The organism is Amycolatopsis sp. cmx-11-32, from assembly GCF_047608695.1.
Classification (GTDB): domain Bacteria; phylum Actinomycetota; class Actinomycetes; order Mycobacteriales; family Pseudonocardiaceae; genus Amycolatopsis.
This window is the reverse complement of the sequence record NZ_JADNQN010000019.1, coordinates 1-112,996: the sequence shown is the minus strand read 5'-3', so window position 1 is coordinate 112,996 and position 112,996 is coordinate 1. Positions and strand designations below refer to the sequence as shown.

At 67.8% G+C, this 112,996-nt stretch carries 106 protein-coding genes and 2 pseudogenes (1 of these 108 cut by a window edge); 46 read left to right on the top strand and 62 right to left on the bottom strand.

Features of this window, described 5'->3' with window-relative positions; all coding sequences use genetic code 11:
• Together ACM6LR_RS36845 and ACM6LR_RS36840 are read left to right on the top strand one after the other, a co-directional pair.
• Positions 1-965 carry the 3' portion of an ABC transporter permease gene (locus ACM6LR_RS36845; RefSeq protein ID WP_414942407.1) on the top strand. 28 nt of this gene lie to the left of the window's left edge, so the window shows 965 of its 993 coding nt (coding positions 29-993); its start codon lies off the left edge, out of view; its stop codon occupies positions 963-965.
• Positions 966-1,272: 307 nt separating this feature from the next.
• A complete protein-coding gene (locus ACM6LR_RS36840) occupies positions 1,273-2,016 on the top strand; it encodes a LysR family substrate-binding domain-containing protein (RefSeq protein ID WP_414945447.1) in 744 nt (247 codons plus the stop codon).
• Here the strand turns inward: ACM6LR_RS36840 and ACM6LR_RS36835 are convergent.
• The 3 genes from ACM6LR_RS36835 to ACM6LR_RS36825 form a co-directional block, all read right to left on the bottom strand.
• On the bottom strand, positions 2,013-2,363 hold the full coding sequence (locus ACM6LR_RS36835; protein WP_414942429.1) for a DUF5997 family protein: 351 nt from the start codon (positions 2,361-2,363) through the stop codon (positions 2,013-2,015). The genes ACM6LR_RS36840 and ACM6LR_RS36835 overlap by 4 nt on opposite strands.
• 145 nt (positions 2,364-2,508) lie before the next feature.
• A complete protein-coding gene (locus tag ACM6LR_RS36830; protein ID WP_414942405.1) occupies positions 2,509-3,534 on the bottom strand; it encodes a DUF1648 domain-containing protein in 1,026 nt (341 codons plus the stop codon).
• Positions 3,531-3,926: a GntR family transcriptional regulator gene (locus tag ACM6LR_RS36825; protein WP_414942404.1), complete on the bottom strand. Its 396-nt coding sequence runs from the start codon at positions 3,924-3,926 to the stop codon at positions 3,531-3,533. Before ACM6LR_RS36825 ends, ACM6LR_RS36830 begins: the two co-directional genes overlap by 4 nt.
• A gap of 71 nt (positions 3,927-3,997) precedes the next feature.
• Between ACM6LR_RS36825 and ACM6LR_RS36820 the strand changes: the two genes are divergently transcribed.
• Positions 3,998-4,357 carry a hypothetical protein gene (locus tag ACM6LR_RS36820; RefSeq protein WP_414942403.1) on the top strand — a complete coding sequence of 120 codons (360 nt, stop codon included), beginning with the start codon at positions 3,998-4,000 and terminating at the stop codon, positions 4,355-4,357.
• On the opposite strand, the gene ACM6LR_RS36815 is transcribed toward ACM6LR_RS36820, so the two are convergent.
• Complete coding sequence (locus ACM6LR_RS36815) at positions 4,354-4,848, bottom strand: hypothetical protein (RefSeq protein ID WP_414942402.1); 495 nt, start codon at positions 4,846-4,848, stop codon at positions 4,354-4,356. The two genes, ACM6LR_RS36820 and ACM6LR_RS36815, sit on opposite strands and share 4 nt — an antisense overlap.
• A gap of 222 nt (positions 4,849-5,070) precedes the next feature.
• Here ACM6LR_RS36815 and ACM6LR_RS36810 point away from each other — a divergent pair, with 222 nt between their 5' ends.
• Both ACM6LR_RS36810 and ACM6LR_RS36805 read left to right on the top strand, forming a co-directional pair.
• Entirely contained in the window at positions 5,071-6,207 is a 1,137-nt protein-coding gene (locus tag ACM6LR_RS36810) for a serine hydrolase domain-containing protein (protein WP_414942401.1), read from the top strand.
• 162 nt (positions 6,208-6,369) lie between these two features.
• The gene (locus ACM6LR_RS36805; protein ID WP_414945446.1) at positions 6,370-7,080 is read left to right on the top strand and encodes a GTP-binding protein; all 711 of its coding nucleotides are present in this window, start codon (positions 6,370-6,372) and stop codon (positions 7,078-7,080) included.
• Here the strand turns inward: ACM6LR_RS36805 and ACM6LR_RS36800 are convergent.
• The 7 genes from ACM6LR_RS36800 to pdhA all read right to left on the bottom strand — a co-directional run bounded on the left by ACM6LR_RS36800 (position 7,073) and on the right by pdhA (position 13,082).
• Positions 7,073-7,264 (bottom strand): hypothetical protein, encoded by a 192-nt coding sequence (locus tag ACM6LR_RS36800; RefSeq protein WP_414942399.1) that lies wholly within the window; start codon positions 7,262-7,264, stop codon positions 7,073-7,075. The genes ACM6LR_RS36805 and ACM6LR_RS36800 overlap by 8 nt on opposite strands.
• Before the next feature lie 4 nt (positions 7,265-7,268).
• Positions 7,269-8,045, bottom strand: a complete 777-nt coding sequence (locus tag ACM6LR_RS36795) for a PE-PPE domain-containing protein (protein ID WP_414942398.1) — start codon at positions 8,043-8,045, stop codon at positions 7,269-7,271.
• A 107-nt stretch (positions 8,046-8,152) separates the two neighbouring features.
• Positions 8,153-8,503, bottom strand: coding sequence for a VOC family protein (locus ACM6LR_RS36790; protein WP_414945445.1), 351 nt, complete (start codon positions 8,501-8,503; stop codon positions 8,153-8,155).
• Entirely contained in the window at positions 8,457-9,725 is a 1,269-nt protein-coding gene (locus ACM6LR_RS36785) for an MFS transporter (RefSeq protein ID WP_414942396.1), read from the bottom strand. The genes ACM6LR_RS36790 and ACM6LR_RS36785 overlap by 47 nt, the downstream gene beginning before the upstream one ends.
• Positions 9,726-9,806: 81 nt before the next feature.
• Positions 9,807-10,994 carry a dihydrolipoamide acetyltransferase family protein gene (locus tag ACM6LR_RS36780; protein WP_414945444.1) on the bottom strand — a complete coding sequence of 396 codons (1,188 nt, stop codon included), beginning with the start codon at positions 10,992-10,994 and terminating at the stop codon, positions 9,807-9,809.
• Positions 10,987-11,985 (bottom strand): alpha-ketoacid dehydrogenase subunit beta, encoded by a 999-nt coding sequence (locus ACM6LR_RS36775; protein ID WP_414942394.1) that lies wholly within the window; start codon positions 11,983-11,985, stop codon positions 10,987-10,989. The genes ACM6LR_RS36780 and ACM6LR_RS36775 overlap by 8 nt, the downstream gene beginning before the upstream one ends.
• On the bottom strand, positions 11,985-13,082 hold the full coding sequence (pdhA, locus tag ACM6LR_RS36770; RefSeq protein ID WP_414942393.1) for a pyruvate dehydrogenase (acetyl-transferring) E1 component subunit alpha: 1,098 nt from the start codon (positions 13,080-13,082) through the stop codon (positions 11,985-11,987). The genes ACM6LR_RS36775 and pdhA overlap by 1 nt, the downstream gene beginning before the upstream one ends.
• 135 nt (positions 13,083-13,217) lie before the next feature.
• Between pdhA and ACM6LR_RS36765 the strand changes: the two genes are divergently transcribed.
• Both ACM6LR_RS36765 and ACM6LR_RS36760 read left to right on the top strand, forming a co-directional pair.
• A complete protein-coding gene (locus ACM6LR_RS36765) occupies positions 13,218-13,697 on the top strand; it encodes an Lrp/AsnC family transcriptional regulator (protein ID WP_414942392.1) in 480 nt (159 codons plus the stop codon).
• Between the two features lie 281 nt (positions 13,698-13,978).
• A complete protein-coding gene (locus ACM6LR_RS36760) occupies positions 13,979-14,440 on the top strand; it encodes a hypothetical protein (RefSeq protein WP_414942391.1) in 462 nt (153 codons plus the stop codon).
• On the opposite strand, the gene ACM6LR_RS36755 is transcribed toward ACM6LR_RS36760, so the two are convergent.
• Entirely contained in the window at positions 14,397-15,572 is a 1,176-nt protein-coding gene (locus tag ACM6LR_RS36755) for an ROK family transcriptional regulator (RefSeq protein ID WP_414942390.1), read from the bottom strand. The genes ACM6LR_RS36760 and ACM6LR_RS36755 overlap by 44 nt on opposite strands.
• Before the next feature lie 96 nt (positions 15,573-15,668).
• Between ACM6LR_RS36755 and xylA the strand changes: the two genes are divergently transcribed.
• On the top strand, positions 15,669-16,838 hold the full coding sequence (xylA, locus tag ACM6LR_RS36750) for a xylose isomerase (RefSeq protein ID WP_414945443.1): 1,170 nt from the start codon (positions 15,669-15,671) through the stop codon (positions 16,836-16,838).
• Positions 16,839-17,056: 218 nt separating this feature from the next.
• On the opposite strand, the gene ACM6LR_RS36745 is transcribed toward xylA, so the two are convergent.
• Both ACM6LR_RS36745 and ACM6LR_RS36740 read right to left on the bottom strand, forming a co-directional pair.
• Positions 17,057-17,812, bottom strand: coding sequence for a thioesterase II family protein (locus ACM6LR_RS36745; RefSeq protein ID WP_414945442.1), 756 nt, complete (start codon positions 17,810-17,812; stop codon positions 17,057-17,059).
• Between the two features lie 63 nt (positions 17,813-17,875).
• Positions 17,876-19,105, bottom strand: a complete 1,230-nt coding sequence (locus tag ACM6LR_RS36740; protein WP_414945441.1) for an alpha/beta fold hydrolase — start codon at positions 19,103-19,105, stop codon at positions 17,876-17,878.
• 71 nt (positions 19,106-19,176) lie between these two features.
• Here ACM6LR_RS36740 and ACM6LR_RS36735 point away from each other — a divergent pair, with 71 nt between their 5' ends.
• Together ACM6LR_RS36735 and ACM6LR_RS36730 are read left to right on the top strand one after the other, a co-directional pair.
• Complete coding sequence (locus tag ACM6LR_RS36735) at positions 19,177-19,317, top strand: hypothetical protein (RefSeq protein WP_414945440.1); 141 nt, start codon at positions 19,177-19,179, stop codon at positions 19,315-19,317.
• Positions 19,318-19,379: 62 nt separating this feature from the next.
• Positions 19,380-20,234, top strand: a complete 855-nt coding sequence (locus ACM6LR_RS36730; RefSeq protein ID WP_414945439.1) for a fructosamine kinase family protein — start codon at positions 19,380-19,382, stop codon at positions 20,232-20,234.
• Here ACM6LR_RS36730 and ACM6LR_RS36725 read toward each other — a convergent pair.
• A complete protein-coding gene (locus ACM6LR_RS36725) occupies positions 20,231-20,905 on the bottom strand; it encodes a TetR/AcrR family transcriptional regulator (protein ID WP_414942384.1) in 675 nt (224 codons plus the stop codon). The genes ACM6LR_RS36730 and ACM6LR_RS36725 overlap by 4 nt on opposite strands.
• 92 nt (positions 20,906-20,997) lie before the next feature.
• Between ACM6LR_RS36725 and ACM6LR_RS36720 the strand changes: the two genes are divergently transcribed.
• The gene (locus ACM6LR_RS36720) at positions 20,998-21,723 is read left to right on the top strand and encodes an SDR family oxidoreductase (RefSeq protein WP_414942383.1); all 726 of its coding nucleotides are present in this window, start codon (positions 20,998-21,000) and stop codon (positions 21,721-21,723) included.
• 128 nt (positions 21,724-21,851) lie between these two features.
• Here the strand turns inward: ACM6LR_RS36720 and ACM6LR_RS36715 are convergent, their stop codons facing one another.
• Together ACM6LR_RS36715 and ACM6LR_RS36710 are read right to left on the bottom strand one after the other, a co-directional pair.
• Complete coding sequence (locus ACM6LR_RS36715) at positions 21,852-22,115, bottom strand: amphi-Trp domain-containing protein (RefSeq protein WP_414942382.1); 264 nt, start codon at positions 22,113-22,115, stop codon at positions 21,852-21,854.
• Positions 22,116-22,196: 81 nt separating this feature from the next.
• On the bottom strand, positions 22,197-22,793 hold the full coding sequence (locus ACM6LR_RS36710; RefSeq protein ID WP_414942428.1) for a formylglycine-generating enzyme family protein: 597 nt from the start codon (positions 22,791-22,793) through the stop codon (positions 22,197-22,199).
• A 52-nt stretch (positions 22,794-22,845) separates the two neighbouring features.
• On the opposite strand from ACM6LR_RS36710, the gene ACM6LR_RS36705 reads away from it, so the two are divergent.
• Positions 22,846-23,439 (top strand): GNAT family N-acetyltransferase, encoded by a 594-nt coding sequence (locus ACM6LR_RS36705; protein ID WP_414942381.1) that lies wholly within the window; start codon positions 22,846-22,848, stop codon positions 23,437-23,439.
• On the opposite strand, the gene ACM6LR_RS36700 is transcribed toward ACM6LR_RS36705, so the two are convergent.
• On the bottom strand, positions 23,414-24,544 hold the full coding sequence (locus ACM6LR_RS36700) for a Cmx/CmrA family chloramphenicol efflux MFS transporter (RefSeq protein ID WP_414942380.1): 1,131 nt from the start codon (positions 24,542-24,544) through the stop codon (positions 23,414-23,416). The genes ACM6LR_RS36705 and ACM6LR_RS36700 overlap by 26 nt on opposite strands.
• Before the next feature lie 408 nt (positions 24,545-24,952).
• Between ACM6LR_RS36700 and ACM6LR_RS36695 the strand changes: the two genes are divergently transcribed.
• Both ACM6LR_RS36695 and ACM6LR_RS36690 read left to right on the top strand, forming a co-directional pair.
• Positions 24,953-26,032, top strand: a complete 1,080-nt coding sequence (locus ACM6LR_RS36695; protein WP_414945438.1) for a dihydrodipicolinate reductase — start codon at positions 24,953-24,955, stop codon at positions 26,030-26,032.
• Positions 26,029-26,508: a carboxymuconolactone decarboxylase family protein gene (locus tag ACM6LR_RS36690; protein ID WP_414942378.1), complete on the top strand. Its 480-nt coding sequence runs from the start codon at positions 26,029-26,031 to the stop codon at positions 26,506-26,508. The genes ACM6LR_RS36695 and ACM6LR_RS36690 overlap by 4 nt, the downstream gene beginning before the upstream one ends.
• Before the next feature lie 57 nt (positions 26,509-26,565).
• Here ACM6LR_RS36690 and ACM6LR_RS36685 read toward each other — a convergent pair whose 3' ends face one another.
• On the bottom strand, positions 26,566-28,131 hold the full coding sequence (locus ACM6LR_RS36685) for a GMC oxidoreductase (RefSeq protein ID WP_414942377.1): 1,566 nt from the start codon (positions 28,129-28,131) through the stop codon (positions 26,566-26,568).
• 220 nt (positions 28,132-28,351) lie between these two features.
• Here ACM6LR_RS36685 and ACM6LR_RS36680 point away from each other — a divergent pair, with 220 nt between their 5' ends.
• The 3 genes from ACM6LR_RS36680 to ACM6LR_RS36670 all read left to right on the top strand — a co-directional run bounded on the left by ACM6LR_RS36680 (position 28,352) and on the right by ACM6LR_RS36670 (position 31,796).
• The gene (locus tag ACM6LR_RS36680; RefSeq protein WP_414942376.1) at positions 28,352-28,717 is read left to right on the top strand and encodes an RNA-binding S4 domain-containing protein; all 366 of its coding nucleotides are present in this window, start codon (positions 28,352-28,354) and stop codon (positions 28,715-28,717) included.
• A gap of 497 nt (positions 28,718-29,214) precedes the next feature.
• On the top strand, positions 29,215-31,536 hold the full coding sequence (locus ACM6LR_RS36675; RefSeq protein WP_414945437.1) for a cellulose binding domain-containing protein: 2,322 nt from the start codon (positions 29,215-29,217) through the stop codon (positions 31,534-31,536).
• On the top strand, positions 31,533-31,796 hold the full coding sequence (locus ACM6LR_RS36670; protein WP_414945436.1) for a cellulose binding domain-containing protein: 264 nt from the start codon (positions 31,533-31,535) through the stop codon (positions 31,794-31,796). The genes ACM6LR_RS36675 and ACM6LR_RS36670 overlap by 4 nt, the downstream gene beginning before the upstream one ends.
• A 40-nt stretch (positions 31,797-31,836) precedes the next feature.
• On the opposite strand, the gene ACM6LR_RS36665 is transcribed toward ACM6LR_RS36670, so the two are convergent.
• Entirely contained in the window at positions 31,837-32,640 is an 804-nt protein-coding gene (locus ACM6LR_RS36665) for a class I SAM-dependent methyltransferase (protein WP_414945435.1), read from the bottom strand.
• Between the two features lie 50 nt (positions 32,641-32,690).
• Here ACM6LR_RS36665 and ACM6LR_RS36660 point away from each other — a divergent pair, with 50 nt between their 5' ends.
• Positions 32,691-33,284 (top strand): TetR/AcrR family transcriptional regulator, encoded by a 594-nt coding sequence (locus tag ACM6LR_RS36660; protein ID WP_414945434.1) that lies wholly within the window; start codon positions 32,691-32,693, stop codon positions 33,282-33,284.
• Here the strand turns inward: ACM6LR_RS36660 and ACM6LR_RS36655 are convergent.
• The 3 genes from ACM6LR_RS36655 to ACM6LR_RS36645 form a co-directional block, all read right to left on the bottom strand.
• Positions 33,265-34,098, bottom strand: a complete 834-nt coding sequence (locus ACM6LR_RS36655; protein ID WP_414942371.1) for a bifunctional 5,10-methylenetetrahydrofolate dehydrogenase/5,10-methenyltetrahydrofolate cyclohydrolase — start codon at positions 34,096-34,098, stop codon at positions 33,265-33,267. The genes ACM6LR_RS36660 and ACM6LR_RS36655 overlap by 20 nt on opposite strands.
• Positions 34,095-34,718 carry a cyclodeaminase/cyclohydrolase family protein gene (locus ACM6LR_RS36650; RefSeq protein WP_414942370.1) on the bottom strand — a complete coding sequence of 208 codons (624 nt, stop codon included), beginning with the start codon at positions 34,716-34,718 and terminating at the stop codon, positions 34,095-34,097. Before ACM6LR_RS36650 ends, ACM6LR_RS36655 begins: the two co-directional genes overlap by 4 nt.
• Before the next feature lie 123 nt (positions 34,719-34,841).
• Positions 34,842-35,672, bottom strand: coding sequence for a peptidoglycan-binding protein (locus ACM6LR_RS36645; RefSeq protein WP_414942369.1), 831 nt, complete (start codon positions 35,670-35,672; stop codon positions 34,842-34,844).
• Positions 35,673-35,848: 176 nt separating this feature from the next.
• Between ACM6LR_RS36645 and ACM6LR_RS36640 the strand changes: the two genes are divergently transcribed.
• From ACM6LR_RS36640 to ACM6LR_RS36630, 3 genes are all read left to right on the top strand, one after another.
• Positions 35,849-36,304, top strand: coding sequence for a hypothetical protein (locus ACM6LR_RS36640; protein WP_414942368.1), 456 nt, complete (start codon positions 35,849-35,851; stop codon positions 36,302-36,304).
• Positions 36,305-36,491: 187 nt separating this feature from the next.
• Positions 36,492-38,828, top strand: coding sequence for a chitobiase/beta-hexosaminidase C-terminal domain-containing protein (locus ACM6LR_RS36635; protein WP_414942367.1), 2,337 nt, complete (start codon positions 36,492-36,494; stop codon positions 38,826-38,828).
• 183 nt (positions 38,829-39,011) lie between these two features.
• Positions 39,012-40,316, top strand: a complete 1,305-nt coding sequence (locus ACM6LR_RS36630; RefSeq protein ID WP_414945433.1) for an aldehyde dehydrogenase family protein — start codon at positions 39,012-39,014, stop codon at positions 40,314-40,316.
• Positions 40,317-40,321: 5 nt separating this feature from the next.
• Here the strand turns inward: ACM6LR_RS36630 and ACM6LR_RS36625 are convergent, their stop codons facing one another.
• The 5 genes from ACM6LR_RS36625 to ACM6LR_RS36605 form a co-directional block, all read right to left on the bottom strand.
• Positions 40,322-40,531, bottom strand: coding sequence for a ferrous iron transport protein A (locus tag ACM6LR_RS36625; protein ID WP_414942365.1), 210 nt, complete (start codon positions 40,529-40,531; stop codon positions 40,322-40,324).
• Positions 40,528-40,767, bottom strand: a complete 240-nt coding sequence (locus tag ACM6LR_RS36620; protein WP_414942364.1) for a glutaredoxin family protein — start codon at positions 40,765-40,767, stop codon at positions 40,528-40,530. The genes ACM6LR_RS36625 and ACM6LR_RS36620 overlap by 4 nt, the downstream gene beginning before the upstream one ends.
• 3 nt (positions 40,768-40,770) lie before the next feature.
• Complete coding sequence (locus tag ACM6LR_RS36615; RefSeq protein ID WP_414945432.1) at positions 40,771-43,659, bottom strand: ATP-binding protein; 2,889 nt, start codon at positions 43,657-43,659, stop codon at positions 40,771-40,773.
• An 89-nt stretch (positions 43,660-43,748) separates the two neighbouring features.
• Positions 43,749-43,943 carry a hypothetical protein gene (locus ACM6LR_RS36610; RefSeq protein WP_061982621.1) on the bottom strand — a complete coding sequence of 65 codons (195 nt, stop codon included), beginning with the start codon at positions 43,941-43,943 and terminating at the stop codon, positions 43,749-43,751.
• Between the two features lie 13 nt (positions 43,944-43,956).
• Positions 43,957-46,827 (bottom strand): type 2 lanthipeptide synthetase LanM family protein, encoded by a 2,871-nt coding sequence (locus ACM6LR_RS36605; protein ID WP_414945431.1) that lies wholly within the window; start codon positions 46,825-46,827, stop codon positions 43,957-43,959.
• 759 nt (positions 46,828-47,586) lie between these two features.
• On the opposite strand from ACM6LR_RS36605, the gene ACM6LR_RS36600 reads away from it, so the two are divergent.
• A complete protein-coding gene (locus tag ACM6LR_RS36600; protein ID WP_414945430.1) occupies positions 47,587-48,378 on the top strand; it encodes a hypothetical protein in 792 nt (263 codons plus the stop codon).
• A gap of 286 nt (positions 48,379-48,664) precedes the next feature.
• Positions 48,665-50,152 (top strand): cryptochrome/photolyase family protein, encoded by a 1,488-nt coding sequence (locus ACM6LR_RS36595; RefSeq protein WP_414942359.1) that lies wholly within the window; start codon positions 48,665-48,667, stop codon positions 50,150-50,152.
• A gap of 197 nt (positions 50,153-50,349) precedes the next feature.
• Here the strand turns inward: ACM6LR_RS36595 and ACM6LR_RS36590 are convergent, their stop codons facing one another.
• From ACM6LR_RS36590 to ACM6LR_RS36560, 7 genes are read right to left on the bottom strand one after another with little or no spacing between them, the layout of a single operon-like run.
• Entirely contained in the window at positions 50,350-51,900 is a 1,551-nt protein-coding gene (locus tag ACM6LR_RS36590; protein WP_414945429.1) for an FAD-dependent oxidoreductase, read from the bottom strand.
• On the bottom strand, positions 51,897-52,619 hold the full coding sequence (locus ACM6LR_RS36585; RefSeq protein ID WP_414942427.1) for a class I SAM-dependent methyltransferase: 723 nt from the start codon (positions 52,617-52,619) through the stop codon (positions 51,897-51,899). The genes ACM6LR_RS36590 and ACM6LR_RS36585 overlap by 4 nt, the downstream gene beginning before the upstream one ends.
• A gap of 5 nt (positions 52,620-52,624) precedes the next feature.
• Positions 52,625-52,948, bottom strand: coding sequence for a lycopene cyclase domain-containing protein (locus ACM6LR_RS36580; protein WP_414942357.1), 324 nt, complete (start codon positions 52,946-52,948; stop codon positions 52,625-52,627).
• Positions 52,945-53,286, bottom strand: a complete 342-nt coding sequence (locus tag ACM6LR_RS36575; protein WP_414942356.1) for a lycopene cyclase domain-containing protein — start codon at positions 53,284-53,286, stop codon at positions 52,945-52,947. Before ACM6LR_RS36575 ends, ACM6LR_RS36580 begins: the two co-directional genes overlap by 4 nt.
• A 1-nt stretch (position 53,287) precedes the next feature.
• Positions 53,288-54,250 (bottom strand): phytoene/squalene synthase family protein, encoded by a 963-nt coding sequence (locus ACM6LR_RS36570; RefSeq protein ID WP_414942355.1) that lies wholly within the window; start codon positions 54,248-54,250, stop codon positions 53,288-53,290.
• The gene (gene crtI / locus ACM6LR_RS36565; protein ID WP_414942354.1) at positions 54,247-55,764 is read right to left on the bottom strand and encodes a phytoene desaturase family protein; all 1,518 of its coding nucleotides are present in this window, start codon (positions 55,762-55,764) and stop codon (positions 54,247-54,249) included. The genes ACM6LR_RS36570 and crtI overlap by 4 nt, the downstream gene beginning before the upstream one ends.
• Positions 55,761-56,861, bottom strand: coding sequence for a polyprenyl synthetase family protein (locus ACM6LR_RS36560; RefSeq protein WP_414945428.1), 1,101 nt, complete (start codon positions 56,859-56,861; stop codon positions 55,761-55,763). Before ACM6LR_RS36560 ends, crtI begins: the two co-directional genes overlap by 4 nt.
• A gap of 319 nt (positions 56,862-57,180) precedes the next feature.
• Here ACM6LR_RS36560 and ACM6LR_RS36555 point away from each other — a divergent pair, with 319 nt between their 5' ends.
• Genes ACM6LR_RS36555 through ACM6LR_RS36545 form a run of 3 tightly spaced genes read left to right on the top strand, consistent with a single transcriptional unit; the run spans position 57,181 to position 60,703 of the window.
• Positions 57,181-58,071: a carotenoid biosynthesis protein gene (locus ACM6LR_RS36555; protein ID WP_414942352.1), complete on the top strand. Its 891-nt coding sequence runs from the start codon at positions 57,181-57,183 to the stop codon at positions 58,069-58,071.
• Positions 58,044-59,174, top strand: a complete 1,131-nt coding sequence (locus tag ACM6LR_RS36550) for a glycosyltransferase (protein WP_414945427.1) — start codon at positions 58,044-58,046, stop codon at positions 59,172-59,174. Before ACM6LR_RS36555 ends, ACM6LR_RS36550 begins: the two co-directional genes overlap by 28 nt.
• Positions 59,171-60,703: a phytoene desaturase family protein gene (locus tag ACM6LR_RS36545; protein ID WP_414942350.1), complete on the top strand. Its 1,533-nt coding sequence runs from the start codon at positions 59,171-59,173 to the stop codon at positions 60,701-60,703. Before ACM6LR_RS36550 ends, ACM6LR_RS36545 begins: the two co-directional genes overlap by 4 nt.
• Here the strand turns inward: ACM6LR_RS36545 and ACM6LR_RS36540 are convergent.
• Positions 60,614-61,213 (bottom strand): CDP-alcohol phosphatidyltransferase family protein, encoded by a 600-nt coding sequence (locus ACM6LR_RS36540; RefSeq protein WP_414942426.1) that lies wholly within the window; start codon positions 61,211-61,213, stop codon positions 60,614-60,616. The genes ACM6LR_RS36545 and ACM6LR_RS36540 overlap by 90 nt on opposite strands.
• Positions 61,214-61,315: 102 nt before the next feature.
• Between ACM6LR_RS36540 and ACM6LR_RS36535 the strand changes: the two genes are divergently transcribed.
• The 3 genes from ACM6LR_RS36535 to ACM6LR_RS36525 all read left to right on the top strand — a co-directional run bounded on the left by ACM6LR_RS36535 (position 61,316) and on the right by ACM6LR_RS36525 (position 64,555).
• Positions 61,316-62,194 carry a YhjD/YihY/BrkB family envelope integrity protein gene (locus tag ACM6LR_RS36535; RefSeq protein WP_414942349.1) on the top strand — a complete coding sequence of 293 codons (879 nt, stop codon included), beginning with the start codon at positions 61,316-61,318 and terminating at the stop codon, positions 62,192-62,194.
• Between the two features lie 363 nt (positions 62,195-62,557).
• Positions 62,558-63,448 (top strand): MerR family transcriptional regulator, encoded by an 891-nt coding sequence (locus ACM6LR_RS36530; RefSeq protein ID WP_414942425.1) that lies wholly within the window; start codon positions 62,558-62,560, stop codon positions 63,446-63,448.
• 93 nt (positions 63,449-63,541) lie between these two features.
• Positions 63,542-64,555: a DUF5914 domain-containing protein gene (locus ACM6LR_RS36525; protein WP_414942348.1), complete on the top strand. Its 1,014-nt coding sequence runs from the start codon at positions 63,542-63,544 to the stop codon at positions 64,553-64,555.
• An 883-nt stretch (positions 64,556-65,438) separates the two neighbouring features.
• On the opposite strand, the gene ACM6LR_RS36520 is transcribed toward ACM6LR_RS36525, so the two are convergent.
• Both ACM6LR_RS36520 and ACM6LR_RS36515 read right to left on the bottom strand, forming a co-directional pair.
• On the bottom strand, positions 65,439-66,092 hold the full coding sequence (locus tag ACM6LR_RS36520; RefSeq protein ID WP_414942347.1) for a hypothetical protein: 654 nt from the start codon (positions 66,090-66,092) through the stop codon (positions 65,439-65,441).
• A 244-nt stretch (positions 66,093-66,336) separates the two neighbouring features.
• Entirely contained in the window at positions 66,337-66,792 is a 456-nt protein-coding gene (locus tag ACM6LR_RS36515) for a DUF2243 domain-containing protein (protein ID WP_414942346.1), read from the bottom strand.
• A 462-nt stretch (positions 66,793-67,254) separates the two neighbouring features.
• On the opposite strand from ACM6LR_RS36515, the pseudogene ACM6LR_RS36510 reads away from it, so the two are divergent.
• Positions 67,255-67,449: pseudogene (locus tag ACM6LR_RS36510) on the top strand (manganese catalase family protein); the annotation flags it as partial.
• Between the two features lie 1,170 nt (positions 67,450-68,619).
• Here the strand turns inward: ACM6LR_RS36510 and ACM6LR_RS36505 are convergent.
• From ACM6LR_RS36505 to ACM6LR_RS36495, 3 genes are all read right to left on the bottom strand, one after another.
• A complete protein-coding gene (locus tag ACM6LR_RS36505) occupies positions 68,620-69,708 on the bottom strand; it encodes a hypothetical protein (RefSeq protein WP_414945426.1) in 1,089 nt (362 codons plus the stop codon).
• Between the two features lie 18 nt (positions 69,709-69,726).
• Positions 69,727-70,107, bottom strand: coding sequence for a hypothetical protein (locus tag ACM6LR_RS36500; RefSeq protein ID WP_414942344.1), 381 nt, complete (start codon positions 70,105-70,107; stop codon positions 69,727-69,729).
• Between the two features lie 686 nt (positions 70,108-70,793).
• Entirely contained in the window at positions 70,794-71,066 is a 273-nt protein-coding gene (locus tag ACM6LR_RS36495) for a hypothetical protein (RefSeq protein ID WP_414942644.1), read from the bottom strand.
• Positions 71,067-71,470: 404 nt separating this feature from the next.
• Between ACM6LR_RS36495 and ACM6LR_RS36490 the strand changes: the two genes are divergently transcribed.
• The 3 genes from ACM6LR_RS36490 (at position 71,471) to ACM6LR_RS36480 (ending at position 75,372) form a co-directional block, all read left to right on the top strand.
• Positions 71,471-74,182 (top strand): helix-turn-helix transcriptional regulator, encoded by a 2,712-nt coding sequence (locus tag ACM6LR_RS36490; RefSeq protein WP_414945425.1) that lies wholly within the window; start codon positions 71,471-71,473, stop codon positions 74,180-74,182.
• 311 nt (positions 74,183-74,493) lie between these two features.
• On the top strand, positions 74,494-74,838 hold the full coding sequence (locus ACM6LR_RS36485; protein WP_414945424.1) for a hypothetical protein: 345 nt from the start codon (positions 74,494-74,496) through the stop codon (positions 74,836-74,838).
• 36 nt (positions 74,839-74,874) lie between these two features.
• Complete coding sequence (locus tag ACM6LR_RS36480; protein WP_414942641.1) at positions 74,875-75,372, top strand: hypothetical protein; 498 nt, start codon at positions 74,875-74,877, stop codon at positions 75,370-75,372.
• A gap of 285 nt (positions 75,373-75,657) precedes the next feature.
• On the opposite strand, the gene ACM6LR_RS36475 is transcribed toward ACM6LR_RS36480, so the two are convergent.
• From ACM6LR_RS36475 to ACM6LR_RS36455, 5 genes are all read right to left on the bottom strand, one after another.
• The gene (locus ACM6LR_RS36475; RefSeq protein WP_414945423.1) at positions 75,658-76,320 is read right to left on the bottom strand and encodes a hypothetical protein; all 663 of its coding nucleotides are present in this window, start codon (positions 76,318-76,320) and stop codon (positions 75,658-75,660) included.
• 214 nt (positions 76,321-76,534) lie between these two features.
• On the bottom strand, positions 76,535-76,738 hold the full coding sequence (locus ACM6LR_RS36470; RefSeq protein ID WP_276367717.1) for a cold-shock protein: 204 nt from the start codon (positions 76,736-76,738) through the stop codon (positions 76,535-76,537).
• 421 nt (positions 76,739-77,159) lie between these two features.
• Positions 77,160-77,864, bottom strand: coding sequence for a response regulator (locus tag ACM6LR_RS36465; protein ID WP_414942639.1), 705 nt, complete (start codon positions 77,862-77,864; stop codon positions 77,160-77,162).
• Positions 77,852-77,998 carry a hypothetical protein gene (locus ACM6LR_RS36460; protein ID WP_414942638.1) on the bottom strand — a complete coding sequence of 49 codons (147 nt, stop codon included), beginning with the start codon at positions 77,996-77,998 and terminating at the stop codon, positions 77,852-77,854. Before ACM6LR_RS36460 ends, ACM6LR_RS36465 begins: the two co-directional genes overlap by 13 nt.
• 101 nt (positions 77,999-78,099) lie before the next feature.
• Positions 78,100-78,996: an alpha/beta fold hydrolase gene (locus tag ACM6LR_RS36455; protein WP_414945422.1), complete on the bottom strand. Its 897-nt coding sequence runs from the start codon at positions 78,994-78,996 to the stop codon at positions 78,100-78,102.
• A 541-nt stretch (positions 78,997-79,537) separates the two neighbouring features.
• Between ACM6LR_RS36455 and ACM6LR_RS36450 the strand changes: the two are divergent.
• A pseudogene (locus ACM6LR_RS36450) lies at positions 79,538-79,786 on the top strand (DddA-like double-stranded DNA deaminase toxin); the annotation flags it as partial.
• Positions 79,774-80,118 (top strand): Imm1 family immunity protein, encoded by a 345-nt coding sequence (locus ACM6LR_RS36445; protein ID WP_414942636.1) that lies wholly within the window; start codon positions 79,774-79,776, stop codon positions 80,116-80,118. The pseudogene ACM6LR_RS36450 and the gene ACM6LR_RS36445, both read left to right, overlap by 13 nt.
• A 203-nt stretch (positions 80,119-80,321) precedes the next feature.
• On the opposite strand, the gene ACM6LR_RS36440 is transcribed toward ACM6LR_RS36445, so the two are convergent.
• Together ACM6LR_RS36440 and ACM6LR_RS36435 are read right to left on the bottom strand one after the other, a co-directional pair.
• On the bottom strand, positions 80,322-81,065 hold the full coding sequence (locus ACM6LR_RS36440; RefSeq protein WP_414942635.1) for a MerR family transcriptional regulator: 744 nt from the start codon (positions 81,063-81,065) through the stop codon (positions 80,322-80,324).
• Positions 81,066-81,106: 41 nt separating this feature from the next.
• Entirely contained in the window at positions 81,107-82,366 is a 1,260-nt protein-coding gene (locus ACM6LR_RS36435; protein ID WP_414942646.1) for an FAD-binding oxidoreductase, read from the bottom strand.
• A gap of 80 nt (positions 82,367-82,446) precedes the next feature.
• Here ACM6LR_RS36435 and ACM6LR_RS36430 point away from each other — a divergent pair, with 80 nt between their 5' ends.
• Positions 82,447-83,052 carry a TetR/AcrR family transcriptional regulator gene (locus tag ACM6LR_RS36430; protein ID WP_414942634.1) on the top strand — a complete coding sequence of 202 codons (606 nt, stop codon included), beginning with the start codon at positions 82,447-82,449 and terminating at the stop codon, positions 83,050-83,052.
• Between the two features lie 481 nt (positions 83,053-83,533).
• Here the strand turns inward: ACM6LR_RS36430 and ACM6LR_RS36425 are convergent, their stop codons facing one another.
• Together ACM6LR_RS36425 and ACM6LR_RS36420 are read right to left on the bottom strand one after the other, a co-directional pair.
• Positions 83,534-83,662 (bottom strand): hypothetical protein, encoded by a 129-nt coding sequence (locus tag ACM6LR_RS36425; RefSeq protein WP_414942633.1) that lies wholly within the window; start codon positions 83,660-83,662, stop codon positions 83,534-83,536.
• Positions 83,663-83,824: 162 nt separating this feature from the next.
• Entirely contained in the window at positions 83,825-84,424 is a 600-nt protein-coding gene (locus ACM6LR_RS36420; RefSeq protein ID WP_414942632.1) for a TetR/AcrR family transcriptional regulator, read from the bottom strand.
• Between the two features lie 182 nt (positions 84,425-84,606).
• Here ACM6LR_RS36420 and ACM6LR_RS36415 point away from each other — a divergent pair, with 182 nt between their 5' ends.
• Positions 84,607-85,617 (top strand): lysostaphin resistance A-like protein, encoded by a 1,011-nt coding sequence (locus tag ACM6LR_RS36415; RefSeq protein WP_414942631.1) that lies wholly within the window; start codon positions 84,607-84,609, stop codon positions 85,615-85,617.
• 70 nt (positions 85,618-85,687) lie between these two features.
• Positions 85,688-86,341, top strand: a complete 654-nt coding sequence (locus tag ACM6LR_RS36410) for a hypothetical protein (RefSeq protein ID WP_414942630.1) — start codon at positions 85,688-85,690, stop codon at positions 86,339-86,341.
• Between the two features lie 397 nt (positions 86,342-86,738).
• Here the strand turns inward: ACM6LR_RS36410 and ACM6LR_RS36405 are convergent, their stop codons facing one another.
• The 4 genes from ACM6LR_RS36405 to ACM6LR_RS36390 form a co-directional block, all read right to left on the bottom strand.
• Positions 86,739-87,038, bottom strand: a complete 300-nt coding sequence (locus ACM6LR_RS36405; protein WP_414942645.1) for a peptidase inhibitor family I36 protein — start codon at positions 87,036-87,038, stop codon at positions 86,739-86,741.
• Between the two features lie 190 nt (positions 87,039-87,228).
• On the bottom strand, positions 87,229-87,594 hold the full coding sequence (locus ACM6LR_RS36400) for a hypothetical protein (RefSeq protein ID WP_414942629.1): 366 nt from the start codon (positions 87,592-87,594) through the stop codon (positions 87,229-87,231).
• A 550-nt stretch (positions 87,595-88,144) separates the two neighbouring features.
• Positions 88,145-88,837, bottom strand: coding sequence for a tectonin domain-containing protein (locus ACM6LR_RS36395; RefSeq protein WP_414942628.1), 693 nt, complete (start codon positions 88,835-88,837; stop codon positions 88,145-88,147).
• Between the two features lie 920 nt (positions 88,838-89,757).
• Entirely contained in the window at positions 89,758-90,036 is a 279-nt protein-coding gene (locus ACM6LR_RS36390) for a hypothetical protein (protein ID WP_414942627.1), read from the bottom strand.
• Positions 90,037-90,257: 221 nt separating this feature from the next.
• Here ACM6LR_RS36390 and ACM6LR_RS36385 point away from each other — a divergent pair, with 221 nt between their 5' ends.
• Complete coding sequence (locus ACM6LR_RS36385) at positions 90,258-90,869, top strand: TauD/TfdA family dioxygenase (RefSeq protein ID WP_414945421.1); 612 nt, start codon at positions 90,258-90,260, stop codon at positions 90,867-90,869.
• Between the two features lie 329 nt (positions 90,870-91,198).
• On the opposite strand, the gene ACM6LR_RS36380 is transcribed toward ACM6LR_RS36385, so the two are convergent.
• Complete coding sequence (locus tag ACM6LR_RS36380) at positions 91,199-91,750, bottom strand: EF-hand domain-containing protein (RefSeq protein ID WP_414942625.1); 552 nt, start codon at positions 91,748-91,750, stop codon at positions 91,199-91,201.
• A gap of 922 nt (positions 91,751-92,672) precedes the next feature.
• Here ACM6LR_RS36380 and ACM6LR_RS36375 point away from each other — a divergent pair.
• Entirely contained in the window at positions 92,673-93,242 is a 570-nt protein-coding gene (locus ACM6LR_RS36375) for a hypothetical protein (RefSeq protein ID WP_414945420.1), read from the top strand.
• A gap of 117 nt (positions 93,243-93,359) precedes the next feature.
• On the opposite strand, the gene ACM6LR_RS36370 is transcribed toward ACM6LR_RS36375, so the two are convergent.
• Positions 93,360-93,521 (bottom strand): hypothetical protein, encoded by a 162-nt coding sequence (locus tag ACM6LR_RS36370; RefSeq protein WP_414942622.1) that lies wholly within the window; start codon positions 93,519-93,521, stop codon positions 93,360-93,362.
• 420 nt (positions 93,522-93,941) lie between these two features.
• Here ACM6LR_RS36370 and ACM6LR_RS36365 point away from each other — a divergent pair, with 420 nt between their 5' ends.
• From ACM6LR_RS36365 to hppD, 4 genes are all read left to right on the top strand, one after another.
• Positions 93,942-94,580: an LmbU family transcriptional regulator gene (locus tag ACM6LR_RS36365; protein WP_414942621.1), complete on the top strand. Its 639-nt coding sequence runs from the start codon at positions 93,942-93,944 to the stop codon at positions 94,578-94,580.
• A 515-nt stretch (positions 94,581-95,095) separates the two neighbouring features.
• Complete coding sequence (locus ACM6LR_RS36360) at positions 95,096-96,112, top strand: transcriptional regulator (RefSeq protein ID WP_414945419.1); 1,017 nt, start codon at positions 95,096-95,098, stop codon at positions 96,110-96,112.
• 302 nt (positions 96,113-96,414) lie between these two features.
• Entirely contained in the window at positions 96,415-97,386 is a 972-nt protein-coding gene (locus ACM6LR_RS36355; protein ID WP_414945418.1) for a ParB N-terminal domain-containing protein, read from the top strand.
• 79 nt (positions 97,387-97,465) lie between these two features.
• Positions 97,466-98,539 (top strand): 4-hydroxyphenylpyruvate dioxygenase, encoded by a 1,074-nt coding sequence (hppD, locus tag ACM6LR_RS36350; RefSeq protein WP_414945417.1) that lies wholly within the window; start codon positions 97,466-97,468, stop codon positions 98,537-98,539.
• A 107-nt stretch (positions 98,540-98,646) separates the two neighbouring features.
• Here the strand turns inward: hppD and ACM6LR_RS36345 are convergent, their stop codons facing one another.
• The 6 genes from ACM6LR_RS36345 to ACM6LR_RS36320 all read right to left on the bottom strand — a co-directional run bounded on the left by ACM6LR_RS36345 (position 98,647) and on the right by ACM6LR_RS36320 (position 107,450).
• Positions 98,647-100,986 (bottom strand): penicillin acylase family protein, encoded by a 2,340-nt coding sequence (locus ACM6LR_RS36345; RefSeq protein ID WP_414945416.1) that lies wholly within the window; start codon positions 100,984-100,986, stop codon positions 98,647-98,649.
• Complete coding sequence (locus tag ACM6LR_RS36340; protein ID WP_414942616.1) at positions 100,983-102,485, bottom strand: tryptophan 7-halogenase; 1,503 nt, start codon at positions 102,483-102,485, stop codon at positions 100,983-100,985. The genes ACM6LR_RS36345 and ACM6LR_RS36340 overlap by 4 nt, the downstream gene beginning before the upstream one ends.
• A 183-nt stretch (positions 102,486-102,668) precedes the next feature.
• The gene (locus tag ACM6LR_RS36335; RefSeq protein ID WP_414945415.1) at positions 102,669-103,694 is read right to left on the bottom strand and encodes an ABC transporter permease subunit; all 1,026 of its coding nucleotides are present in this window, start codon (positions 103,692-103,694) and stop codon (positions 102,669-102,671) included.
• Positions 103,691-104,623 (bottom strand): ABC transporter ATP-binding protein, encoded by a 933-nt coding sequence (locus ACM6LR_RS36330; RefSeq protein ID WP_414942614.1) that lies wholly within the window; start codon positions 104,621-104,623, stop codon positions 103,691-103,693. Before ACM6LR_RS36330 ends, ACM6LR_RS36335 begins: the two co-directional genes overlap by 4 nt.
• 35 nt (positions 104,624-104,658) lie before the next feature.
• Positions 104,659-106,611, bottom strand: a complete 1,953-nt coding sequence (locus ACM6LR_RS36325) for an ABC transporter ATP-binding protein (RefSeq protein ID WP_414942613.1) — start codon at positions 106,609-106,611, stop codon at positions 104,659-104,661.
• 11 nt (positions 106,612-106,622) lie between these two features.
• A complete protein-coding gene (locus ACM6LR_RS36320; RefSeq protein ID WP_414942612.1) occupies positions 106,623-107,450 on the bottom strand; it encodes an alpha/beta fold hydrolase in 828 nt (275 codons plus the stop codon).
• A gap of 251 nt (positions 107,451-107,701) precedes the next feature.
• Between ACM6LR_RS36320 and ACM6LR_RS36315 the strand changes: the two genes are divergently transcribed.
• Both ACM6LR_RS36315 and ACM6LR_RS36310 read left to right on the top strand, forming a co-directional pair.
• Entirely contained in the window at positions 107,702-107,974 is a 273-nt protein-coding gene (locus ACM6LR_RS36315) for an acyl carrier protein (protein WP_414942611.1), read from the top strand.
• Positions 107,971-112,996, top strand: a 5,026-nt coding sequence (locus tag ACM6LR_RS36310; RefSeq protein WP_414945414.1) for an amino acid adenylation domain-containing protein, incomplete at its 3' end; no start/stop codon positions are given. The genes ACM6LR_RS36315 and ACM6LR_RS36310, both read left to right, overlap by 4 nt.

Here is a 112,996-nt window from a genome sequence, read left to right as displayed (position 1 = left end):
AGGACTCCACCCGGCGTGAGCTGATGACCGGAGTGCTGCAGAAACAGGGCGCTGCGATCGCGCTGGTGCTCATGGTCGCGGTGGCGTGGCTGTTGTTCCCGCGCTTCGGCAGCCTGGACAACCTGCGCGACATCGCCCTGCAGAGTTCCTTCCTCGCGATCATCGCGCTCGGGATGACGTTCGTGATCATCACCGGTGGCATCGACCTGTCGGTGGGGTCGGTCTACGCGCTCGGCGGGGTCTTGGCGGCCTACGGGTCGCAATGGGGATTCCTCCTCGCGCTGCTGCTTCCGCTGGCGGTATGCGGGCTGATCGGCCTGATCAACGGGCTGCTCGTGGCGAAAACCGGGATGGCGCCGTTCATCGTCACACTGGCGACGTTGCTCTTCGCGCGCGGCTTGTTGCTCGCGATCACTTCCGAAGGCGCCACGACGTACAAGATCCCTGAGAACGAGGCGTTCGTCGAACTCGGTCGCGGCACGATGTTCGGCTTCGGCTATCCGGTGTTCATCGCCGCGGCCCTGTGCCTGATCGGCGGGCTCATGCTGCGGCGGACCCGGTTCGGGCAGTCGGTTTTCGCGACCGGTGGCTCGGAGCAGTCCGCGAAGCTGATGGGACTGCCGGTCGCGCGCACCAAGGTCACCGTCTACGTGATGAGCGGTGTCCTTTCCGGGCTCGCGGGCGCGCTCACCGCGGCCTACCTGCAATCCGGCGTCACGGTGATCGGGGTCGGCCTCGAACTGGACGCCATCTCCGTCGTCGTCATCGGGGGCACCCTGCTGACCGGCGGGATGGGCACGATTCTCGGAACGGTCATCGGAGTGGGCATCCGAACGGTCATCCAGAACGTCATCAATCAGATAGGAACTCTCGACAGCAACTACCAGTCGGTGGTCAGCGGCGCGTTCCTGCTGGTGGTCGTGGTTCTGCAGCGGTCGCTGGCCCGTACGACCACCCGGAGATAGGGAGATCGCACGCACCGAAGAACCGCACGCGCCCTGACGTCTTGGCGCGCGGCCCGGCCGCGCACGTGTCGTCCATCCCGTCACGCGTGACGTCCAACCAGTCACGCGAAACGGCCAGCCCGCTATCCGGGGCACGCTCACTCACTCACTCACTCCTGCCTGCCTACCGCAAGTAGAGGACTAATTGCGATTGGGCAGCAGCGGGAGAAAGAGTGGGACACTCCAGATCCTGCCGCAAGACCGCTGGCCGCTGCGGAAGGCGTCAGTACCGCGTGGGAGTCACACCACGCCCGGTAACCTTGCCGCCATGACCGGCCCGGACGTACCTCTCTCCTTCAAGCTCGCGTACGTCCCCGGCGTGACGCCCTCGAAGTGGGTCCGGATCTGGAACGAGCGGTCGCCCGGCGTTCCGCTCGACCTTGTCCAGACGACTCCCGCCGAAGCCGCCGCGCTGGTCCGGGAGCGCGAGGCGGACGCCGTCCTGCTGAGACTCCCTATCGACCGCGAGGGCCTGCACGCGATCCCGCTCTACACCGAGACGACCGTGGTCGTCGTCCCCAAGGACCACCTGGTCGCCGCCGCGGACGAGGTCTCTGTCGAAGACCTCGCCGACGACGTCGTGCTGCACCCGCTCGACGACACGCTGGACTGGGAGCGGCCGCCCGGGAAACCCGCGCTGGAGCGCCCGGCCACCACGGCGGACGCTATCGAACTGGTCGCCGCCGGCGTCGGGCTCCTCGTCGTCCCGCAGTCCCTCGCGCGGCTGTACCACCGGCGGGACCTGACCTACCGCCCGATCTCCGGCACCCCGGAGTCCGGCGTCGCGCTTTCCTGGCCGGAGGACGAGACCACCGACCTGATGGAGCAGTTCATCGGGATCGTCCGTGGCCGGACCGTCAACAGCACCCGGGGCCGCCAGCAGCCCCAGGAGAAACAGGAGAAGAGCAAGCGCCCCCAGACCGGCGGACGGAAGCCGCCGTCCGGGAAGGCGACGGGACAGCGCGGCGCTCCCAAAGGCGGGAAGCGTGGAAAGCCTCGGCGCAAGAGCTAGCTCTCGCTGTGAGCGGCCTTCACCCGCGCCTCCTCCTTGCGGACCTCGGCCTGGGTTTCGCGCTCCCGCTGGAGCCAGTCGGGGTTGTCGGTCTTGACCGCGTCGATCTGCTCCGTGGTGAGGGCGTGGGTGATGCCACCCCGCGCCAGGCCGCTGATGGAGATGCCCAGCTTCGCCGCGATGACCGGGCGCGGGTGCGGGCCGTTGCGGCGAAGGTCCCGCAGCCACTCGGGCGGCTCGGCCTGCAGCGCGTTCAGTTCGTCGCGGGAGACGACACCCTCCTGGAACTCCGCCGGGGTGGCCTCGAGGTACACACCCAGCTTCTTCGCCGCTGTCGCGGGCTTCATGGTTTGAGGGGTTTTCTGCGACGTCATCCCCTCAGGGTAACGAGCGCCTCGGACACCTCCGATCACGCCCGGTGATCAGCCTTCCCGGTGTCTCGAGAAGGTTGTGAGCCGTCTGGGTCGGCGCCTGCTTCCCGCCAGAACACCGTCAGACGCCCTTGTCCGGGAGGGTCACGACACCGAATCCGGCGAGCACTCCGACGACGGCGACCGCGGCGAGGACCAGCCAGGCGACCGGATGCCCGAGGTTGAGCGTCCAGTAAGTCCCGACCCGCCGGTGCACCAGCAGCGCCGGGTCGTCCCGGTTCAGGTAGACCATCCCGGCCGCGTGCCAGTAGCGCTCGTCGTCGCGCTGTTCGTACCGGGTTTCCGCTTCGTCGCCGGTGGGTGACAGCCGGTGCCCGGCGTCGCCCGCCCGGACGGAGAAGACGATCCACGCGATGAAAGCGGCAGCGAGGGGGAGGTAGGCCACGATCGTGACCGGCACCGTCGTCTCGATGACCTTCCACAGTTGCAGCGAAACGACGAGCAGCGTCGCGTTGACGCAGCCGGCGGAGATCAGCAGCAGGCTGAGCACGCCGTGCAGGTACGCCCGGTACCGCGACGCCGACGCCGCCGGTTGTGCGGCGTCGATCTCGGGGCGGGCCCTGGCGATCGCGACGGTCAGGAGCGAGACCAGCACGACGACGAAGGCCTGGGCGAAGACAGTCGAAAAGGCCGCCAGGTCGTCGAGCAGGCCGATGACCGCCGTGGCGACGGCCAACAACACCGACGGCGCCAGAAGAATCCACTGTGGACGAACCGGGTCCGAGCGCAGCGAAGTGTCGGTGGCGACCGCTTGCCGTGTTCCGGTGTACCAGCCGCCGTCCCGTTTCGCGGCGACGATCGACCGGTGCGCCAGGGTTCCGAACAGGGGGCAGCCCACGATGAGGCCGATCAGGACGACGTCGGGCCCAGGCCAGTCGAAAAGAACGGCCGCGCAGGCGAGCAGAGCGACCGCCACGGTTCCCTGGTGGTAGCGACGGCGTACGAGGGCGATAACGGGTTCGCCGGTGCGCCCGGCGGGGATCCGGACGCCGAACGGGAGCGTCGGCCGCGCCAGCGCTGGCGCGGAAAGGAAGACGGCGGCGGTGCACCCGATCAGGGCGAGGCGCAGCCAAACCGGGCCGGTCATCGCCGCGCGTTCACGGCGAAGGAGTCCAGTACGGTCTCGCAACGCCCTGTCACCTCGCGCGGGCCGAGGCCGAGCGCGACGGCCTCGGCGAGCAGGGTGCGCAGCCGCTCCTGCCACTCGTCCGCGTAGCCGTCCTTCGCCGGTCCGGACGCCGCGTCGCGCCGGACGATGGCGCCGGTCTTGCGGTTGATCCGGATGAGCCCCTGCGTCCGCAGCAGGTCGTAGGCCTTGTTGACGGTGTGGAAGTTGATCCCGAGGTCGGCACCGAGTTGCCGGGTGGAGGGCAGGGCGCTGCCCTCGGTCAGCACTCCGTCGGCGACGGCTTCGACGACCCGGTCGCGGATCTGCTGGTAGATCGGCACCTCGCTGTCGAGGTCGAGAGTCAGCAACACGCAGCAAGGATATCTGCTATACACTTACTATAACAACTACATCAGATTGATAGCGTTGGAAGGTGATCGTGATGGCGAAGGTGGATGTCACCGGCGGAGGGTTGCGCGTGAGGTTCTCGACCTGGGAGCGACTGGCGGTGTGGCGCGACGAAGTGGTCGTTCCCCTGACGGCGATCACGGCTATCGAACACGTCGAAGAACCGGTCGGCCGGGCGCGGGGCGGACGTGCCGGGGTGTTGATCAGCGGTGTGCTGAAGGTGGGTTTCTGGGGGCTGGGGACAGGAGTCCGGCAGCTGGTGTCGGTACGGAGGGGAGTTCCGGCGCTGCGAGTCGGGATCGACCGCGCCGCCGCCGGGCTGCACTTCGACGAGCTGCTGATCAGCGCGTCCGACTCGGCAGAGGTCGCCGAGGCGCTGACCGCCCGCGTCTAGAGGTAGTCGAAGAACCGGTCCCACCACGACGGCGGCCGATCGGGCGGGTAGAGGCCGTCGAATCCGCTGATCCCGGTGTACTTGGTCCACAGCGGAGGTTCGGAGACGGGCAGGTAGTCGAGTGCTTCCAGCTCGTCTTCGATCCGTTTTCGGTCATGGGCCGGGAAGAACTCCTGCTCTTCGTCCTCGTCGTAACTGCCGGGATTTCCCAGTGTCACCACGGCCAGGCCACCGAAATTGCTGATCGTGACCGTCAGATGGTCCGACGCGGAGGTCGCGCCGGCCGGGATCTCGATCCTGCCGAGATGGCTGGCGTCCTGGACGTGACGGTCGACCTCGCAGGAGCAGTCGAATCGCCGATCGAGCCGCTCGGCCAGTCGCTCGAAGCGAGCCCGTGCCGCGGGTCCGTCGAAATCGTGCGGCACCTCCCAGTGGCCGGGTTCGTCCAGCTCTCGCAGCACTGCCCAGGTCTGCTGTTCGTCGAGGGGCATCGGCGCCTCCCGGCCTCGGGTGGTCTAGTCCACTTACCGAAACTGACCTTAACCAGCCGCGTCCCGCGCGGACAATGGTGGGACGAATTCTGGTCGGAAAAAAGTTCCCTACTAACAGGGGTAGCGCCAGCGCTACCGGTGATTCGGCGGCCTGCCCTCCTGATCTTCGAATCCGGTTCGACCAGTGTTGTCGGTGTTGATCCGGTCGAAGAAGGAGTGCGAATGACGGTACGCAAAGGCGTTGTGGTCCTGACGGTGGCGGGGCTGCTTGGCGCCGCGTGGACCACTGCGGCGGACGCGGCCCCGGCCAAGGGAACGGAGCTGCAGAAGGGCCTCGACTCGTTGGTGCGTCAGGAGAAGTTCCCGGCCGCGCTGGCCTACGTGACCGGCCGCGGCCGCCCGACGTCGCTGGTCTCGGGGTCCTCGCGGATCGACCGTCAGGTCCCCGTCCCGCGTGACGGCGCGGTTCGGGCGGGCAGCAACACCAAGACGTTCACCGCGGTCGCGGTCTTGCAGCTGGTGGCCGAGGGCAAGGTGCAACTGGACGCGCCGATCGAGAAGTACCTTCCCGGGATCGTGCGCGGGGAGGGTATCGACGGCACCAAGATCACCATCCGGCAGCTGCTGCAGCACACCAGCGGGCTCCCGAACTACACCGAACACCTCGGGCTGCGGGACTTCGAACAAGTGCAGCACCGCTACTTCCCGACCCACGAGCTGCTCGCCGCGGCGTTGAGCCACCCGGCGAAGTTCGCGCCTGGCACCAAATGGGAGTACAGCAACACCGGCTACCTGCTGGCGGGCATGGTGATCGAGAAGGTGACCGGACGCCCGATTCAGGAGCAGATCACCGAACGCGTGATCAAGAAAGCGGGCCTGAAGCACACTTACTGGCCGCAGGTCGGCGACCAGACCATCAAGGGACGGCACCCGCAGGGTTACGCCGTCGGCGATGTCGCCACCGGCAAGGTGATCGACGCGACCGAGATGGATCCGTCGTGGGCGGGCGCGGCCGGTCAGCTGATCTCGACGCCCAGCGACCTCGGCAAGTTCTTCCGTGTCCTCCTCGAAGGCAAGCTGGTGCCCGCCGCGCAGCTGGCCGAGATGCGGAAGACGGTCGACGCGCCTTTGTTCCCCGGGACGAAATACGGCCTCGGCCTGATGAGCAACCCGCTCACCTGCGGCGGGGTGTACTGGGGGCACGGCGGGGACATCGACGGGTTCGAGACCCGCGGCGGCGCCACGGAGGACGGCCGCACTGTCGGGCTCGCCGTGACCGCGATGCCGGGGGCCTTCGGCGACGGCGAGAAGGGAGCGAAGGCCGTGATGGCCACGGTGGACACCGCGTTCTGCAAGTGATCGAGCGGGGCGGTGCGCGGCCGGAAAACCGGTCCTCGGACCACGCGGGGTGTGGCTACCCTCGCCACGGAACTCACCCCGACGAGAAGGACTGGACCGTGCGTCATCACCACGCCGACGTCGTCCCCTCGGTTCGGTTCGAGGTGATCCTGGTGGCTCCGGGTGCCCGGTGCCCGCCGTCCGCAACCTTGGCATCCTCGCCCACGTCGACGCGGGCAGACCACACTCACCGAACGGATCCTGTACGTCACCGGCACCACCTACAAACGAGGTGAGGTCCACGACGGCACGACCGTGACCGATTTCGATTCCCAGGAGCGAGACCGTGGCACCACCATCTTCGCCGCCGCCGTCAGTTGTTCGTGGGACGAACGATCGCTCCGTGTCCTCGACGGCGCGATCGCGGTGTTCGACGGCGTCGCCGGGGTCGAACCGCAGCGCGAATCGGTGTGGCGCCAGACCGATCGGCACGGCGTGCCGCGGATCGCGTTCGTCAACAAGCTCGACCGCGCGGGCGCCGATCTGGACGCGGCCGTGGAATCCAGCCGGACAGGCTCCATCCGCGTCCGCTGGTGGTCCAGTTGCCGACGGATGCGACCGCTGGCCTGGGCCGACGGTGCCGAGACCGCCGAGGACGGGCCGGTTCCGGAGTCCTTTGTGGATGAAGCGAACCGGTGTCGCTGCCTGCTCGAAGAGCCTGTGACGGAACTCCACCCAGTCGTGTTGGAGGAGTTCTGCGAATCGTCGGTGATTTCGACGGAAACGCTGGTTTCGGCGCTGCGGGAGCTGACCCGGACCGGCGGGGGGTGTCGTAGTGCTGTGCGGTTCGGCCTACCGCGACCGTGCCCTTGGCGGAACTGGTCGGCTACGTGACGTGACTGCGCAGCCGGACACAGGGCCGGGGCACGTTCACCGCCCGGCCGACCGGCCACGCCCCGGCACCGGAAGGGCTGCCCGCCGGGTAGAACGACGATGGCCCGCCCACGACATTGTGGGCGGGCCATCGCTCGATCCGCTGCCATCCGGCGATCGGGCGCCGGGCGGCAGCAGTCTTCACCAGGTCACGGCGCGGGGTGCGGCGGACGGCAGTTCTGTCGCGGCAACGCGTGCGAACCGTTGGTGTACACACCGTCCGCGATCGTGTCCTCCATGATCGAGCGGTGATCGGTGGGACGGGCCCACTGGTAACAAAGGTGCTGCGCGAAGTACCCGCCAGGAGCTTCGAAGGTGTCGAAGTGGCAGACACCGTCGGTCTCGATGCAGTAGCGGATGAACGGGATGCCACCGAAGTCGGTGCGGCCGGGCCCGAACGACACGTAGCCGCCGAACGGCGACGGAGCACCGGTGCCAGGAGGGAGCACCGCGCTGATCCCGCGTCCCGGCGGACCGACGGGCTGCATCGGGTCGGCGAAGATCTTCGCCCTGAACCGCGACTTGTCCACGGCGAGCCTGCCGCCGGCGATGTCGTTCAGCACCAGGTTCGCGACCAGCGCGCCCTGCGAGTAGCCGACGACGGTGAATTCCGCGCCGGGGTTCTCGTCGAAGGAGCTTTGGACGACGCGGCGGGCTTCTTCGTGCCCGCGGGCGACGCTCTGGTCCATCGGTGTCTGGTCGCAGTTCGGTGCACCGGCGGCGCCCGCCGGGTAGTGGACCACCTTCCGGATCCCGCCCCGCAACCAGGCGTCGTTGTACACGCTCGCGGCCCCGTCGCAGGTGCCGCCGATGAGGATGTAGTAACGCGCCTGGTCGGCCTGCTCGGCTTGGGCAGACGGCGCGACGGCGCCGATCAGCCCGGTGGCCAGTGCGGCCGCCGCCAGGACCCCCCTGAGTTTCTTCATATTCATCGTCCTTCCGTTCGACTACGGTGCGTGTCGAAACGTTAGGGATGCGTCATGAAATTTTGATGAAACCCGCTGTCAGGGCCAACGAACTGGGCTGAACGGCCCTAGCGGTGGGAGAGCACGTTGACCACGTGGCCGCTGGGATCGCGGACGAAGAACCGCCGGACGCCCCACTTCTCGTCGGTCAGTTCGTGCACGATCTCCGCGCCGGAGGCCTTGGCCTCCGCATACCTCGCGTCGACGTCGTCGACCTCGATCGAGGCGACCGGGACGACAGGCGCTGTCTCGTCATGGGTCATGAGGCTCAGCTGGACCTCCGGCCGATCCGGGTCGGCCACGGTCACGATCCAGCCTTGGTCCATCACGACCTCGAAGCCAAGCACGTGGACGTAGAAGGCTTTCGCCTGCTCAATCGACTGGGTTTCGAGGTCGGGGACCACTCTCTTGATCGTCATGCGCGAATACTGGCACAGGGGTCCGACACTTCCGGGGGAGCAGGAGCGGCGTCGCGAGCAGGAGAGCGCCGGCGATGCCGACCGCGGCACGCGGGCCGGTAAACGCGGCGAGCAGACCCCACAGCGCGGTCAGGGCAGCCGTGGAGAGCTTGCCCGCGATCGACCAGGCCGACAGCGTGCGCGCCGCACGGTCGGTGGGCACCTGTTCGAGCCTGCTGGTGGCGAGCACCGGGTTGAACACTCCGATGCAGGTGATCAGGGCGAATTCGACGACGATGACCAGGATCAGCCCCGAGACACCGGGATGGATGAAGACCAGTCCGACGGGCCAGCAGACGCGCAGCCAGCCGGAGACGAAGAGGACCCGGTCCCGGCCGAACCGCGGAACGACCCTCCGGGAGAGTCTCGCCCCGATCAGTCCACCCAGACAGGGCACGGCGAAGGCGATCGCGTACTCGAACGGTGTGAAGCCGAGCTGCCCGAGCATCAGGACGGCGAACAGGGGCGCGGTCGCCATGATCAGGCCGTTGACCACGATCGTGTTGACGAACAGGGGTCGCAGCGTCGGATGGGTGAGGATGAACCGCCAGCCTTCTCGCAGGTCGCGGCCGCTCAGCCGAGGGCCTTCCGGCTTCGCGGGTGGCGGTTCCGAGCCGCCGACGGCGCGGATCCCGGCCGCCGACAGCAGGTAGCTGACCGCGTCGGCGGCGATCGTGACCACCGGTCCGAACAGGCCGACGGCGAAGCCGCCGAGCGGCGGGCCGAGCACCGTCGCGGTCCAGGTGGTGGATTCGAACCGGGCGTTCGCGACGAGCAGGTCCTCCGGTGGCAGCAGCGATTTCAGGAACGACCCGCTGGCGGCCAGGAACGTGATGTCGGCCGCGGCGACGACGACCGACACGGCGAGAAGCTGGCCGAAACCGAGCAGTCCCAGCGTGTACGCCACCGGAACGGTCAGCAGCGCCCCGCAGCGGACCAGGTCCATCGCGATCATCACCGGCCGCTTGCGGCGGAACTCGACCCAGGGGCCGAGCGGCAGCGCGACCACCGCGCCCACGACGAGCCCGGCGGCCGCCAGCAGCGAGACCTCGGTCGTGCCCGCCCCCAGTGTCACGATGGCGATGAGGCTGAACGCGTCGAACGCGAACCTGGTGCCGAAAGCGCTGGCCGCGTACGCCGCCCAAAGCCAGCCGAACCGTCGCCCCAGCGATCTCCCACCCACTCGCGAGATCAAAGCAAGCCGGGGCCTCGAAGTCGAACAACGGATCGTCGGCGGGTCACAACCGTGAGTTGTACGACTCGCTCAGAGGTCCCCGAGCGCGGTGACCGGCGACTCGACGCAGTCGGCGACGAACCGCAGGAAACCGCCGGCGGTCCCGCCGTCGCAGACCCGGTGGTCGAAAGCCAGCGTCAGCTCGCAGATCTTCCGCGCCACGAGCGCGCCGTCTACGACCCAGGCGCGGTCGATGATCCGGCCGATGCCGAGGATGGCCGCCTCCGGATGGTTGATGATCGCGGCGGAGCCGTCCACTCCGAACACGCCGTAGTTGTTCACCGTGAAGGTCCCGCCCGTGAGACCCGCCGGGCCGAGCTTTCCTTCCCGGGCTTGTGTGGTCCGCTCGCCGATCGCGGCCGAAAGCTCTCTTGTGGACAGTGAGCCCGCGTCGCGGACGACCGGCACGACGAGTCCCCGGTCGGTCTGCGCCGCGAAACCGAGGTTGATGTCCCGCAACTGGACGATTTCGTCGCCTTCGACGCGCGAGTTCAACTCGGGGTACTTCCGCAGGCCCGCGACGGCGAACCGGGCGACGAGGCCGAGGAGGCTGACCGGGCGATCCGGTGCCGAGGCGTTGAGCGACTTCCGCGCCGCGACGAGTTCGGTCGCGTCGACGTCGACCCAGACCGTCGCCTCGGGGATCTGACGCCGCGAGGTCGTCAGCTTGTCGGCGACCGCCTTGCGGACCCCGGTCAGCGGTATCCGCTTCTCACCCTCCCGCGGCTCGGGAACGGTGAGCGCCGCTTCGACGTCGGCGCGCCGGATGATGCCGCCGGGGCCGCTCCCGGTCAGCCTCGCCAGGTCGATCTTGTTGTCGGCGGCCATTTTGCGGACGAACGGCGATATGACGCCTGGTGTCTTCGACGGCTTCTGGGGAGTGGTGACGGCGGTGCGCGTGCGACGGCGCCGGGTCGTGGTCCCGTAGCCGATGAGGACGTTGCCGCTGCCCTCGCTCGCGGTCGTCACGCCGGGTTCGGTGAAGCCGGGGCCGATGGTGAGCAGGGGAGCGCCGACCGGCAGCGACTGGCCGGGTTCGCCGTGGAGGCGGGTGACGACGCCGGCGAACGGTACCGGCACCTCGACCGCGGCCTTCGCGGTCTCCACTTCGACGACGGGCTGGTCGACGCCGACGGTGTCGCCTTCCGCGACGAGCCAATTCACGATCGACGCCTCGGTCAGTCCTTCGCCGAGGTCCGGGAGCAGGAAGTCAGGCACCGGCCACCGCCGGTTCGTCGTTCCACTGCAACCGGGCGACGGTGTCCAGGATCCGGTCGACGTCCGGGAGCTGATGGCGCTCCAGCTTCGGTGGCGGATAAGGAATGTCGAGTCCGGTGACTCGCAGGACGGGCGCGTGCAACTGGTGGAAGCACTGCTCGGTGACCCGCGCGACCACCTCGGCGCCGTAGCCGCCGAACCCGGCGGCCTCGTGGACGACGACCGCGCGCCCGGTGCGGCGCACCGAAGCGGTGACGGTCTCATCGTCGAACGGGTTCAGCGACCGGAGGTCGACCACTTCGACGTCCCAGCCCTCGGCGGTCGCAGCCTCCGCGGTCTCCAGCGCGGTGGCGACCATCGGGCCGTATGCGATGAGCGTGACGTCCTTGCCGTCACGGCGAACGACCGCGCGGTCCATCGGGACGCTGTCACGGGTGAAGGAGACGGGTTCCTTGGACCAATAGCGGCACTTGGGTTCGAGGAAGATCACCGGATCCGGTGAGTCGATCGAGTCGCGCAGGAGGTCGTAAGCGTCCTGGGGAGTGCCGGGCGTGACGACGCGCAGACCGGGCGTGTGGGTGTAGTAGGCCTCGCTCGAATCGCAGTGGTGCTCGACGCCGCCGATCCCGCCCGCGTAGGGGATCCGGATGACCATCGGCAGCGACAGCGCGCCACGGGTGCGGTTCCGCAGTTTCGCGACGTGCGAGGTGATCTGCTCGAAGGCGGGGTACGCGAAGGCGTCGAACTGCATTTCGACCACCGGGCGGAACCCGCCCATCGCCATCCCGACCGCGAAGCCGACGATGCCGGACTCCGCCAGCGGTGTGTCGAAACAACGGTCCTCGCCGAAGTCGGCGGTGATGCCGTCGGTCACCCGGAACACGCCGCCGAGCGGGCCGACGTCCTCTCCGAAGATCAGCACGCGGTCGTCGTCCTTGACGGCGTCGCGCAGGGCGGCGTTGAGCGCCTGGGCCATCGAGATCTCGGTCATCAGCCCTCCACGGCTTCCAGCTCGGCCGCGACCAGCGCCCGCTGAGCGGCCAGCTGACGGGTCGGAACGGCGTACACGTGCTCGAACAACGACAACGGATCCGGCTCCACGTCCGCGTTCAGCGTGTCGCGCACCCCGGCCGCGAAAGTCTCCGCCTCGGCCTTGAACCGCTCGATGTCTCTGCCGGACAACAGGTTCGCGGTGGTCAGGTAGGTCTCGAGGCGGCGGACCGGGTCGGCCGCGCGCCACTTCTCGACCTCGGCCTGGTCGCGGTAGCGAGTGGCGTCGTCGGCGTTGGTGTGCGCGTCGATCCGGTAGGTGTGCGCCTCGACCAGGACCGGTCCACGACCGGAACGTGCGTGCGCGACGGCGTCGTTTAGCACCGAAAGGACCGCGACGGCGTCGTTGCCGTCGACCTGTTCGGAGCGGACGCCGTAGCCGACGCCCTTGTAGGCCAGCGCGGGCGCGGCGCTCTGCTTCTCGAACGGCACCGAGATCGCGAACCCGTTGTTCTGCACGAAGAACACCACCGGCGCTTTGAACACGGCCGCGAAGTTGAGCGCCTCGTGGAAGTCGCCTTCGCTGGTGGCGCCGTCCCCGATGAGCGCGAACGCGACGGCCTCCTCGCCCCGGCGCTGCATCGCGTGCGCGAGTCCGGCCGCGTGGAGGGTCTGGGTGGCCAGCGGGGTGCATTGGGGAGCGACACGGGTCTCGGCCGGGTCGTAGCCACAGTGCGCGTCGCCGCGAAGCAGCGTCAGGATCTCACCCGGTTCGAGCCCGCGGGCGACCAAGGCGACCGAGTCACGGTAGGTGGGGAAGAGCCAGTCGGCCTCGGTGAGGGCGAGCGCGCTCGCGACCTGGCAGGCTTCCTGGCCGGCGCTCGACGGGTAGACCGCGAGGCGGCCCTGTTTGGTCAACGCGGTCGCCTGCACGTCGAACCGGCGGCCGAGCACCATCAGCCGGTAGGCCTCGACGAGCCGATCGGCTGGCGGCTCGAGGTAGTCGCCGTGCTCGTCGACGCGCGTGCCGTCCTCGGCGAGGAACCGCACCGGAACCGGTGACGGCAGCAACGCGGCGGCTGGGGTCTCCCGCGACATGGCGCAGCACCACCTTTCACAGACATATGATGCTGAGATCGTGGTTTCTGGAGTCCTGGTGTTCAAGAGGTAGGCGAAATGAGCGACAAACTGTCCACAGGATCGGTTCAGCCATACCAAGCGTCCACAAGTGGCGTGGCTCACGGACCCGATCCGGGACGAACGGTCCTTGCCCTCGACGACATCGACCGCGCGATCCTCGCCGAACTGTCCGCCGACGGCAGGCTCGCCGTCCGCGCGCTGGCGGAGCGGCTGCACATCTCGCGCACCAACGCCTACGCTCGCCTCGACCGGCTGATGTCCGACGGCGTCATTACCGGCTTCGGCGCCCGGATCGACCCTCGGCGGGCCGGGCTCGGAACGAGCGCGTACATCCTGATCACCGTCGAGCAGACGTCGTGGCGCACGATGTCCGCGGAGTTGCGGGAGATCCCGTACGTCGAGCACGTGTCATTGGTCGGCGGCGATTTCGACATCCTGCTGCTGGTGCGGACACCGGACAACGCGTCGCTGCGGGACGTCGTCCTGGAACGACTGCAGGCACTGGACGGCGTGCGGTCGACCCGGACCTGGCTGATCTTCGAGGAACAGGCGGGCGCCGCTCCCCGCGTTTAGTCCTCTAGTTGCGTTTATCGCAGGCGGTCCGTGACCCAGCCGCCGACGAGTCGGTCTCGCGTGTCCCTAAGGACGCATTGGGACACGACCCGAGCTTCTGTAACGTCGTTCGCCTCAGCGCCGAATACAGCCTGGTTCGATGGCGGAGGCGACGGCGCCTTGCTGACTGTCAGGCAACACCGGCAAGCCCATTCGGGTGATAACGGATCGGCATTCGATGTATCTGACCTACTCCCCATTGACACCTCCCTACGATCACGGCGACGGGGCGGAGGACAGCGGTGACGGTGGAGAGCGCGGGGCAGGATTATCTGACGCGGCAGGTAGGGGCACTGCTCGAAGCGATTCGCGAGGAGGGGCCGGTCGGCGAGGGCAGGCGGAGTTTCCGGCTCGCCGGGCATCTCGCCGCGGAGGGCGGGTTCCACCTCGGTGACATCCTCGCCGCCACGGCGCAGCTACTGGCCGTCCACGCTTGGAACAACGGCTACCTCGGCGCGGCGGAACTGCTGACGCGGCGCATGCGGGACTTCGGCGCCGAGTCGGTCGAGCTGGTGCGGTATCTCGTGCGGCTGGAGACCGGCTGCGAGCAGGGCTGGCTCCCGCACGCGGATCGCGATGAACTGATCGCCTACGCCCGGCGTGTCCAGCGTGCGGACATCGAGGAGCGCGCGCAGGCCATCGAGCCGTCGCTGCCCGGGGTCACCGACCCCGAGCGTCCTGATCGGATGGCCAGTGAGTCGTGAGATGGTGCTCGGGATCCGCGAGGATGCCGCGGATCACCGAGCAGGCCGCGCCGCGGACGGCGGCCCCCGTGCCGAGCGCCGAAGGGACGACGCGCACCGGCGACCACGCCGTGCTGGGTACGCGGCGTTCCAGTTCGGCGAGGAGTGGCTCACGAAGCCACGGTTCGAGGCGCGCGTAGGTTCCGCCCAGCACCACGGCGGGGACGTCCATAAGATTGACCACAGTGGACAGTCCGATGCCGAGATGGCCCGCGGCGGTGGTGACGGCGGCGAGCGCTGTGGCGTTTCCCGATTCCAGCGCGGAGATCAGGTCGTCCACCGTCTTCGCGTCCGCCAGTCGCAGAATCTCTTCCTGTCCGGCCATTCTTTCCAGGCAGCCGTTCGCGCCACAGGAACACGGCGGGCCGTCGGGCGCCACCGGCAGATGGCCGATCTCGCCGCCCGCGCCACGCACGCCCTCGAACAAGGCGCGGTCCAGCACGATTCCCGCGCCGATCCCGATCTCGCCGGAGACGTGGACGAAATCGGGTAACGCGGTGCCGTGCCAGAGTTCGGCGAGCGCGGCGAAGTTGGCTTCGTTGGCGACGGCGAAGGTCTCGCCGAGCCGATCCGCGAGATCGACGTCGCGCCAGCCCAGGTTGGGGGCGAGCCGCACGAGGCCGGATTCGACCAGACCCGGAACCGCGATACCGACACCGCCGACGGGCACGCCGAGTGTTTCCGCCTGCTTCCGCGCCTTGCGCAGGAACGCCGACACGCGCTGGAAGACGCGCGGAGTCCGGTTGTCCGCGTACCGGACCTCCTCGAACCGGACGGCACCGTTCAGGTCGACGAGGCAGGACGCCAGGTAGTCGACGCCGATCTCGATGCCGAGTCCGTGTGGCCCGGTGGGGGAGAGCGACACGACGGTGCCGCGCCGTCCCGGTCCGACGCGCCGCTCCGGCGCGCCTTCGGCCACGAGATCCGCCGCGATCAACCGGTCGACCACGCTCGACACGGTGGCCTTCGTGAGTCCGGTGTCCGCGGAGAGTCCCGCCCGCGAAGTTCCCGGGCCGTCCGCGATCGCGCCGAGGACGAGAGCGGCGTTGTGCTGCCGCACTGTGTGCTGTCCCGCCGGACGCGTGCCGATCATCGCGCGAGTGTATTCGTTCGATGCCTGAACGAAAGCCTTGACCCGCGCGGGTGCGCGTCGATAAGTTCAGGCATCAAACTAATTGGTGGAGGCGTGATGACTCAGGCACCGAGGCGTGAGGACAAGTTCAGCTTCGGGCTGTGGACCGTTGGCTGGCAGGGGAACGACATGTTCGGTCCGGCCAGCCGGGGCCCGCTCGACCCGGTCGAGGCCGTGCACCGCCTCTCGGATCTCGGCGCCTGGGGCGTCACCTTCCACGACGACGACCTCGTCCCGTTCGGTTCGGCCGACGCCGAACGCGCGCGGCATCTGCGGCGGTTCCAGGCCGCGCTCGCCGAAACCGGCCTCGTCGTCCCGATGGTGACCACGAACCTGTTCAGTCATCCCGTCTTCAAGGACGGTGGCCTGACCAGCAACGATCGCGACGTCCGCCGCTACGCCCTGCGAAAGGTGCTGCGAAATCTCGACCTCGCCGCCGAACTGGGCGCGGCGACCTTCGTGCTCTGGGGCGGCCGCGAAGGCAGCGAGACCGACGCCGCGAAGGACGTCCGCGCGGCGATGGATCGCTACCGTGAGGGCATCGACTTCCTCGCCCAGTACGTCATCGACCAGGGCTACGGCCTCCGGCTCGCCCTCGAACCGAAGCCGAACGAACCGCGCGGTGACATCCTGCTCCCGACCGTCGGGCACGCTCTCGCGTTCATCTCCACGCTGCGGAACCACGAGATCGTCGGCGTGAACCCCGAGGTGGGGCACGAGCAGATGGCCGGGCTCAACATCGTCCACGGCATCGGGCAGGCGCTGTGGCAGGGCAAGCTGTTCCACATCGACCTCAACGGTCAGCGCGGCCCGCGCTTCGACCAGGACCTCGTGTTCGGTCACGGCGACGCGCTGTCGTCGTTCTTCCTGGTCGACCTGCTCGAGCACGGCGGCTACGACGGGCCGCGCCACTTCGACTACAAGCCGCTGCGCACGGAGAACATGGACGGAGTCTGGGCCAGTGCCGAGGCCAATATGGCCACCTACCTGCTGTTCGCCGAACGCGCCCGTGCCTTCCGTGCCGATCCCGAGGTGCGGGCCGCCCTCGAGGCCGCCCTCGTCCCGGAACTGGCGACGCCGACGCTCAACGGAGGCGAGACGGCCGCGGACCTGCTGGCCGACCGTTCGACGTTCGAGGACTTCGACCCGGACAAAGCGGCGGAACGCGGGTACGGGTTCGTCCGCCTGTCCCAGCTGGCGCTCGAACACCTCACCGGGGCCCGCTAGAACCTGTCGACGTCGATGACGGCCTTGGCGAACTCCTGCGGCACGTTGTGACCGATTCCGTTAAGGACGCGTGCTCGTACTTGCCGGCGAACTTCGACCAGTGGGCCTTGCCGTCGGTGTTCGGGCCGTCGAAGGTTTACTTCGGCGACGCGACCTTCCGGAACAGCTTGTTGAAGTCATGTCGGCTCCTTCGCTGCCTGCGGTTTTGAGAAACACGCCTAGGCGACTTCCGGTTCGACCCCGAGGAACGCTGCCTCCAGACGGCGGATGCGGGCCCAGAACTCCGCCTCCCTGCCGGAGTCGAGAACGCCGAGATGACCGCCGGGGACGACGCGCCCCACGAACGGGCCGGACGTCCACACCCGCCAGCCACCGGTGGCGTCGTCGCCCGTGGCGAACGCGGGATCATCGGTGCCGCGCATCGCCGCGATCGGGCACGAGAGCCGGGTCCTGGCGGGCCCACGGTAGGCGTTCAGCAGCTGGAGGTCGCCGAGCAGCAGGTCCAGGGCGTACTCCCAGCTTTCGGGTGAGTCGCGGTAGCCCGCGACCGGGGTGAGCCCGGTGCGGCCGAACACCCGGCCCATGGCCGAGGCCCCGGCCTTGGCGTTTTTGTCCGGCGAGCGCCGCTGTGGGGCGCACGCGTCCACGACGATCAACGCGCCCGGGACGGCGCCCAGCCGTTGGGCCGTCTCCAAGGCGACGAAGGCTCCCATCCCGAAGCCGATTACCACGGTGCGGGAGAACCACTCCGACGTCATCTCGTCGGTCAGCCGCGCGGCCAGTTCTTCGACGGACGCCGCCGGGGTCTCCGCGAGCCGTTCCCCGTGCCCGGGATATTCGACGCCCCAAACGTCGGTGTCGCTCGCGGCGGCGAGCGGGCCGAAGGCGCGGGGTGTGCCTCCAGCAGGCGGAAGCAGCAGGTAGCCGGGCCCGCGACCGTCCGATGTGGACAGTGGAACGAGTGCGGGTGCCATGATCCGAAAGGTACGCGTCGTCAACCCGAATGGGGTAGCGCTTTGGCTTCGACCAAGATCAAATCACCCGGTAGGGGGAGACCGCGAAAGATCTTCGAAAAAGGCTGCCCGGCTGTCGTATCTGGCGTTCGCCCATCGACGTCCCGATAAAAGCCGGAAGGAGAAAGCGATGAACACCACGACACTGGCCTCGACCACGCGGCTGAACCCGGTGAGCCGCACCCTGCCGGTCCTGTCGGCGATGGAGGACGACGCGGAAGATGTCGGCCGCCTGTCCCCGGACGACCGCCTGACCTGCCACGTGCACGGACGCTGGATCCACCAGTGTGTCGCCTCCCCGCTGCACGTCAACCCGATCACCCGGCACCGCTGGTGCCGTTCGTGCACGACCGCGTTGACCGTTTCCGTCGACGAGCTGTTTGGCGCCGTCACGATGTCCTGCCCGCTGTGTGGCCACGGTGAAAGCGCCGCCTCAGCCCGGCTGATCGCGGCGTGCCGGGCCAGTCTGGTCGCCGCGCGCCGGGGCTCCGGTGCGCGGGCTGCCCAAGCGAGCCACTCGAGGAGGCGGTCGACGATCAGGTCGCGATCCTCCGGCCGGAGATAGAGGTAGTGGCCGGCGTCGGGCAGGATCTCGACGTCGGCATGGGGAAGCAGGCTCTCGAAGCGGGCAGCGGCAGCGACCGGATCGTGCACGACGCTACGCCCGCCGAACAGGGCGAGCACCAGCCGTGGCGGCGGGCTGGTCGAAGATGTCCTCCCGGCGGACCACGTGAGGAAGCCACCACAGGCGTTCGCTGTCGAGCACGGCAGCGGGCGCGCCGTACAGAACACCTTCCGGGCGAACAGCGCCGAAACGATGCGCGCGTCCAGCAACCCGATGGACGCGAGCCTGCCGGGTGCGTGGATCGCCTGGTTGACCGCGTGCCAGCCGCCGGTCGAACCGCCAACGAGGTGCACCGCGGTCAGCCCCAAGGTCTCGAAGACGTCATCGAGAGCGGCCGCACGGTCGCGGATGTCCTCGAACGGCGCCGTTTGCACGCTTCCGCCCGCCTCGCCGAGGGTGTCGATCGCGTAGACCGCGTGCCGTTCGGCCAAAGCGGGGTGCAAGGCCGAGCCGCCGCTCTTGGTCCTGGCGCTGAGGTTCGGCGCGTACACCTCGGACAGGTCGGTGCCGTCGACGTTCGACAGCTTCGCGCGGACGAAGAAGAAAATTCTGCCATGCAGTTTGGCCTTGTCCCCGTCCTTGAGCGGCAGGCCGTCGATGTCGGCGTCGGATGCTTTGACCGAGTCCACGGTGACCGTCAGCCCGACGACGCCCTCCGCGGCTGGGCTCGACCGCCTCCCCGGTGACCTCCAGTGTGGGCGTGGTGGTCAGACACGGCTTGGGTGTCGTCGTCGGCTCGCTGGCGGACGTCGTGGCGCCGGCGCTCTTGGCCTGGCCGATGTTCGACGGCTGCGTGCAGCCGACCAACGCCGCGCCGAGCATCACGGCGATGGCGGTATGACGAACTCTCGGAGCACTCCACACATTGAGCGTTCCTCCGATCGGTGGAGGTAGGTTGCGGGCATGACCCAGGTTTCGACGCCTGCCGAGGCGGCCGCGAGGATCACCGGACGAGCCGTCGTCGAACAGCGGGACCTCAAGGGCGCGGTGGCCGAAGTGATGCTGGACAGCGGCGACACCGTGATCGTCAAACGGGGTCACGCGCGGAACGCGACGACCGCGGAGGCGGCTGGACTGCGGTGGCTGGGGGAAGCCGGCGCCGTGCGGGTGCCCGAAATCCGCGGAAACGACGACGAGTGGCTGGTCACCGAATTGGTGGGTGGCGGGCGCCCGACGCATCACGCGGCGGAGCGGCTGGGGCGGGGAATGGCGGCGTTGCACGAGGCTGGAGCGCCCACGTTCGGCGCGGCGCCGCCCGGCGGACCCGGCGACGCGTGGATCGGCCTGGCCCCGATGCGGAACGTGGCGGGGGAGGACTGGCCGCGGTGGTACGCCGAACACCGGGTCCTGCCCTATTTGCGCGGCGCTGTCGACGAAGGCACTTTGGCCGGTGACGAAGCCGCGGTCATCGAGCGAGCCTGCGCGCGGCTTCCGGAAGCGGCAGGGCCGGCCGAGCCACCGGCCCGCCTGCACGGCGATCTGTGGAACGGCAACGTCCTGTGGGGTGCCGTCGAGGCCTCACTCATCGACCCGGCCGCGCATGGCGGTCATCGCGAGACCGATCTGGCGATGCTGCAGTTGTTCGGCTGCCCGCTGCTCGACCGGGTACTGGCGGCCTACCAGGAGGTCTCACCGCTCGCCGACGGCTGGACCGAGCGCATCGGGGTACACCAGCTGTTCCCGCTTCTCGTCCACACTGTCCTTTTCGGACGGTCTTATGCCGGGCAGGCGGTCGCGGCCGCGCGAGCGGTCGGCTAACGCGATACCCGGTCGAGCCATTCCGCGAGCAGTGCGTGCTCGGCCTGGGTCAGCTCGTTCCCGGGTTCCTTCGCCAGCGCGGCCTTGAGCGCGATGGCGCGGCTGGGGATGTCCGAAGCGTCGTCGGCACTGTCGGTGGTGATCGTCTGGATGACGTGTTCGCGTGCGGCGATGATCAGGTCAGCGTCACGCTGCTCGGGCGGGCTCGCGATGAGGGACAGGATCACCCCCATTCCGGTCGCGTGCACCAATTGCGCGGCTCGTTCGACCGGTACGCGCAGACGACCGGCCTCGGCGATGCGTTCGACGATCCGGCGGAGCATCGCGTCGGCCTCCTTACGTGCTTCGCGGACGCGAGGTTCGCCGTACATGAGCATGTAGAAGGCAGGCCGGGACAGGCCGAACTCGACGTGCAGATCCCAGCCGCGCCGGAGATCGCCGACCGGGTCGTCGGATTCGCCGAGGGAGTGTTTTCCCGACAAGTAGCTCTGGAAGCCGTGGGCGGCGACCGCGTCGAGGAGGCCCTCCTTGTCGCCGAAGGTCCGGTAGAGCGTCGGCGCCTGCACACCAGCGGCGGCGCTGACCGCACGCGTCGACAACGCGTCGCGTCCGCCGTCCACCAGTAACTCCGCCGCCGCGCGGACCAACCGGTCTTTCGTCGTCAACGTCATGTATCAACGGTAACACAATTGCGGTAGCGCTGACTCAGTATCGATGATACGTTGATCGTGTTATCGACGGAAACATCTGATGGGAGCCTTACATGACACGCGTAGCGATCGTCACCGGCGGGTCACGCGGCATCGGCAGGCAGAGTGCCGAGCGGCTGGCGTCCGACGGATTCGCGGTCGTCGTCGTTTACGGCGGCAACAAGGACGAGGCGCAGGCCGCGGTCGACGCGATCGCCACCGACGGCGGCCTGGCGATCGCCGTCCAGGCCGATGTCGCCGACGAGCACGCCGTCGCGGCCCTCTTCGACACCGCGGAGAAGACCTTCGGCGGGATCGACGTGGTGGTCCACGCCGCCGGGACGATGTATCTCGCGCCGGTGGCCGAACTGGACCTCGACCGGCTGGACCGGCTGCACCGCACCAACATCCGCGGCACCTTCGTGGTCGACCAGCAGGCCGCCCGCCGCGTCCGCGACGGCGGCGCGATCATCAACTTCTCCACCTCGGTGCTCGGGCTGGCTCTACCTGGCTACGCCGCGTATGCCGCCACCAAGGGGGCGGTCGAGGCGATCACCCTGGTCCTCGCCCGTGAACTGCGTGGCCGCGACATCACTGTGAACGCGGTCGCCCCCGGCCCGACCGCCACGGCGCTGTTCCTCGACGGCAAGGACGAGGAAACCATCGCGAGCATGGCCGCGCAGCCGCCCCTCGAACGCCTCGGCACCCCGGCCGACATCGCCGAGGTCGTCTCGTTCCTCGCCGGTCCGGCCCGCTGGGTCAACGGCCAGGTCCTGCGCGCCAACGGTGGCATCGTCTGAGTCATCGTCGCGGGTGTCGTGGTGTCCGGTGAAGCACGGGCGAGCATCCGTGGACGGGCTACCCGCCAATCAGGCGGGCTCGCCACGGAAATACGAGCCCGCCCAGCGTGTCCTTTGTGGACAGAAGGTCAGACGACGGTGCCCTCGGAATCGTCGTCGGAGTCCGCTTCCTCGATCTTCCACTTCAGCTGGAACTCGACCTCTTCCTCGCCGTCACCCCGCTCGTGCTCGATCGAGAACTGCGCGCGGGCAGGGACACGGAAACGTTCCCCGGCGATCTGGATGCGGAACGAGGTCTCAGTCTCGAGAGCGTCGGCGAGACGGCGTAGTTTCGCGACGACGTCGGCGGTGGAATAGACGCGTTCGACGTCTCGGGGAGCGGGTCCGGTCACGGTGTCCTCCAGGGTCCGACACCCTGGCCGGGTGTTCGTGGCGTCATTCAATCGTGTGACCGTCGTGCGCTGTAGGCGGGGTCACAGTGTCCGGGCGAGGCGGAAGCCGACGTCGTCGACGCGGAAGGTCGGGTGGCTCCGGCGCCGCACCGAAGCCCGGCAGCTCCAGTGTTCGTCGAACCATCCGCCGCCCCGCAGGACCCGGTACTCGCCGTACACCTCAGCGTCGTAGACGTCCCAGCACCATTCCCAGACGTTGCCGAGCATGTCGTGCAGGCCCCACGCGTTGGGCGTCTTCCCGCCGACGTCGTGCACAGACTCCGCCGAGTTTTCCCGGTACCAGGCGATCTCGTCGAGCGGTCCGTAGCGGGGGCCGGTCGTGCCCGCGCGGCAGGCGTGCTCCCATTCAGCCTCGGACGGCAGGCGGTAGCCGTTCGCGGACCGGTCCCACGACAACGAGTCCAGTCCGTACGCCGGGGTCAGCCCTTCGCGTTCGGACAGCGTGTTGCAGAACTGGAGGGCGTCCAGCCACGAGACGTCGACGACGGGAAGCCTATCGCCCTCGCGGGTGGCCGGGACCGGCGCGAGCAGGAAGGACTCGACGTCGACGGTCCAGTTTCGTTGCGTCCGCCGGTCCGAAAGCGTTACTTCGCCCGCCGGGACGGTGATCATCTCCATGGTCCGGCCGATGTTACCCAGGTCGGCGGCCTCGATGCGCCATGATGGGCCGGTGCCCCTGCTCATCGGACCAGCCCTGCCCGCCGGTACTTTCCGGGCCGTCAAGCAGCCGTGCCTGATCGTCGACGACAGGCTGGTGTTGCGCCCCTGGTCCGCTGACGACGTGGAGGGCGTCGAAGCCGCGTTCGCCTGTCCCGCGATCCAGCGCTGGCACATCCGCCGTATCGACGGGGAGGACGAGGCACGCGCCTGGATCGCGGGCTGGGAGCAGCGCTGGGCTGACGAGACGGACGCGAGCTGGGCGGTGGTCGACGCCCGTGAAGACCGGGCGGTCGGGCAGGTCGGCCTCCGCACCATCTCGCTTTTCGAGGCCTCAGCGCAGTTGTCCTACTGGGTTCTCCCTTCCGCGCGGGGCACCGGGATCGCGGGCGGCGCGGTGGCGGCGTTGACGCGGTGGGCGTTCGAAACCATCCGGTTGAACCGGTTGTTCCTCCTGCATTCCATCGCGAACGCCGCCTCCTGCCGTGTCGCGGACAAGACAGCCTTCGGTCTCGAAGGCACCCTGCGTTCTTCGATGTTGCACGCGGACGGCTGGCACGACGTCCACCTGCACGCGCGGCTCAGGAGCGACTCGGCACCCGCGTGAGCGCGACGACGGCGAGTGCCGCACTGATCCAGATGGCGTACCGGTAGTCGCCGGTCGACTCCGTGACCGAGCCGGCGAGCACCGGACCCAGGAACGCGCCGAGGTTGAGCGCGACGGTCGCGAACGAACCACTCAGCGCCGGGGCGCCGGGTGCCACGTGCATGACCCTGGCCACGAGTGCCGAACCGCAGCCGAACGACAGTCCACCTTGGACAGTGGTCACGAGGAACAGGGCGACCGGGTGCGAGCTGGTCGCCGCCAGCACCGTCCAGCCGACAGGCAACGCGCACAACGCCAGGATCAGACCGCGCCGAAGTCCGCCGTCGCCCGTGCGGCCCGCCACGGTGACCCCGATGAACGCGCCGACGCCGAAGGCCGCCAGCAATCCGGAAACCGCCGCGGCGGGGAGACCGGCGACGTCCGTCGCGATGACCGCGAGAAACGCGAACGTCGCGAAGGTCGCGCCGTTGACCAAGGCCGCGAGGATCATCGCCTGCCGCACTGGACGTGTTTCAAGCTCGCTCGCTTCGCGCTTGATCGAGATTTCGCGCGGGCCGGCCGCGTCGGCGGGCGCCGAACGGAACACCAGCACCAGCGCGGGCAGGCACGAGGCGGCGACCGCCCAGAACGCCGAGCGCCAGCCCGCGAGATCACCCAGCACGGCTCCGGCTGGCACGCCGGCGACACACGACAGCGTGATACCCGCCAGCAGGACCGCGGTCGCCCGCGCCTGCTTTCCCGGTGGTGTTAATGCGGCCGCGACGGGCATGGCGACGGCGAGGAATCCGGCGTTGACGACGGCCGCGACGATCCGGGTGCCGAACAGCACCGGGAAACTCGTCGTCAGCGCGCCGATGACGTGCACCACGACGAAGGCGGTCAGGAACCCGGCCAGCGCCCGGCGGCGAGGCCAGCGCGCACTGAGCACGGCCATGGCAGGAGCGCCGACGATCATCCCGACGGCGTACGCGGACGTCAGCGTGGCGGCGGCGCCGACGGGGACCGACAGGTCGCCGGCGATCCCGGGCACGAGACCGGAGGCCATGAATTCGGAGGTGCCTTGCGCGAAGACGGCAAGGCCGAGGACATAGACGAACAGGGGCAACTGACGACTCCCAAGCAGAAGGTGAACAGGAGAAGCCGTGCGCTGGACAGGGCGAAGCCCGGCCGGGCGCACGGAACAGCGCTCCGGTCACCGGAAAGCGAGAGAGCCGCCGTTAGGCCGTGTCCTGTAAGGAAACGGCCTAACGGCCGGTCACGACGGCTCGCCGCCGGATGACCGGCGGCGGGGTTCTGTCCGACTCGGGGCTCGTCACGAACGGGAACAATACACACCAGGCTCGCAAACGGCCGAACCGGTATTGCCGCTCAGCGAAGGGAACGGTGTCCGTTCCGCGTACCGGAACGCTTTCGTTGCCGCCTCGAATGAAGCCGAGTAATGCACTCTGACCTGCGGTTTTCGTAATTGTTTCGGTACTGGGAACCGATCGGGGATTCGGTTAACCTCGACTCCATGATTCCCACGGTTGTCTGGGGTACAGGCAACATCGGCCGCGCCTCCATCCGGGCCGTCGACGCGCATCCGGCGCTGGAACTGACCGGTGTGCTCGTGCACGACCCCGCGAAGATCGGCCGCGACGCGGGCGCGCTCGCCGGTGTCGACGGTGAACTGGGTGTGGCGGCGACAGATGACGTCGAAGCGGTTTTGGCCGCGGGGCCGCGGGCGGTGGTGTACGCGGCGTCCGGCGACATCCGGCCCGCTGAAGCGCTGGCCGACATCATCCGCGCGATCCGGGCCGGGGCGGTGGTCGTGACACCCGCGCTCTACGCGCTGTACGACCAGCGCAACGCGCCCGAAGAACTGCGAGAGCCCGTACTCGCCGCGATCGCCGATGGCGGTGGTTCCCTGTTCGTCTCCGGCGTCGATCCCGGCTGGGGCAACGACATCCTGCCGTTGCTGATCAGCGGGCTCGGCACCACCGTGGACGCGGTGCGCTGCCAGGAGATCTTCGACTACTCCACTTACGACCAGCCGGATTCCGTCCGCTACCTGGTCGGCATGGGGCAGCCGATGAACTATCAGCCGCCGATGCTGGCCCCGTCGGTCCCCACGATGGTGTGGGGCGGGCAGGTGCGGCTGATCGCCCGCGGCCTCGGCGTCGACCTCGACGAGATCCGCGAGACGCTCGACCGCCGTCCGCTGGAAGAAACCGTGACCACCCGGGCGATGGGCGAGTTCGAAGCCGGCACGCAGGGCGCGGTCCGGTTCGAAGTGCAGGGGATCGTGGACGGCGAGCCTCGCATCGTCATCGAGCACGTCACCCGCATCCACGCCTCGTGCGCTCCGGACTGGCCGACGCCGCCCAGCGGTGACGGCGCGCACCGGGTGATCATCGAAGGCCGCCCCAGGATCGAGGTCTCGATCGAGGCCACCGACGAGGGCGAGAACCGGTCCGCCGGCGGCAACGCGACCGCGGTGGGCAGGCTGGTCGGTGCCATCGACTGGCTCGTGGACTTCAAACCCGGTCTCTACGACGCACTCGACGTCCCGTTGCGACCGGCCACCGGCAAGCTCGGAAGGAGCGCGCGATGAACATCGACATCCCGGAGGGCAAGGACCCGATCGGCTACGTCTGGGGTGAGATGGTGCCCGGCATCGGCGTCGCGGCGTCGAAACTCTCGCTCGCGGTCTACTCGCACACGACGCTCGGGCTCCGCGAGTTCGAGGCGGCGAGGTTGCGGATCGCGCAGATCAACGGCTGCGTCTTCTGCCTGGACTGGCGGACCGATCGCGACGGCGTGAAGGTCGAGGAGGAGTTCGCCGACGCCGTCACCGAGTGGCGCACCACCGACGCGTTCGACGAGCGGACCCGGCTGGCCGCCGAGTACGCCGAACGCTACGCGCTCGACCACCACGGCATCGACGAGGAATTCTGGAAGCGGATGGGCGAGCACTACAGCCAGAAGGAAATCGTGGAACTGAGCATGAGCATTGGTTCCTGGCTCGCTTTCGGGCGGCTGAACCACGTTTTGGGAATCGACACCGTCTGCGTCCTGCCGACCATATAAAAGTGCTCGTCTGAAGAATGAGCCGGGGCGACCGCCCCGGCCCTCAAAAGATTGTCTTCACAGATCAGTGGCGACGATCTTTTCGATGTTTCTTTCCGCCAGCGCGGTAATGGTGACGAACGGGTTCACCGAAGTATTACCCGGAATCAGTGAGCCGTCGATCACGTAAAGCCCTGGGTGACCGTGTAGCCTGCCGTAATTGTCGGTCGCCTTTCCGAGCACCGCGCCGCCGAGCGGGTGGTAGGTGAGATGATCGCCCCAAATCTTGTAGATGCCGAAGAGGTCGGTCCGGTAGATCGTCCCTTCTTTGGAGTTGATCTTGTCGAAGATCGTCTTCGCCATGTTGATCGACGGCTGTTTCCAGGCGGTCTGCCAGTCGAGGTCGACCTTGTTCGCGCTCGCGTTCCACGAGAACGTCGCCCGGTTGGGGTTCTTGGTGATGGACAGGTAGAACGAGGCGAAGGTCTCGATACCGGTCGGCAGCGGCGCGACCTCGGCGAACGCGCCGCCCGCCGCCCAGTTGTCGATGCCGGCGGTGGGGATGGACGACTGCAGCGCGCCGGTGGCGTCCCATATGTGGTTGGCCCGGCCGCACATGACGTTCCCGTTGTCGCCCCAGCTCTTTCCGACCTCGTTGCCCAGGTTGGGCAGCGCGCCGGTCGCCTTGAGCTTGACCAGTAGTTTGCTCGTGCCGACACTGCCCGCGGCGAAGAACACCTTGTCCGCGGTCACGGATTTGGTCGCGGTGACCGTGCCGCTGGTGTTGAGCTGTTCCAAGATCACGGTGTAGCCGCCGCCGGACGCGGGGGTGACCGTGGTGACGCGGTGCAGGGGTGAGATGGTCACGCGTCCCGTCGCCTTGATCCGCGGAAGATAGGTCTGCTGCAACGACTTCTTGCCCGCGTTGTTGCCGTAGAGGATCTCCCCGGCCAGTGCGGACTTCGGAACCGTGCCCGCCTGCTCCTTCTTCATGTAGTCCCAGTCGTACACGTCCGGGACGAACAGGAACGGGAAACCGGACCGCCGCGCGTGTTTCCGGCCGACTCGCGCGTACTGGTAGCACTCGGCCGTCTCGAACCAGTTCGGGTCGATGGTGGCGACACCGAGACCAGCGTTGGCGCGCGGGTAGTAGACGCCGTACATCTCGTCGGCGTCGACCGTGGGCAGAACCGCGCCGAAGTTCTCGCGTTTGGGCGTGACGGCCATCCCGCCGTTGACCAGCGAGCCGCCGCCGACGCCGCGCCCCTGGTAGACGGTGATGCCGCCGAAGTCCTCGGCGTCGAGGATCCCGGTGTGGCGCGGGACGTCCTTGTCGATCGGGAACCCGAGGAAGTTGCTCAGCGGCTGTTTGGTCCTGGTCCGCAGCCAGAAGGACCGGTAGTCGGGGGTGGTGGTGTTGGCGAAGATCTTGCCGTCCGTGCCAGGGGTGTCCCACGCCATGCCGAGTTCGACGAGGTGCACGTCGACACCCGCTTCGGCGAGCCGGAGCGCGGCGACACAGCCACCGTAGCCGGAACCGATGACGAGCGCCGGGACTCGTGCGGCGTCGGCGATCGAGTTGCTCGCGGACGGCTTGTTCCCGGCTGAGGCGGAAGCGGTCCCGCCAAGCGCCGCGGCGCCCAAGATAGAACCAGTTCCTGCGATGAAAACGCGGCGGGATAATCGTCCCGATGTGCTTCGCCACTTGATTTCGTCGCTCATGTGATCATCCTCACCGTTGAGGGATTTAGAACAAGTTATACCCAGTACCTCGACGGGTGGCAATAATCGCCGGCTTTCTTTTCTTCAAGTACGGGCCAGGTGGGTGGGCATCGCGAGCGTGGATGGGCCACTATGTACGGCTGTGGAGTCCACTCGAGTTGATCGCTGGCTGTGGGCCGTCCGGCTGACCAAAACACGCCCGGACGCCGCCGCGGCATGTCGTGGCGGCCATGTCCGCGTGAACGGCAAACCCGCCAAACCCGCGACCACGGTCGTGGCGGGCGACGAGGTGCGTGCCAGGGTCAACGACACCACGCGAATCTTGGAAGTGACGCGGGTGATCCAGAAACGCGTCGGCGCCGTCGATGCCGCGACCTGCTTCATCGACAGGACGCCCGCACCGCCGCCCGAGTCCGCGATACCCGTGGCGCGGCGGGAGCGAGGTGCGGGGCGCCCGACCAAGCGGGAGCGGCGGGTGCTCGACCGCTTCCGTACCGGGGAAGGCTGAGCAGGCTCGGTCTTGGCTGCGCCTGAGGTGGCGAAGGGTGCTCCCGATGTGGCATTGGAGACGCTCAGCGACCCAATGTCACAGTGGGGTCACTGTGAAGGCCGCGCGGGGTCACATTGGTTGCGGAGCTTGATCAACAGAGGTTGAGGAACATGCCTCCCCAAGGAACCCCGGCACATGCCCGAGCGGGGAGGTCTCGGACGTTGAACGTCTCCAATCCTCCCCGCTCGAGTCTGGCAGGCACTAGCGACGACAAGTCCGGATTGCCGCCGGCAGCTCTGCGACTCTGCCCGGACCCTGCTCTCAAGGTAGGAAGGAGGCCTCCACGGCTTGGTCGCACCGTGGCGCACACTTCCGCGACGGCAGTGGTGATGGACCGTTCACATACGTGGACGTGGTTCACATCTGTTGACGGGCGACAGGGATGTGAACTATAAAGACGGGGTCCGGGTGTACACGCCGCAACACCTTCCGTCAGTCCGTCACGGAGGTTTCGGGTGTCCCGAAAAAGTCCTCTTCGTCGTGCCGTCCTACCGGCGGTCGCCGCCGTGGTCGCCACCGTCGCACTCCTGCAGGTACCACCCGAGGTGGCGGCCGCGGCGCCGGGCCCCGGTGCGCTGACCGGCCTCGATGTCGGCGCGGCCAATCGCCGCGTGCCGGTCACGGGGCTCTATGACTGGTCCAAGGCCGGGTACCGGGGCGGCGGCGCGCTGCCCGGCTCCGGGGAAGTGAATCCGAACGCCACCTGCCAGGTCACCGCGGCGGAACTGGCGAGCCAGTACAACGTCAAGCCCGACGACGGCGCCGACGACACGAACGGGATCCAGGCGGCGATCGACGGGATCAAGGGCGCGTGCTCGCCGTCCGGGAGCTACACCAAGCTGAGCACGATCACCTTCCCGGCCGGGCGGTTCGACGTCACGCACGAGATCCACGTCGACGCGGACTACCTGATCCTGCGCGGCGCGGGTAGGGACGCGACGAAGTTCGTCTACAAGCCCGACACGAACACGCTGTACGACGCCCTCACCCCGGACGGTTCCGACTGGGACGAGGACGGGATGACCTCGGGTGCGGGCAAGGGTGGCTGGCTGTGGCCGGGACGCGGGCTGTTCCGTGTCCAGTCCAGGGGAGTGCACTCGTCCTACGCGAGCGACTACTCGTCGGCGCCCGCCAATCGCAAGGACATCTTCGAAGGCACGATCAACGTCCATTGGAAGGCCGGGGTGAAGCTGCGGGGCAAGCCGGGTGACACCGCGTTCGCCGCGCGGACGGGGGAGCGCGTCGTCCACCTGGCGGGCAGCGGCGCCCTGACGTCACTCGCCGCCGGGAACCTGGTCAACCTCCGTGCGGCCAACTCGCGGAAGTTCTACGAGCAGCAGCAGGCCACCCCGACCACGTTCCCGCTCCTCAATATGCACATGCGCCAGCAGATCTTCACGATCACCGCGCTCGACACGTCCGCGCGCACCATCACCCTCGACAAACCCCTCGAGTACGACGTCCCGGTCACGTCCACTTCGGACGGCTCGGCCCCGATCGACGGCGCCACCTACGACTCCAAGGCGGCGCCGCTGGTCGACCCGGTGCTCGGCGTCGGATTCGAGAACCTCGGGTTCACGCAGGACATGCCAGGCCTGAACCCGGCGGAGGCGAACAACAACTACGGGAACATGGCACCGGCCGCCGAGATGCACGGAATCGTGTTCAAGTGGGCGGCGAACTCGTGGGTCCGCGGCATCCGCGCGGAGATGACCGGGTCGCACCCGATCGTCACGGAAGAGGCCAAGAACCTCCAGATCGTAGACAACGAACTCAACGGCTCGTGGAACAAGGGCAAGGGCGGCAACGGCTACTTCCGCGGCTCCCGGGTCTGGGACTCCCTCTACGCCGGGAACACCACGACCCTGCTGCGGCACTTCACCTTCCAGTGGTCCGCCTCGGGCAACGTGGTGATCGGCAACTCGTTCGACTCCGACCTGAACCTGCACGGCGGCTGGGAGCGCAACAACCTTTTCGAACTCAACACGGTCAAGGTCCCTTACGCGCACCGCTCCGGGAACTGCCGGGCCAACTGCGGCGAGGAGGGCGGCGGCGGTCCCGACGATTCGAACTGGTATCCGATCTGGTGGGGCGCGGGCAAGAAGGCCGTCAAGTGGTCGGGCGGTTCCGGCTACCGCAACGTGTTCTTCAACAACGCCATGACCAAACAGCTCACGGACAACGGCCCGTATAACGACTTCTACGCCGAACGGCACCGCGTCTACGTCTTCGGCTGGGATGGCACCGCGTACAAACACCTCGACGTCGGAGGCACACCGATCGCCGACTGGGCGAAGAACGAGCAGCTGGACTACACCGGCGGGCACGGGGTCGACGCGAGCACGACCGACGCCGCGTCTTCGCTGTTCCTGAAGTCCGTCGACGGGACTCCGCCGTCCTCGTCGACGGGCACACCCACCACCACGACCACGCCGACCATCACGACCACGCCGAATCCCGGCGCGTGCCTGACGGCGGCGTTCGCCCGTAAATCGGTGTGGGACAGTGGCTACGGCGGCGGTTTCACCATCACCAACACCTGTTCGGCCACGGTGGGGACGTGGGCGGTCGAGTTCGACCTGCCCGCGGGGACGACGGTCAGCAGTTCGTGGAGTTCGGTGCTGACCAAGACCGGCCGGCACTACCGGTTCGGGAACGCGACGCACAACGGAAGCGTCAAACCCGGCGGCACGGCGACGTTCGGTTTCAACGCCGCAGGTCAGGGACTTCCGGTCGCGTGCTCGCTCGCCGGAACACGATGCGGAGGCACGGAATGACGAGGAAACGACTGCGCGCCGCGATCGCGGCCACGGCGTCGGCGGCGGGCCTGTTCGGCGTCGTCGTCACGGCGGAGGCGGCCGGGCCCAGCCTGTCCGCCACGTTCGCCAGGGGTTCGGTCTGGGACAGCGGGTACGGCGGGAAGTACACGCTGGCCAACACCGGCGACGCGAACAGTACACAGTGGACGATCGAGTTCGATCTGCCTTCCGTGTCGAGGGCGGTGAACGGGCTGACCAACATCCCCGTCACGCCTTGACGGACTCCGGTGGCGGGAGCGGCACGGCTTCCGCCACCGGTCACTCCCGGATCGCGGAGATCGCGACGGTGGCGTAGCGGGTGGTGAACCGACCGCCCATGCCGTCGATCGTCGCGCCCACCTCGGCGAGAATTTCCTGTAGGACAACAGGTTCGACCCAGGTGAGCGAGCCGAACGTCGGGAGCTGTTCCAGCCATTCGTCGCGGGTGTAGACCCGATCCCAGTCGTGACGGCTTCGCTCCGGTTCGCCGAATCCGCCGACTTCTCGCAGGCCGTCTGCGACCTTCGCGATGAGCGGACCGTACGGGTCAGTAGGCTGTGTCGGCACGCTCTTGAGGTCGATCGGGGCGTCCGGCACGAGCCGCTGGTAAGCGTCCGCCAAGGTGTCCGTGACCTCCTCCGGCGGTTCGGGCACATGCCAGAACGCGGCGAAGACCCCGCCCGGCCGCAGCACTTCGGCGGCCTTGGCGGCGCCCGCGACCGGGTCGATCCAGTGCCAGGCCTGGCCGGAGACGAGCAGATCGAACCGGCGTCCGGCCGGTTCCCAGGTTTCGAACGTCGCGACCTCGACGTCGATTCCGCTCCGGCGGGCGAACGCGGCCATTCGCGGGTCCGGTTCGACGCCCAGGACCTGACAGCCCGCCGCCTGCAACTGGCGCGCTTCGATCCCGGTACCGATGCCGACGTCGAGGGTTTCGCGGCCTGGAGCGGAGGTGATGAGGCGGTCGATGAGTTCCGGGGGATAGGCGGGCCGGGTGCGGTCGTAACGCTCGACGTCCCCGCCGAAGGATTCCGCGGCCTGCCGATGCCGGTGAGGCTCCCGCCCCGAAGCTAGAGTGGGCATGCGCCCACCCTAAGTGGGCATTTGCCCACTCGTCAACGCAAGGGAGCCGTATGCCGACCGGGGTAGCTCTTCGTGCCGTGCGCGCGCAGTTGTTCGACGCCGCTGAACGGGTCCTGCTGCGGGACGGGCCGAGCGGGCTCACCAGCCGCGCGGTGACCACCGAAGCGGACTGCGCGAAAGGCGTGCTGCACCGGCATTTCGACGACTTCGACGCGTTCCTCGCCGAGTTCGTGCTGGACCGCGTCGAGAAGCTGGACCAAGAGAGCCTTCGCGAGGCCGTCGGTACCGGAACGGTCGTCGACAACCTGGCGAAAGCTCTGACGGCGGTGTTCGAGTCGGTCGCGGTCGCGATCGTCCCGCTCGTGATCTTCCGCGACGAACTGCGCGCCCGATTGCGCCGCCAGTGGCCTGCCGGGGTCCCGGTGCTGACCCAGGCCGCCGTGATGATCGCCGGCTACCTCGCGGCGGAACGCGAAAAGGGCAGGATCACCGAAGACGCCGACGTCGACACGCTCGCGGCGACGCTCATCGGCGCCACTCACTTGCTGTTCGCCGACCGCACCGGCGCCGCCCCCGAGGCAGAGCAGGTGCGGAGGACGGTGGCCGCCGTCGCCGGGTCCTGGATCAGGCCTGCGCGGCGGTGACGGTGTGCCGCAGCAGCAGTGACGTCGTGACCGGGCCGACGCCGCCGGGTACCGGCGTGATCGAGCCCGCGATCCCCTCGACAGCGGCCTGGTCGACGTCGCCGACGAGCCCGCCTTCGGCCGTCGGGTTGGTGCCGACGTCGATCACCACGGCACCGGGCTTGACGTGGTCCGCGCCGATGAAGTGCGCGCGGCCGACCGCCACGACCAGGACGTCCGCGGTCTTGGTGACCGCCGCGAGGTCCTTGGTACGGGAGTGGCAGACGGTCACCGTCGCGTTCTCGCCGAGCAGCAGCAGCGCGGCGGGCTTGCCGACCACGGTCGAGCGGCCCACGACGGCGACCTGGGCGCCGGACAGGACGACCTGCTCACGCTTCAGGATCTCCAGCACCGCGGCGGCGGTGGCGGGCGCGTAGGTCGGGAGGCCCGCGGTGAGGCGGCCGAGGCTGACCGGGTTGGCGCCGTCGACGTCCTTGCGCGGGTCGATGTGCGCGCCGACGTCGTCCAGCGTCACGCCCTCGGGCAGCGGCGTCTGGCAGATGATGCCGTGGACCGCCGGGTCCGCGGACAGCTTGTCGAGTTCGCGGGTGACGTCCTCGCCGGTCGGTTTCTCCAGCTGGACCACCCGGCAGTCGACACCGACCTTCTTCGCCGCGCGTTCGATCGAGCGCACGTACCAGGCGGTGGCGTCGTCGTCGGTCGGCACGAGCACGGCCAGCGTCGGGGTGGTGCCCGATTCGCGCAGCTTGGCGGCGGTCTCGGTGACTTCGGCGGTGATGGCGGCGGCGATCGCGCGCCCGTCGATCAGCGTCATCGGGCGATCCTCTCGCGGACCTTGGCGACGAGCGCGTCGGCGCGCCCGGCTGCGGGGGTGTGCTCGGCGAGGCGGGCCTCGGTCTCCTTGCGCAGTTGCTCGTCGGACATCGACGCGAGGTTGACCTCGACGTTGACCACGGCCGACTCGAGCGCGGACTTGGCGGAGGAGGCGGCGACCGCGATGTCGGAGATGACGTTGGTGTTGGCGCCTTCGAGGATCGAGGCGGCGACATCGACGACTTCGGCGGCGAGGGCGGCCGTGCGCAGGGGAACGTCGGCGGCGCCGACCAGCGCGGCCTGGATCGCGGCGCTGCGGGCCTGCTTCTCCTCGTCGGTGGCCTTCGGGAGCTTGTACGCGGAGACCACCGCGTCGAACGCGGCGGCGTCGTCGGCGGCGAGGCCGAGTGCGCGACCGCGGAGGTCTTCGGCCTTGGCCAGTGCTTCCGTCATCGTCGCTTCGTGCTCGGCGTACTTCGGCTTGCCGATGGTCAGATTGCACACCATGGAGACCAGGGCGGCACCCACGGCGGCGTTCATCGCGGCCGCCGCGCCACCACCGGGCGTCGAGGCCTTCGAAGCCAGCTCGTCGAGCCACTGACCGACAGGTTGAGCCTCCACGCGATGTTCCCTTCCCGCTGGTTTTGCCGTCGCGCCGAAGCCTACTCGGGGCTTCCTGGACGGCCCGAAGGCCACCTTTCGCCGATGATCGACGTCGGCGGAAGGTGGCCTTCGGGAAGCGGGTCACGCGCGCTGGTACTCCTCCCAGGTGAGCTTCGGCGAGACGGCGGGGCCGTCGTCGGAACCTCGGCCGGAGAGGCCGTTGTACCCGAGGTAGTAGTCACCGGCCTGGTGCTGCGCGCCGGACGACAGGTCCGGATCGGACAGAGCGATGGCGTGGATGTGGTAGGCGAAACCCTGAGCCGGAGTCCGGACCCAAGCCGCGAAGCCCACCTGGCGCAGCTTCTTCGCGACGTCGGTCCGCGTGGCCGAGGACATCCCCTCGACGCCGATGTCGAGCGCGCCGCCGCCGTCGTGCGTCCCGGCCGAAGCGCCGACGCCACCGGGGTTGTACGAGCCCTGCGTGATGGTCAGCTGCCTGCCGAGCAGACCCTCCGCCTTCACCAGCATCGCCTTGGTGCGGGTGTTCATCGCCTTGCCGTGGTAGGTCAGGCGGCTACCCGCCGCGACCGTCGCGGTAACGGTGTACCGGCCGTCGCCCAGCTTCTCGAGCGACGTCTTGCCCGGCAGACCGGAAGCGTCGATCCCGGTGTACCCCAACGACTTCTGATAGCTGGAATACGCCGTGATCGTCGACGTGCCGAAGTGGCCGTCGACGTATTGCTGGTCGAGGAGTCCCTTGTCGGCCAACGCCTGCTCGACCAGCAGCACGCTGTCCTTGGCGCCTGGTGTCAAAGCGTTGTCGGCTCGTCGCGGGTCGATCTGCGCGGCCTTGAGCACCGCTTCCATGCTGGCCGCGGGCAACGCGGTCACGGTCACTTCGGCACTGGCCGGTGCGGCCACGCCGAAAGAGAGCGCGGTCGCTGTCGCGAGCACGGCTACCTTGGTCAACAATTCCTGCCTCCTGAAACGAACTCGCCCGTTGTCGGGCCAGCATGAGCAGCGCGAATACAAGGGCCGTACAAACGTGCCTTCCCGGGATCGTGATATCCCCCGGTCGGGTGTCACTCCGGCGGAATCGGGCGTGACCTGATATGACTTCCCGTGGACGCCGAAAGGTTGAGACCCCCATGGTGCTACGGACTTCGCCACCCTCACGGGCTCATCTCAGACTGCTCACCCCGGCGGACTCGGCGCCTCCGGCGCGAAGACGGGACCGGTACGGCGAGATCGCCGACCGGCGGTTGGCCGCGATCCTCGCCGCCGAAGACGTGGCGGAGGAACACGGGCTGAGCGCGCACGCCCGGACCACCTGCTACGTGCACCGCTGCTGGGTGCATCAGTGCATCTCCGATCCGATGCACATCGTGGTCGTGACCGGGCACCGCTGGTGCCGCCGGTGCGATCGCACGGTCGTCGTCGAGGTCGACGAGACCGCCCCGGGATCGGTCGAGCTCTCCTGCGACGGCTGCGGCGTCCCGCCGGACACGGCCGCGAACCGCGAAGTACTGCTGGCCTGCCGGGCCAGCCTGAGTGCCATGCACGGCGGGGAAGCTTCGACGCTGTACGTCGTCCCGGACGCCTGAAGAGGCCACATAGGGGTATCCGGGCGGCAGGATGGCCGTATCCGGCGGAGCCGCCAGGAGTAGTCAGTGGTTTGGACCACCACTGTTACCGAAGCGTGATCCGGACATATCGCGCGGAAGGTTACTTTGTTGTGGCGCGCAACGAATTGCTTCGCCCGTGGATTTCCAACGCCGGAGGTGTCACGACGTGAACCGAATCCTTGTGCGGCCCAAACGACGGACAGAGGTCCGGGGGGTGCTCGCCCTCGGCCTCTCGGCGCTCCTGATCGCCGCTGGTCTCGTCGGTGCCACCGCCGCCGCGGCCGCCGACTACAGCCAGAGTGCCGCGTCCTCGAGCGCGACCCAGGCGCAGCTCTCCTTCACACCGGCGACGACCGCGCGGTACGTCGACCTCCACTACACCGGTGTTCCTGGGGTGGGGCAGCAGAACGTCCGGATGACCGACAGCGGCGGCACGTGGCGGCACACCGTCGGTTCGCTCGCCACCGGCACGGTGCTCGACTACTGGTTCACCTACGAGAAGAACGGGCCGCAGTACGAAACCCCGCACTTCAGCCACACGCACGGCGGCACTGGCACGACGGTCGCCGCGCCGACGTTCGACCCGCCTGGCGGCAGCTACCCGAGTGCCCGTTCGGTGACGCTGTCGACAGCGACCGTCGGCGCGACCATCCGGTACACAGTGGACGGTTCCATGCCGACCGCGTCATCCACTGCGTACACCGGGCCGATCATGGTCTCCGCCTCCTCGACGGTTTCCGCGATCGCGCTGCAATCAGGCTTGGCGAACTCCTCGGTGGCCTCGGCGAGCTACACGATCGGAACGACACAGGCGTCCTGCCCGGTCCAAGCCGACGTCCCGGACTTCGGCCCGAACGTGCGGATCTTCGACCCCGGCATGTCGGCGCAGTCGGTCCAGGCCCGGCTGGACGCGGACTTCAACCAGCAGAAGGACACCCTGACCGCGCAGTTCACCGAACGCCGGTACGCGCACCTGTTCAAACCCGGTGTCTACAGCGGGATCCACGACGACGTCGGCTACTACACCTCCGTCGCCGGTCTCGGGCAGAACCCGGGCGACGTCGTGATCAACGGCGACGTGACCGTCGACGCCTTCAACGAGTCGGATAAGGGAGTGGCGCTGCAGAACTTCTGGCGCTCGACGGAGAACCTCGCCGTCGTTCCGAGCAGCGGCGCGACCCGCTGGGCCGTCGCGCAGGCCGCGCCGTTCCGGCGAATGGACATCCGCGGTGGGTTGAACCTCTTCCCGGCCAGCTATGGCTTCGCCAGCGGTGGCTACACGGCTGACAGCAAGGTTTCCGGTAAGACCGCGTCGATCTCGCAACAGCAGTGGTACACCCGCGACAGCAACTACGGCAGCTGGGAGGGCGGCGTCTGGAACATGGTCTTCTCCGGGACGAACGGTGCCCCGGCGAACACCTTCCCGAACCCGCCGGAGACGACGCTCGGCACCACGCCGGTGTCCCGCGACGTCCCGTATCTCTACCTCGACGGCTCCGGCAAATACCGCGTTTTTCTGCCTTCCTTGCGCACCAACGCTTCCGGGCCGAGCTGGGTCAACGGTGGCACCCCTGGCAGCTCGCTGCCGATGAGCCGGTTCCACGTCGTGAAGGCGGGGGACACGGCGTCGTCGATCAACACCGCGCTTTCGCAGGGCTGCAACCTGTTCTTCACGCCTGGCGTCTATCACCTGAACCAGACGCTGAACGTGAGCAAGGCGAACACCGTCGTCCTCGGCATCGGATATCCGACGCTGGTGCCCGACAACGGCGTCGACGCGATGCGGGTCGCCGACGTGGACGGTGTGCGGCTCAAGGGCCTGCTGTTCGACGCCGGCACGACCAACTCGCAGTCCCTGCTCACGGTCGGCCCGGCGGGCTCGACGGCGAATCACTCGGCCAACCCGACGACACTGCAGGACGTGTTCTTCCGGATCGGTGGTCAGATCGCGGGGAAGGCGACGAACAGCCTGATCGTCAACAGCCGTGACACGATCATCGACCACATCTGGGCCTGGCGAGCGGACCACGGCAACCCGGGCACGTACGGCTGGACGATCAACACCGGCGACACGGGCGTGGTCGTCAACGGCGACAACGTACTGGCGACCGGTTTGTTCGTCGAGCACTACCAGAAGTACCAGGTGATCTGGAACGGCCAGAACGGCCGGACGATCTTCTTCCAGAACGAGATCCCGTACGACGTCCCGGACCAAGCGGGGTGGAAGAGTCCCAACGGGCTCAACGGTTACGCCGCCTACAAGGTGGGGGACAACGTGACCACACACGAGGCGTGGGGCCTCGGCAGCTACTGCTTCTTCAACGACAACCCGTCGGTGAATCTGTATCACGCGTTCGAGGTGCCGAACCGCTCCGGCGTCCGGTTCCACAATCTGGTGACGGTGTCGCTGAACTACAAGGGGACCATCACCCACGTGATCAACGACGCGGGGGCGGCGACCCCGCAGGGGACCACGCCGAGCAACCTGATCAGCTACCCGTAGCGCTCGCCTCCTCGCCCCCTGCGGTCCTGTCGCGCTGAGGCGTAGTTCGTGGTCCGTGAAGGCCTCCTTAAGGGACCCAGAGTCCCTCAAGGAGGCCTTCACGGACCACTCCTCTGTATAACGCCCTATACTGCTTGGCGTTGAACTGGCCGCAGTTGCACTCACGTTGTTAGGCTCGAGATCATGATCAGCAGTGATGCGCCCGCCATCGTCGATGCCCTGCGCCAACTCTTCCGTTCCGGTGTCACCAAACCGGTGGCCTGGCGGCGGACGCAGCTCATGGGGTTGCGCGCTCTCCTGTCCGAACAGGAGGACGTCTTCCTCGAGGCGCTCTACGCCGACCTGCGCAAGAACGCCGCCGAGGCGAAGCGCGCGGAGATCGCGCTCGTACGCAACGAGATCGACCACACGCTGGAGAACCTGGACACCTGGCTGAATCCGGAGCCCGCCGACATCCCCCGGACCCTGCGGCCGGGGAGTGGCCGCGTCGTGCGCGAACCGCTCGGAGTCGCGTTGATCATCGGGCCGTGGAACTACCCGCTGCAACTGGTGCTCGCGCCCTTGGTCGGGGCGCTGGCGGCGGGCAACTGCGCGGTCGTGAAGCCGAGTGAACTGTCTCCGAACACCTCGGCCGCGATCGCCGAGCACCTGCCGAAGTACGTCGAAGGCGTGCGCGTCGTCGAGGGCGCGATCCCGGTGACGACGGCATTGCTGGAGCAGAAGTTCGACACCATCTTCTACACCGGAAACGGGACCGTCGGCCGGATCGTGATGACCGCGGCCGCGAAGCACCTCACACCGGTCACGCTCGAACTGGGCGGGAAGAGCCCGGCGATCGTCGAGCCGGGCGCGGATCTCGCCTTGACCGCGCAGCGGCTCGCCTACGGCAAGTTCGCCAACGCGGGTCAGACCTGCGTCGCACCCGACTACGTCCTCGCGATCGGCGGCACCGGTCCGAAGCTGGCGGAGCACCTGGCCGAGACCGTCGAAGGGATGTTCGGCGAGAACCCGGCCACCAGTGATTCCTACGGCCGGATCATCTCGACGCGGCACTACGACCGGCTCGCCGCCTTGCTGGACAACGGAACCGCGGTCGTCGGCGGCAAGGCCGACCCCGGCGAGAAGTACATCGCGCCCACCGTGCTCACCGACGTCTCTCCGGACGCCCCGGTGATGCAGGACGAGATCTTCGGCCCGATCCTGCCGATCATCGAAGTTCCCGACGTCGACGCGGCGCTGGCGTTCGTCAACGAACGCGACAAGCCGCTCGCGTTGTACGCCTTCACCGAATCAGAGGAGACGAAGCGCCGGATCGAGACGGAGACGTCGTCGGGTGGACTGGTGTTCGGCGCGGCGATCATCCACCTCGCGGCGCCTGACCTGCCGTTCGGTGGGGTGGGGGAGAGCGGGATGGGCCGCTATCACGGCCGCTACTCGATCGACACCTTCAGCCACGTGAAGGCCGTGTTGGACAAGCCGCTCGCCTGAACCGCTCACGAGGCGGGACGCCGCACCGGCGGCGGCGGAACCGTCTTCGCCAGCACGATATCCGCCAGCCGGATCGTCGCGAGACCGCGTTTGGTCTCCACGGTGCATTCCGCGTCGTCGCGGGAGCGCAGGTAGCCGAGCGCGTCGGTGAACCCGCCTTCGATCCGGTAGCGCACGACGACCCTCGTGCCGACCGGGACGTCCGGCAGGGTCATCGGTTCAGGTGCGCGGTGAGCTCGTCGTCGCTCGGTTCGACCAGGTGGGTTCCGTCCGGCCAGACGATGGTCGGGATCCGCCGCTCACCGTCCTGCAGTGCTCGCACGGTCTCTTCGGCGCCGGAGTCCGCTTCGACGTCGATGTAGTCGTACTCGACACCCTCGGCGTCCAGCAGGGCACGGCTGCGTTTCACGTCGGGGCACCAGCCGGCGCCGTACACGGTGAGGTCGCTCATGGATCACAGCATGCCAGGTCGCGGTCCGGCGGCGTGTTCGGCGAGGGCCGAACGGTCGGCGAGACCGGTCTTGGCGAGCAGGCTCGCGACGTGCTTTTCGACCGTCCTGGGGGAGATGTGCAGCCGGGCGCCGATTTCCTTGTTGCCCATGCGCTCGGCGAGCAGCACCAGCACCTCGTACTCGCGGACGGTGACGCCGGACGCGCGCAGGTCGCCGGGGACGCGGTCGACACCGGCACGGCGCTGCCGGACGGGTGCGCCGAGTCTGCGGAGCAGGCTCCGGCAGGCGGCCGCGACCGCCTGGATGTCCCGGCCGTGGAAGTACTCTTCGGCCTGCTTGAGCCAGCCTGCCGGATCGCCCCAGCCGTCGGCGGCGGCCGGTTCGGCGATCAGCCGGAGTCCGAGGTGCCGGGCCAGCGGATAGGGCTCCGACGTCTTCAACGCGGCTGCCACCGCTCGCCCGGCTTCGGTCGCGTCGCCTCGCCTGCCGTGCTCGACGGCGTGCGCGAATTCGACGAACTGCCGGTTCCATCGCATCCCGCTCACGGCGGATCCGGCTTCGGGGCACGCGGCGCCGCCGAGGGTGTCGACGAGCGTCCTGAGCCCGTGTTGCCCGGCGAGGTGGAACCGGCTCGGCCGCCGGTCCTCCAGTTCGGTCACCTGCTCGAGTTCCCGGCGTGCCCGGTCGAAGTCCTCCTCGAGCAGTGAGCAGAAGACCCGCGCCAGCCCGATGCTCAGCACCATCTCCTGCGCGTTCTCGCCGCCGCTCTCCCGGAAGTCCTCGAGCGCCTGTTCCATCGCCGGGCGGTCCGCCCGGTGCCCGGCCGACATCGCCGTGGTCATATGCGCGTACTGCAGCAGCGCGGTCAGCCGGAGCCTGCCGAGCACGGCGAGGTTCTCCTCCAGCAGTGCGTGCGCGGTCTCGAACTCGCAGCGCAGGATCGCGTGCATGGTGCGCACGGAATCGACCGCGCAGTGCAGTGTGATCGATCCGGTCCGCTGGGCGTCGGCGCGAGCGAGCAGCAGGGTCTGCTCGTCGCCGTTCATCAGCACGCGATGCCCACCGAGCCGGACCAGCGCCTGGGTGCGGAGGTGGTGGAGGTGGTTGTCCTCGGCGGTCCGCCGCGCGAGTTGCATGTAGTGCTCGGATTCGGCGAGGTCACGCGACAGCGCGAGCATGCCGAGCACCTGGAGCGCCTGGCAGACGACGAACGGCTGCGCGGTCTCCTCGGCCACTTTCCAGGCCTGACGTGCGAGTCGTTCCGCCGTGCCGGTCCGGCCTGGGACGTCGAGCCAGAGGTTCGCTTCGACGGCGTCGAGCGCGGCTCGCTGGGCGGGCGAGATCGCCGAACCGAGAGGAGCGCGGGCGCGTTCGATCTGGCCGAGGCATTCGTCGTGCCGTCCGGCGATGTAGGCGGCCCAGGCCAGCTGGGTATGCAGTTTCGCGGCTCGTTCGAGTGTCCCGATCTCGCCGAAACCGGCGGAAAGCTCGACGGCGCGGTCGAATTGACCGGTTTGCCCGAGTGCGTACAGCAGCGTCTCCAGGACTTCGGCACGATCACCCGCGTCGGCCCCGGCGAGCAGGTCGACGGCCTTGGTGAGCATCGTGACCGCGGAGTCCGCGGCACCGGCGTCGAGGGCGCGACGACCGGTTTCGGCGAACAGCCGTCCCGCCGCCCGCTCGTCCAGCGCGGTCAGCCGGAGCGAAGCGACGAGCGCGCACAGATCGCCCGGCAGTCCCGGGTACAGCTTCTCGACGGCGTCGGCGGCCTGACGGGCGAGCGCCGCCTTCCGCGCCGGGGACTGGCGCTCCAGGAGCGCTTCCGCGGTCAGCGGATGCCGGAAGGCGTACCAGCCTGGCGTCGTCTCGTCGGTGGTCACCAGGTTCGCCGACACCGCGGCGGTCAGGTGGTTGTGCAGCGTTCGGTCGTTGGTGCCGGTGACGGTCTGCACCACCGACAGCGGGAAACGGCGGCCGATGATCGCGGCGACCGACAGCAGTTCTCCCGCCTGTTCGCCGAGTTGCCCCATCCGGACGCCGATACTGGTGACCAGCGCGGCGGGCACGCGGGCGCGAAGCTCGCCGATGACGCGCCAGCCGTCCCGGCTCTCGACCAGCAGGCCGTCGTTCACCATGCCGTGGAGGAGTTCCTCGACGATGAACGGAAGGCCGGCGCTGTTGCGCCACAACAGTTCCGCGGCCGGCGCCGGCAGGTACCCCGGCTCGGTCTCCAGGCAGGCCGCGGCGAGGGCGCGGGTGTCGGCGAGGCCGAGCCTGCCGAGTTCGAGGACCGCGCAGCTCATCCGCTGGGCACCGGAGGTCGCCAGGCGGAGGGCATCGGAGGGTTCGTTGCGGAGTGTGCCGACGAACAGGGTCTGCGCCGCGGACAGGTTGTCGACCAGGTATTCGAGGATGAACAGCGTTTCGGCGTCGGCGTCCTGGAGGTCGTCGAGGACCAGGAGCGAGCCGCGGTCGCGGCTGGTGACGGCCAGCAGCCGGAACACCGCTTCGGCGAGCACCATCAAGGAGCCCGATTCCCGCGGCCGGTCGCCTTGGCTCCAGTCGGGGACGAGCTGGGCGAGTACCGGGATGAACGGGTCGAGTTCCGCCGCTTCGGGCGGGCCGCCGCCGCGGAAGTGCGAGAGCAGCGCCTGGGTCAACGGCCGGAACGGGACGAGCGGGCCGATCGAACTGGCCCTGCCCTGCAGGACCGGGATATCCGCGGCGACCGCTCGTGAAGCGGCTTCGATGGCGAGCCGGGACTTGCCGATCCCGCCTTCGCCCACGAGAAAGATCGCGCCGCCGCGGCCGGCGATGGCGCGATCGAGAGCTTCGGAAAGCTCGGCCAGTTCAGCGTCGCGACCGATCACCCGCGACGAACGGATCCCCACCGCCGTGACTATAGCGAGCGGATTCCCGTGCTACGGCGAAGAGTTGATCACGAAGGCGGGCGGCGCGAGCCCGCCTTCGTGAGCCTTTCTCAGATCCAGCCGCCGGCGAAGACGCTGACCACGGACGGCGAGCCGGGGTCGCCGGACAGGGTGGCGAGCGGGTTGGCGCTCAGCCGCGGCTTGCTGCCCGCCAGCGCGTGGTTGCGCGAGCCGACCTCAAGGGCGCGCGGCAGGTTCACGGCGCCGAGGGCGTCTTCGGTGGCGGGCAGATCTCTTTCGTACATTCGGGTTTTCTCCTCATACTCGGTTTGCCGGTTGAACGATGGTGGCCGCCGGATGCGGACGGTCGGGGCGGAGCAGGAGCGCGGACGGGACCAGATCGCCGAATCCCAGCCGCAGCAGCCCGTAGCCGATGCCCGCCAGGCCGCTCAGCAGCCCTGGCGAGGGGATCGCGCCGGGGGTCCCGCAGCGCGTACCGCGCTGGTCGACGGCGGCGAACAGATGGCCGGTCCGCCGTCGTACCGCCGCGGCGGCGCCAGTGTGCCCGTTCTCCGCCAGCACGCACAACACTTCCAAGACTCCGGACTCGCCGTGGCACAGACTGAGATCCCGCAAGGGTGCCTCGTCGGACAACCGTTTGACGGTCTGGTCCAGTTCCAGGGCGTTGGCGGGATCGGGTAGGTTGGCCGCCAGGCCGAGAGCGGCGCCCGCGAGACCGTCGCACCAGCCACCGGTGCTTTCCGCCCGATCGTCCGCCTTTCCGGGCGGTTCTTCGCCGGTCCGGTCGTGCGCACGCAGGACCCAGTCGATCCCGGCGGAACCGTGCGCGAAATCCGTCCTCTGTGGACGTTCGCGATCGAGCAACTGCTCGGTGTAGCGACCCGCCCGTGCCAGCGCCGTCTCCAGTCCTGTTTGGACATACACCGAGCGCATCGAGGCTACGCCGCCCGCGAGGCCCGTCGTGAATCCGGACGGCGTCTCGGAGGTGGCGTCGGGCATCAGCTCGACGGCTTGTTCGATGAGGTCGCCCGCGGGAAGACCGACGAGGGTGCTGAGCCGGGCGATCGTGTACGCGACGCCGCCGAGACCCAGCAGCCCTCCGCAGCCTGCGGTGGCGGCCAGCTCACGGTCGGCCCGGAGCGTGGCGAAGAGGCCGGGGAGCGGCGTGATCGCGTACGCGGCCAGGTCGCGGTAACGCGCGATCCCGGTCAGCTCGGCGAGCTGGGCGAGGAACAAGGCGACCCCGCAGTAGCCCTCACCGAGGCCCGCGCCCATCGGCAGCACGGTCCAGTAGCGGTCGTCGACGAGTTCGATCCCGAGCCAGTTGGAGCGGCGTTCGTCGGAGAAGGCGTTGGCGACGAGGTGATCGGCGATCCCGCACGCGGTGACCAGCAGGCGTTCCGCGTCGGGTGCCTGGTTCGGCACCGCCGTTTCGACGGTCTCGCCGCTACCGTGGTGCCCGGCGGTCGCCGTGCTGATGGCGAGGGTGGCCGAGATCAACCACTCCTGGTCGCGCTGGTCGAGTGGGTCCATGTCGGCGACCTTCGCGAGCACGGTGTCCAGCGACGGCCGGTCGACGACGCCTTCGACGCTGTCGCCGCGTGAGTCCTGCAGCGACGTCGAGCCGGGGGCCGAGGTGAACATCGGGACGTCGCCCGCCCATAGGTCGGCACGCTCGTGCGGCACGAGCCGGAGGAGCTTCTCCTCTCCGGCCGAGTCCTCTTCGAGCAGGTCGAACGCATGGTCACGGTCGGCGGCGTCGCGAAGAAGGTCGGGATGGGTGGTCTCGTCCAGCAAACGGAAGTAGAAGTTCGTCGGCCGGATGAGCACCCGGATGGGGTCCTCGGCGCAGCGCCGGAGGTGCTCGGCGAGTTCGTCCCGCGCGCTGGAGATCGCGTCGTAGCCGAGCCGGAAACCCGCCAGCAGCGCCGCGCTGTGCTCGGCGGGGGCGACGTCGCGGCCGTCGAGGCGCGGGAGGTTGTTCCCGCCCGCGAGTTCGCCGGGCACGCGGACCAGCCGCATGTGGTCGGTGCCGGGATCGGCCCAATCGACCCGGTCGGTGGGCAGCTTGCCGCCTCGGCCTGCCAGGCCGGAGATGTCGACGGCGCCGTGTTCCCCGGCGAAGAGCTGGGGGAGCAGCAGCGTGCGCTGGACCGACCGCGCCAGCATCGCCGCCGCGGGGTCGCCGTCCGGCGGTTCGGCAGGCGACGGCTGGAACAGCGTCTCGATGTCGATCAGCACCGGCTGGTCGCCGTCGGCGATGATGTTCTCGTAGTGCACGTCCGTGGCGTCGAGCGCGTGCAGGAGTGCCAGCAGGATGCCCTGGCGGCGGTAGAAGCGGTCGACGTCGGCGATGTCGCCGCACGGCCGGTGCTCGACGAACCGCAGCCAGCCGTAGCCGTCGCGCGGCAAAGCGTCCGCGGTCCGCAGTTCGAGGCCGGGAAGCCGTTTGTTGAGCTGTTCGACGACCTCGGTGAAGCGCTCGTGCAGAATCAGCGGCCGGGGTTTGTAGATCATCTTGGCGCCGTTGGAGAAGCGGAGCAGTTTCACCGAACGTCCCCGCGCGTGCGAGTCGCCGATCCCGCCCGCGACCTCGACGAGCGTGCCGAGTTCGCCGTCCGCGACCGAGCAGGGCAGAGCGTCGGCGTCGGCGGAGAAACGGGTGAGCGTTTCGGCGTTGGCTTCGGCGGCGCGAAGGCAGGACTGGGCGATCAGCCGGGCCAGAACCGGGTATTCGCCGAACAGCCGGACGAGTCCGGCCGGAGTGGACTGCTGCCGCACGAAGTCCGCGAAGCGCTCTTCAGGCGTCTCGCCCTGGAGGGTTCCTGCCTTGCGGGCACGGTGGAGTTCGAGGACCAGCGTGCGGACCGAGAGCTTCAGCAGATGCTGGTCGAGTTGAACCGCGAAACCCTGACGGAGCGCGTCGATGTCCGCGTCGGCGAGGTCGCCGGGGACCGCCGCACGGCACGCGGCGTCGACGAACGACCTGAAGACCCCGGCGAACGCGACACGCCAGTCACCAACTGGGGGGCGCTCCGGCAGAAGCGTGGTGACGGCGTGTTCGGCGAAGTCCGCCCATGCGGGCTTGTCCGCTTTCCGTTCGCGCGGGGTCTGGCCGTGCACCCACCACTTCAGCGGCAGGGACGTCGCCGGTAGCTGGGGCGTCACGGCAGTGATGCTTTCAGTTCGGCGGTGCCCGCACATGGGGGTGCGACACCCACATTCAGCGCACGCACGAAGATGCCCGGAGAGTGACGACCGCCCCGGCTTCACGTAACGTGAGTAGTCGACTACTCGCGGTAGGTGAAGGGGCACGGCAGCCCGGGAATATGGGGTCCCGGCACCCATGCGCCGGGACCGGTCCCGGGTCGACCATGGTCGGGTGGCGGGAACTCGCGGCGATCGTAGGGGGATCGCCGCGACGTCGGGCGCGGGCCGGTTCACTGGGGGTTCGGCCCGCGCCGCGGGAGTGGCGATGGCTGAGGAGACAATCCGCTCCGAGCCCGTCGATGTCCTGTATGACAGCGGTTCGCTCAGTCGATGAGGACTCTGAGAATGCACCTGACCGGGGAGAAGGCCGGACGAAAAACTCCTGAACAAAAACAACGACATACTGCACACCTCGTGCAGGCCTGGACACGAAGCTGGCGAAAGTCGATGCCGTCCTCACCGTGTTCGGATCTTCGCACCTCGTGTTCACCGCAGGCATCGTCCCGCGGGGAGAGACAGTGACGAGCGTTATCGTCCAGGCCTCCAACGACTGTTTCCTGGCATACGACCTCGTGGGCGGCCCTTAGTGCCCGCCCGGCGGCGCAAGAGCCACTAGGCGGCCGCGCCGCCCTGCCCGCCGCGCCCCACATAGACCGGATGACCCTGTTCCGGCCCGGCAAGTAGTCTCCAGTCGACGGTGGAACAGGGGGAGTGATCGTGTCCAGCCACTTCGAGGCGATCGGGATCAGTGTCACCAGCCAGGACGAGTTCGGGGAGAAGGTCGTCTCCTTGATCAGTGCGGGCACAGCCCGGCAGATCGCCAGGAAGATCAGCGAACATGTATGGACTGATCCCTCTGGCGCCCGGCTGGTCGCGCAGATCCGCAACCGCGAGATCGAGTTCCTCCTGCCGTGTCTGGCAGGCACGGCACCCGCGGTACCGGTGCGCGACGTCCGCCTCGTCGATGACGAGACCGCGATGCTCGAACTCCTCGACGGCGTCGATGGGGAGTTGATCTGTCCCATCGCGGTGGAGCTAGAAGACCGAGCGGTCCTCGCCCACTCCGGCGGGCGGCTCGAGAACGGATCCCTGGTGCTGGCGGCCCTGGCAGAAGACGTCACCGTGCACGTCGACGCCGAGGCCTACTACGCCGCACAGGGCGATGACGGGCCGAAATTCGCCGCCGACCACTTCATCCCCTCCGGAACTATCCGGCCCGTAGAACCTTCGCCCGGCTGGACGCCCTCCGCCCACGCGCTGTTCGCAGGCGAGGTCATCGAAATCGAGAATCCCGTGAATACCGTTACCGGCACGGCATTCCACCGGATCCGGGTCCGCACCATCGCCGCGATCGAACTCGACGTCGCTATCGCGACCACCGTCCTCGATCAACCACCCACGCGCGGCGACATCGTGAGTGGGACCTTCTTCCTGACCGGAAGATTGGGACTGCAGCCGACCGACCCCGCGGAAACCTCACTCAAGCGGCGGCGCTGGTTCCGACGATAGGCCCACCGCCGGCAGATCCGAAGACGCGCTCGACATGAGCGGAGCGGCGGCGTTCGGAGCGTGTTCGGTAGCGAGACCGGTGAGTGGGTCGTGTGGAGCGTAGCGGTTCCAGCAGGTGCCCGCCGGTGTGATGAGCACGTGCTGCGGGACGGCTGCGGTGCGCCCGGCCGCGGTGGGTGCACCGCTCGCCCGTCTCACGGCGGCAGGTGGGGGAGTGGGTCCTTACACGCCGCCACGACCGTGTTGTCGTGATGCGAGTGACTCGCCGGACCGGCAAGCTGGTGTCATGCGGGAACCCTTGTGGCTTTTCGCCGATCAGCTCGGTCCACACTTCTATGGTGGGGACTTGGCCGAGCGGCCGATCGTGCTCATCGAGTCGGCGCACGCCCTCGCGCACAAGCGATATCACAGGCAGAAGCTCCATCTCGTTCTCGCCGCACTGCGACGGCTCGAGACAGAGCTCGGCGAGCGGGTCACCTTGATACGGGCAGAGACCTACCGAGCCGGACTGGTGAAGCTGGGCAAGCCAGTCGTCGTGCACGAACCAGGGTCCCACGCGGCAGACCGGTTGGTGCGCAGACTGCACGCCGAAGGTCTGGTCACCGAGATTTTCCCGACACGCGGGTTCGTTCGTTCGAAGGCGGACTTCGCTTCCTGGGCACAGGGACGCAAAAGATTTTTGATGGAGGATTTCTACCGAGACCAGCGCCGCAGTTCGGGGGTGCTCATGGAACCCGATGGAGAACCTGCCGGGGGGCGATGGAACTTCGATCATGACAATCGAAAGCCGCCACCGAAACAGCGGACTCTCGACGTGGCGAAACCGTGGTTTCCGAGCGAAGACGACATCGACGAGCAGGTCCGCTCGGATCTCGAAACCCTCACCCGCCGAGGGAAGATTTGTCCGGTCGGAGCAGATGGCCCACGCAGGTTCGCGATCAGCAATGCCGAAGCACAGCGCGCACTCGAAGTATTCCTGGACACGCGGCTCGCCACCTTCGGGCGACACCAGGACGCCATGCTCAGCGAGGACTGGGCCATGTCTCATGCCCTGCTGTCCGTGCCGCTCAACCTTGGCTTGCTTGATCCCCTCGATGTGGTCGAGCAAGCCGAACGCCGCTACGAAAACGGCGTGGCGCCCCTCGGGAGCGTCGAGGGATTCGTCCGCCAAGTACTCGGCTGGCGTGAATGGGTGTGGCATCTGTACTGGCATCTGGGCCCGGACTATCTCGACAGCAACCGGCTCCAAGCCGACAACCCAGTACCGTCGTGGTGGTCGGATCTCGATCCGGAAGCGGTGACAGCCCGCTGTCTCGGCACCGTGCTGGCCGGAGTACGTGATCGAGGCTATGCCCACCACATCGAACGACTCATGATCCTCGGCAACCACGCTTTGCAGCGTGGCTACCAGCCACGTGAACTCAGTGAGTGGTTCGCCACCGCTTTCGTCGACGGTTTCCCGTGGGTGATGGCGACGAACGTGATCGGCATGAGCCAGTACGCAGACGGTGGCGTCGTCGCGACGAAACCTTACGCCGCGGGCGGGGCGTACGTGAATCGTATGAGCGATCACTGCGCCGGTTGCCGATTCGATCCCAAGGTCCGTGTTGGTCCCGACGCCTGCCCGTTCACGGCGGGCTACTGGGCCTTTCTCGATCGCAACGCCGCCAGGCTGCGGGACAACCAGCGCATGCGGCAGCCGCTCGCCGGGCTGAAGCGGCTGTCTGATTTGGACGCTTTGGTCGAGCAGGAAAATCGGAGAGAGGTCTTCTGAGACATGGCGGCGCCGATACGAGGAGTGTCCTTCGTGAAGCGTCAACGACGGACGAGGCTGCGGCATACTCGGTATCTGGGCGCGGAATCCCCGGCTGTGCCGACTACTCGCGCACCGCGTCCGAAGCTGGCTCGCCTGCTGGACACCGTTGCAGGCGGGTCACCGTACTGACCCGGCGAGGTCCGCGTCCGCCCTCGTCACACTCGTGCTCCGGTGAAGTACCGTGACTCGGCCAGGCGGTTGAGAACACCGATTCGGCCGCGGTTGGGAACCGACCGGACCGGGTGCCCGGTGATCCCCCAGTGCTGTAGCAGGGTGTTGGCCGCGGTCCAGCCGGTGGCCGCGGCGCGTTCCATGAGGGCGACTGGCAGATCGATGCGGATGCCGTCGCCCGCCAGTGCCAGTGCCGGGTCCGGTGTCGTCACTGTGGGGCGTCGCGCGAAGTCGCCGACGCCGAACAGCGGACAGTCTTGGCGCCACAGGTTGATCGCGCCGATCACGCCTGCCTCGCGCGTTTCCGGGTAGATCTCGTGCAGTCGTTCGTCCATGGCGCCTGCCAGGCTTTCCTGATCGGTTTCGGTGGCCGCGTAGGCGTGGAGTTCGACCACGGAGCCTTCGGTGTGCGCGGCCCAGCGCCGGGCTTCTCCCTCGAATCGATTTAGCAGGCTGATGTTGTCAAGGGGCGGGACGCTTCCGGTGCCGAGAAAAGGTGACCGGTCGGGGTGGACTGGGCGGTCGAGCCAGAGCCGTCGGATCAGGAAGGGGGGGGCCGTGCGCAGGGCGCCGACGGCGGTGCGCCAGGGAGCCGTGCCGAGTGTCGGTGACGCCGCGACGATCTTTCGCAGCCCGGTGACTTCGCAGGCGAGGACGACGGCGTCGAAGTGTTCGGTGCGGCCGGCTGCCTCGACGTCGAACCCGTCGGGGGTGCGCTCCAGCGCGCTCACCTCGGTACCGGTGCGGATCTCGACCCGCCTGCCGGCGAGATAGGCCGCCAGCGGATCCCACAGTGCCTGTGGGAAGGGCTCGGTCGGCACGTCGAAGACGAGACCTTCGCTGGAGCCCAAGAAATAGAGGTGGAACATGGTCGCCAATTCAGCGGCTGAGAGCTCGCTCGGGTCGGCGAAGAAGCTCCGCGAGAAGACTTCGAACGCGAGGTGCTGTGCTGCCGCCGGGAAGTTGATCGACTCCAGGAAGGACTTCGCATCCGTCTTGTCCAGCTCGTAGTACGTCTTCGGCACGCTGACCGTCGCCAAGGGCAGCGCGTCCCGGCCGCTGATCCGCAACAGGTCTCGCGGTGTGAAGGTCGGGCTGCGCCAGGCGAAGGCCAGCGCGTTCCAAGGTGGATTGCGGGGGAGCCCGGCGAAGGTGTCGGTTCGACCGTGCGCGTCGAGCAGTGGATAGTCGGTCAGCGGTGTGAGCCGTTCCAAGTGAGGATCGGTCCGGGTCAGCAGCGCGCGGAGATTGTAGTACTGACGGAAGAATGCGTGGAAGCCGCGGCTCATGGTGACGTCGGAGCCGTCCGGTAACCGCTCCCGCCAGCCGCCGACTCGACCGCCGAGATGGGTTTCACGTTCGAAGACGGTGACGGTGACGCCGCGTTCGGCCAGCCCGGTGGCCGCTGTGAGCCCGGCGATTCCCGCGCCCACCACCGCCGCGGTGGGACGTCGCCAGGTCTTTCCGGCGTCGGACAGGCCTGCCAGTGCCGGCCGGGTGACGATTCGAGGGTCGGTGCCCAGAGAGGGAGTCACGGTGTCTCCAGCGGATTGGTACCGAGGACGGTGTGCACGACACCGCGTTGCCAGCCAGGCATTGATTCGGTGCGGACATCGGTGAATCCCGCGTCGTACAGGCGCTGGGTCAGCGCCCCGATGCCGTCGAATTCCAGCACGCTGCGGCGAAGGTGCCGGTAGAGTGTCGCGTCGCCGGTGGTGACCTTCCCGAGCGGGATGATCACGCCCGCGCACACCACTTTCCAAATCCAGCGAGCACGCCGGGAATCCCGTACCGAGTACTCGTGCAGGGCGATTTGGCCACCCGGCTTCAGTAGCCCGCGCAGCCGCCGCAATTCGCCTGTGGGGTCCGCGAGATTACGGAGCAGGTACGCAGCCAGAAGGGCGTCGAAGGGTCCTTGGATGCCGGCGAGTTCCTTGACGGGCGTGTGCACGAACTCGACGTTGGCCGGCCAGGACTTGGCGCGAGCTCTTTTCAGCATCTCCCCGGACGCGTCGAACGCCGTGATCGCGGCGTCCGGCGCCACGGAGAGCAGTGCCGCTGTGGACGCGCCCGTGCCACAGCCGGCGTCCAGAAGGCGAAGCCCGCGCGTCTCGAAGGGAAGGTCGAGCCGCAGGGCGGAGAGCCGCAGATGTTCGTGGTAACCCGGATTCCTGGCGACCAGCCGGTCGTACCAGCGAGCCTCGGTGTCGAACGCCGAGGGGACGGTCGCACGGGGCAGACCGTCGCGCGCCATGCCGCTCACGCCTGCTCCTCTTCTCGTAGCCGGGCCCGTTCCCATAACAGCAGGACGGCGGTGACCAGTGCGTAGCCGAAAAGGAAGTCCTCGACCGGAATGTCCCAGGGAAACCGCCAACCCGTGAGGTGTTCGGGCGCGTACAGGACGATCGGTTCGGACAGTTTGGTCAGCCAGCCGTCGACCGGGATCTGGAAACCGGTGACGATGACGATCGTGATCCAGTACGGGAGCCGTCGGAACAACCCGGTCCGCAGCAGGACTAGTTCAGCGAACACGACCCCGGCGACCGCGACGACGACGGGCACGGTGTAGCCCCAGGGGATCATCGCCGGACCGCTTTCGCGCCGCGCCGCTGGAAGGCGGCGAGGGTGACCTGGACGATCTCGTAGGTCAGTACCCCGCAGATGGGGATCACGATGAAGAAGAGGATTTCTTCCAGAGGAATGGCGAAAGGCGCGCGAATTCCCGTGACCAGCTCGGGTGCGTAGCTCCAGACGCCGCCGGCGATCGCCACCGCGTCCCAGACCAGGAACACCGTGGCTACCGGAAGCAGCGCGCGGGCCAGCCGTCGCGGACGCCGGTACACCCGAGCACCTGCGAGTTCGAGCGGGAGCGTCACGATCACGCAGGCAGCCAAGACGAGCAGGTACTCCACTTTGCCCACGTCAGGCCACCGCCATCGGGGGAGCGGGCGCCGCATGCCGCTGTCGTGCCCACTGGGTGCGGGCGACGGCGCCGACGGCGACTGCGAGGCGGAGCCCGCGCGACACCGTGGCCCGGCCGGCGAAGACGTCGTGATCGGCGTCTTCGATCCGGTTCAGGATCCGGCCGTACAAGGTCGCCGCGGTACTCACGCACGGCCGTGAGATCGGATGCAGCATCGCGATCCCGGGCCTGGCTTCGGCGTAGATCCGTCGTGTTTCCGCGATCTGGTGCCGAATCGCGGCTCGCACCGCGGTATCCGCGCCGCCGTTGCTCGAGCACCAGCTCAGGCGGTCGCGGTCGACGCCGTGCGCGGACAGTTCGTCGGCGGGGAGGTAGACGCGGCCCCGTTCGAGGTCCTCGGCGACATCGCGCAGAAAGTTGGTCAGCTGGAAGGCCTTTCCCAGTGCGGCCGCGCGAGGAGCGGCTTCCTCGCGGCAGGACACTGTGCCGAGGACCGGGAGTACCTGAAGGCCGATCACCTCCGCCGAGCCGTGCACGTAGGTGTCGAGTTCGGCCCGCGTGGCGTAGCCGGTGACAGTGAGGTCCATCCGCATCGACGCGAAAAAGGCTTTGAAGTACGCCGGGGACAACGTGTATCGAGTCGCGGTGTCGATCACGGCTGTCAACAGGAGATCTTCGCTCTGGCCCGCACTTAGGTCGGCGAAGAAGCGATCCTCCACTGCGGACAACTGTGCGTCCAGAGTGTCCGGTGTGGCACCGGGCGCCGGCTCGTCGACGATGTCGTCCAGCCAGCGGGCAAACCCGTAGAGCGCGTGGATGGCCGGGCGCTGTGCCGGAGTCAGCAGCCGTGTCGCCAGGAAGTACGTACGGCCGTGCCGGGCGTTGAGCTCACGGCATCGGGCATAAGCGTCGCGAAGCGCGGGAGTGCCGATCCCGGCGGCATCGAGTTCTCGTCGTGTCATCGCGCGCCTTCTCTCGCCAGGTCGAAGGTTCGTGAGCGACCGCGTGTCACCCCGGTGATGCGGTCGGCGGCGAGCCGCCCGGAGATCAGCACTGTCGGCACGCCGACTCCGGGTACGGTCGCTCCTCCGGCGAGGACCACGTTCTCGGTACCACGCGGAAGGTTCTTCGGCCGGAACGGTCCGGTTTGGCCGAACGAGTGGGCATAGCTGAACGGTGTCCCGGCGACCAGTCCGCGCTCAGCCCACTCGGCGGGGCCGATGATCTCGGTGAACTCCGGTTCGAATCCGGGGAGCAGGCGTTTTCGGGCCAAGTCGAGGATTTCCGCGGCATAGGGCGCGGTTTCGATGCTCCAGTCGATGTTCCCGCGTTCGAGGTTGGGTACCGGGGCGAGGATGGAGTACAACTGCCGTCCCGGTGGCGCGAGTCCGGGATCGGTCGCGGTGGGCCGGGTGATCAGCAACGACGGGTCGGACATCCGGCGGCCGTCGGTGATGAGTTCGTCGAACGTCGTGTCCCACGCTCGCCCGAACGAGATCGTGTGGTGCGCCGTGTCTGTCTCGCGGGCGGGACCGCCCGCGTGCACGATCAGCGCGGACGGCGCGGGCCTCAGCGGGGCAGGCCGTCGCGGAGCGTGCCCCAGCAACCGATAGCTCTCGTGCAGCTCGGAAGTCAGGACTACGGCGTCGCACGGATGGCGCTCACCCGACACCGTTCGGACGGCCGAGATGCGGGGGCCGGTCCGTTCGAGCCCTTCCACCGCGTCGCCGTAGTGGAAGGTCACTCCGGCTGCCGCGGCGACCCTGGCGAGAGCGAGGGGGAGGGCGGCGACGCCACCGGGCGGGAAGTACACGCCGCCGACCGTGTCCATGTAAGAGATGACCGCGTAGAGGGCCAAGGCGCGCATCGGTGACTCGCCCGCGTACAGGGCTTGAAAGGTGAAGACACGCTTCAGACGCTCGTCGGAAAGGAACGCGCCGATCCTGGGTTCCAGTTTGCGGAAGCCGCCGAGCGCGAGCAGGCGGGCCAGTTCCGGCCGGACCATGCCCAGCGGGGAGTCGATGTTCCTGTCGATGAACCGGTCGAACTCGGCGCGATAGAGCCGCGTGAGCCAGTCGCGAAGCCGGAGATAACCGGCGGCCTCGGCCGACCCGGCGAACTCGCGGACCGCGTCCGCCATCGCCAGGCCGTCGGTGTGCACGGGGAGAGAACTACCGTCCGCGAACCGGGCCATGTAGGCGGGATCCAGACGGGTCAGCGGCAGCTCCGTGGCCAGCTCGGCACCGACGGCCCCGAAGGTGTCCTGAAGAATCGAGGGCATGGTCAGGACGGTGGGACCGGTGTCGAGCAGATAGCCGTCTCGGTCGATCCGGCCCGCCCGTCCGCCTGGCCCGTTGTCCCGTTCCAGGACGACGACCTCGCGTCCTCGACCCGCCAGGTGCAGCGCCGCGGCCAATCCCGAGAGTCCCGCTCCGACCACGACGACCCGGTTCGTCGGCCCCGGCACCGTCTTCACTGGTCTCGCTCCGTGCACCGGGCGGCGAGCACGGCGAGTACTTCCGCGGCGTGCCGCGGTACGACCGCCGGATCGATCACCGCGAGAGCCTTCTCGGCGCGCTCCCGAATCAGCTCTCCGAGGCGTTCTCGTGCCCCGGTCGCGACGATGAGCTCTCGCCAGCGCGAGACGGCAGCATCGTCCACAGTGGTCAGTTCGATGAGGTTCGTCAGCTCGGTTCGCTGCCCTCGGTCGGTCATAGTGGCTGCGAGCACGATCACGCTGGACGCCTTCCGGTCACGAAGATCCTGTCCCGCGGGTTTTCCGGTGATCGCCGGGTCGCCGAACACGCCGAGCAGGTCATCGCGGAACTGGAACGCCTCGCCGAGGAGACCGCCGTACTCCGCGAGCCCGGCGAGCACGGCCGGCCCGCATCCGGCCAGCGCCGCTCCGAATTCCAGGGGGCGCCGGACGGTGTAGTTGCCGGATTTGCGCCGCAGGACATCGAGAAGACCGTCCCAGCTGGGCAGGGAGCGCGCGTCGTTCACCAGATCGCCGAGCTGGCCGACGGCCAGTTCGGCCCTCATCAGGTCGTACACCGGCCAGCCCCGAGCCAGTGTTTCCGGATCCAGGCCGCTCTCCCGCAGCAACTGCTCCGACCAGACCAGGAACAGGTCACCGAACAGGGTCGCCGCCGATTCGCCGAACCGCGTCGCGGAACCGCTCCACCCCTGCTCGGCATGCCAGCGGGCGAACCGCACGTGCAGGGCGGGGCGTCGTCGCCGGACCGACGATCCGTCCATCACGTCGTCCTGCGCCAATGCGAAACAGTGCAGCAATTCCAAGCTGGACGCGGCACGGAGCGCGGCATCCGATTCCGGTCTGCCGCAACACCAGCCGACATGGGCGAACATCGGCCGCAGGCATTTACCGCCCGCCACGAACTCGGGTATCACGGTTTCCGCGAGTGCGCCTTCGCGATGACCCGAGAGATGTTCCGCCGCCCGCGCCGTGACGAAGTCGTGCGCCTCGGCGAGGCAACGCTCACCTACCCTGTCCAGCCACACGGCAGGTGACTCCTCCGCCGGCGCCACTCCCGCCGCCACGGTCACCGCCATCCGACCACCCTCCAGTTGCCGACCCATTCGATTCGCAACCGTTTCATACCTGGTGTAGCTTGTCCACTGGACCCGGTGATCCGTCGCACCTGGAGGACGTGTCGTCGACATGGCAAGGAAAGCGTCAGAAGGGCTGTTCGTCGTGGTGGTCGGCGCGGGTCGTTGACGAATCGAAAGTGACGTCCCGGTGAACGAGGGTGGTGTGGCCACCCGCCTGCCCTCGACGGGCCCGGTCTCGCCCCGCCGCCGGGTCAGGGCGCCCGCCGGGTGTGACAGGAATACATTCGTTAGTGTCGTCCCGATCATTTGGCAGTGTGTCGTGAAGACTTTTTTGTTGGCATGGTGGGAAAAAGTCTGTGTGGTGGTCGGCCAGGTCCATCGTCGCGTTGTGATGGTTACGCGGACTGCAGCATTCTCACGTTCCCTGACATTCCCTCGCGCGCTGGCCGCGTGGACCTTCGCAGCCGCGACCGTGCTCTGCCAGATTCTCTACTCGGTCACTGATCCAGGAGAGCGCACGCCGCTCACCATCCTGACAGTGGTCTGCTTCGCCTCGGCATCGCTCGCCGACGCCTGGGCACGTGCCGGGGTTCGCACGGTCGTGACGCTCGTCGTCGTGGCCGGAGGCGGCGGCTTGCTCGCCGAGATCACCGGTCTGCACACGGGCTTCCCATTCGGCCACTACCAGTACACCGATCTGCTTGGCTGGTCGGTCGCCGGCGTACCGGTCCTCATCCCACTGGCGTGGCTGATGATGGCTTGGCCCGCGCTCCTGGTCGGCCGAGCGCTGGCCGAACGACCGGCCGGCGTCGTCGTGGTGGCGGCCTGCGCCTTGGCGTCCTGGGATGTGTTCCTCGACCCGCAGATGGTGGACGAAGGCTACTGGACGTGGGTGTCGCCGGAGCCGTCTTTGCCCGGCGTCGTGGGGATCCCGCTGACCAACTTTCTGGGCTGGTTGCTCGTCGCCGCTATCATCCAGGCGGTATTGCATCTGTTGTCACCCCGAGCCGAAGATCCAGTGCCGAGCTTGGCCACCGGGCCTGCCCCGGTGATGTACCTGTGGACGTGGTTCTCGTCGATCTGGGCGCATCTCGCTTTCTTCGGCCGCCCGTGGGTGGCACTGGTCGGCGGCCTGACCATGGGAGCCTTGGCTGTGCCGTTCACCGTGCGCATCGTGCGGGGGTGGCTGTGGTCTCACTCGGCCGCCTGATCGTGCGGGCGGCGTCATCGGCCGCCGTCGCCGCGGCCGGGCACGCGGCCTACAACGCGCGCATCGTCCGGGTGCCACCGGAGAAACCGGACCGTTGTCCGGAGGCCGTCTCGATCCTGCTTCCTCTGCGGGATGAGGCTTCGCGTGTGGCGCCCGCTTTGAGGTCGTTGCTGGAACAGCAGGGGCTCGACGACGTCGAAATCCTGGTGCTGGACGACTGTTCGACCGACGGAACAGCGGAGGTCGTGCGGCAGGTCGCGGGCGAGGACCCGCGGGTTGCCGTGTTCACCGGAGTCGAACCGCCGGATAGGGTACTCGGCAAACCGCACGCGTGCCATCAACTCGCCGAGCGGGCCCGTGGCTCTGTCCTGGTGTGCGTCGACGCTGACGTCGTGCTCGCCCCGCACGCCGTCGCGGCGGCGGTTTCCCTGCTACGCGAGGCGCGTCTGGACGCCGTTTCGCCATTTCCCCGGCAGCGCGCGGACGGTGCCGGTGCTCGCCTGGTGCAGCCGTTGCTGCAGTGGTCATGGCTGGTGCTGTTGCCGTTGCGGCAGGCCGAGCGCTCGCCGCGGCCCTCGCTCACCGCCGCCAACGGCCAGTTCTTCCTGATCGACGCCGCGATGCTGCGCGAATGCGGTGGTTTCCTCGCGGTCGGCCATGAAGTCCTCGACGACATCGCGCTGATGCGGGCGGTCAAACGCGCTGGCGGACGCGGTGTGGTCGCGGACGGCAGCGGGGTCGCCGAATGTCATATGTACGAGACATGGCCGCAATTGCGCGACGGCTACGCCAAATCGCTCTGGTCGGCCACCGGATCGGCGCCCGGAGCCGTGGCGATCTCCGCCGCGCTGCTGGGGATTTGGGTCCTGCCCGCCGTCGCGGCCCTGACCGGATCCCGCGCCGGACTCGTCGGGTACGTCGCGGGCGTCGCCGGACGCGTGGTCACCGCACGCCGCACCCGAGGCCGGGTCTGGCCGGACAGCCTGGCTCACCCGGTCTCGATTCTCGCCCTTGTCGGACTCATCGCCCGCTCGTGGTGGGCACGAAAGAATGGGCGAATCGCTTGGAAGAACCGCGCGCTGCGCCAGAAGGAGACTGGATGAGCGACGTCGTGGTGGTCGGTGGCGGTATGGGCGGACTCGCGGCCGCCGCCCGGCTCGCCGCGGCCGGTCATGTGGTGACCGTGCTCGAGCGGGCTCCGCGATGCGGGGGGAAGCTGGGAACCTTCAGCCGGGACGGCTTCACCTTCGATACCGGTCCGTCCTTGCTGACTCTGCCGGGTGTCTACCGCGAACTCTTCGCGGCGACGGGCACCGACCTCGACGAAGTGGTCGACGTCGTGCCGGTCGATCCTGCCTGCCAGTACCGTTTCGCGGACGGTACCGAACTGGCCATGCCCCACGACCGGGCTGAGGTGTCCCGCAGCCTGGATGACGCATTCGGTACCGGTGCCGGTGCGGAATGGACTTGTCTGATGCGGGAGGCGGAACACCTCTGGGACCTCGTCGGCGAACAAGTCCTCCGGCGTCCGCTGCGCGGCACCCGGGACCTGCTCCGGCACGCCACCGGCGTCCGCGACCTCCTCGCCATCGCACCGTGGCGCACCCTGCGCGGGCTCGGACGCCGCCGGTTGCGAGATCCGCGGGCACGGATGCTGCTCGACCGCTACGCCACCTATACGGGATCAGATCCCCGCAAGCTTCCGGCGGTCATGGCTGTCGTGCCCTACGTCGAGCAGGAGTTCGGCAGCTGGCACGTCCGTGGAGGGCTTCGCCGGCTCGGCGACGCGCTACTGGGCAGGCTCGCCGAACTCGGCGTCGAGATCCGGACCGGCGCCGAGGTCACCGCGATCGAGACGGGAGCGGGGGGAGTGAGCGGGGTACGTCTCGCCGACGGTGAACGCCTGGCGGCGAAGGCGGTGGTGTGCAACGCCGATGCCGCGCATCTTTACGGCCATCTTCTCGACGACCCGCGCGCCCGGGCGCCTCGCCGGGCGCTCCGGCAGGTTCAGCCGTCACTGGCCGGGTTCGTGCTGCTGCTCGCCCTACGCGGGGTGACGCCGTCTCCCCGCCACCACCGGGTGCTGTTCCCCGCGGACTACGACGCGGAGTTCGACGCCATCTTCGGCAAGAATCCGCACCCGGTGCCGGATCCTACGGTCTACATCTGCGCTCCCGACGATCCCGACCTGCACCCGCCGGACTGCGAATCGTGGTTCGTCCTGGTCAACGCCCCCCGGCACGACCCGGAGTCCGGAGTGGACTGGGCGGCGCCCGGGCTGGCCGAGAAATACGCGGATCGTGTCCTCGATGTCTTGGCCGAGCGCGGACTCGACGTCCGCGATCGCTTGCTATGGCGCGAAATTCGCACACCGGCCACACTGGAACACGAAGCCGGGGCGCCGGGCGGTTCGATCTACGGCTCTTCGTCGAACGGCCCTCGCGCGGCTCTCCTCCGGCCGGCCAATTTCAGCCCGATTCCCGGCCTCTACCTTGCCGGTGGCTCAGCCCATCCCGGCGGAGGTCTGCCGTTGGTCGCGATGTCAGCCGCGATCGTCGCCGGACTGATCGGCCCAGCGGTCCGGGAGACCGCGGGCCACGGCGATCGAGAGGTGAATCAGGCCGATGACTGACAACCCGGCCCACAGCACCGCGCACGTCTCCGCCCACTGCCAGCCCGTCCACGGTGTGCCGGCCGGAGCGAGCGCGACGCCCGTCACCGCGACTGCCGCCACGATCAGGCGCGTCGGACGTTCGGCGACCGTGATCGCCCCGGCGCCCCGCAGCCCCACGCCCTGGGCACGTGCCCGGAGAAATTCGTGCAACAGCAGGAGCATCGCCAGCCCGGCGCACCAGGCGAACGGTGCGCCGAGAACGAAAAGCACCGCGGCGAAACAGAGTTCGGTGACCCTGTCCGCGACCGCGTCCAGTACCGCGCCGGCCGGCCGCGCCCGGCCGGTGAGCAGTGCGACCGCCCCGTCCAGCCCGTCGAACACCCCGGTCGCGAGGAGTGCCACCAGTGCGAGCCACAGCCACCAGCCGTTCGCCGAGGCCAGGAACACCGCGGCCCCAGCGCTCAGGACCCCGCAGCCGGTGAGCACGTCCGGAGGCACCTTGAGGATCGGTCGGGCCAGCGTCTGCACCGCACGCAACCAGCGGACCGTCAATGCGCTTCCGGAAGCGTCGTGTGCGTGTAACCGCGACCAGCCCGCGACTCCGTCTTCAGCCGAAGCCGGTGCGCCGGAGTGAGTGGCGGAAGCGTCCGGCGCCGGACCGGAGTGGTGCTGAGCGACGTCAAGCACTCCTTGCAGGGGCGTGACCTGTCGCTCTGGGCCGCCGGCGTGACGTTCTTCGCCATACTGGCTGTGGTCCCGCTCGCGCTCGTCGCCTTGCGCGGAGCCGCTTTCGTCGTTTCGCCGGAGTTCGTCCTCCACGGCGTCTCCCGGTGGGGCGACGCGTTGCCGCCCACTCACGATCCGGGCGCCGCCCTGGACGCGCTCACCTCCGCCGCGCTGCGTAGCCCGTGGACCGCGCTGGTGGTGACCTTGCTTCCCGCCACCTTCTACGGCGAAGGATTGCTGCGCGGGTTCGCGCAGGTGTCCGGCCATTCGCCCGGGGCATTCGTCGGCTGGCGCGGGCGCCTGATGTTCGTCCCTGTTCTTCTGATCAGCCCGACTTTGGCGATCGTGCCGCTCGCCACCGCGGATGTCGTCGCCGACTTGTACACCGGGGGTGGCTGGTCGACGTTCTGGGGAATCACGGTGTCCTTTCATATCGACTGGCTGATCATCGCCGCCGTCACCGCGATCGTGTTCGTCGGTAGTGCGCCGCGCGGTGCGCGCCGCAGACCCCTGCTGCTCGGCGCCCTCGCGGTGGCCTCCTTCCTCGCGGGGTTCTTCCACGGCTTTCTCCTGTTCCTTGCCATCCCGCTCGACTGGAGCATCCCGTTCGGCGGCCTCACCGGGGTGGGCGTCCTCTCGGCACTCGTACTCTGGCTCTATCTCCTGCACGTGATGCTCCTGCTCGGTTTCCGGCTCACGCTGAGCGTGGAGCGCACCGACGCTGGAACGACGCTGATCGCGCAAGCCCCCGCACGCGAGAATCGATGCGAAAACACACAGTAGAGTCCGGAGTATTTCCAGCTCAGGGCACGTTTCGGAGCTGTGTACGTCAATTGTCCCACTGAAACGTTGCGCAAGCGATTTGTGCGACCGGAAATCGGATCGGCTCGATCGATCGCAGCCTCGAAGGCGCGGTGCGGACCGTACGCGCACATCGCTAGCGCCTGAGTGTTCGGCGGTCGACGGAGTATTGTTCTGTACGGGTACAGCAGCCACACACGCTATGACTTGTGGCGCAAAACCGGTTGATGCTCATGATGTTGCGCGATTCAGGCGGACGTTGACCGGTTGTCAGCCGCCCGGAGGGAGGCAAGGGGAAGCGGGCGTGCCGACAGGCGGTTTCCGTCCTGTGGAAACGTGGAGTTGATGGACGTCGACGAGATGAATCACCCTGCCGGACCCCGGGGTGCGGGCTCGTGGACCCCTGGCAAGGTTGCGGAATTGCTGGGCGTCTCACCGGTCACGCTCCGAACTTGGGGGACGCGCTACGGGGTTGGCCCCTCGCTTCGCGCGGATGGGCGCCATCGCCGGTACTCCGATGCCGACGTGCGCAGGCTTCAGCACATGCAGCGGCTCACCGATCGTGGCATGCGTGCCCGCGAGGCCGCTGCGGCGGCGTTCTCCGGCGATGAAGACGCGATCCCCGAGATCTCCGTGAAGCGACGAGCCGACGAGATCGAGACGGCCGCTGAGGAGCTCGAGTTCACGTCCTTGGCGGCGCTGTTGGACGAGACCCTCGACGCGCTCGGCCCCGCCGGGATGTGGGCAGGCGTGGTGGTCCCGGTCCTGCGCAACCTCGGAGGCCGTTGGTTGCGCGGCGACGTGTGCTTCGAGTCGGAATGGGCGTTGACCGCCGAAGTCTCGCTGGCGCTCCAGCGTTTCAGCGGCAGGTTCGCCAACACCGCCCCCGGCCGTATCGTGCTCCTTGCCTGCTGTCCGGAAGAGCGGCACAGCCTGCCGATGGAGGTTCTCCGGGCGTCGATGGCCGAAGTGGACATCCCTGCTGTGTTCCTCGGGCAGATGGCTTCCGCCGAAACCACGTTCGGGATGGCGTCGAAACTGGACCCGGTCTTGATTCTGTTGTGGTCGATGTCGGTCAACACCGCCGACGACATGCTGAGCCAGCGTCTGCAGCGCCGCGGGTTCGACGTCGCCCTGGCCGGTCCGGGGTGGAAGGAACGCAACGTCAACGACATCCCGTGGGTCAACGAGCTGACCGACGCGCTGGATCTTGTCGCCGAAAGCTTGAAAGCCTGAACCTCCTGGCCAAAGCGTTGCGCAATCGCTCCAAATATCAGAGGATGCTTGTCGTCGGTCGGCTCGGTCGATCGCACGGCAGGAGTGTGACTTGTGGACTTCAGGCGACAGGTGATCGAACGCTGGCCGGAGCGGTGGCCGGTCCAGCCGTTCCAGGAGCCGGCCTGGGTGCGGCAGGAACCGACTTACCGCGACTGCAGTCCCACCTTGATCGCCGGCGCCGTCAAACGCGCCGACGCGCGTCCCGCGGGCAACTGGTACGTCGTCGCGGCCAGCCGTGCGATTCGTGCGAACGAACCCCTCGGCCTCCGGGTCGGCACGCAGGAACTCGTGGCCTGGCGCGGCGAAGACGGACTCACGACGATCGGCCCCGGCGCGTGTCCCCATCTGGGCGCGCCCCTCGATCAGGCTCGCGTGCACTGCGGCGAATTGGTCTGCCGCTGGCACGGTCTGCGGGTCGGTCCTGAGCGGCCCGGTTGGACGCCTTTCCCGTCCTATGACGACGGCGTCCTCGTGTGGGCGCGGCTCGACCGGCTTGGAGGTGAAGCTCCCACCGAGCGGCCGTTCGTGGCGCCAAGGCCGGACGGAAATGCCATGATCGACGCTGTCGCCACCCTGACCGGGATCTGCGAACCGGAGGACGTCGTCGCCAATCGCCTCGATCCCTGGCACGGCGCTTGGTTCCACCCGTACTCGTTCGCTCGGCTGCGTGTTCTCTCGGCGCCGCAAGGAAACGACGTCGCCGAGGCGGACGACCGGTTTGTCGTCGAGGTGACCTTCCGGCTCGCGGGCAAGCTGGGCGTGCCGGTGATCGCTGAGTTCACCTGTCCCGAGCCGCGCACCGTGGTGATGACGATCGTCGAGGGTGAAGGTGCGGGAAGCGTGGTCGAGACCCACGCGACCCCGCTCGGTGCCGGCCACGACGGCCGCCCGCGCACCGCCGTGATCGAAGCGACGATCGCCGCGTCGGACCGGCCGGGATTCGCCAAGGCTACGCGGATCGCGCCGATGCTCCGGCCGCTGATGCGCCGCGCGTCCGCGCGGTTGTGGCGAGACGATCTCGCCTACGCGGAGCGGCGCTACGAGGTGCGTACCGCTTACCATTGACGTGAGGGCGAGGCACGGACGACGCCGTTCGGCGCGCCGTGGAGTCTGCGGTCGCGGTGGGCTCGTATCTGCGATCAGGGATTCCCGAATACAGCCGTAACGAAGTCGCCACACAGGGGCGGGACGCCGGATGCAGCATGTCGATACCTGCCGCGCTTCGCGGTAGATTCTCCGATTGATCGCGATCTGCTCGGTGAGGGCGCGGCGTACTCTCGGATCCAGCCGCCGTTGATATAGCTGGTCGCGAGGAACTCGACTTCGGGCCCAGTGCTGGTCTTCCTCGTCGAGCAGGTGGGTAGTCCGCACGCCCAACAGGAATCGGACACCAGAAAGTGGCCCTCGAGCAGTAGGTTCCGTCCAAGCAGTTCGGTGCCGGGCAGGTGGAAGGCGCTGAGGAAGTCAGAGGGGTGAACTCGTGATCAGGTATCGACGCCTGTGCCCGGGACCACACTCCGTCCGGAGCCGGTGGCCCTGGTCGTTCGACACCCAGCAGATGCCGGTGGCGATCGAAAGTTCACGCGGGTGCGAGGACCTTGTCGGGGTCGTAGTGGATCTCTCTGGTGCTGAGATCAGCGAGCACGGACAACGGGTCGACGCCGCCCCACTCGATTGACAAAGCTGGATGCAAGCCCGTCAAGTGCGACCGAGGGCCTGCTCGCGAGTGGGCGGCCAGTCTGAGCGCTGTCGCCACGACGAGCCGGCTGGGCGTCATCAGGGTTCGGTCTCGACGCGGTCCCGGTTTCCCGGCGGGCCTGGTCCAACGCCGCCACAGGCCGTGCGTGGGCCCGCCTGCTTCGATCGCGGAGTCACCGTCGACAAAGCCACCGACAGCCCGGCGCGTTCCGGTAGTTGCTCGAGCAGGACGTGCGGCTTCGAAACGACGTCACGGTAAGCGCGGTCTTCCCTCGCGGCTACCGGAGTAAGCGGCCGCGCGCATCGACGCCAGCCATTGCGGCACCAAACGCAACCCGGGCGGTTGGGCCGTCACCGGGTCGAAGGCGATGCCCGGTCTTTCGGTGTCGACGCGCGACAGGACGATCTCGGCGACTGGGCGCCACGATGCTCCGGCCTCAGCTACCTTCAGCCGTAGTCGCAGCGGACCGTCGTCCAGCGACCGGACCACATCGGCGATCGAAGCACGATCCACCGGCAGGTCGGCCACCTCGGCACCGAACCAGAGGTTTCGGTCATCGACGCGGTAGGGCATGAGGCTGCAGTACCGATCGCTGTTCCAGGAGCGTAGGGGCCAAGGCAGCATTCGGCCGATGCGGCGGCCGGGCATCGAGGTGGTGAGCAGGAGGTCCCAGTGCCGGGGTGAGGTGCCAAACCTCAGGGCCAGCCCCAGCGCGTCAGGCACGGCGCCCGGCATTCCCGCGCCTTTCGACATCCTGGCGAGCACGGGCCCAGGCCGAAGTGGAAGGGATTCGGTTGATACCGAGACAACCTCGCCCGCTAGCAGCACACCACGGGGATGAACGGCAGATGCGCGCCTGAGCGCCGCTAACAGACGAAACACCGACTTGATCGCAGTGGTCATACCGCGGTGTTCCCCCGCTGAGCATGACCCAATCGCGTGCCGCAAGCGGCGAAGGAGCCAATACGCGGTTGTACCGGTCGCTCACGGCCACCAGCCAGCTCGAAGACGGCCGAGGAGATCCACGCGCCCAGGGACAGTGACGATCAGCGGATGCGGCTGGCACGCAGCGAACCGCGATGCTACGGCGGCGACAGGAAAGTCGGCCGTACGAAAGGACTCAACGACACGAAGGAACTGACGGGTTTCATACGTCAGGACTACCCGAGTCCGCGTTGGCTGCACGCCGGGACATCAGCAGGCCGATCACCACGAGTGTGGCGCCGAGCGCGAGGAAACCGAGGTCGTACCCCAGCTGATCAGGCCCGGAGCGAACGTGGTGCACGCCGAGAATCAGATGGTCGACAGTGCCTTCGACGAGATTGAACACGCCCCACCCGACCGCTACGCCGCCCCAGAGGGTTCGCGAGGGCAGGCGGCGACCGCGATTGAGCGACGTGATACCGGCGATCACGAAGAGAAGGCACAGTAAATGGAACAACCCGTCGCCGACCATATTGAGGTGCAGGTTCTCCGCGGTGTCCGGTGGATACCAGCTCGACAACATGTGGTGCCAGTTCAAGATCTGGTGGGCGACGATGCCGTCGACGAATCCGCCGAGGCCCAGCCCCAGCAGTATCGCCGCCCGGCTCACCTGGCTCATCCCGCCGTCAGCTCGGTGACCGCAGGCGGCTGCGTAGTTCCGAGACGAATGACGCATCCGTAGAGGCCATGACCGCCAGGTCGATCTCTGGAAGGAGGGCGAGAGCCGACGGAAGCACACTGTCGAGGATCAAACCCACGGCGCACAGCACCACGTCAGAATCCGTCGCGTGCGCGGGCAGGGTGACCCGTTCACGCAGACAAGGACTGAGCAGAACGTCGAATGTTCCCGGTGCGCGACCCCGACAGCAGTACTCTGCCCGGTAGCGGAAATTCTCGACACGGTCTATCCGCCAGATGGCGTGGGCCGTCGGGCGACTCGGGGGAGTGATGACGTCCGGCATGGCAACCGTATACCCGGCCGGTGCCGGGATAAACGAACAACCCGGGCGAATCATGCCGGAATGATTATTTTCCGCGTCGAAGGGCGTCCCTGGATCTCAGCGCCGGTGAGGGGGACCCGCTGTCGTGCACGAAAAGCCGAGGCCGGTGTCTCGTCATACCAACTTGCTTCAGCGCGCGCAAAACGCAGAAGCTCATCGATGGTGTGTTCGGTGAGATATCGGTGACGATGCAGTACTTGTTCCAGGGCTGGAACTGCCGGATGGAGGGCAAGTACCAGGATTTGATCATGGATACGACGACCGAGGAGATCGGCGATCATCGGTGACGGTGGGGCGTTGGCCGCGGATTCGAACGGCAACCTGTCCACCACCACCCCCGGTGGTCAAGCCACTGCAGCCCCACCAATCAGCTCACCTCGATCACCTCACGACCCTGGTCGTGCTGGCTGTTGTCTGGCCCACCATTTCAGCCCCACCGTTCGTTTCGCTCAGCCCGTCAGTACGCCGGCGCCGGTAACGACACAATGAGCACAGCACTCCACAGGCGAGGAGACAGCCCCTTCCGCGCGGACTCCAGCCGGCACTTGCAGATATCGCCTGCGTGCCCACCAGCACATTGTGACGACAGGCGATAGTTGGCATGCGACGAGGCGGTTCCAGGTTCGATTGGACGCCGAGCAGTGACCGCGGCCGAGCGCTTCAGTTGCCAGCTCAGCGCGGTAGTGGGATGAGTCCTCCACTAATCTGGCCTGGAAGCTCCGACTGCCACGTCCGCTCGTGCCGATGAGCGGACGATGCTGCAGGAGAAGAGACGACGAACTGCCGGATTGCCGATCACCAGCGTGCCGGCCCCCGCCGGACAAAGCTGACCCCGCGTGCCCGAGAACACCGCGGCGGGGCCGGGCTGGCGATCGGACGGCTCGGCCTGCCTGTCGTTCAAGGCGCGTTGCTGAAGTCGCACCCCGCGACCACAGCGAATGTGCAGGACGGCCAGCTCTTGGAACCGGCCGGGCTCGGCGAGACCTGCGGCCGCGTCACCAAAGCCCGGCTCAACCCGCAAGCGGCCGACCCTGTCCATCAGCAGACAGCTCTGGGCAGTGGTCGAGGACCGGCACCAGCTACCTCTGGACCCGGCACCACCCGTCGACCGGCGAGCGGCTGTCCCGACCGAGAGGCTGACTTACCGCCTCAAGTCCTGTCTGCGCTCATGTGCCGCAGGCAGCGTGCGAGAGAGGGTGACTGACGCGGGACGCGCACGGCTACTCCTCCTGGCCTCGTACCTCGAGCGTTCTCGCCAGTATGGGAGGTCAAAGAGCCTCAGCCCAGAACGACACGGGGTTACAGCTGGGCATTCCAGGACGTGAGAGCTACTGCGCAACTCCGTCGGCGCTCGCACGAACCGCGCCTTCGTCGACTCGAGCGTCTCGACCACCAGTTCGATCACCGCGCCGGTCCCCGGCCGTCCGGGAAAGAGTGGCAGCGTCTCATTGCGGCAGTTCCCTGAGCTGTTCCGGGAGGTGCACGTCCTCCGGCACCGAGTTCACCACCTCGTCGAGCAGCTCGGGCAGGCGCTTCGACAGCTTGCCGATGCCGTCGGAGAGGGCTTCGCACGTCGCGCGCGCCTGTTTGAGGTACCAGTGGAGGATGTCCACGCACGAGCTGGACTGTTCGGTGGGAATCGTGATCTCCTCGGGGTCCTGGCGGCTCTTCGCCACTGACTCGAGCTTCGAGGCCACCATGGAGGCCACCGCGATACCGAAGGAAAGCGCGTACGGCATAGCGGGGATGAATCCCGCCAAGGTCAGCAGCACTCCTAAGGTCTTGATGAGGTCGATCGGGGAGGCGTCCAGGTTGCGGATCGCTGCGTCCGCCTGGCCCATGATCCCGTCCAGCTGCTTCCTGGCCGACTTGACGAGAGCGGCGTAGGCCACCAGGGTTGCGCCGAACTCCGCGTGCATCGGCCCCCGGACGTGGATCAGGAAGTTCATCAGCTGAGTGAACTTGTTCAGCGCGGCGACCTGTCCGGGGCCTTCCCACACCGCCTCGGTCAGCACCTGTATTGCGCTGTTGAGCTCGGCGAAGTCGGCGAGGGCTTCCTTGACGTCCTGTGATGCCGAGCCCGTGTCGGCACCCTTGTCGAACGCGAGGTTGTAGAACGCCCAATCGATGGGCGGCGAGTAGGCGTCGGGACCGGCATACCCCGAGTCGCTCATCAGGACGTGCTGCCCGGACAGCACTTCGGCGAATGCCATGAAGTGCTCCGGCGTCGTGCCGAGGTGCTCGATCACCGAGGAGACGTACTGCGGCTTGGTCATCGCATTCAGGTATTCGTCGGGAGTCGCCACGGGGATCGAAGACGCACCGTAATCGTGACCAGGGACGCCGCGGTTGTGGAATTCGTACTTCACCTCGTAGAGGGTGCCGATGCACGGGATCCACGCGTAGACGTTGGAGCTGTTCGCCAGCGCCTCAAGACAGGCGGCGAACCCGGCGGCGTGCGGCATTTCGCCGGTGTCCACTTCGGCCAGCAATCTGCTCGACTCATCGGCAGGCGGCGGCCATTCGTTCACCATTATCCCCCCAAGGTGTGGCTACGGCATCCTGCCGAGGATGGATTCGAGTGTCGTGCGCGCGGCGTCGTCGGCCTCCGAATACATCGCGATGGCCTGCTTCAGTGCTGCACCGTGCTCGTTGATGAGGTCAACGAACCGTTGTTCGAGCACAAGCATTCTGCTGAACTGATTGTCCCACTCGCGGCCGAAGGCCTGATAACTCCGTTGGTACTGACCTGTCTCACCCGCGTGTCCCCTGAAGAAGGCGTCGTCGAGCGCGCCGGGCAAGGCCGCCAACCTGTCGGTCTTGGCCTGAAAGTAGGCCTTCACCTCGAGCAGCTTCTGCCGCGCTTCTTCCATGCTGACCACATCGGCGGTGAAACCGCCTCTCGTGTGTTCGTCAGACGTGTCCGGATCCATGGAACCACCTCCCCAGGCATTTTGGCGATGATAGCGCCCCGACCCCGCGCAGACGCTAAATCGGTCAAAAAGGCAACCTGCACACCGCGATAACGACACGGGCAGCGCAGCCCATGCCATGGCGCCACCGCCGGCACCGACCTCGCGAAGACCGTCGCCGAGATCAGATCCTGGTGCAGCAGCTGCGGGCACCACTGCGCGGTCCAAGAGGCGATGTCCGATGCGTACCACCACCCCCGAGTGCAGCCGCAACGCCCACACGGACTCCTGCGGGCTGGAGCTGATCCTTTCAAGCGATTTGCAACAATTGCTCTCCGGGGTCGATCGTCAAATCACCGGTCGCGGTCCAGCTCTCGTTTCCCAGCCGGGTTGAACTCTCAGCTGGACTGAGGGGACGAGCATCCCGAGGCGCGCCCGTATGGCCGGTCGGCACTGTCGATTGAAGGGTTCTACCGCCACCAAACCTCGCTCGGGATCAACGAGGAGTTGGGCAGGTTCCATCGTGGCGGTGGATGGTATTCCGCCTGTCGGCAAGGAAGGTGACCTTGACGTTAGGCGGCAGGGCTGCATGTCAAACTCGTGAAGATCCGCCAGTGTCGAGTCGAACGGGTGCCAATGTGCATGGCGCTCTGAGCTATCTCGGCCGTTGCTGGAAAGTTCCTGCCGAACAGACGACCTCGGCGGCCTTAGTAGCCGACGAAGTACCACTTGCCCCCGAAAACGCTGGCATCGAAGCAGTCGCCGACCGGACCGTTCCACAATGCCCTCGCGGTCAGGCAATTTTGTTCATGGGTAAACGGGCCGAAGACCCATTCCTCTGTGACGGTCATGGTGATCGGAATATCCGAGATACTTGTCGACGCTCCGGCGGCCGCCGCCGCCGAATCCAACGCGACATTTTCTGTCGCGATGGTGGCAGCAAGAATCATCACCGAAATCAGCTTCGTAACGCTCGACATTTCTTCTCCTCGATTGCCTCTACAGTGGTTGTGATACCATCTCCGCTCCTTGCGCTGGGCGCGACGAAGAAGCGGGCGCTACGGCCAACTGGCTGCAATTACTGGCTGGCAGGACAATCTCGCACACTGGTCGCCCATGTCGACAATTCGCCTGTTCCTCTGCTGTCGGATACCGATCTGCGGGTGGTCGCACGCCCACTTTCGGGGCTCGGTGCCGGGACGACATCGGCCAGGTGGCCGACGTTGTGGCGAGAATCGCCGAGCTGGCATCCTGGCCACCAGTCGGATGCCGAGGTCTGGCCGCGAAGAAGATCTGTCCAGGGGAGCGATCAGGCTTCGCCGCGGTACCGAGAATGGGGAGATGGCAAGTGCAACACGGCATTCCTGAGTCGAGTCGCGGCACCATGCCGGATCTTCCGGTCCAGCTGACAAGCTTCGTGGGCCGGGACATCGAGCGGACTCACGTGGAAAAGGCACTGACCGAGCGTCGGCTCGTCACGCTTGCCGGCCCTGGTGGCATCGGCAAGACCAGGTTGGCTGTGGCCGTGGCGGAGGCATCGGCCCATCGGTACGTGGACGGCGCGTGCTGGGTCGATCTGGGGTCGCTGGTCGACCCAGAGCAGGTCACGCGAACCGTGACAGCAGCTACGCAGGTCCTCGTACACCCCGCCGGCGACCCACGGCGGGCGCTGGTCGCGCAGCTGAAAAATCGGCAGCAGCTGGTTTGCTTGGACACCTGCGAGCACCTCCTCGTGGCCTGCGCCGAGTTGGTCGACCTGTTGCTACGCGGCTGCCCGGGTGTGTCGGTGCTGGCGACCAGCCGCGAGCCGCTGGGAGTTTCCGGCGAAGCAGTGTGGCGTGTTCCGCCCATGGGCATGGAGTCCGCGTCGCGGCTCTTCGCCGATCGAGCGGCCCTCGTGGTCCAGGACTACGTCGCGGGCAAAAGCGTGGAGCAGGAAATCTGCGAATGGCTCGACGGTGTTCCGCTGGCGATCGAACTCGCGGCGGCCTGGGCGGGAGTACTGGCTCCCGGCGAGATCGCGGCGCGGTTACGGCACCGGTCGACGCTGCTGCCCGGTGGCCCGCGGCTGGCCCCCGAGCGACACCGTTCGCTGACGGCCTCGCTGGCATGGAGCTACGACCTGCTCGATGAAACCGACCGCGAGCTGTTTCGCGGGATGGCCGTATTCGCGGGCGGATTCGACCTCGATGCCGCGAGTGCGGTGTGCACGGGGGGCGCGGAAGTGTTGGACGGCGTTCGGCGGCTGGTCGACAAGTCTTTGCTGGCAAAGGTCAACACCCCGACGGGTGCCCGCTTCCACATGCTGGAAACGATCCGTGAGTACGCTTCGGATCGTCTGGAGCAAGCCGCGGAATCAACCGAGCTGCGACGTCGGCATCTCGAGTACTACCTCGGATTCGCCCGGGTCGCGGAAGCAGGCTTCGAGCGCGATCAGGATTACTGGCGTATCGCGCTGCACGCCGACCATGACAATCTGCGTGCCGCCCTCATCCGGGCGCTCGACGAGTATCCGGGACACGGACGCGAACTCGCCGCGGCCCTCAGTCGCTTCTGGTTCGTCTGCGGCCACACGAACGAAGGCATGGGTTACCTGCGGCGGGCGATCGACCTGGCCCCCGACGACCGAACGCCGTTGCAGGCCGCGCTGTTGTCCGGCGCGGCCGCGATGGCCGTGGGCAACGCCGACGGAGCGGAAGCCGCAGAACTGGCCGAACGGGGCATCGACATCGCAGGCGTCGGCGACCGGCATCGGGGACGGTGCCTGACGTGGGCCGCGCACCGCTGGCTGTACTTCGACTCCGACGCTAGTCATGACCTGGCGAGCGAAGGCGGCCGGTCGGGCGTTCTCGCGGACGACCCATTCACCGTCGAGCACGCCGCGATTCTGCGAGCACGGACACTCGCCAACCGTGACCGGCATGCCCAAGCGCGTACGGAAATCGGTGACGCGCGCCGGCAAGCGCTGGCGCGAGGCGACCGATGTACAGCCGCCTTTGCCGTCGGCATCGAGATCTGGGCGGATCTGTTCACCGGCGAGGTCCCCAGTGCCGTCAGTGCCAGCCGGGAGGCCCTCACCTTGGTCGAACCGCTTGGGGATCACTTCGCCGTCGGACACATCACGGTCAACTTGGCGTGGGCCTTGGCCCTGTCCGGAGACTTCGACGGAGCCCGCGCCGCGATCGAGCCGGTACTCCGCTCGGTCAGCGACACTGTCCCCGAACTGTTGCGCTGCTTCGCGGTGATCCCTGGCCTGGTGGATTTGTGGCAAGGGCGCCTCGACGCTGCCCACCACTGGCTGACGATCGCCTCCCGTTTCGCCGAGCCGGCGACGGACAACTGGCATGTGGCGCAGGTGCTGCCCCCGCTGGCCGAGACGCTACGTCGCCTGGGAAGGCCCGGCGAAGCACGTGTTGTCGCCGAGCGCGCCGTGGCGTTGGCCACGACGCTGGACGTTCCCCACGTCCAAGCCGAAGCTCTCGACGAACTCGGGTACCTGGCCAGGGACAAGGGCAGCGGGGGCGAGGCCGCACGGCTCCACCATCGGGCACTGGACATCCGCGTCGAGCACGGTTTGCGCACTTTCTGGCCGGACAGCTTCGACGCGCTGGCAGGCGTGACGCGTGATCCAGCGGTCGCGGTCCGGCTACTCGCCGCAAGCGAAAGCGGGCGCGTCGCGGTGGGCCGCGGGTTTCGCCCGGTCGACGATGCGGGGCACACCGCAACGGTGACCACGCTGCGCGCGAAAATCGATCCGGACACATTCGCCGAAACATGGTCGGCGGGCATCGAACTCACCCTTGATGAAGCCGCGGACTACGCGTCCCGCCAGCGCCGTGGCAGATCCTCCGGCACAGGCTGGCAGAGCCTGACGCTCACCGAACGGCAGGTCGTCGATCTAGTCGTGGCCGGGCAGACCAACCCCGAGATCGGCGCACGGCTGTTCATGAGTCGATCGATGGTCAAGACACACCTCGCCCACGTCTTCGCCAAGGTGGCCGTCGCCAACCGGGCGGAGCTGGCGGCTGCGGCGGGACGAAGGCACGCGGTGGACGTCGACGCCGAGGCGGCGAAATCCGGGTTCCCCCATCGATGAGCGGGTTGTCAGCCGGCAGGCCAGTTCGTCGGACGGCGAGGCTGTGGGGCAGATCTGGCCACCTGGCCGATGCCTGCCCTTGCCCGAACGGCGAGGCTGACCGATGCTGGTCAGTGTGGTGACCACGTAATGCCATCTGGGGGTCTCATGTTCAAGCGAGTCGACAATCGTGCCCTGAACCCGCGGGAATCGGTCCGGCCTGCCGGGCAATCTCGCGTTTCCGGCGTGCGGAACGATGAGAGCTGACAGTGTCGAACACCATGGACGATTCTCCGGACGCTTCCGGCCCGCCGTATCCTTACCCTAGCCCGTTGCCCGCCGAGGCGGAGCAGGCGCACCTGCGGGCAGCTGCCCGTCAGCAGACCAGCATCAACAAGTGGAACGGCCTGGTACTGTTCCCCGGCATCACCTGTGCCGCGATCTCCATCGTCTGGGGCAATGGCCGCAGTTCCGGTCCCGGTGATCAGTCACTGTGGGAAAGCAACCTGGCGCTCGCGCAACTCCTGCTATTCGCCGGTCTCTTCCTGATCGCGCTCGCGACGGTCCAGATCGCGCGACGGGCGTCGAGGAAGGGCAAGCACGTCAGGTTGCTCAGGGCCTATGGCGTACCGCTGGACAGCCTCGGCGTGAAAATCCAAGCGCCCGAACAGGGCTGATGTGGAGAATGTCTTGATACCTGGAGCCAAGCTCAAATGACCTATCCTTCTCAGCCGGGGCAGCCCTATGGCCGACCGCCGTACACAGGGCACGCGTCCTCTATGGGATACGGCACTCCGCCGCCGAAGAAAAGCCTTGCTTGGCTGTGGATCACCCTTTCCCTGATCCTGGTCTCGCTGACCGCACTGGGGATCACCGCTTTCGTCGTGCCTGGGTTTCTTCTCGCCGCCGACCCGAGGGACACCGCGAACACCATAGTCAACGGGTTCAACACCAAAAACGCGGAGACACTGAATTCGGTCAAGTGCGCCGACGCGGAACCCCGGGTGCACCGCGCCGCCGGATACGTCGGCGACGTCGATCATGCCATGCTGGTGAACCCCAAGTCAGCCGGTGAAACCAAGAGTTTCGAACTGGCGCTGACCGATCGCGACGGCAAAGTCTTCGACATGCGGATCGGACTCAAGAAAACAGGTCGAAAATGGTGTTGGAACGATGTAGGCGCCATGGGCAGGCCTGGTAATCGAGAATGAGCCGCCGCTCCGGCGAATTCCTGCAGAAAACGTTCCTGTTTGGACTGTGCCGGGTCGGCTCGGGTCGACGAGGCGATCGTGCTGGGCGCGTGTCCGATGCGGGCGTCGGATGATGATCGCCGCGACGGTGTCGTCGTCGGCTGCACCCGGCGGCCTCGGCGACTAGCGCGTGGGCGAGGACGGCGAGGGCGCGGCCAACGGTTCGCCCCGTGAGGTCTCGCAGCCCGGAACCGGCTCGAACACGGCAATGCCCGGGGCGTTTCGCGGCCCTCTGATCGGTGGTTGTCAGGATTGCCGGGTGTGGTCGGGGCAGCAATGGGAGGTCGGCCAGCGGAGTTCCGCTACGCCGTCGCGGCGGGCCAGTTCGGTGATGTAGAGCTGCACGTCGACGAGGTCGGTCGGGGCATTTTCGCGGATGCGGTCGACCGCCGGCGCGACCTCCTCGACCCACCAGGTGCTGGCGAGGCTGTGCGCGTCGACGTCGGCGGCCTCGCCGTCGCGTTGGCGTCGGAATCCCCAGGCGAGTGCGGAGTCGGCCAGTCGTGACCAGTCCGCGGGGCGGTCGAGCCACAGGTCGCGGCGGACAGGCTCGGGCAGCGGGACCTCTTCCAGGAATCGCCGTTCGGCTGCCTTGGCGGGAAGGTCAGCGGCCGACACACAACTGCACACGTACGCGACGGAGCAGATCCGCCGGACGTTGGCGGGGATGTGGGTCCAGCCCTGTTCTCTGGCCGCGGCCACTCGATGGTGCCCGTCGGACACGAAGTAGAGCTGCCCGAGCCGTACGACCTCGACAGGCGGAGGAGCGTCCCCGGCACGAAATCGCGCGAGGACGGACTCGTATCGGGCTGTGCGCCTGCGGGGCCTGAACCGATGATCGAAATCCTCGGAGCGGGACACCGAGCCAAGCACCTGAGGCAGCGGAACCTCGCCCGCGTACGTGCCCATGGCTCCGTCCCCGCCCACCGCCTCCAGCGCATCGGCGAAGGGAATCAGACCAGGCTGCCGCCGTCGACTCACTGACTTCCACCAGTTCATATCGCGTGATCTACCCGCCCCCGCCGCGCTGTAAGCGCCGCGGGGACGGGGCGGTAGCCGAGCATCGCCGCGACGGCTGGTCTCGGCGCCAGCCCATCGGCCAAGGTTTCCGGCAGCCGATGCGTCAGATCGCTGTGACGCCCTGGGCCTGCGGGCCCTTCTGGCCCTGGCCGATCTCGAACTCCACGCGCTGCCCTTCATCCAGGGACTTGAACCCGTTGCCCTGGATCTCCGAGTAGTGCACGAACACGTCCGGCCCGCCACCGTCCTGCTCGATGAAGCCGAAGCCCTTCTCGCTGTTGAACCACTTCACACTGCCCTGAGCCATACCTGCACCTGCTCCTTTTCGTGCGTCAGAGCCCTGACGATGCCCTGATCTTGAGAGCCATTGTCGCAGGCGGCAGCCCATCTGCGCACCTGTCAGGACCGAGACAGGCGGCATCGTGTTGGTGGCCAGGTTGAACTCCCCGCTGACGGCCGGTTAGCGGGGAGTAATCCGGCCGCCCGCTCGGCTACGGAGCGTGGCTCTCGACAGATGCGGCCGTAGCCCGTGAAGAGCTGCCCGCCCGTCGGCTGGAGTGGCTTCGATCTATCGGTTGCCAAGACCGAGGGACCACCATGTCGCCGGTCGTGGGACCACGGACACCAGCGCAGAAGTGGAACGGGCTACCACGCGGTTCGTTGGGCCGCCGCCGCGTTCTTGAACGACCGCTCCGCGGTACGAGCGCGCGTTCTGGGAGCGGTCGGGCTCACGCTTGCGGATCGAGGTCGGCGTCGTGGACAAGCAGTGCGATTTGGACGCGGTTGTCGAGGTCCAGCTTGGTGAGGATGGCCGAGACGTGCGTCTTGACGGTGGCCAGGCCCAGGTAGTGGCGGGCGGCGATCTCGGCGTTGGAGCGCCCGGCGCCGACATCGATGGCCACGGTGCGTTCCCGCGGGGCGAGTGAGTCCAGGCGCTTGCGCGCGGCTTCGGCGCGAGCGTCGCGTCCGGGGCCCGCGCCGGCGACGCGGTGGATGAGACGGCGGGTGACCTCGGGCGAGAGCACGGGCCGTCCCTCTGCGGCCTGGCGGATGGCGACGACGAGTTCCTCCGGTGGGGTGTCCTTGAGCAGGAACCCTGCCGCGCCCGCGCGCAGAGCGCGCAGGACGTGGGCGTCGGAGTCGAAGGTGGTGAGTACGACGATCCGGGGCGCGTCGTCGCGGGCGCAGAGGGTCTCGGTGGCAGTAATACCGTCGGTGCCGGGCATACGGATGTCCATCAGGATCACGTCGGGGGCGTGGCGACCGGCCAGCTCGATCGCCTCCGCGCCGTCAGTCGCCTCGGCAACCACCCGCAGGTCAGTGGCGCCGCGCAGCATCATGGTGAGCCCGAAGCGCACGACCGGGTCGTCGTCGGCGATCAGCACGGCGATGGCCGGGGCGTCGCCCGGTGCTTCCTCGGTCACGTCGGCCACGGTAGCCGGACCGCCAGCCGCCAGCCGCCGGTGCGGGTCGGGCCGTGCCGGAGGTCGCCGCCGACGAGCGTGACCCGTTCAGCAAGGCCGCGCAACCCCGACCCGGAGTCAGCCGGTGCCGTTGCGGGGCGCACGGGTGGCGTCTCGTTGGCGACCTCCGCGCTCAGGTGCGCGCCGGGTTCGGCGGTGATCGTGACGGCGACCGGGGCGGCCGGGGCGTGCTTACGCGCGTTGGTCAGGCGGCTGCCAGCTTTTCGAAGTTCTGCTGGAAGCCGGTTTGCTGGGTGAGCCGTCGCGGCGGGTTTTCCAAGGTGGGGTCCACCACGCCGTCCAGTACCAGTGCGCGCACATTCTTGGGGAACATCTCGGCGTAGACCGCGCCGAGCCGGGTGCCGTAGCTCTGCCCCGCGTAGGTCAACTTCTCGTCGCCCAGAGCGGAGCGCAGGATGTCCATGTCCCGGGCGGCGTTACGGGTGCCGACCGCGGCCAGGATCTCCTTCCCGCCCGAGCCCTGCGCGCATCGCTCCGCCAGGCGCCGGGTGTCGTCCTCGCTCCACTTACCCGAAGACGCCAGCAGTGTGGTCTGGTCCTCGCCGCGATCGCGTTCCTGGTCGGTGAAACAGCTGATCGCGGGCGTCGACGACCCGACCCCGCGCGGATCGAACCCCACCAGGTCGAACCGTTGCAGCAGCGGGCTCTTCGCGAACGCGGTACTGAACGTCGTCGCCTGGGTCATGCCCGAACCGCCCGGCCCGCCCGGGTTGAGCACCAGTGAGCCGATGCGTTGACCGGGGTCTCCCTGGGCGGGAAGCCGGAGTACAGCGACCTGGATGGTCTTTCCCTTCGGGTCCCGGTAGTCCAGCGGCACCGTCAGCCGAGCGCACTCGAAAGGCTTGGCGTAGAGCTTCTTCTCCCCCGGCGTGGAGCCGTAGCCCTCACACGAGCCGAAATTCGGCTTCTGCCCGTAGTACGCCGCCAATCCGGCAGGAGACGGTTGCGACTCATCACCCGCCGAGGTCGGGGTGCTCGTGCAGGCAGTCGCCAGCGCGAGCACCACCGTCGCCCCGACAGCGGCACCCATGCGATCGGTGGCGCGTCGAATGACAGGCGGGCCGGAGTCGTGCAAGGCCATGGAAGCCTCCGGGATCGATTCGTTGGCACGGTGCGCCTTCAACGAGACACTCGGCCGTAGCGGCACACTCAACCCCGTACCGGTGTGACCTTGCCGACGATCTCCGGAGATATCCGCGACCTCGCGCGTTCCGCGATGGTCCACCGAAGACCTCCCCGGCGTCCACTTGACCATGCCCTGAGGGCACGGGTTCGGATGTGGGCAGGCCCGCTGAGGGTGGGTCAGACAGGAGACGGGAACGTTTCGTACACGGGGTATGGCCCTGGTGGGGACGCTGGGTCTGATGGGCGTCCTGGCCGCGGTGAATCCGGCGACAGCCGGGGAATCAGCGGCGGGAAAGCCGCGGCCGGCATGGGCGGCGTGTCCGGACGACGTGGTGGTGCCGCCGCAGGTGATACCGCAACTCCAGTGCGCGAAGGTGCCGGTTCCGCTGGACTACAGCGATCTTCGGCGCGCTGGGACTACGGGTGAAGAGCTTGCGTTGTGCGCACAGCTGTGCGCACAGGTTTCTCAGCTCGCGGCCTAGCAGCTTCAGGAGAAGGGCATTCCGCGGAAGCCGCTGCGCACGTCGGATGTCGAGATGAAGCTCGCGGCGAAGATGGCTCACGAAGGCATCACCGAGGCGGTGGTGGTGATCAACAATGTCGTATGCAAGGGCATCTTGAGCTGTGACACCCTGGTCCCCATCTTGCTGCCGGACGGGTCCGTGCTCACAGTCCACGGTGTCGAACCGGACGGCACGCCTTACGTCAAGCGCTACGAGGGAGGAGCCCACCCGTGGTGGCACTAGTGGCCTGGTTCGACCGTGAAGCACTCGAACCCGCGCAGGTCGAGACTGCCGCAGCACTCGACGAGGTCCTCGACGCCCTGGTAGCGACGCAGCGGCCGAACCTCGTTGAGTTGACCGTGTCCGGCGCCGCTGACCCCTCGGCCGACGCTTACTACTCGCGTGGCACCAAGACGGACGACGCCGAAACGATCTACTACTACATGGGCTCGGACACCGAGTTCCCGGACGACGCCGAACTGCCGATCAACGAAGTCAGGAAGGCCGCTCACCAGTTCCTGAACACCGGTGGTGAGCGACCGGACGGCATCGACTGGCAAACGGACAGCTTCTGACGGGTGCGGGCTCCTAAAGCCCGCACCCGCCACACCGCGTTCTACCTCTACGACTTCTGACCTGCGAAAACGGCACTTCTAGTTTCACTGCCTCAGTTGCAACTTGACTTTGCCTACTCTCACGGTAGGGAAGGAGACCTTCACGGACCTGCCACCTTTGACTTACCGCTGTTGATCGCGATCACCGGGCACCACACCCCGAACTACTGACCTGGATGGTCGTGCGGGTCGGACAGCAGTTTGTTGATGCGCCGGAGAACGTCCAGCTGCGCGCTGTTGTAGAGCTCCGTCAGGGCCTTGCCGACGGCCTGCTCGACGTAGCGTGCACTGTGCCGGGTGCCGGCGTTCGTGATCTTCACTTCAGGATGCTTCGCGTACAGCGTGCGTAGGTAGGGGACCATGTCCCGGGCCACCGCGGCGCGGGTCTGCTCATCGGCGTCCGCGGAAAGCGTGTCGAACCGTCCGGCGACCGGGTCGGTGACGGGCTCACGCAGCATGTCCGCCCAGGCTCGCAGGGCCTCTGCTCCGAGGACCCGGGTCAGCACGACGATGAATGAGCGGTCGGCGTGCGACATCCTCGCCACGACGTCGGGGGCCGCGAAGCCGGGTGGCAGTTCGGCCGGCGTCGGCTGCCGCAGGATGACGTCGAGTTCGGTGCGAGCGCGTTGGAGACGTTCGATGGTGGCCGCGAGTTCGGTGTCGAGGGCGCGCAGGGCCTCCACCGGCTGGTGGTCGGTGTCCTCCATGGTCGCGATCTGGGACAGCGAGAACCCGAGGTCCGTCAGGCGTTTGATGCGCAGTATCCGAACAAGGTGAGCCACCCCGTACTGCTTGTAGCCGTTGGCACGCCGCTGTGGTTCCGCCAGCAGCCCGATGTCGTGGTAGTGGCGTACCGCTCGCAGTGTGGTGCCGGCGAGTTGAGCGATCTCGCGGGTGCTCCAGGCCACTTCACTCCTCCGTCAACGGCCTCTCTTCGACTCAATGCCCGTCAGAGCCTGCCCGGGGCGTGGAACACGAATTCGGGGTCGTACCTTTGTTTGGCGGCGAGTAGTCGCTCGGTATTCGGCCCGAAGACGGCGGCGGTGCGCTCTGTGTCCTCCGGCCCGAGCAGATTGGGATAGCCGCCCGGAAGACGGTCGGTTCTCCGTACCCATGCCCGGTGTCGATCTTCACCGGCGTCCCCTGGTTCCCAGACCGCGATGGTCTCGACCATCAGGTGCGGCGTCCGGTCGCGGAACGCGGTGGCGTCGGCAGGCACGCGAGCGGCTGCCCCATGGAGGCTGTGCAGCGAGATTGCGGACAGCGGCGAGGTCTTGGCGCTTGCGGCGTCGAGCAAGATCTCCTGAACGGTACGGTCGAGTCCGGTGACTGTCCGCGTCGCGATCTCAACGTGGCGACCGGCCGGGAACATCGCGTCGATCTGTGCGAGCTGATCGACCATCGTGGTCGACCCGACCTGCGCCGCCAGCGGCTCGCCGAGCTCGGTGAACTGCTGCAGCACCTGGGTTCCCGCTTCGGGATCGCCGCACCAGGTCGGTGCGGCGAAGAGCGCCGGCTCACCGGTCGGGGTGGTGATGAAGCCGGCTTGCACGGTCAGCTCGTCCGGCCCGCGCAGCAGCGATTCCTCCAGTTCCGGCAGAGCGTCGAACCGATACATGATCATCCCGGCCAGGATCGACGGCACCGCGTGCAACTGGATCCGCATAGTGGTGACCACGCCGAAATTGCCTCCACCACCGCGCAGCGACCAAAGCAACTCGGGGTTGTGCTCGTCGTCGGCGGTGATCAGCGTGCCGTCGGCGAGCACTACGTCGGCCGACAGCAGGTTGTCGGCGGCGAGACCGAACCGGCCGCTCAGCGGTCCGTAACCACCGCCGAGCGTCAGGCCGGCCATACCGACCGAACCGGCTGTTCCGGTCACCGCGACCAGGCCGGCCCGCTGCGCGGCCGCGGCCACGTCGGCCGCGGTGGCGCCGCCCGCCACGGTGGCGACCGCGGTGGCCGGGTCGACGCTCACCTGTCGCATCGGGCTCAGGTCGAGAGTCAGTCCGCCGTCGGCCAGCGCGCGACCGGCCCAGTCGTGCCCGCCACCGCGGACCGACAGCGGGAGCCCCTTCTTCAGGGCGGTCCGAACCCCGGCCTGGACATCAGCCGTGTCGGCGCAGCGAAGGACGGCAAGCGGACGGCTGGTCACCGCACCGTTCCAGATGGACAGAACTGCTTCGTATTCCGTTCCAGATGTCAGCATGTCACTCACGTCGCCAGAGTAACCCCATACTCGTCAGAGCGAAACTCTGACGAACGACCTCCGGCTATGCTGCGATTGCCATGACCGAGCTTTCGAGAGGCCGCCGCGCCGAGTACGCCGCGGCCACCCGCACCGCCATCATCGACGCGGCACGTCTGCTCTTCGCCCGTAACGGATTCTTCGCGACGAAGATCGATGACATCGCGGCGGAGGCACGTGTAGCACCGGCCACGGTGTACGCGGTGGCCGGCGGCAAACAGGGCCTGATCCGGACGCTGGTCGACTTGTGGAGCCAAGCGCCGATCGTGGCGCAGACCCTCTCTCAGATCGAGGCCCTCACCGACCCGGACGAGATACTGCGGCACACCGCGGCCGTAGTCAGGTCCATGCGCGAGATATACGGCGACATCATTGGGCTGGTGCTGTCGACCGCGCCACACAACCCCGAGGTCGCCGAGAACCTGCGCGTGGCCACGACGCGCTACCGCGATGCCATCGAAACCGTCGCCACCCGGCTCCGCGACGTCGGCGGCTTGCGCGAGGGAACGACGGTCGCGGAGGCGAGCGACATCCTCTGGTTCTACTTCGGATATTCCGGTTACTTCACCTTGCACGATGACAATGGCTGGACCTACGAGCAATCGGAAAGCTGGTTGCTCGCTCAAGCCGCCGCAGCTCTTCGCTAACACTCGGCGCGCGACCGTGTCAAAGAAGCTCAGCACGATAGCCGCGCGCCGTCGCATTCCAGTGCGCCGAAGTGGGCACCGACAAGCCGGATTGCGCCCCGATCGCCGGAACCAGTGAACTCGGAATCACGGAGGAACACGCGCCTGTCGTTGTCCGAAGTCGGCTGCACGGATGTCTGAAGTCGTGTGCATGGGTTCGTTCGGCGGCGGGCGGGGGGCCGATTGCTTGCCGGGTGGCGCGTGGCCTCGAGCGGGTGGTTCGACCGGCGAAAGGGTCGCGGCGGTGAACCGGGCGTTGTTCGATCGGTTGGTCGGAGAGCCGCTGTCGCGGTTGTCGCGGTAGTGCTGCACGCTCCGCTCAAGAGGTCGCGGGCGTAGGCGGCATTGTCGTGTGCATCGGTCCCGGGGGTGCGGGGGTTCTGGTGACGGGTGCGACCGGGTATGTGCGCAGTCGTCTGGTGCCGCGGTTGCTCGGGGACGGTCATTCGGTGCGGGTGACGGTCAGCGACGCCGCGAAGGCTTTGCCGTGGTGATCCGATCGGGTGCGGGTCGGCATGCCCTTGGCCTGCTCGATCACCGGCTGCGTCGTCAGCATTTCCTGCAGCTGCACGACCGACTCAAGAGGAGCTGGCCGGTTCGAGGCGGCGATGGCTGTAGACGGCTCTCTGCTCGACGCCTGTTGTTGACAGGGTCTTCTTGTCCGGATCGTGTCACTGGACACCGCCGGGGGCGTTGAGCCGATTAATACTGCACGGATCCGGAACAGACCGCGTCAGACGGGACCCGACGCCGGCCGGAGCACGGCCGAGGCGGCGGTCGCGAGCGTGTGCGCCTCCAACTCGAGCCGTGCCTGGTCGCCGGGAAGAGCACGTTCGGTCAGCAGGCCGGTGACGACGGTGAGAAGGAAGCGGGCTTGGTGTTCGAGCGTGCCGGGGGCGAGCGCGCCCTCCTCGCGGAGGACGGCCAACCACTTCTCCACACGGTGCACGGCAAGTCGTTCGAGGGCCAGGAAAGCATAGGTGGCGCCCTCGGACGGGGGTGATGCGACGTAGGCGTCGTGCTGCGCGCGCCAGTGTTCGCGTGCCTGATCGCCCGTCCCCACCTGCGACATCAGCAGCTGCAGGCACGCCACGAGCCGTTGGTCAGGAGTGCGCGCGGTGTCCTGCATCGGGTCGTCGGGCAGCTCGACGTCGTAGATGCCGGCGACCACGGTGTCGAGCAGCTCCCGCTGCGTCGGGAAGAAGTGTCGCAGCGACCCGGTGCTCACGCCGGCGCGTGCGGCGACCGCGCGCACGCTCAGCCTTGCCGTCGGATTCTCACCGAGCATGGTCGCCGCGGCGATCAGGATCTTGTCTCGCGTGTTGTGCGGCATCGGTCCGTTCACTCCGTCCGGCGGGCGCTCCGACCATTGTTAGCACACTGTGCTACTGTGAAGAAACTAGTACAGTGTGACAGTCGAAGAGCAGGGCAGTAGGGGTGTCGACATGCCCGGAGCGGCTCGTGTCACTGCGACAGCCCCAGACGGTCACACGTCAAGACGACGAGGAGTAGACAATGACGGTCACCGACCACGGTCCCTGGCTCTTGCGAGGTGACCGCCCCATGTGGACGCCCGCGGTGCCGGCGGGCCTCGAGTACCACCGGGTCTACGCGACCGAGAAGCGACGCATCCTGCGCGGGATTGTCGCGATCGTGCTGCTGGTGGCCGGGTTCATCGGGTTCGCGGTCCTGTTCCAACGTCTCTCGGAGGTCGTAGACGCCGCGCTGTTCGCACGTTCCGGGCCCTCGACGCCGCTGCGTCAGGCCGCGGGTGCGCTGGCGCTGACTGCGCTGATCCCGTACAGCATGCTGGTGCAACGTGTCCTCTACGGCGTGCCCGCGAGGGCGCTGCACTCGGTGGCGGGGCGGTTCCGGTTCGGCGTCCTCGGCCGCGCGCTGCTGGTGTTCGGCCCGCCCCTCCTGGTCGTGATCGCGATCGGGTCGCTGGGCGCCGGCGACCCCGCTCCGTGGACGACCGCCGATCTGGTCTGGTTCTTCGCCATCGGAATGCTGCTGACCCCTCTCGGCGCGGCGGGGGAGGAGTACGGGTTCCGGGGCCTGATGTTTCGTGTGTTCGGGGGCTGGACGCGCGGGGCCCGGTCCGGCGCGGTACTCGGCATCGTCGTGACGACCGTGCTGTTCTCGCTCGCCCACGGAACGCTCGACCCGTTCCTGTTCGCCTCCTACCTCGTGCTGTTCTCGTCGATGGCGGTCGTCACCTGGCGCACGGGCGGACTGGAAGTCGCGGTCGTCCTGCACGGCGTCTACAACGTGACGTTCCTCGTGCTCGGCACGACCCTGCACGTCGACGTGGGCGCCGAGCTCGCGGCCCGGTCGGAGGCGGTTGGTTCGTGGGCGAACCTCGTCCCCAGCGCGGCGCTGGTCGTCATCACCGCCATCGTCTGGTGGATGACCCGCAGGACCGGCCCCGCGCGCACCCCCGGGAACGGGGGGCCGGCACGCGATACGCGCGCCGGCGGACCGGAGGTCGGCACGCTCGCCGGCACGACATCGGACGAGCGGTGACGCCCCGTCGGAATCGGCGGCGGCGAGCCGCGCGACGCATCGCGGTCGACCGCGGAGAGGGTCAGGAGCCATGAGCGCGAGCTGGAACGAACGTCGGCTGGCCAAGCGTGCGAAGCCGGGCGACGGGCGGGCGCTCAAGCCCTTCCGCTGGTGGCAGATGGTGCGGCGCTCGGTGTTGTCGATCACCCTCCCGGTCCACGGACGTCCGATCGTGCACACGGTCGAGGTCAAGCATGGCGGGGACGCCCAGTCGGGCGTGGTGCGGGCCGGACTCTACCTCGACGGCCGCCTCCGGCTGGAGTCGAAGCTGCCGGCGCGCTTTCCGGTCGCGGGCGGACACATCGAGGTCAGCAGGAGCGAGGGAGGCATGCGCCGCTGCCATTTCGTCGATAACGACGGCACGGTGCAGCGTCTCGTGCCCGACCCGCGATCCGCCGAGGGACGACGCATGCGCTTTGCGCGCGAGCATCCCGCCGCGAGCGGGCTCATCGGCGCCGTCTCGATCCTGATGCTGCTCATCGGCGTCGGATTGAACCTGCTGCAGATCGCAGAACCGATCTCCCAGATCCCACCGATCGCCGCCACGCTGGGCACGTTCGAGTCGCCGTTGCGGCTGCCGCTGTGGCTCAACCTGACACTCGGTGTCGGTGCCGCGGTCGGCGCCGTCGAGCGCGCGATGCGCATGCGCTACCACTGGCTCCTCGACAGCGGCGCCGGCACCTAGGTCAGTGGCGAGGGTCGTGCCGAGGGCAGCCGGGTGCCCGACACGAGCTGCCCGATGCGCACGGCCCCCGCAGCGCGTCCATGAGTCCGGCGCGCAATCCGGATCCGCTCAGTTCCAGATGCAGGGCGACGCTGGCCGTGGACGGCTGCGTGACTGAAGTGGCCCGGGAACACGCCGGACGCGGCGTGCGTGCCGTGGTCTGTGCTCGGTCCTGGCCAACGGCACTCTGGTGTCGAGTTGGGCATGCTGGACGAGAGACCTTGAAGGCGCGGCATCCGGGAGGCTGCATGGTGGCTGCCGAGCGGTGTGATCTGACCGTCCATATCGACACGGGTCGGTGGAACGAGACTGGATTCGTGCCCGATTCGATGATCGCGGTCCCCTGCGAGCCAGATATTCAGGTTCCTATCAGCGACCTGATGGGCGGGTCGATATGCGGGAGTTGGGAACCGGGCAGAATGACAGTGGGAAGAAGTTGGGCGCAGGCATCGACTGTTGACGCGAGGATGATCGGCCGGGGGAGTACCGTGGAGTTGTGCTTCATCGAGTGCACCGGAAAAGGCATTCCCTGGCAGATTCCGATCTGTCCGGGAAGAATTTGCTTCTGGCCTGTGAAGTCGTACTGGCTCCACACGCAAACCTGTCCCATGAGGCAGTCGTTGTCTGAGGCTGACGCTGGGGCTGCGCCGATCGACATCGTCAGGAGAACGAGTGTCGTGGCAATCGCTGATTTTCGCAGACTTCGATTTCTTCGCCGCATATCCATCTCCTTGGGCTGCAGAACCGTCGGCGGCCGAATCTACGCTTCGCGGGTAGGGCTGTTCACCCATTCTGGAGGACCGCACCCGGCTGCCGGGCAAGCGAACCCATACGTACGGCAGTTGGAGCTACGGAACGTGGCACATCGGCAGGCTGGGATCACTCGATCGCGAGGTCATCGAAAAGACGAACTTCGCCAACATCGGTTGGTCCTGCACCCGCAACGGCGGATCCCGCCAGGCCCCTGGACTGCGCCCGGCGTGGCCGGGCCCGCCCTGCTGGTGTTCCCGCGCCTCGTGCTGCCGATCACTCCCGGAGTTGCCGGGACCGTGCCGCCGTTGACGCCGGTCGAGGACGAACCCCGTCCGGGCCGCAGCCGCACAGCTCACCCGCCAGTACCTGCTCGTACTGGTTCTCCTGACGACGTCGGCCAGCGTGCGACGGGGCTCCTGCCCGAAGCTCGCCGCGGGTGTGGTTGCGAGGCCGTCGGCCATGCCCCGAGGGCGTGACGAAACGGTGCGAGGGCGCCGCGCAAGCTGTGGTGCCACCGGGACCCGATGCGACCGGCTCGGCCCGGGCCACGAGCTGGCCACCTCCGGGCCGTGGCCTGGAAGTTCATGCGCACCTGGTGCGCGGCCAACGACAACCCGTCCGCCACAACGACCTCCGCGAGAACACCGCTCTGAAAAACTGCGGCGTGATCGACCAGGCCGAGGCATCCTCATGATCACGGCAGAGCGTGGGCGGTACCGTCGGCAACGTCCGATCTACCAGTAGTTCCTTGTGGCCGCACCAAAGGCCCTCAACGAGCCCGAGCTTGGGAACGGGCACTTGGCACTGGTTCGTTCGGAGGTTCCTCGCACCCCGACACCCGCGCCAGTGCGAGGTCGGGGCGCTTCTCGCCCGGTCAGCAAGACGATGTCTCGCTGACCGGGCGTCACTGCGGTGTCGATGGACCGTCCGATGGAGTCGCGAGATCGAGCCTGCGGGTCAAGGCGCGTCGGCTTTCGCCGCCGCGGTGAGCGGATCAGCGGATGGCGTCGATCAGTTCGGTGAGTCTCCGGTGTAGCGGAAGACGCTGCCGCCGGAATTGACGCCCCACACGGTGCCGTCGGCGCCGGCGCCGATGTCTGACAGGGTGCCGTGGACGCCCGTCCACGGGTTCTCGTCGTCGTTGGTGTAGCGGTAGATCTGGCCGCTGGAGTTCACGCCCCACACGCTGGTTCTGGAGCCGACGTCGATCCTGCTCAGGCCGCCTGAAATGCCGACCCAGTGGTTGGCCGTCCAGGTGTAGCGATAGATCTGCTGGGACGAGTTGACCCCCCAGACGGTGCCGTCCGCCGCGGCCCCGATGTCGACCAGACCACCGGGGATCCGGTCCCACGGATCGGCGTCGTCGCCGGTGTAGCGGAAGATCCCGCCAATCGAGTCGACGCCCCACACGTTGGTCCTCGACCCCACCGAGATGCGCGACAACTTCCCGGGCACGTGGAGCCACGCGTTGTCCTCAGTGTCCCCGGTGTAGCGGAAGATGCTGCCACCGGAATTGACACCCCACACAGTGCCGTCAACACCCGCCCCGATATCCGCCAGCCCGCCCGGAATGCCGGTCCACGGGTTGTTGTCGTGGTTGGTGTAGTGGTAGATCTGGCTACCGCTGTTGACACCCCACACGACAGTCCGAGATCCGACCGCTATCGCCGAAAGACCACCCGTGATGTTCTTCCAATGAGCCACTGCTGACACCTTTCACACAGGATTTGAATATGTGCAGAAAGCAGGTAAATGAGGATCGACCACAAAGGTGATTGTCTACTCGCAAGCTTCCCGCGGCCTTGTTCTCCGGCTGCTTCGACCGTATCAACGGCGGGCTGTCCGAAACCCGGCGTTCGTCGCTGTCACCCCAATGACACAGGAAGATCCACCTTTGCGCGCGATCGTCGGCCGGGAAATTCGTCTCAGTGTGCCGCACAGGCGTCGGTGAGCTGTCCGGGTGAACCTCAGCCCTCTCCACAAAGGAGATGAAGGGAACCAACAAGCCATTTCAGGTATGCGGGCCGCCCACCACACTGATCGACCTCCGCTGTAACGTTCTCGTTTGTCAGCAGGCGAGGACGTGGCCGTCGTGCGGGCGGTGGTCGCAGGAGTGACGCAGGTCTGCCAGGCGAAGGTGCCTTATAGCCAACGGTCGGCGCCGTCGTAGCGGGGCGGAAGGCGATGCGACTGTGCACGGTGACGTGGTTGTCGATCAACGCCCGTTCGGGGCCGCCGACTGCTGAGGGCGCATATTCACCTGTCGCGAGTCCATCGGGTAAATGACGATATGCGACCGCCTGGCAGCAACGTTCCGTTCAGTACGGTGCTCTCTTGCCGATCTCGTCCGCCAGCTTGGTCAGTGTGCCGAGCGTGGCTGCGATCCGTTTCCGGCGTTTGATCCACGGGCCCGCGCTGCCGATCTGGTTTGCCCGATTTCCGTGAGTACTTCGCGCCCGCCGGCAGGATTTCGTGGGCGGCGAAGTTCCGAAGGGCGATTATCCGGTTCAAGGGCGTGTGTTGCTCCAGCTTGACTGCATCGTCCGGGACGTAACCCTTGATGGTTCGAATTAGACCGTCTCGAATTTTGAGGTCGCAAGAACCCTCCGCCGGTGACGAGGTACTCACAGACCTCGTCCGTGAAGTATTGGGGTCCGGGCTGAGATGGTGCTGATGTCGTTGGTGATCGCGGTCACGATGCAGTCGAGCATCAAATGCCCGAACACCACGTAGGTCTTGCGCAGCGCGACTTCATAGGCCAAGGTCACCGCCTGGTCGTCGAGATCGCTGTCGTCGATCTCCTGAGTGAAAGTCACGATGCGATCCAGGGTGCTCCTGAACTTCTCGGCCGCTTCTGCCCGCTCTTCTTCCTCGGCATCAGCCCAAATTGGCCCTTTAAACACGGTCGTGATCGCCTGGGGCGTTGCGGTTCCAGGATGTGCCTGCCTGTGTGGCGATCTTGGTGGTGGGTGACGGGTGGTGGCCAAGAGCGTCGGCGACTGCGGGTCGGTACCTGCTGCTGGATGGCCCCGCCGCACCCGCTCACGCGGCGATGCCACAGCTCGGCTGCCCGTACAGCTCGACCGCTTCGCCGCCCACCATCTCTTGCCGCCGACCCCACCGCGTGTGCCCCCACGAACCCGACCACGTCATGCTGCTGTGCCTGCGCCCCGACCACGACCGCGTCGCCGGACTGCGCACCGCCTGCCTACGCGAAGTGCTTCCAGTGCTGAGTTCCCAAACCCGCGAGACCCTGGCCGCACCGGAGTTCATCACCGCCCCACCACCCTCCTTCGGCACCGACAACCCGGACCCCGAACCCAGCCCGATCCTCACCGGCGCCCCCGAAGACCCCGACATGCGCATGGCCCAAATCGCCACCAGAGCCCTCACTCCACGCGCCACCGCCGCCCTGACCGAACTCGTTCACGCCTTCGACCACGCCGCGCGCACCACCCGCCTCGCCCCCGGCGATTTGGCACTGATCGACAACCGCGTCACCGCCCACGGCCGCACCGCCTTCCACCCCCCTACGACGGCACCGACCGCTGGCTCCAACGCACCTTCGCCCTCACCGACCTTCGCCGCTCCCGCGCCCACCGCGCCCACGACGGCTACATCCTCACCCGCTGACGACCGAGGACGACACCGAACCGCCGTGGCCAGCGACCTGCCTTCAGCGGGCCGCCCGAAGGCGCCACCCGCAAAGCTGTTCGCGCCACTGCTCGCTCGGTAGCGTCGTCTGCACCTGCGCGTTCGGCGATACCGTGGGCGTACCGGCCTCGGCGCCGCGGATCCGGTCCTGCGGAGAGACATGGCGACGACAGCAAGGACTCGGGTCAGGCCGACTGGCCGGCGGGTTCGATTCGGGGTGACAGTGGTAGTTCATGTGTGGGTCGTTCGTCGTATGAGGTGAGCGATTCGGGTGCTCTGCCAGTCCAGCAGAGGGCTGGCGGGGCGCACGGTGTCCGGGAACCAGGACGCCACTGCCGTGTGGCTCTCCGCCGGTGAAGGGCTCCTCTCACCCTGGAACATCAAGGGCTGGGGACGACACGGCGTGGCCGGTCAGTGGGCGATCCTGCCGAACAGGTGCGTGGCGGGGGCGTCGGGGTCGTCACCGTAAAAGAACTCCGCGAGCGCGCGGTGGAACTCGGTGCGATCCAGCCCGCCCGAGCGGTCCAGGTCCAACGCGTCGAAGACCGCGGCACAGTCCTCGGAGGGCACATTGCCCGCCAGGCCGAAGATCTCCCCGAACTCCGCCCGATCGACCCTGTCGTCGCCGTCGAGGTCGATCAGGTCGAAATAGCAGTCGGCCACCGGTCCGACCTGCTGCGGGTACAGGGCGGGATCGGTCAGCGCTCGCCGGAACCCCTCGGTCATCTCCCGCAGATCGACCTTCCCGTCACCGTCCCGGTCCATCGGCGCGATCACGGCGGTCCAGAACGCGTCCAACCCCTCGGTCAGCCGGCGGGCGGTCGCGGACTCCGGCGCGGCACCACGGGCCGCGACGTAACGCTCGCCCATCAACCGGACGTCCTGACGGGTGATCACCCCGTCGCCGTCGACGTCTGCGCCCTTGAACCACTGGCGGTACTTGAGATCGCGAACTCCAGTCATGACCGCGCAACGTAGCCAAGCAATACGGAATATCCAGGCGACGCGACCACCGGGGAGGCGGGATCATCCGTTCGGGTGGTGCCGCCGTCGTCCGCGTGGACGACGGCGGTGTCCGACTCCACGAAGCGGGACCGCGCTCGCGCCATGCGGAGTAGTCGCCAACGACCAGGTGCTGCCGGTCGTCGAAGGCGAAGCCGTGCCGCTGCACGGCGGCGCGCAAGCACACTGCCCGGGTATCGCACCTGGGCGTCGGCGACCTGCTCGACACTGGAAGGTGTCCAGCCGACGTTGAGCACGCGAGTTCTCGAACGACACAACCCGTTGGCGTTACCTGTCGTCAGCAGCCGCAGTGCCTCCAGTCTTTTCGCGCCATACCGCGACGCCGACAGGTTGCTGTCCAGTGGAACAGCCACTACCTCAGCGTCTTTCGCCTCGCACCACCACCGCCCGCGCCTGATCTGCGATGAGATCGAGACCTTCCGGCCCCTGGAAATGTTCGAAGCACTCGCGTAGATGATGACCTTCAGCGGCGGCCGATCGAGCCCGTGACGGCCTTGACTCGCCTTACCCTGAGAAGAACCCCAGCAGACAGCTGGTGGCGGTCGTCATTGGACCCTGAGGTGTACCAGGTGACCCCATCCGACACCTGAAATGCGCCCGGCAGGAACAATCATGCAAGTCTGGTGGCCCCGAAATCCTGATCATTTTTCAGCACGTAAGTGGAATCTCGGCAAAGTGCCCTTCGTAACGTCCGGTCACCGGCCCGCCCAAGAGCACGCCACTCATACCTCCTCCCGAGCACGATTTCTCGCTTTCAGGAAGGGAATCCGGGCAGCCGTAAGACCACCGAAAGGTCGGAACCCGCACGTTGCGACGCCCGTCGGAGCTCCGGTTCCAGTCCCCGGCGCGAAAGGTGAGTCCGATGAGCTACCCAGGTCCGTCAGAGCAGCGGAACCCGCAGCCCCAGCACTACTGGAACACCGTCGGCGCACCCCCGCCGCCCGTCAAGGGCAGGACCGGCTTGGCGATCGGGATCCTGATCGGCGTGCTCACCCTGGTCGCCTTCTGTATCACCGGCTTCGCCGCCCCGGGGTTCCTGCTCGCCGAGGGTGGCGGCACCTTACCGCCTGTCACGTCGTCCAGTCCCGCGCCGACTTCCGCGCCCACGAGCAGCGAGACCAGCAGCGAGACCAGCACGAGGGTCAGCCGCCCGAGCCGCCCGCGGGTCACCGTGACCAGGCGGCCCGCCCCCGGCGCACCCGAGAAGGGAGTCCAGGTGATCAGAGACTTCCTTGCCAAGATCGGCGGGAGCGACAAGGCGGGAGCGATCGCACTGGCCTGCGAACACCAGCGGCGGTTCATGGACGACAAGATCGATTCCCTGCTCCCGCTGGGCTCGCGCGTCGAAATCACCAAACCGGCGGAACGTCCAGGTTCGCCCTCGCCGATGTCGCCGGAACCGTCGAAAACCGGGCCGCCAAAGGCACGGTGATCGCCGATCGCAAGGACGAGGGAGAGTTCTGCATCACCACCTTCAGCATCCGAGACGCCTACTGAACGGGTGGCTGTCACCGATTTCACGAGCGGGCTTGCAGTCCGTACCGTGAGGTCACTCCGGGAAACTGCTGGCGCCTGCCCAGCTCGCCGAGATGAAGAAGGCCACGAGTTCCGGAACACCGTCACCGAAGACGGCCAACGGTCCGTGACCCTGCTGACTCAACACCGACGAGTACAAGTGGCAGGACGTCGACGTCGCCTTCGGCAATCTCATCGGGATATCCGCTGGAGCATAAAGGGCGAATACTCGTCTCCGCTGTATTGAATATACTGAACTGAAATCCCGGGGACCGGTCCCCGGGATTTCAGGGTTTTCTGAAAATTTAATTCGAAAGGTGCTCGCCGGTCTCTTCGCTTCCGCGGGCGGATCGAAGTGAAACTCGTCGGTACGGCTACGGCGGCTGGCTCGCTGAAGAACGTTGTCCCGAATACGCTATTTTAGTTCCTTCAAACTGCGAAAAACGCAGCCAGCTGGCCTTCTGGCAGTCGATCGCGAGATTTTGTTACAGATCTCCTGTAAGTGTTTACTGGATCTCCGGCGCCTTTTATGATCGTGATCACGGTGGGGAATGCGGATGTCGGCGCACTGGGGTCGCTGTTAGTGTCCGTACGGTGACTGTGGGGGTATCGTCCGGTGAAGTGGTCCGAAGGCGGCGACATCGAACTCGCACCGCAGGCGGCGCGAGATGCGGATCGAAGTGGCAAGAAGACAACCGGGGACGCCGTTACCGCGACCCGGGTGGGCCTTCGGTTTCCCGGCCGTGAGCTGGAATTTCAGGAGTGGCGGCGGGCGGGCGCCAAGATCAGCCGGATCGCGAATGCCTCCGCTTGGTACCTGGGGGACTGGGTGGCGTACGGCGAAGCACACTACGAGGATCGCTACCGGCACGCTGTCGATGCGGTGGGGCTCAGCTATCAGACCCTGCGTAACTACGCCTGGGTGTCTCGCCGGTTCGCGATGTCTCGGCGTCGAGACACGCTGACGTTCCATCATCACATGGAAGTGGCGAAATTTCCCGGTGCTGATCAAGATCGCTGGCTTGATCGAGCGGAAGAGGCCAAGTTGTCGGTCCGTGCCCTCCGCCGAGAGATCGCGAGCGCCCATGGTGGCGACGAAACGGACCGAGGCCCCGAGTCGAAGCTGAGAACGATTCAGGCCGAGCCTTCCAGAGTCGAGCGGTGGCGTGCCGCTGCCTCGCTCGCGAACAAGGATCTGGACGATTGGATCGTGACCGCGCTGGATGAGGCCGCGAAGCAGGGTCTGTCGCGGTAATCGGTTGCGGCGTTTGTTACGCGAAGTTTCAGTGGTGAGCGGTGTTCCGCTGAACGGTGCAACGCCTTACTCCGAGAAACGGCACCACCTGGCCACGTCCATCCGCCACGCGACCGAGTCGCGGCCGGCGCTGATGGGAATTCGCGCCCCTGGCCGTTCTTTACACCTAGCGCATGTTGTCAAACGAAGTCGCGTGCGGGAGCCGTGACGCCGGAGGAGAAGAACCTTACGAATCGCTCCATTTCTCCATAAAGGTGAGAAGTCATGGCGGCGGCTCTTGCTGACTCTGGTCGAAACCAGTAATGCTTGAGTTGGGGGTCATGGGGTCAGAGCCTGCCACTCGGCTCGGCGGCAGAGAGCCGGTTGGGTGTGCGGTCGACTCTCTCGGCTTGCCGGAAACAGAGGGGGACGCGGGGCCTGGTCTTGGAATGGTGTCGGACGTAATGGGGGATTTTATGATCGACATGAATGCACGTTCGTTTCGGTCGGTAACGGCACATGAGGAAATAGTGACGGTGCCGATACTTTCTTTGCGCGCAGGTGAGTCACCGCGGCTGAGAGGTGAGGACAAGAGGCATGTCGCGCGGCTCGTGGAGACGGATTCGCCGCTGCCGCCCATTTTGGTCGACCGGCGCACGATGCGGGTCATCGACGGGATGCACCGGTTGATGGCGGCTTCGATGCGGGGCCAGGACACGATCGAGGTCGAGTTCTTCGACGGTGACCCCGAAGAGGGGTTCCTGCGGGCCGTGCGGGCGAACGTGACCCACGGCTTCCCATTGTCCCAGGCGGATCGCCGGGCCGCCGCGATACGGATCGTCGCCTCCCATCCTCGTCTGTCGGATCGGACCATCGCGGAGATCACGGGCCTCGGTGCCAGGACCGTGGCGTCGATCCGACGGTCCAGCGACTCCATTCCGGAGGTGACCACCCGGATCGGCCTGGATGGCAAGGTTCGCCCGGTGAACCACGGTGAGGGGCGACGGCGGACCGCGGCTTTCCTGGCCCGCAATCCGAACGCGTCACTGCGGGAGGCCGCCAAGGCCGCCGGCGTTTCACCCGGCACCGTCCGGGACGTTCGCAAACGGCTCGAGCGTGGTGAGGAACCCGCGCCGCCTGAACCGCGGCAGGGTGGCTCGGCCGAGAGTGCGGAGAAGGAGTCCGGGCAGCAGCTCGAGCGTGTGGGGCGGGAACCTGAGGCGCTGATCGACGCGAGATTCGGCGCGGGGGTGGTCGCGGCGCCGGAAGCGGCCCACGAGGCGGCCCGGCACGCACTGGAGAAACTGTTGCGGGATCCCTCTCTGCGGCACAACGAGCAGGGCAGGCGACTCCTGCGGCTCATCCAGCACACCGCGACCGAGGCCAAGGACTGGCTCGGGGCGACCGAGGCCGTTCCACCCCACTGCCTGGTGATGATCACGAGTCTCGCCCGCCACTTTTCGGAGATCTGGCTCTCTCTCGCCGAGGAGCTGGACGATCGTGCGGCGATCGCCGACCCCTGGGGGGTCCGTCCGGCGGACGACGCGAAATGACTGTTCCCGACGGCTCCGGCACCGGCCGGAGGCGTCGGGCGGCATTCGTCACGGGGTGAAATCTCCTCGCGGCACGGTGTGACCAGCTGTCGCGCTGGGAAAACAACGAACGATCATGGCGTTCGGGTTTCGGCCATTCCGTTGCGTGGGTTTTGGCCGATTGTCAATTAATTCGCTGTATTTGTGTGCAACTGCGCGAAAGGCGGCAGTTGAACACGGTGGCTACGCGTCGGTTCACTGGGGCATGGTGCGTCATTGCCCGCACGATTTGCGGTGCGGGTCGATAACTAAGGAGTTGGAAATTGCGGTTCGCGCTGGGGCACGACGATCTGCATCCGACAGAAGAAGTGGAAATCCGTTCACTGTCCGTAGGCGACTCTCCTCGAATCGCCGGTGAGAGCTTGGAGCATGTGGAAACGCTGGTCGCCGCCAGCGTGCCGTTGCCACCGATCGTGGTGCACCGGCCCTCGATGCGAGTCATCGACGGCGTGCACCGTCTTCGTGCCGCGATGCTGGCGGGCCGCCAGACGATCGCGGTGCGGTTCTTCGAGGGCTCGGCGGAAGACGCCTTCATTTTGGCTGTCGAGTCCAATATCACGCACGGCCTGCCGCTGTCGACGGCCGATCGCAGACAGGCGGCGGAGCGCATCATCGCCACCCACGGCCGGTGGTCCGACCGGATGATCGCGTCGGTGGTCGGCATGTCCGCCAAGACGGTCGCCGACATCCGCCGCGGCGCGGAAGCCGGTGCGGCGGGCGAGTTCGCCCGCGTCGGCCGGGACGGCCGGGTCCGGTCCATCGACGTCAGCTCGGGCCGCAGGCTGGCCCACGAGATGATCACCGGCGATCCCAGCCTGTCGTTGCGCCAGGTCGCCCGCGCGGCGGGAATTTCGGCGGAGACCGTGCGGGACGTCAAGAACCGGATGCTGCGCGGGGAGGACCCGGTTCTGCGGAAACGGCAAGCAAAACTGGTGGGGCTGAGTGCCGACGATCGGCCCCCGGAGCACACCGTCGCCCGGTCCGAGGTGAAGCCGCCTCCGGCCACGGTGTTGGCGCGGCTGCGGGAGGACCCCGCGTTGCGCCTCAACGAGAACGGGCGGGATCTGTTGCGGCTGCTGAACATCCACCTGGTCCGTTCCGAGGACTGGAACAGGATCATCGACAGTGTGCCGCCACACAGTACGGAAACGATCGCCGAACTGGCGCGCTATTGCGCCGAGAAGTGGACGGAGATCGCGTTCCGTATCGAACGGAAAGGCGCGAAGTCGGCCTAGTGCCGCGTGTCGCCCGCCTCGGCGAAGTGACGGACCGCTCTGTCCGAGGTGTCGTCGAAACCTATTTCGGAGGTATCAAGTGGAAATCAGATCAGTCGACCACGTCGAGCTTTTCGTGGAGGACGCGGAAGGGACGGCGGCGAGGCTCTGCGACTCGTTCGGGTTCGCGCTCGCCGGCCGAGGTGGCGCGAGCACCGGCCTGCGTGGCTGCGAGTCGGTGCTCCTGCGCCAGAACGACATCGCGCTGCTGCTGACGACGGCCACCAGCCCGGACCACCGCGCGGCCGAGTACTTGCGGCACCACGGCGACGGTGTCGGGGTGATCGGCATCGGGGTCGGCGACGCGCACGCCGCGTTCGCCGCGGCGGTCGAGCGCGGGGCCGAACCCGTGGCCCCGCCCGAGGAGTTCGGCCCCGCGGGCGCGCGGGTCACGTTCGCGTCCGTGCTCGGCCTCGGGGACATCGAGCACCGCTTCGTCTCCCGTGAGAAGCCAGGGGGGCCGTTCGCGCCCGCCATCGAGGAGACCGGCGGAGGCACGTCCGGGAGCAGGCTGAAGCGGGTCGACCACTTCGCGCTGTGCGTGCCCGCCGGTGAACTGGACGAGACCGTCCGCCGCTACCAGGAGATCTTCGGCCTCACCAAGACGTTCGAGGAGCGGATCGTCGTCGGTTCGCAGGCGATGGACTCCAAAGTCGTCCAGAGCCGGTCCGAGATGCTCACCTTCACCGTCATCCAGCCCGACGTCACCCGCGACCCCGGACAGATCGACACCTTCGTGAAGTCCCACGGCGGGGCGGGCGTGCAGCACGTCGCGTTCCTCACCGATGACATCAGGACCGCGGTGCGCACCAGCGCCGAGCGGGGCGTTCGGTTCCTGTCGACACCGCTGAGCTACTACGAGGCGCTGCCCGGCAGGCTCGGTGAGATCGGTGTGCCGGTGGAGGAGCTCAGCGCGCTCGACATCCTCGCCGACCGCGACCACACGGGCGTCATGTTCCAGATCTTCACCGAGACCACGCACCCGCGGCGGACACTCTTCTACGAGCTGATCGAGCGCCGGGGAGCGCGGACGTTCGGCAGCAACAACATCCACGCCCTGTACGAGGCCGTCGAGCGGCAGCAGGCGGCCGACACGGCCGCCCGGAACGCCTGACGCTTGGGGAAGTAGATCAAGCTCAGGCGACCCCGGCACAGTCGAGTGGGGAGGGTTCAGGACCGTTCACCGTCCTGAACCCTCCCCACTCTTCCGGTTATGGAACGCTAGGGGCGGGGAAGCAACATGATCACGTTCTCCGCGTCGCGTTCGACAGCGGCGCGGCTGTAGTGCAACGGGAAGGTGCTTCCGGTCCGCCAGCGTTCCAGCAGGTCGCGGTGGTGCGGGCCGGTGGTGTCGCCGGACTGACCGGGCGCGCTGATCGCCTTGGAGTCGTCCCAGCGCCCGACATCGAGTGCCATTTTGAACGACGCCCCGACCCCCTGGTCGTAACTGGAGGGGTCGTACTTCGAAACGTCTACTGTGTACCCCGAGCCGCCGCGCTCCACCGGGCCGACGTGTCGTCCGGTGGAGCTCAGGAAAGAGGTGTGCTGCAAGGCGCCCCAGCGCCACTTACCCGGATCCTCCCCGAGTTTCGCGCGCACTTCGGCGTAGGCGGCACCGAGTGTGGTCAGCAGCAGCCGGTCCCTGGCTGCCGCCCCGCCGGATCCGAACCACCGGTCGGGATGTTCGAGCGCGTCGAGCATCAGACCGGTGTTCCCGCCGGGGAGCGCGGCGAGTGTCGCCGCTTCCTCGTTCAGGAAGACGCGGAGGAACGCCGGGACGAGGTGGTTGGTGAACCAGGGCTCGTAGAGCGCGGTGTGCGCCGAGTCGACGTGTGCGACGCCGTCGTACCCGCGGAGCAGGTTCAGCGCCCTCTCGATGTCAGGATCGGGGCTCCGCAGTCCGGCCAGCAACGGCACCAGACGGCGTGCCGGCAGCGACACCTGGTCGTTCTGCAGCCGGACCGAGTCGTCGACGGAATGCCGACGGCTTGCGGAGAGCACGTCGTCGATGCGCTGCTTGCGATACGGGGGTTCCCATTCGTAACCCACCTGGAACGGATGGCCAGCCGGGACGTTGTAGTCATTGGCGGAAGTGATGAATCCGTTCTTCGGATTGTAGGAGTGGGGCAGTGTGGCGCCGTCGTGAAAGCCGGTCCACTCGTGGCGGCCGTCCCCGGGGACCGGGAACAGGCCGTCGTAGCCGGAACGCTTCGGCGCCAGGCCGGCCGCGACCCAGCCGATGTTCCCACCGGTGTCGGCGTAGAGAAGATTTTCCGACGGCCCGCCCCACAGCCGCGCGGCGGCGGAGAAGTCACCGAAGTTCCGTGCTCGCAGGAAGCGCATGGAGCCGAAGTACGGTGCCGTCCCGGGTTCCGTCCAGGCCGTGCGCAGCGCGTACGCCACGTGGCTCGCCGCGTCGACCCGCAGGACGGGACCGTGCCGGGAGAACTGCATTGCGATCCGCTGCGGCGGCCCGTCCTTGACGGGCACCTCCTCGGTGACCGTCCGGAAGGATTCCCACCCGTCGCGGTAGCGGTACCGGCCGGGGTCGTCCGGGTCGAGCCGGTAGACGTACAGATCTTCCTGGTCGATGCCGAACACGGTCAGCCCGAACGCGACCTTTTCGTTGTGCCCGAGGGAAACCCCGGGCAGGAACGGCTCGCCCGCCCCGATGACGTCGAGACCCGGCGCCGACAGGTGGCTGATGTACCGCAGTGGCGGCGCGGTGAGCGCCCGGTGCGGGTCATTGGCCAGTACCGGGCGCCCGCTCGCGGTTCTTCCCGGCGACACCACCCAGCTGTTGCTGCCCTCCGCCATGCCGGAGGTGTAGGACGGAAGCCCGCCGAAGGCCGACTGCTCGGCCGGGGCGACGGGCTCCAGCACGTCCGCTGGTATGGAACACGGATCGATCCCGTCCGGCACGGCCGGAGTGTGGGCGGGCTGGAGCGCGTGGGAGAACTTGTCTGCCTCGATGCCGCCCGCGCAGACCAGCCGGGAACGGAGCACCTCCGATGCCGCGTTCATCGACAGCCCGTGCTTGCGGACGCGCACCACGTCCTCCGGCTGCCATCTGGCCGGTTTGAAGCCGAACTCCGAGAACTCGGGCGGCAGGCTTTCCGGGTGCCTCTCGATCCAGTCCAGCCGGGCGTTGATGCCTTCGGTGAACCGGATCGCCGCTTGTTTCGCCTCGGGTCCGTACGCCGCCCATTCGCGGTCCATGTCTCCGCGGTAGAGGAGCAGCCGGGCCGCGCGATCCTGTTTGACGAACGACGGACCGAGAATCTCCGAGAGCAGGCCGAGACCGCTTCGCCGCCATATGTCCATCTGGAACAGCCGATCGCGCGCGGCGTTGAACCCCTGTGCGAGGAAGAGGTCATCGATGTTCCGCGCGTAGATGTGGGGCACGCCAGAGTGGTCCACGACCATCCGCACCGGACGGCTCAGCCCGGGGACCTGGTAGGTCTCCGTCCGCGGTCCGGCCATCACGGCAGGGGGAGTCAGACCGGACAGCAGCACGGAGACGACCAGTATCGTGCCCGCCTTCCGGCCGCGACGCGTCATCGGCCCGGATCCGGTTCACACCAGGACATGCCGTCGGGCGTGGCGACGAGCCCGCCGTCGAAGACCGGGGTGACCTCGCCCGCCTCGTCGCCGAGCTGTGCCCTGGTCTGCACCTGCGATCCCTCCTGCATCGCCTGGCGCACCACCGACGACCGGAACAACGGCGCCATGTTCTCCTCGTGGGCTTCGACCAGCGTGTCGATGGCGTCGGCGAACTCCGCCGAACGCTGCTTGAGCCGCAGGACGCCCGACTCGGCGTCGGACAGGTCGAATTCGGTGCTGGACATCCCCGCCACGAGCTCGACGAACGACTCGAGGTCGGTGTTGCTGCTGTTGGTCACCTTCTTCGCCGACCAGAAGTACGAGCCCTCGTCGATGTGCATGTCGTAGAACGAGGTCAGGAACTCGTAGAAGACGCCGTACTCGCGGCGGTACCGCGCCTCGAACTCGTCGAAGGCCCGCTGCTCGTCGACGCTCCCGTCCAGGACACTGTTGATCGAGCGGGCCGCCAGCAGCGCGCTGTAGGTGGCCAGGTGGACCCCGGAGGAGAAGACCGGGTCCACGAAGCAGGCCGCGTCGCCGACGAGGACCATGCCCGGCCGCCAGAAAGTCGTGTGGTGGTAGGAGTAGTCCTTGCGTACCCGCAGCTGCCCGTACTGGCCGGTCGTGACCCTGGTCGCGTCGGCGAGGAATTCGCCGATCATCGGGCACTCGGCGATGAGGGAGTTCATCGCCGCCTCGGGGTCGCCCTGGATCTTCGCCGCGTCTTCCCTGCGGACGACCGCGCCGACACTGGTCAGTGTGTCGCTGAGCGGGATGTACCAGAACCACCCGTGGTTGAACGCGACGCACAGGATGTTGCTGGAGTTCGGCGACGGCAGGCGCTTACCGTTCTCGAAGTACCCGAACAGGGCCAGGCTGCGGAAGAAGTCGGAGTACTTCCGTGTACCCCCGACCCGTTTGTGGATGCGGCTGGTGTTGCCGGAGGCGTCCACGACGTATCGGGCCGACATCTCGTGCGTGGTGCCGTCCGGATCGGTGTAGCGCAATCCGCGCACCCGACCGTCTTCGCCTTCCACGACGTCGGTCACCGCGTGGTTCTGGCGGACGTCGACACCCTTGCGGACGGAATTGTCGAGCAGGATCTTGTCGAATTTGCTCCGCTCGACCTGATAGGCGAACGAGGTCGGCCCCGCGACCTTGGGTGAGACGGAGAAGGCGAAGTTCCACGGTGTGGGGTTGGCACCCCACCGGAAGGTGCCACCGCGCTTGCGGGGGAAACCCGCCTCGGCGATTTCGCCGTCGACACCGAGCAGATGGCAGATGCCGTGGATGGTGGACGGCAGCAGCGATTCGCCGATCTGATATCGGGGGAACGTCTCCTTCTCGAGAAGCAGGACGCGGTGGCCCCGCATGGCCACCAGCGACGCCAGCGTCGAGCCCGCGGGGCCACCGCCGACGACCGCTACGTCGAATTCCTCGTGTCGTGCCGTACTCATTCGACCTCCTGGAACGCGTTGCCGGTATCTCTCGTATTTCCTGGTCGCTCTCGGTTCAAGGGTTCCACAAGAATTGCTGGTGACCCACCTTGGACAGTTCTCTCGAACGGACACCGCGAACTGTTTCGCAGCACAAAAAATGCGCCGCCGGTAACAATCACCGACGACGCATTTCCCGGCGTGTCAGCTCACCCGGCGTCGTATTCGGACGAGGCTGAGCGCGACGAGAACTCCGCTGAGCACGAGGTAGACCACGGTCTCCAGCACCTGGAACGTCCAATAGCGACTGGCGGGCTGATAGCTGACGTCGACGTGGAGGTCGTGCTTGGCGAGGCACACCGCGGCGTCGCCGAACGTGCCGGTCGCCCCGGTTTTGGGCGGGGTGTTGATGCAGGTACCGAACTTGGCGCTGTCGATGGTCTTGCCGTCCGCGGTGCGCAACGGGCTCGTTTCGGCGATCCAGGCGTTGGGCGCGTTCGGGATCCGCACTCCGCCGATGACCGAGCCGCCGGTGATGCTGCCCAGGTTCTGCGCCTCGTTGATGACCTCGGCGGTCATCGGCAGCGTGGCGTGCTCGGCGGGCACGAGGTTGGGCCGCACCATGTTGGCGAAGAAGAACTGGAAGACGATGAATCCGACGAGGGTCAGCGCCATGGCGGGCAGTGTCCGCCGCAGCAGGAGCCCGGCGATGGTGCCCAAAGTGAACGCCAGCGCGGCGTAACCGATGGGGGCGATGTAGCGCGCGCCGAAGACGAAGGTGCTGAACTGGTTCTTGACGACCTCGTCGAACGGCGCCGCCGCCCAGGTGAGCGCCGCGCCCGCCACTCCGGTGAGGACCATGGCGCCGATGCCCACGACCAGGACCTTGGTGAGCAGCCAGCGCGGACGGGTGACGCTTTGGTTCCACGCCAGCGTATGGGTGTTCCCCTCGAGCTCCCTGGCGATCATCGGCGCGCCCCAGAACGTCCCGATGACGGCGGGGACCAGGGCCAGACCGGCCGCGAGGAACAACAACGTGTTCTCGTAGGCGGCGCGGAACTGGGCCGTCGCCTGCGCGCAGTCGCCTTGGCTCCGGCAGCTGGCCTGGAAGACGTCGTAGCCCTCGCGGACGTCCGTGCCCAGGTACACCAGATAAGCGACGATCACGGCCAGTGCGACGGCGCCTGCCAGCGCCTGGACCCGGAACTGCCGCCAGCTCAGCCACATCATCGCTGGGTCTCCCATGCTTCGGTCTGGCCGTCCACGCCGATGTCCATCCCCATGCCCGCGGCCCTGCCCATGTACGCGAGGACGAGCTCTTCGAGCGAGACCTGTTCGGGCGGGTAGGGCAGCGGCCCCGCCGCGGTACCGATGCGGACGACCACGTGGCTGTAATGGCCGTGGTGTTCCATCCGGATGACCTCGACACCAGGGGGCAGCCGGTCCAGCCCGCCGCGCGGCGCGATCAGCCGGGCGTGGCAGGCCAGCAGGTCGCGGACGTCACCCGCGACCTGCACCCGCGAATCGCACAGCACGATGAGGTAGTCGCAGACCTGCTCGATGTCGTCGAGCAGGTGCGAGGACAGCACCGCGCTGGCGCCGAGCTCGACAACGAAGTCCATCAGGTTACGGAGGAAACCCTTGCGGGCCAGAGGATCCAATGCCGCGGCGGGTTCGTCGAAGATCAGCAGTTCGGGTCGTTTCGCGGCCGCGATGGTCAGCGCGAGCTGCGCGCGCTGACCACCGGACAGGTGCCCCGCCTTCTGCGTCGGGTTCAGCCCGACCTGCCGGATGCGACGCTCGGCCAGTGCCGGATCCCATCCCGGGTTCATCTTCGCGCCGAGTGTCAGGTGCTCGGCCACGCTGAACGACCCGTACACCGGGGTGTTCTGCGCGACGAACCCCACCCTCGCCAGGTGTGCCGCGTTCGCCGCCGGACGAGATCCCAGCACGGTCAACGAGCCCTCTGACGGCTCGATCAGCCCGCAGGCCAGGTGCAGCAGGGTCGACTTGCCCGCTCCGTTCGGGCCGACCAGGCCGATGACCCGGCCGGCGGGGACGGTGAGGTTCACGTCGGCGAGTGCCTGCTTGCCGCGGCGGCCGTACTTCTTGGCCAGGTCCGTTGCATGGAACACCGGAGGGGAGTCTGCGAGTGGCATGCTCTCATCCTCGGATTTCCCTGTTCTTCCCGGCATCAGCCCAAAGCATGGTTTCCGCTTTCGACGGTCGCACTTTTGACTGGTTCTTCGCTGAAGTCCCGCTGCTGGGAGAACTGCGTCCGGTAGAGTTCGGCGTAGAGTCCACCATTCGCGAGCAGCTCCTGGTGGGTGCCACGCTCCTGGATCCGCCCCTGGTCGATCACCAGGATCTGGTCGGCGTCGTGGATGGTGGACAACCGGTGCGCGATGACGAGTGAGGTGCGTCCGGCGAGCGCGGTCTTCAATGCCCGCTGGATGGCCGCCTCGGACTCCGAGTCCAGATGCGCGGTAGCCTCGTCCAGCACCACGATCGGCGGCGACTTGAGCAGCAGCCTGGCCAAGGCCAACCGCTGCTTTTCGCCGCCGGACAAGCGGTAGCCGCGATCGCCGACGACCGTGTCCAGCCCGTCGGGCAGCTGGGAGATGGTCGACCAGATCCGCGCGGCCTCGCACGCCTCGACGACCTCGGCCTCGGTGGCTTCCGGCCGCGCGTAGAGCAGGTTGGCGCGGATCGTGTCGTGGAACATGTGCGCGTCCTGCGTGACCACGCCGACAGAGTCCTGCAGCGAGTCCAGGGTCAGGTCCTTGACGTCGTGGCCACCGATCCGCACCGTTCCGGAGGTGGCGTCGTAAAGCCTCGGCACCAGGTGGGTGATCGTGGTCTTGCCGGCGCCGGAGGGCCCGACGAGCGCGGTGAGCCGCCCCGCCGGGGCGTGGAAGCTCACCTCGTTCAGCACCAGCGCGTTCTCACCCTGGTCCGACACGCGCGCCGGCACCGCTTCGAGGGAGGCCAGAGAGACCTCGTCGGCGCCGGGGTAGCGGAAAGCGACCTGGTCGAACTCGACGTGCGGCGCGGTGCCGTTCCCCGCTTCCGGGGCGGGCAGGGGCCGGGCGTCCGGCCGCTCGGTGATGAGCGGTTCGAGGTCCAGCACCTCGAAGACGCGGTCGAAGCTGACCAGCGCGGTGATGATGTCCATCTGGATGGTCGTCAGCTGGTTGATGGGGTTGTAGAGCATCAGCAGCAGGCCGACCAACGCCACGAGCGTGCCGAGCTGCAGGGTGCCGTCGATGACGAACCAGCCGCCGAAGCCGTAGACCATGGCCGTCGTGATGGTGGTGAGCAGGGTGACCAGGATGAACAGCAGCCGTGCGTGCACCGCCATCGAGATGGCGATGTCGCGGACCTTCCCCGCTTTGCGGGAGAAGTCCGCGGTCTCCTCGCGTCGGCGGCCGTAGAGCTTGACCAGCATCGCGCCTGCCACGTTGAACCGTTCGGTCATCGTCGAGCCCAGTTCGGCGTCGGTCTGCATGCCGGTGCGCGCCAGCCGTTCCAGCCGCGTGGCGATGATCTTCCCCGGCAGGAAGAAGATCGGGATCAACACCAGCGCCACGAGGGTGATCGACCACGACAGGTAGAACATCGTGCCGAGCACCAGCACCAGGGTCAGCACCGTGGACAGCGCCTGCGACAGCAGCGTCGAGATCCCTTGCTCCGCGCCGACGACGTCGGTGTTGAGCCTGCTGACCAGCGACCCGGTCCGCGTGCGGGTGAAGAAGGCCACGGGCTGCCGTTGCACGTGCGAGAACACCTTGGTGCGCAGGTCGAAGATGAGGCCCTGGCCGACCCGGCCGGAGAACCAGGTCTGCGCGTAGATCGCGACGACGTTCACCACGGCGAGCCCGACGACGATCAGGCTCAGCGTCAGCACGACGGACATGTTCCCGGGGGTGATGCCGTCGTCGATGATCCCCTTCAGGAACAGTGGGGTCGACACCATGATGACCGCGTCGATCACGGTCGCCACCATCACGACGAGCAGTGACCAGCGATAGCGCAGGGCATAGGGGATGATGCGCTTCACCGTGCCGGGTTTGATCGGCTGTGGCTCGACTAGGCCTTCGACGCGCAGCCCGATCGTGCCGAGGCTCGGGTCGTCTCCGATGGTCACGAAAGTTCTCCTCAGTTGTTGTCGAAAAACTCGGTGATCGCCGCGTTGACCGCGTCCGGGCGTTCGAGACAGCCGAGATGCCCGCAACCGGGGATCTCGACGAGGTCGCAGCGGGGGATCGCCTCGGCGACCTCCGCGCCGAGGTGCGGCGGGGTGATGAGGTCGTCGGTGAAGGTCACGACCCGGCAGGGGGCCGCCACGCGGCACAGGGCCACGCGCCGGTCGCCGACCAGGTCGGCCCAGGTCTGTCCGGTGGCGACGGTCCCTGTCCCGGACATCTCGAAGACGTCGAGCCAGCTCGCCACCGCGTTGTCGTCGTCCAATGTGGATGGTGAGAACATCTTGAAGACCGTTGTGGCGGCCTCATACGCGGCGGGGAGCCGTACGCCGCTTTCCGCCAGCGCGATCTCGGCTTCGGTCTGAGCCAGCCTGGCGGCGTCCGCGCGGGCCCTGGTGGCGATCAATACCGCGGACCGCACGAGTTCCGGATGGTCGATCGCCAGTTCCTGGGCGATCATCGCGCCCAGTGACATGCCGACGATCCGGCACGGCGCGAGGTCCAGCCCCTCGATCAGTCCTCGGGTGTCGGCGACGAGATCCGCGAGCGAATACTTGCCGTCGGGTGCGTCGGAAGGCGGAATGCCACGGTTGTCGAACACGACCGTGGCGTAGCCCGCGGCGTGCAGCGCGGGTGTTTGGTTCACTGTCCAGAAGTGGCCCGCGGAGCCGGATCCCGCGATCAGCAGAACCGGTTCGCCGCCCGTCGAACGTTCGTACGCGAGACGGATCCCATTCGCGGTGACGAAGTCCGTGGCGTGCCGGTAAGCGGCACCACCCATGTCATTTCCCTCCAGCCTGATCGCCGGATGGCGTGCGATGCCGCGTCCGTCCCGATTCAGGAGCGGCGTCACTATGGCATGGGTCGGGGTGGGGGTACAGGCCGTCGCGGACAGCCGTGATTGACAGTGGTACCAACGCGTCCAACTGCGGGGGCGTCGTCAGTTGGGCGTCTACGCCCGCCTCGGCGATCGGTTGATGCGCCGTGTTTCCGTAGGCCATATTGAGCCGCCTTGAGCCGAGGAGGCCTGTCGTGTCCGACGCCGATCTGACCGCTATCCGCCTGACTGCCGAGAAAATCCAGTCCTGGCTCGTCGAGCGCGTGGCGCATTACGCCATGATTCCCGCCGAGGAGATCGAATCCAATGTCCCGCTGTCGGATTACGGACTGGATTCGGTGTACGCCTTCGCGTTGTGCGGGGACATCGAGGACACGCTCGGCATTCTCGTCGAGCCCATCCTGCTCTGGGACGTCGACACCGTCGCCGCGCTCACCACCCACCTCACCGAGCTGGCGACTACATGAGTGGTCTGGACCTCTCGCTGACCTCAAGCCAGCTCGGTGTCTGGTACTCCCAGCAACTCGCGCCGGAGAACCCGGCCTACAACATCGCCGAGTACCTGGAGATCCACGGCGACGTGGACGTCGCCCTGCTCGTCGTGGCACTGCGCCGGGCCTTGCGGGAGGCCGAGACGTACCGGCTCCGGTTCCGGCTCGAGAACGGGACACCCCGGCAGTACGTCGACGCCTCGATGGAGCATCCGGTCCACGTCGCGGATCTCGGTGCCTCCGCGGATCCACGCGCGGCCGCCGAAAAGTGGATGGCGGCTGATCTGGACCGGTCGGTGGATCTCTTGGCAGGCCCGCCTTCCGCTCATGCCGTGTTCCGGCTCGGGCCCGCTCTGGTTCTCTGGTACCAGCGCGTGCACCACGTCGTCCTCGACGGGGCAAGCCTTTCGACGTTCGCGGCCCGCGTCGCGGACGTCTACACGGCACTCGCCGCCGGGCTGGAACCCGAGAACGGCATGCTGAAGCCGCTTTCGGTACTGCTCGACGCGGACCACGCCTACCGGGATTCCGCCGATTCCCAGCGGGACCGGCGGTTCTGGCTCGACGCGCTGTCGGACCTGCCGGAACCCAGTGGGACGGACCGGACCCGGTCCCTGCCGGGGCGGCCGATCCTGCGAGGCGACGAGATCGACGCGGACGAAGCCGCCGAGTTGAAAGTGGCGGCACGAAGATTGCGCACGAGCTTCGCCGGACTGGCGCTTTCCGCCGCGGCTTTGTACCGGCAGCGCACGGCCGGGGAACGCGACGTCGTCCTCGGGCTGCCGGTCAGCGGGCGGACCACCGAACGGGAGCTCGGGATCCCCGGGATGACCTCCAACGTGGTGCCGCTCCGGCTGGCGATCCCGCGAGGCGGCACCGTCGGCGCGTTCGTGCGGCAGACTTCGCGCGCGGTGTTCGACTGCCTGCGCCACCAGCGCTACCCGTACGGGCAGATCCTCGCCGATCGCGGACTCGTCGGCCGGGGCTCACTGCGTTCCCTGAGCGTCAACGTGATGTCCCTCGGCCGTCCGCTGCGCTTCGCGGACGCCGTCGCCACGCGGTGCGGCCTGTCGAGCGGGCCTGTCGAGGATCTGGCCATCGATGTCTTCGATCGCTCGGCGGGCGGCGGCGTCCAGTTGCTCGTCGAGCTGAATCCCGCGCTGCACGACCCGGCGTCGGGAGCGGAGATCGTCCGGAGGTTCCGCCGGGTACTGAACCGCCTGGCGGCCGCGTCGCCCACCGAGCGCCTGGACCGGATCGACGTCCTCGACGACGACGAGCGGCGACGTGTACTCGTGGACTGGAACCGCACCGACACCGAAGTCGACGGCGCGACCGCGCTTGACCGGTTCGAACAGCATGTCGCGCGGACCCCGGACGCGGTGGCGGTCGTCTGCGGCGAGGCGGAGCTCACCTACGGCGAGCTGGCCGATCGGGCGCGTCGGCTGGCCAGCTCGCTGCGTGAGCACGGCGTCGGCACCGAGTCGGTGGTCGCCGTGTGCCTACCGCGCGGGCCCGAGATGCTCACCGCGATCCTGGCGACCTGGCTGGCCGGAGCGGCGTACTTGCCGATCGACCCGGACCATCCCGCCGAGCGCGTGGAGTTCATGCGCGCCGACGGCGGTGCCACCGTGCTGATCGGGCCCGACGGGGTGTCCGGCCCGGTGGGGACACCGGCGTCCGCGCCTGCCGTGCTGCCCGGCCAGTTGGCGTATGTGATGTACACGTCCGGTTCGACGGGCGTGCCGAAAGGTGTCGCGGTCACCCACGCGGGGCTGGCGAACTACCTCGCGTGGGCGGTCGAGTTCTACCGGATCGGTGCGGGGGACCGGGTTCCGCTGCACTCGTCGCTCGCGTTCGACCTCACGGTGACGAGCGTGCTGGCGCCGCTGGTGTGCGGCGGCACGGTGGTGATCAGCCCCGAAGGCGGCCCTGAGGGGCTGGCCGACCTCGTGCGAGCCGGCGGGGACGACGAGTTCGGACTCGTGAAAGTGGTGCCAGGGCACCTGCCGCTGCTCGCGGAACTGCTGTCGCGGGACCAGCGGGCGTCGGCGGCCCGGCGGCTGGTGGTGGGCGGGGCCGCGCTGCCCGGTGCCGAGGTACGAGCCTGGCTGGCGGCCGCTCCCGGCACGGTCGTGATCAACGAGTACGGGCCGACCGAGACGGTGGTCGGCTGTTGCGTGTTCGAGATGACCGCGGGGCGTCCGGTGGGCAACGCGGTGCCGATCGGCACACCGATCGCGAAGACTCGCCTGTACGTGCTGGACGATGCGCTGGGCCTGGCCCCACCAGGAGTGGTGGGCGAACTGTACGTGGCCGGAGCCGGGCTGGCGCGGGGTTACGCGGGCCGTCCCGGGCTGACCGCGGAACGGTTCGTGGCGTGTCCGTTCGGGGACGCCACCGCGGCGGGACGCATGTACCGGACGGGAGATCTGGCGCGGTGGACCACCGGCGGGGTGCTGGAGTTCCTCGGCCGGACCGACGAGCAGGTCAAGATCCGCGGATACCGCGTCGAGCCCGGCGAGATCGAGGCGGCGCTGGCCCGGCACCCGGCGGTCGCGCGGGCGGTCGTGGTGGCCACCGACGAGCCAGGCGATCGCGCGCGGTTGGTGGCCTACGTGGTGCCCGGGGCCGGGGCGGAAGTGGACGTGCTGGAGCTGCGCCGATTCGCCGCGCGGGTGCTGCCGGACCACATGGTGCCCTCGGTGGTGCAGGTGCTCGCGGCTATTCCGTTGTCTCCCAGCGGAAAGGTGGACCGGAAGGCCTTGCCCGCGCCAGAGGTCGTGATCTCGGACCGGGCGCCTCGCACCCCGCGGGAAGCGATTCTGTGCCGCCTGTTCGCCGAGGTGCTCGGGCTGGCGCGAGTGGGTGTCGACGAGGACTTCTTCGCACTGGGCGGGCATTCGCTGGCCGTCACCCGGTTGATCGGCCGCATCCGGGCCACACTCGGCCTGGAAGTACCGATGCGGACCGTGTTCCGGGCACCCACGGTGGCGGATCTGGCCGCCGGGCTCGACAGCGGCGCCACCGCCCGCCCCGCGCTGCGGGCGGTGCCGCGCCAGGACCCCGTGCCACTGTCCTCGGCACAGCGCCGGTTGTGGTTCCTGCACCGGATGCAGGGCGGGTCGGCGACTTACAATGCTCCGCTGGGCCTGCGGATCACCGGTGCGCTGGAGCATGCGGCGCTCGAGGCGGCGCTGGCCGACGTGGTGGCCAGGCACGAAGTGCTGCGGACCGTTTTCCCGGAAGTGGACGGGACGGCCTGCCAGCGGATCCTCGATCCGGACGAGGCCCGGCCGCGGTTGGTGGTGCACGAGGGCGGGCGTCCCGAGCAGTGGGCGCGGGCCGCGGGCCACGTCTTCGATCTGGCCACGGATCCGCCGCTGTGGGCCGAACTGTTCGCGGTGGGGCCGGACGATCATCTGCTGGTACTGGTCGTTCACCACATCGCGGGGGACGCCTGGTCGATGAAGCCGCTGGCACGTGACCTCGCCGCCGCGTACGCCGCGCGGAGCCAGGGCAGGGCGCCCCGGTTGCCGGAGCCGCCGGTGCAGTACGCGGACTACACGGTGTGGCAGCACGCGCTCCTGGGTCAGGAAGACGATCCGGAGAGCCTGCTCGGCCGCCAGTTGAGCTACTGGCGGGATCGGCTGGCCGGGCTGCCTGCCCGGCTGCGGCTGCCCACCGACCGGCCCCGACCGGCCGTGGCGACCGGCCGTGGCGACCTGCTGTCGTTCCGGCTGACGCCATCCCTGCACCGGGATCTGGTGGAACTCGCCAGGGAACGCGGAGCAACCCTGTTCATGGTGGTGCACGCGGCGCTGGCCGCGTTGCTGGCCAGGCTCGGCGCGGGGGACGACATCCCGCTGGGGGCACCGATCGCCGGCCGCCACGACGCCGTCCTGGACGACTTGGTCGGCTGCTTCGTCAACACGCTGGTGCTGCGGACCGACGTCTCCGGCAACCCGACCTTCCACGACCTGCTCCTGCGGGTCAGGGAAACCGATCTGGCCGCCTACGAGAACCAGGACGTCCCGTTCGAACACCTGGTGGAGGTGCTCAATCCGGACCGCTCCCCAGCACACCACCCCCTCTTCCAGGTCAGCCTGACCCTGCAGGACGCGGCGTTCGCGACCTTCGAGTTGCCCGGCCTCGAAACCCGGCCGGAACCGATCGGCACCGGTACGGCCCGGTTCGACCTGATGGTCGGCCTGACCGATCGCTATGGGGAGGACGGCGCTCCTTCCGGTGTCGAAGGGACGGTGGAGTACGCCACCGATCTCTTCGACACCGCAACGGTTCGGACGTTGCTGGATCGGCTGACGCGGCTACTGGAGCAGGTGGCCGAGGACCCCCGCCGTCGAGTGGGTGATCTCGACCTGCTGGCTCCCGGCGAACGACGTTGGCTGCTGGACGAGGTCCACGACGAAGCCGTGGAAGCATCTGACGAGACCTTGGTGACCTTGTTCGAGCGGCAGGTAGCGGCTTCCCCGGAGGCCGTCGCAGTGACCTTCGCTGGTGCCCAGCTGACGTATGCGGGACTGAACGCTCGGGCGAATCGTCTGGCCCGTCGCTTGGTGGGCGAAGGTGTCGGCCCGGAATCGGTCGTGGGTGTGGTGGCGCGACGGTCGGCCGAGTCGGTGGTGTCGCTGTTGGCGGTGCTCAAGGCGGGTGGCGCGTATTTGCCGGTGGATCCGGATTCTCCGGTAAAGCGGGTCGAGTTCGTGCTGGCGGACGCGGACGTGGTGTGTGTGGTCGCGACGTCGGATTGTGTGTCCGTGGTACCAGAGGGTTTTCCGGTTGTGGTGGCGGACGAACCAGGGCAGGACGTGGTGTCTGAGGCCGCCCCGGTTGTTCGGTTGCTTTCTGCTCATGCGGCGTATGTGATTTACACGTCGGGTTCGACGGGGTTGCCGAAGGGGGTGGTGGTTCCGCATCGGAATGTGGTGGCGTTGTTCGCGGCTGCTGGTGGGTTGTTTGATTTTGGTGCGGATGATG

Coding starts and splice junctions, on each gene's coding strand:
- ACM6LR_RS36840 (WP_414945447.1), top strand. CDS start 1,273: ATGACCGGCCCGGACGTACCTCTCTCCTTCAAGCTCGCGTACGTCCCC.
- ACM6LR_RS36835 (WP_414942429.1), bottom strand. CDS start 2,363: ATGAAGCCCGCGACAGCGGCGAAGAAGCTGGGTGTGTACCTCGAGGCC.
- ACM6LR_RS36830 (WP_414942405.1), bottom strand. CDS start 3,534: ATGACCGGCCCGGTTTGGCTGCGCCTCGCCCTGATCGGGTGCACCGCC.
- ACM6LR_RS36820 (WP_414942403.1), top strand. CDS start 3,998: ATGGCGAAGGTGGATGTCACCGGCGGAGGGTTGCGCGTGAGGTTCTCG.
- ACM6LR_RS36815 (WP_414942402.1), bottom strand. CDS start 4,848: ATGCCCCTCGACGAACAGCAGACCTGGGCAGTGCTGCGAGAGCTGGAC.
- ACM6LR_RS36810 (WP_414942401.1), top strand. CDS start 5,071: ATGACGGTACGCAAAGGCGTTGTGGTCCTGACGGTGGCGGGGCTGCTT.
- ACM6LR_RS36795 (WP_414942398.1), bottom strand. CDS start 8,045: ATGAAGAAACTCAGGGGGGTCCTGGCGGCGGCCGCACTGGCCACCGGG.
- ACM6LR_RS36790 (WP_414945445.1), bottom strand. CDS start 8,503: ATGACGATCAAGAGAGTGGTCCCCGACCTCGAAACCCAGTCGATTGAG.
- ACM6LR_RS36775 (WP_414942394.1), bottom strand. CDS start 11,985: ATGACCGAGATCTCGATGGCCCAGGCGCTCAACGCCGCCCTGCGCGAC.
- pdhA (WP_414942393.1), bottom strand. CDS start 13,082: ATGTCGCGGGAGACCCCAGCCGCCGCGTTGCTGCCGTCACCGGTTCCG.
- ACM6LR_RS36755 (WP_414942390.1), bottom strand. CDS start 15,572: ATGATCGGCACGCGTCCGGCGGGACAGCACACAGTGCGGCAGCACAAC.
- xylA (WP_414945443.1), top strand. CDS start 15,669: ATGACTCAGGCACCGAGGCGTGAGGACAAGTTCAGCTTCGGGCTGTGG.
- ACM6LR_RS36745 (WP_414945442.1), bottom strand. CDS start 17,812: ATGGCACCCGCACTCGTTCCACTGTCCACATCGGACGGTCGCGGGCCC.
- ACM6LR_RS36730 (WP_414945439.1), top strand. CDS start 19,380: ATGACCCAGGTTTCGACGCCTGCCGAGGCGGCCGCGAGGATCACCGGA.
- ACM6LR_RS36725 (WP_414942384.1), bottom strand. CDS start 20,905: ATGACGTTGACGACGAAAGACCGGTTGGTCCGCGCGGCGGCGGAGTTA.
- ACM6LR_RS36720 (WP_414942383.1), top strand. CDS start 20,998: ATGACACGCGTAGCGATCGTCACCGGCGGGTCACGCGGCATCGGCAGG.
- ACM6LR_RS36710 (WP_414942428.1), bottom strand. CDS start 22,793: ATGGAGATGATCACCGTCCCGGCGGGCGAAGTAACGCTTTCGGACCGG.
- ACM6LR_RS36695 (WP_414945438.1), top strand. CDS start 24,953: ATGATTCCCACGGTTGTCTGGGGTACAGGCAACATCGGCCGCGCCTCC.
- ACM6LR_RS36690 (WP_414942378.1), top strand. CDS start 26,029: ATGAACATCGACATCCCGGAGGGCAAGGACCCGATCGGCTACGTCTGG.
- ACM6LR_RS36670 (WP_414945436.1), top strand. CDS start 31,533: ATGACGAGGAAACGACTGCGCGCCGCGATCGCGGCCACGGCGTCGGCG.
- ACM6LR_RS36665 (WP_414945435.1), bottom strand. CDS start 32,640: ATGCCCACTCTAGCTTCGGGGCGGGAGCCTCACCGGCATCGGCAGGCC.
- ACM6LR_RS36660 (WP_414945434.1), top strand. CDS start 32,691: ATGCCGACCGGGGTAGCTCTTCGTGCCGTGCGCGCGCAGTTGTTCGAC.
- ACM6LR_RS36655 (WP_414942371.1), bottom strand. CDS start 34,098: ATGACGCTGATCGACGGGCGCGCGATCGCCGCCGCCATCACCGCCGAA.
- ACM6LR_RS36640 (WP_414942368.1), top strand. CDS start 35,849: ATGGTGCTACGGACTTCGCCACCCTCACGGGCTCATCTCAGACTGCTC.
- ACM6LR_RS36630 (WP_414945433.1), top strand. CDS start 39,012: ATGATCAGCAGTGATGCGCCCGCCATCGTCGATGCCCTGCGCCAACTC.
- ACM6LR_RS36625 (WP_414942365.1), bottom strand. CDS start 40,531: ATGACCCTGCCGGACGTCCCGGTCGGCACGAGGGTCGTCGTGCGCTAC.
- ACM6LR_RS36620 (WP_414942364.1), bottom strand. CDS start 40,767: ATGAGCGACCTCACCGTGTACGGCGCCGGCTGGTGCCCCGACGTGAAA.
- ACM6LR_RS36610 (WP_061982621.1), bottom strand. CDS start 43,943: ATGTACGAAAGAGATCTGCCCGCCACCGAAGACGCCCTCGGCGCCGTG.
- ACM6LR_RS36595 (WP_414942359.1), top strand. CDS start 48,665: ATGCGGGAACCCTTGTGGCTTTTCGCCGATCAGCTCGGTCCACACTTC.
- ACM6LR_RS36585 (WP_414942427.1), bottom strand. CDS start 52,619: ATGGCGCGCGACGGTCTGCCCCGTGCGACCGTCCCCTCGGCGTTCGAC.
- ACM6LR_RS36580 (WP_414942357.1), bottom strand. CDS start 52,948: ATGATCCCCTGGGGCTACACCGTGCCCGTCGTCGTCGCGGTCGCCGGG.
- ACM6LR_RS36570 (WP_414942355.1), bottom strand. CDS start 54,250: ATGACACGACGAGAACTCGATGCCGCCGGGATCGGCACTCCCGCGCTT.
- ACM6LR_RS36560 (WP_414945428.1), bottom strand. CDS start 56,861: ATGGCGGTGACCGTGGCGGCGGGAGTGGCGCCGGCGGAGGAGTCACCT.
- ACM6LR_RS36545 (WP_414942350.1), top strand. CDS start 59,171: ATGAGCGACGTCGTGGTGGTCGGTGGCGGTATGGGCGGACTCGCGGCC.
- ACM6LR_RS36530 (WP_414942425.1), top strand. CDS start 62,558: ATGGACGTCGACGAGATGAATCACCCTGCCGGACCCCGGGGTGCGGGC.
- ACM6LR_RS36520 (WP_414942347.1), bottom strand. CDS start 66,092: ATGACCACTGCGATCAAGTCGGTGTTTCGTCTGTTAGCGGCGCTCAGG.
- ACM6LR_RS36515 (WP_414942346.1), bottom strand. CDS start 66,792: ATGAGCCAGGTGAGCCGGGCGGCGATACTGCTGGGGCTGGGCCTCGGC.
- ACM6LR_RS36505 (WP_414945426.1), bottom strand. CDS start 69,708: ATGGTGAACGAATGGCCGCCGCCTGCCGATGAGTCGAGCAGATTGCTG.
- ACM6LR_RS36500 (WP_414942344.1), bottom strand. CDS start 70,107: ATGGATCCGGACACGTCTGACGAACACACGAGAGGCGGTTTCACCGCC.
- ACM6LR_RS36495 (WP_414942644.1), bottom strand. CDS start 71,066: ATGTCGAGCGTTACGAAGCTGATTTCGGTGATGATTCTTGCTGCCACC.
- ACM6LR_RS36490 (WP_414945425.1), top strand. CDS start 71,471: ATGCCGGATCTTCCGGTCCAGCTGACAAGCTTCGTGGGCCGGGACATC.
- ACM6LR_RS36480 (WP_414942641.1), top strand. CDS start 74,875: ATGACCTATCCTTCTCAGCCGGGGCAGCCCTATGGCCGACCGCCGTAC.
- ACM6LR_RS36475 (WP_414945423.1), bottom strand. CDS start 76,320: ATGGGCACGTACGCGGGCGAGGTTCCGCTGCCTCAGGTGCTTGGCTCG.
- ACM6LR_RS36470 (WP_276367717.1), bottom strand. CDS start 76,738: ATGGCTCAGGGCAGTGTGAAGTGGTTCAACAGCGAGAAGGGCTTCGGC.
- ACM6LR_RS36455 (WP_414945422.1), bottom strand. CDS start 78,996: ATGGCCTTGCACGACTCCGGCCCGCCTGTCATTCGACGCGCCACCGAT.
- ACM6LR_RS36435 (WP_414942646.1), bottom strand. CDS start 82,366: ATGCTGACATCTGGAACGGAATACGAAGCAGTTCTGTCCATCTGGAAC.
- ACM6LR_RS36430 (WP_414942634.1), top strand. CDS start 82,447: ATGACCGAGCTTTCGAGAGGCCGCCGCGCCGAGTACGCCGCGGCCACC.
- ACM6LR_RS36420 (WP_414942632.1), bottom strand. CDS start 84,424: ATGCCGCACAACACGCGAGACAAGATCCTGATCGCCGCGGCGACCATG.
- ACM6LR_RS36415 (WP_414942631.1), top strand. CDS start 84,607: ATGACGGTCACCGACCACGGTCCCTGGCTCTTGCGAGGTGACCGCCCC.
- ACM6LR_RS36410 (WP_414942630.1), top strand. CDS start 85,688: ATGAGCGCGAGCTGGAACGAACGTCGGCTGGCCAAGCGTGCGAAGCCG.
- ACM6LR_RS36405 (WP_414942645.1), bottom strand. CDS start 87,038: ATGTCGATCGGCGCAGCCCCAGCGTCAGCCTCAGACAACGACTGCCTC.
- ACM6LR_RS36400 (WP_414942629.1), bottom strand. CDS start 87,594: ATGGCCGACGGCCTCGCAACCACACCCGCGGCGAGCTTCGGGCAGGAG.
- ACM6LR_RS36380 (WP_414942625.1), bottom strand. CDS start 91,750: ATGACTGGAGTTCGCGATCTCAAGTACCGCCAGTGGTTCAAGGGCGCA.
- ACM6LR_RS36375 (WP_414945420.1), top strand. CDS start 92,673: ATGAGCTACCCAGGTCCGTCAGAGCAGCGGAACCCGCAGCCCCAGCAC.
- ACM6LR_RS36370 (WP_414942622.1), bottom strand. CDS start 93,521: ATGAGATTGCCGAAGGCGACGTCGACGTCCTGCCACTTGTACTCGTCG.
- ACM6LR_RS36345 (WP_414945416.1), bottom strand. CDS start 100,986: ATGACGCGTCGCGGCCGGAAGGCGGGCACGATACTGGTCGTCTCCGTG.
- ACM6LR_RS36340 (WP_414942616.1), bottom strand. CDS start 102,485: ATGAGTACGGCACGACACGAGGAATTCGACGTAGCGGTCGTCGGCGGT.
- ACM6LR_RS36335 (WP_414945415.1), bottom strand. CDS start 103,694: ATGATGTGGCTGAGCTGGCGGCAGTTCCGGGTCCAGGCGCTGGCAGGC.
- ACM6LR_RS36330 (WP_414942614.1), bottom strand. CDS start 104,623: ATGCCACTCGCAGACTCCCCTCCGGTGTTCCATGCAACGGACCTGGCC.
- ACM6LR_RS36320 (WP_414942612.1), bottom strand. CDS start 107,450: ATGGGTGGTGCCGCTTACCGGCACGCCACGGACTTCGTCACCGCGAAT.